Origin of the sequence: Solirubrum puertoriconensis (genome assembly GCF_001483135.1) — a bacterium.
In the GTDB taxonomy this organism is placed as follows: domain Bacteria; phylum Bacteroidota; class Bacteroidia; order Cytophagales; family Hymenobacteraceae; genus Solirubrum; species Solirubrum puertoriconensis.
In genome coordinates, this window is the sequence record NZ_LNAL01000003.1 from 170,343 (window position 1) to 281,430 (window position 111,088).

Annotated in this window: 114 protein-coding genes, 1 tRNA gene and 1 pseudogene (2 of these 116 only partly in view); 61 read left to right on the forward strand and 55 right to left on the reverse strand. The window is 58.9% G+C overall.

All coding sequences use genetic code 11. The features are described 5' to 3' along the window. From ASU33_RS01115 to ASU33_RS01140, 6 genes are all read right to left on the reverse strand, one after another. On the reverse strand, positions 1 to 101 hold the beginning of the coding sequence (locus ASU33_RS01115; protein WP_059067300.1) for a DNA primase family protein. The gene continues 1,393 nt to the left of window position 1, outside the view; only the first 101 of its 1,494 coding nucleotides appear in the window; it begins with the start codon at positions 99 to 101; its stop codon lies beyond the left edge, outside the window. A gap of 53 nt (positions 102 to 154) precedes the next feature. Further along, the gene (locus ASU33_RS01120) at positions 155 to 472 is read right to left on the reverse strand and encodes a hypothetical protein (RefSeq protein WP_059067302.1); all 318 of its coding nucleotides are present in this window, start codon (positions 470 to 472) and stop codon (positions 155 to 157) included. A gap of 22 nt (positions 473 to 494) precedes the next feature. Beyond that, positions 495 to 827 carry a helix-turn-helix domain-containing protein gene (locus ASU33_RS21865; RefSeq protein ID WP_059067304.1) on the reverse strand — a complete coding sequence of 111 codons (333 nt, stop codon included), beginning with the start codon at positions 825 to 827 and terminating at the stop codon, positions 495 to 497. Positions 828 to 981: 154 nt separating this feature from the next. After that, a complete protein-coding gene (locus tag ASU33_RS01130; RefSeq protein ID WP_059067306.1) occupies positions 982 to 1,323 on the reverse strand; it encodes a hypothetical protein in 342 nt (113 codons plus the stop codon). 12 nt (positions 1,324 to 1,335) lie between these two features. After that, positions 1,336 to 1,653, reverse strand: a complete 318-nt coding sequence (locus ASU33_RS01135) for a hypothetical protein (RefSeq protein WP_149866979.1) — start codon at positions 1,651 to 1,653, stop codon at positions 1,336 to 1,338. Between the two features lie 613 nt (positions 1,654 to 2,266). Continuing rightward, complete coding sequence (locus tag ASU33_RS01140) at positions 2,267 to 3,022, reverse strand: DUF3800 domain-containing protein (RefSeq protein ID WP_059067310.1); 756 nt, start codon at positions 3,020 to 3,022, stop codon at positions 2,267 to 2,269. 225 nt (positions 3,023 to 3,247) lie between these two features. Between ASU33_RS01140 and ASU33_RS01145 the strand changes: the two genes are divergently transcribed. Further along, complete coding sequence (locus ASU33_RS01145) at positions 3,248 to 3,466, forward strand: helix-turn-helix domain-containing protein (protein WP_059067312.1); 219 nt, start codon at positions 3,248 to 3,250, stop codon at positions 3,464 to 3,466. Between the two features lie 25 nt (positions 3,467 to 3,491). Here the strand turns inward: ASU33_RS01145 and ASU33_RS01150 are convergent, their stop codons facing one another. Continuing rightward, positions 3,492 to 4,883 (reverse strand): hypothetical protein, encoded by a 1,392-nt coding sequence (locus ASU33_RS01150; RefSeq protein ID WP_059067314.1) that lies wholly within the window; start codon positions 4,881 to 4,883, stop codon positions 3,492 to 3,494. Between the two features lie 269 nt (positions 4,884 to 5,152). Between ASU33_RS01150 and ASU33_RS21115 the strand changes: the two genes are divergently transcribed. Next, on the forward strand, positions 5,153 to 5,551 hold the full coding sequence (locus tag ASU33_RS21115; protein WP_149866980.1) for a hypothetical protein: 399 nt from the start codon (positions 5,153 to 5,155) through the stop codon (positions 5,549 to 5,551). 63 nt (positions 5,552 to 5,614) lie between these two features. On the opposite strand, the gene ASU33_RS01155 is transcribed toward ASU33_RS21115, so the two are convergent. Further along, a complete protein-coding gene (locus ASU33_RS01155) occupies positions 5,615 to 6,856 on the reverse strand; it encodes a tyrosine-type recombinase/integrase (RefSeq protein ID WP_059067316.1) in 1,242 nt (413 codons plus the stop codon). Between the two features lie 712 nt (positions 6,857 to 7,568). On the opposite strand from ASU33_RS01155, the gene ASU33_RS01160 reads away from it, so the two are divergent. Next, positions 7,569 to 7,832 (forward strand): hypothetical protein, encoded by a 264-nt coding sequence (locus ASU33_RS01160; protein ID WP_059067318.1) that lies wholly within the window; start codon positions 7,569 to 7,571, stop codon positions 7,830 to 7,832. 25 nt (positions 7,833 to 7,857) lie between these two features. Here ASU33_RS01160 and ASU33_RS01165 read toward each other — a convergent pair whose 3' ends face one another. The 4 genes from ASU33_RS01165 to ASU33_RS01180 all read right to left on the reverse strand — a co-directional run bounded on the left by ASU33_RS01165 (position 7,858) and on the right by ASU33_RS01180 (position 10,620). Next, complete coding sequence (locus ASU33_RS01165) at positions 7,858 to 8,541, reverse strand: LytR/AlgR family response regulator transcription factor (protein ID WP_059067320.1); 684 nt, start codon at positions 8,539 to 8,541, stop codon at positions 7,858 to 7,860. A 26-nt stretch (positions 8,542 to 8,567) separates the two neighbouring features. Next, positions 8,568 to 9,623, reverse strand: a complete 1,056-nt coding sequence (locus tag ASU33_RS01170) for a sensor histidine kinase (protein WP_059067322.1) — start codon at positions 9,621 to 9,623, stop codon at positions 8,568 to 8,570. Next, a complete protein-coding gene (locus tag ASU33_RS21705) occupies positions 9,620 to 9,961 on the reverse strand; it encodes a hypothetical protein (protein ID WP_059067324.1) in 342 nt (113 codons plus the stop codon). Before ASU33_RS21705 ends, ASU33_RS01170 begins: the two co-directional genes overlap by 4 nt. A gap of 260 nt (positions 9,962 to 10,221) precedes the next feature. Beyond that, positions 10,222 to 10,620, reverse strand: coding sequence for a hypothetical protein (locus ASU33_RS01180; RefSeq protein WP_059067326.1), 399 nt, complete (start codon positions 10,618 to 10,620; stop codon positions 10,222 to 10,224). 429 nt (positions 10,621 to 11,049) lie between these two features. Here ASU33_RS01180 and ASU33_RS21390 point away from each other — a divergent pair, with 429 nt between their 5' ends. Together ASU33_RS21390 and ASU33_RS01195 are read left to right on the forward strand one after the other, a co-directional pair. Then, a complete protein-coding gene (locus ASU33_RS21390) occupies positions 11,050 to 11,544 on the forward strand; it encodes a hypothetical protein (protein WP_160328107.1) in 495 nt (164 codons plus the stop codon). Between the two features lie 143 nt (positions 11,545 to 11,687). Beyond that, entirely contained in the window at positions 11,688 to 13,007 is a 1,320-nt protein-coding gene (locus ASU33_RS01195) for a cystathionine gamma-synthase family protein (RefSeq protein WP_059067331.1), read from the forward strand. A gap of 83 nt (positions 13,008 to 13,090) precedes the next feature. On the opposite strand, the gene ASU33_RS01200 is transcribed toward ASU33_RS01195, so the two are convergent. From ASU33_RS01200 to ASU33_RS01220, 5 genes are all read right to left on the reverse strand, one after another. Next, complete coding sequence (locus ASU33_RS01200) at positions 13,091 to 13,459, reverse strand: hypothetical protein (protein ID WP_059067333.1); 369 nt, start codon at positions 13,457 to 13,459, stop codon at positions 13,091 to 13,093. A gap of 14 nt (positions 13,460 to 13,473) precedes the next feature. Then, on the reverse strand, positions 13,474 to 14,400 hold the full coding sequence (gene uvsE / locus ASU33_RS01205) for a UV DNA damage repair endonuclease UvsE (RefSeq protein ID WP_059067335.1): 927 nt from the start codon (positions 14,398 to 14,400) through the stop codon (positions 13,474 to 13,476). An 86-nt stretch (positions 14,401 to 14,486) separates the two neighbouring features. Next, the gene (locus ASU33_RS01210) at positions 14,487 to 15,269 is read right to left on the reverse strand and encodes a carboxypeptidase-like regulatory domain-containing protein (RefSeq protein WP_078062772.1); all 783 of its coding nucleotides are present in this window, start codon (positions 15,267 to 15,269) and stop codon (positions 14,487 to 14,489) included. Positions 15,270 to 15,393: 124 nt separating this feature from the next. Beyond that, the gene (locus ASU33_RS01215) at positions 15,394 to 16,074 is read right to left on the reverse strand and encodes a hypothetical protein (RefSeq protein WP_059067339.1); all 681 of its coding nucleotides are present in this window, start codon (positions 16,072 to 16,074) and stop codon (positions 15,394 to 15,396) included. A 137-nt stretch (positions 16,075 to 16,211) separates the two neighbouring features. After that, entirely contained in the window at positions 16,212 to 17,465 is a 1,254-nt protein-coding gene (locus tag ASU33_RS01220) for a metallophosphoesterase (protein ID WP_059067341.1), read from the reverse strand. A gap of 127 nt (positions 17,466 to 17,592) precedes the next feature. Here ASU33_RS01220 and radC point away from each other — a divergent pair, with 127 nt between their 5' ends. From radC to ASU33_RS01255, 7 genes are all read left to right on the forward strand, one after another. Next, positions 17,593 to 18,321 carry a RadC family protein gene (gene radC, locus ASU33_RS01225; RefSeq protein WP_173664823.1) on the forward strand — a complete coding sequence of 243 codons (729 nt, stop codon included), beginning with the start codon at positions 17,593 to 17,595 and terminating at the stop codon, positions 18,319 to 18,321. A gap of 119 nt (positions 18,322 to 18,440) precedes the next feature. Then, complete coding sequence (locus tag ASU33_RS01230) at positions 18,441 to 19,070, forward strand: DUF1684 domain-containing protein (protein WP_078062774.1); 630 nt, start codon at positions 18,441 to 18,443, stop codon at positions 19,068 to 19,070. A gap of 184 nt (positions 19,071 to 19,254) precedes the next feature. After that, complete coding sequence (gene pheT / locus ASU33_RS01235) at positions 19,255 to 21,690, forward strand: phenylalanine--tRNA ligase subunit beta (protein ID WP_059067345.1); 2,436 nt, start codon at positions 19,255 to 19,257, stop codon at positions 21,688 to 21,690. A gap of 188 nt (positions 21,691 to 21,878) precedes the next feature. Then, complete coding sequence (locus ASU33_RS01240) at positions 21,879 to 22,175, forward strand: hypothetical protein (protein WP_059067347.1); 297 nt, start codon at positions 21,879 to 21,881, stop codon at positions 22,173 to 22,175. Between the two features lie 34 nt (positions 22,176 to 22,209). After that, the gene (locus tag ASU33_RS01245) at positions 22,210 to 22,500 is read left to right on the forward strand and encodes a cell division protein ZapA (RefSeq protein WP_059067349.1); all 291 of its coding nucleotides are present in this window, start codon (positions 22,210 to 22,212) and stop codon (positions 22,498 to 22,500) included. A 114-nt stretch (positions 22,501 to 22,614) separates the two neighbouring features. Then, positions 22,615 to 24,279: a ribonuclease Y gene (gene rny / locus ASU33_RS01250; protein WP_059067351.1), complete on the forward strand. Its 1,665-nt coding sequence runs from the start codon at positions 22,615 to 22,617 to the stop codon at positions 24,277 to 24,279. 264 nt (positions 24,280 to 24,543) lie between these two features. Continuing rightward, positions 24,544 to 25,188 carry a hypothetical protein gene (locus tag ASU33_RS01255; protein WP_059067353.1) on the forward strand — a complete coding sequence of 215 codons (645 nt, stop codon included), beginning with the start codon at positions 24,544 to 24,546 and terminating at the stop codon, positions 25,186 to 25,188. 262 nt (positions 25,189 to 25,450) lie between these two features. Here the strand turns inward: ASU33_RS01255 and sucD are convergent, their stop codons facing one another. Then, complete coding sequence (sucD, locus tag ASU33_RS01260) at positions 25,451 to 26,344, reverse strand: succinate--CoA ligase subunit alpha (protein WP_059067355.1); 894 nt, start codon at positions 26,342 to 26,344, stop codon at positions 25,451 to 25,453. A 360-nt stretch (positions 26,345 to 26,704) separates the two neighbouring features. Here sucD and ASU33_RS01265 point away from each other — a divergent pair. Next, positions 26,705 to 27,682: pseudogene (locus ASU33_RS01265) on the forward strand (PLP-dependent cysteine synthase family protein); the annotation flags it as partial. A 73-nt stretch (positions 27,683 to 27,755) separates the two neighbouring features. After that, complete coding sequence (locus tag ASU33_RS01270; RefSeq protein WP_059067358.1) at positions 27,756 to 28,172, forward strand: response regulator; 417 nt, start codon at positions 27,756 to 27,758, stop codon at positions 28,170 to 28,172. Positions 28,173 to 28,262: 90 nt separating this feature from the next. Here ASU33_RS01270 and ade read toward each other — a convergent pair whose 3' ends face one another. After that, positions 28,263 to 29,930, reverse strand: coding sequence for an adenine deaminase (ade, locus tag ASU33_RS01275; protein WP_059067360.1), 1,668 nt, complete (start codon positions 29,928 to 29,930; stop codon positions 28,263 to 28,265). An 87-nt stretch (positions 29,931 to 30,017) separates the two neighbouring features. On the opposite strand from ade, the gene ASU33_RS21395 reads away from it, so the two are divergent. From ASU33_RS21395 to ASU33_RS01315, 10 genes are all read left to right on the forward strand, one after another. Next, on the forward strand, positions 30,018 to 30,179 hold the full coding sequence (locus ASU33_RS21395) for a hypothetical protein (protein WP_160328108.1): 162 nt from the start codon (positions 30,018 to 30,020) through the stop codon (positions 30,177 to 30,179). Positions 30,180 to 30,235: 56 nt separating this feature from the next. After that, a complete protein-coding gene (locus tag ASU33_RS21710) occupies positions 30,236 to 30,370 on the forward strand; it encodes a hypothetical protein (RefSeq protein ID WP_286130381.1) in 135 nt (44 codons plus the stop codon). Between the two features lie 7 nt (positions 30,371 to 30,377). Further along, complete coding sequence (locus ASU33_RS01280) at positions 30,378 to 30,941, forward strand: hypothetical protein (protein WP_149866982.1); 564 nt, start codon at positions 30,378 to 30,380, stop codon at positions 30,939 to 30,941. A gap of 24 nt (positions 30,942 to 30,965) precedes the next feature. After that, positions 30,966 to 31,634: a hypothetical protein gene (locus tag ASU33_RS01285; RefSeq protein ID WP_149866983.1), complete on the forward strand. Its 669-nt coding sequence runs from the start codon at positions 30,966 to 30,968 to the stop codon at positions 31,632 to 31,634. Between the two features lie 64 nt (positions 31,635 to 31,698). After that, on the forward strand, positions 31,699 to 32,094 hold the full coding sequence (locus ASU33_RS01290; RefSeq protein WP_059067367.1) for a hypothetical protein: 396 nt from the start codon (positions 31,699 to 31,701) through the stop codon (positions 32,092 to 32,094). A 170-nt stretch (positions 32,095 to 32,264) separates the two neighbouring features. Continuing rightward, positions 32,265 to 32,684, forward strand: coding sequence for a hypothetical protein (locus ASU33_RS01295; RefSeq protein ID WP_059067369.1), 420 nt, complete (start codon positions 32,265 to 32,267; stop codon positions 32,682 to 32,684). Then, entirely contained in the window at positions 32,681 to 33,385 is a 705-nt protein-coding gene (gene cmk, locus ASU33_RS01300; protein WP_059067371.1) for a (d)CMP kinase, read from the forward strand. The genes ASU33_RS01295 and cmk overlap by 4 nt, the downstream gene beginning before the upstream one ends. 105 nt (positions 33,386 to 33,490) lie before the next feature. Next, the gene (locus tag ASU33_RS01305; RefSeq protein ID WP_059067372.1) at positions 33,491 to 34,375 is read left to right on the forward strand and encodes a 4-hydroxy-3-methylbut-2-enyl diphosphate reductase; all 885 of its coding nucleotides are present in this window, start codon (positions 33,491 to 33,493) and stop codon (positions 34,373 to 34,375) included. A gap of 74 nt (positions 34,376 to 34,449) precedes the next feature. Next, positions 34,450 to 34,989: a DUF502 domain-containing protein gene (locus tag ASU33_RS01310; RefSeq protein WP_059068287.1), complete on the forward strand. Its 540-nt coding sequence runs from the start codon at positions 34,450 to 34,452 to the stop codon at positions 34,987 to 34,989. A gap of 149 nt (positions 34,990 to 35,138) precedes the next feature. Next, positions 35,139 to 35,951, forward strand: a complete 813-nt coding sequence (locus tag ASU33_RS01315; protein WP_059067374.1) for an alpha/beta fold hydrolase — start codon at positions 35,139 to 35,141, stop codon at positions 35,949 to 35,951. Here ASU33_RS01315 and ASU33_RS01320 read toward each other — a convergent pair. After that, a complete protein-coding gene (locus ASU33_RS01320) occupies positions 35,948 to 36,508 on the reverse strand; it encodes an O-acetyl-ADP-ribose deacetylase (RefSeq protein WP_059067376.1) in 561 nt (186 codons plus the stop codon). The genes ASU33_RS01315 and ASU33_RS01320 overlap by 4 nt on opposite strands. A gap of 186 nt (positions 36,509 to 36,694) precedes the next feature. On the opposite strand from ASU33_RS01320, the gene ASU33_RS01325 reads away from it, so the two are divergent. The 10 genes from ASU33_RS01325 to ASU33_RS01370 all read left to right on the forward strand — a co-directional run bounded on the left by ASU33_RS01325 (position 36,695) and on the right by ASU33_RS01370 (position 45,503). After that, a complete protein-coding gene (locus ASU33_RS01325) occupies positions 36,695 to 36,988 on the forward strand; it encodes a 2TM domain-containing protein (protein ID WP_059067378.1) in 294 nt (97 codons plus the stop codon). Positions 36,989 to 37,028: 40 nt separating this feature from the next. Next, the gene (locus ASU33_RS01330; protein WP_059067379.1) at positions 37,029 to 38,135 is read left to right on the forward strand and encodes a PQQ-dependent sugar dehydrogenase; all 1,107 of its coding nucleotides are present in this window, start codon (positions 37,029 to 37,031) and stop codon (positions 38,133 to 38,135) included. Between the two features lie 79 nt (positions 38,136 to 38,214). Further along, positions 38,215 to 38,694, forward strand: a complete 480-nt coding sequence (locus tag ASU33_RS01335; RefSeq protein ID WP_059067381.1) for an ATP-dependent zinc protease family protein — start codon at positions 38,215 to 38,217, stop codon at positions 38,692 to 38,694. 51 nt (positions 38,695 to 38,745) lie between these two features. Beyond that, a complete protein-coding gene (rimK, locus tag ASU33_RS01340; protein ID WP_059067382.1) occupies positions 38,746 to 39,693 on the forward strand; it encodes a 30S ribosomal protein S6--L-glutamate ligase in 948 nt (315 codons plus the stop codon). 122 nt (positions 39,694 to 39,815) lie between these two features. Next, entirely contained in the window at positions 39,816 to 40,358 is a 543-nt protein-coding gene (locus ASU33_RS01345; RefSeq protein ID WP_149866984.1) for a hypothetical protein, read from the forward strand. Beyond that, a complete protein-coding gene (locus ASU33_RS01350; RefSeq protein WP_149866985.1) occupies positions 40,331 to 40,645 on the forward strand; it encodes a T9SS type A sorting domain-containing protein in 315 nt (104 codons plus the stop codon). Before ASU33_RS01345 ends, ASU33_RS01350 begins: the two co-directional genes overlap by 28 nt. A 262-nt stretch (positions 40,646 to 40,907) precedes the next feature. After that, positions 40,908 to 42,971: a HelD family protein gene (locus ASU33_RS01355; protein ID WP_059067388.1), complete on the forward strand. Its 2,064-nt coding sequence runs from the start codon at positions 40,908 to 40,910 to the stop codon at positions 42,969 to 42,971. 187 nt (positions 42,972 to 43,158) lie between these two features. Continuing rightward, positions 43,159 to 44,145, forward strand: a complete 987-nt coding sequence (locus ASU33_RS01360; RefSeq protein ID WP_059067390.1) for a succinylglutamate desuccinylase/aspartoacylase family protein — start codon at positions 43,159 to 43,161, stop codon at positions 44,143 to 44,145. 278 nt (positions 44,146 to 44,423) lie between these two features. Further along, positions 44,424 to 45,074 carry an OmpH/Skp family outer membrane protein gene (locus tag ASU33_RS01365; RefSeq protein ID WP_059067392.1) on the forward strand — a complete coding sequence of 217 codons (651 nt, stop codon included), beginning with the start codon at positions 44,424 to 44,426 and terminating at the stop codon, positions 45,072 to 45,074. Positions 45,075 to 45,236: 162 nt separating this feature from the next. Continuing rightward, a complete protein-coding gene (locus ASU33_RS01370; RefSeq protein WP_059067394.1) occupies positions 45,237 to 45,503 on the forward strand; it encodes a hypothetical protein in 267 nt (88 codons plus the stop codon). 87 nt (positions 45,504 to 45,590) lie between these two features. Here the strand turns inward: ASU33_RS01370 and ASU33_RS01375 are convergent, their stop codons facing one another. The 4 genes from ASU33_RS01375 to ASU33_RS01390 form a co-directional block, all read right to left on the reverse strand. Next, complete coding sequence (locus tag ASU33_RS01375) at positions 45,591 to 46,172, reverse strand: hypothetical protein (protein WP_059067396.1); 582 nt, start codon at positions 46,170 to 46,172, stop codon at positions 45,591 to 45,593. 77 nt (positions 46,173 to 46,249) lie between these two features. Then, a complete protein-coding gene (locus ASU33_RS01380; protein WP_059067398.1) occupies positions 46,250 to 46,939 on the reverse strand; it encodes an NAD-dependent epimerase/dehydratase family protein in 690 nt (229 codons plus the stop codon). Between the two features lie 83 nt (positions 46,940 to 47,022). After that, entirely contained in the window at positions 47,023 to 47,853 is an 831-nt protein-coding gene (locus ASU33_RS01385) for a CvfB family protein (RefSeq protein WP_059067400.1), read from the reverse strand. Between the two features lie 195 nt (positions 47,854 to 48,048). Continuing rightward, positions 48,049 to 49,902 (reverse strand): BamA/TamA family outer membrane protein, encoded by a 1,854-nt coding sequence (locus ASU33_RS01390; RefSeq protein ID WP_059067402.1) that lies wholly within the window; start codon positions 49,900 to 49,902, stop codon positions 48,049 to 48,051. Positions 49,903 to 50,135: 233 nt separating this feature from the next. Here ASU33_RS01390 and ASU33_RS01395 point away from each other — a divergent pair, with 233 nt between their 5' ends. The 5 genes from ASU33_RS01395 to ASU33_RS01410 all read left to right on the forward strand — a co-directional run bounded on the left by ASU33_RS01395 (position 50,136) and on the right by ASU33_RS01410 (position 54,274). Continuing rightward, the gene (locus ASU33_RS01395) at positions 50,136 to 51,461 is read left to right on the forward strand and encodes a putative DNA modification/repair radical SAM protein (RefSeq protein ID WP_078062775.1); all 1,326 of its coding nucleotides are present in this window, start codon (positions 50,136 to 50,138) and stop codon (positions 51,459 to 51,461) included. Positions 51,462 to 51,497: 36 nt separating this feature from the next. After that, positions 51,498 to 51,671 (forward strand): hypothetical protein, encoded by a 174-nt coding sequence (locus ASU33_RS21400; protein ID WP_160328109.1) that lies wholly within the window; start codon positions 51,498 to 51,500, stop codon positions 51,669 to 51,671. 104 nt (positions 51,672 to 51,775) lie between these two features. Beyond that, positions 51,776 to 52,651, forward strand: coding sequence for an alpha/beta fold hydrolase (locus ASU33_RS01400; RefSeq protein ID WP_059067404.1), 876 nt, complete (start codon positions 51,776 to 51,778; stop codon positions 52,649 to 52,651). Between the two features lie 136 nt (positions 52,652 to 52,787). Next, a complete protein-coding gene (locus ASU33_RS01405) occupies positions 52,788 to 53,702 on the forward strand; it encodes a TIGR03915 family putative DNA repair protein (protein WP_078062776.1) in 915 nt (304 codons plus the stop codon). Positions 53,703 to 53,743: 41 nt separating this feature from the next. Further along, positions 53,744 to 54,274 carry a GreA/GreB family elongation factor gene (locus ASU33_RS01410; protein ID WP_059067407.1) on the forward strand — a complete coding sequence of 177 codons (531 nt, stop codon included), beginning with the start codon at positions 53,744 to 53,746 and terminating at the stop codon, positions 54,272 to 54,274. Between the two features lie 130 nt (positions 54,275 to 54,404). On the opposite strand, the gene ASU33_RS01415 is transcribed toward ASU33_RS01410, so the two are convergent. Beyond that, entirely contained in the window at positions 54,405 to 54,998 is a 594-nt protein-coding gene (locus tag ASU33_RS01415) for a DUF416 family protein (RefSeq protein ID WP_059067409.1), read from the reverse strand. 9 nt (positions 54,999 to 55,007) lie between these two features. Beyond that, on the reverse strand, positions 55,008 to 55,940 hold the full coding sequence (locus ASU33_RS01420) for an AraC family transcriptional regulator (RefSeq protein WP_059067411.1): 933 nt from the start codon (positions 55,938 to 55,940) through the stop codon (positions 55,008 to 55,010). Positions 55,941 to 56,196: 256 nt separating this feature from the next. On the opposite strand from ASU33_RS01420, the gene ASU33_RS01425 reads away from it, so the two are divergent. Together ASU33_RS01425 and ASU33_RS01430 are read left to right on the forward strand one after the other, a co-directional pair. Further along, positions 56,197 to 57,723, forward strand: a complete 1,527-nt coding sequence (locus ASU33_RS01425; RefSeq protein WP_059067413.1) for an aldehyde dehydrogenase family protein — start codon at positions 56,197 to 56,199, stop codon at positions 57,721 to 57,723. Between the two features lie 297 nt (positions 57,724 to 58,020). Beyond that, positions 58,021 to 58,431, forward strand: coding sequence for a DUF779 domain-containing protein (locus tag ASU33_RS01430; protein ID WP_059067415.1), 411 nt, complete (start codon positions 58,021 to 58,023; stop codon positions 58,429 to 58,431). 325 nt (positions 58,432 to 58,756) lie between these two features. Here the strand turns inward: ASU33_RS01430 and ASU33_RS01435 are convergent, their stop codons facing one another. Both ASU33_RS01435 and ASU33_RS01440 read right to left on the reverse strand, forming a co-directional pair. Beyond that, positions 58,757 to 59,230, reverse strand: coding sequence for a YybH family protein (locus tag ASU33_RS01435; protein ID WP_059067417.1), 474 nt, complete (start codon positions 59,228 to 59,230; stop codon positions 58,757 to 58,759). Positions 59,231 to 59,318: 88 nt separating this feature from the next. Continuing rightward, positions 59,319 to 59,912, reverse strand: coding sequence for a YMGG-like glycine zipper-containing protein (locus ASU33_RS01440; protein WP_059068291.1), 594 nt, complete (start codon positions 59,910 to 59,912; stop codon positions 59,319 to 59,321). Positions 59,913 to 60,449: 537 nt separating this feature from the next. On the opposite strand from ASU33_RS01440, the gene ASU33_RS01445 reads away from it, so the two are divergent. Together ASU33_RS01445 and ASU33_RS01450 are read left to right on the forward strand one after the other, a co-directional pair. After that, positions 60,450 to 61,349: a manganese catalase family protein gene (locus tag ASU33_RS01445; RefSeq protein WP_059067419.1), complete on the forward strand. Its 900-nt coding sequence runs from the start codon at positions 60,450 to 60,452 to the stop codon at positions 61,347 to 61,349. Between the two features lie 154 nt (positions 61,350 to 61,503). Continuing rightward, positions 61,504 to 61,971: a hypothetical protein gene (locus ASU33_RS01450; protein WP_059067421.1), complete on the forward strand. Its 468-nt coding sequence runs from the start codon at positions 61,504 to 61,506 to the stop codon at positions 61,969 to 61,971. Between the two features lie 13 nt (positions 61,972 to 61,984). Here the strand turns inward: ASU33_RS01450 and pbpC are convergent, their stop codons facing one another. From pbpC to ASU33_RS01470, 4 genes are all read right to left on the reverse strand, one after another. Then, the gene (pbpC, locus tag ASU33_RS01455; protein ID WP_059067423.1) at positions 61,985 to 64,336 is read right to left on the reverse strand and encodes a penicillin-binding protein 1C; all 2,352 of its coding nucleotides are present in this window, start codon (positions 64,334 to 64,336) and stop codon (positions 61,985 to 61,987) included. Between the two features lie 206 nt (positions 64,337 to 64,542). Continuing rightward, complete coding sequence (locus ASU33_RS01460; protein ID WP_059067425.1) at positions 64,543 to 65,421, reverse strand: putative nucleotide-diphospho-sugar transferase; 879 nt, start codon at positions 65,419 to 65,421, stop codon at positions 64,543 to 64,545. Positions 65,422 to 65,786: 365 nt separating this feature from the next. Further along, entirely contained in the window at positions 65,787 to 66,539 is a 753-nt protein-coding gene (locus ASU33_RS01465; RefSeq protein ID WP_160328110.1) for a protease inhibitor I42 family protein, read from the reverse strand. 322 nt (positions 66,540 to 66,861) lie between these two features. Next, positions 66,862 to 72,423 carry an alpha-2-macroglobulin family protein gene (locus ASU33_RS01470; protein WP_059067429.1) on the reverse strand — a complete coding sequence of 1,854 codons (5,562 nt, stop codon included), beginning with the start codon at positions 72,421 to 72,423 and terminating at the stop codon, positions 66,862 to 66,864. Positions 72,424 to 72,517: 94 nt separating this feature from the next. Here ASU33_RS01470 and ASU33_RS01475 point away from each other — a divergent pair, with 94 nt between their 5' ends. Next, entirely contained in the window at positions 72,518 to 73,201 is a 684-nt protein-coding gene (locus tag ASU33_RS01475) for a 2'-5' RNA ligase family protein (protein WP_059067431.1), read from the forward strand. Between the two features lie 217 nt (positions 73,202 to 73,418). Here ASU33_RS01475 and ASU33_RS01480 read toward each other — a convergent pair whose 3' ends face one another. After that, complete coding sequence (locus ASU33_RS01480; RefSeq protein WP_059067433.1) at positions 73,419 to 73,727, reverse strand: hypothetical protein; 309 nt, start codon at positions 73,725 to 73,727, stop codon at positions 73,419 to 73,421. A gap of 606 nt (positions 73,728 to 74,333) precedes the next feature. On the opposite strand from ASU33_RS01480, the gene ASU33_RS01485 reads away from it, so the two are divergent. Together ASU33_RS01485 and ASU33_RS01490 are read left to right on the forward strand one after the other, a co-directional pair. Next, the gene (locus ASU33_RS01485; RefSeq protein ID WP_149866986.1) at positions 74,334 to 74,855 is read left to right on the forward strand and encodes a hypothetical protein; all 522 of its coding nucleotides are present in this window, start codon (positions 74,334 to 74,336) and stop codon (positions 74,853 to 74,855) included. 203 nt (positions 74,856 to 75,058) lie between these two features. Then, complete coding sequence (locus ASU33_RS01490) at positions 75,059 to 75,787, forward strand: hypothetical protein (protein WP_059067436.1); 729 nt, start codon at positions 75,059 to 75,061, stop codon at positions 75,785 to 75,787. Between the two features lie 13 nt (positions 75,788 to 75,800). On the opposite strand, the gene ASU33_RS01495 is transcribed toward ASU33_RS01490, so the two are convergent. Beyond that, positions 75,801 to 76,040: a YgaP family membrane protein gene (locus ASU33_RS01495; protein ID WP_059067438.1), complete on the reverse strand. Its 240-nt coding sequence runs from the start codon at positions 76,038 to 76,040 to the stop codon at positions 75,801 to 75,803. 183 nt (positions 76,041 to 76,223) lie between these two features. On the opposite strand from ASU33_RS01495, the gene ASU33_RS01500 reads away from it, so the two are divergent. From ASU33_RS01500 to ASU33_RS01510, 3 genes are all read left to right on the forward strand, one after another. Continuing rightward, positions 76,224 to 77,132: a LysR family transcriptional regulator gene (locus tag ASU33_RS01500; protein ID WP_059068293.1), complete on the forward strand. Its 909-nt coding sequence runs from the start codon at positions 76,224 to 76,226 to the stop codon at positions 77,130 to 77,132. Between the two features lie 86 nt (positions 77,133 to 77,218). Then, complete coding sequence (locus tag ASU33_RS01505) at positions 77,219 to 78,415, forward strand: threonine synthase (protein ID WP_059067440.1); 1,197 nt, start codon at positions 77,219 to 77,221, stop codon at positions 78,413 to 78,415. 430 nt (positions 78,416 to 78,845) lie between these two features. Next, positions 78,846 to 79,712 (forward strand): M28 family peptidase, encoded by an 867-nt coding sequence (locus ASU33_RS01510; RefSeq protein WP_059067443.1) that lies wholly within the window; start codon positions 78,846 to 78,848, stop codon positions 79,710 to 79,712. Here the strand turns inward: ASU33_RS01510 and ASU33_RS01515 are convergent. After that, positions 79,707 to 80,804 (reverse strand): alkane 1-monooxygenase, encoded by a 1,098-nt coding sequence (locus ASU33_RS01515; protein WP_286130382.1) that lies wholly within the window; start codon positions 80,802 to 80,804, stop codon positions 79,707 to 79,709. The genes ASU33_RS01510 and ASU33_RS01515 overlap by 6 nt on opposite strands. 282 nt (positions 80,805 to 81,086) lie before the next feature. Between ASU33_RS01515 and ASU33_RS01520 the strand changes: the two genes are divergently transcribed. Next, positions 81,087 to 82,442, forward strand: a complete 1,356-nt coding sequence (locus tag ASU33_RS01520) for an ammonium transporter (protein WP_286130383.1) — start codon at positions 81,087 to 81,089, stop codon at positions 82,440 to 82,442. Positions 82,443 to 82,712: 270 nt separating this feature from the next. Here ASU33_RS01520 and ASU33_RS01525 read toward each other — a convergent pair whose 3' ends face one another. The 6 genes from ASU33_RS01525 to ASU33_RS01550 all read right to left on the reverse strand — a co-directional run bounded on the left by ASU33_RS01525 (position 82,713) and on the right by ASU33_RS01550 (position 87,374). After that, a complete protein-coding gene (locus tag ASU33_RS01525) occupies positions 82,713 to 82,982 on the reverse strand; it encodes a DUF167 domain-containing protein (protein ID WP_059067445.1) in 270 nt (89 codons plus the stop codon). A gap of 6 nt (positions 82,983 to 82,988) precedes the next feature. Next, the gene (locus ASU33_RS01530; RefSeq protein ID WP_059067447.1) at positions 82,989 to 83,192 is read right to left on the reverse strand and encodes a hypothetical protein; all 204 of its coding nucleotides are present in this window, start codon (positions 83,190 to 83,192) and stop codon (positions 82,989 to 82,991) included. Between the two features lie 31 nt (positions 83,193 to 83,223). After that, positions 83,224 to 83,970 carry an endonuclease III domain-containing protein gene (locus ASU33_RS01535; protein WP_286130384.1) on the reverse strand — a complete coding sequence of 249 codons (747 nt, stop codon included), beginning with the start codon at positions 83,968 to 83,970 and terminating at the stop codon, positions 83,224 to 83,226. A 109-nt stretch (positions 83,971 to 84,079) separates the two neighbouring features. After that, positions 84,080 to 84,991, reverse strand: coding sequence for a hypothetical protein (locus ASU33_RS21620; RefSeq protein ID WP_149866987.1), 912 nt, complete (start codon positions 84,989 to 84,991; stop codon positions 84,080 to 84,082). Between the two features lie 384 nt (positions 84,992 to 85,375). After that, entirely contained in the window at positions 85,376 to 85,792 is a 417-nt protein-coding gene (locus ASU33_RS01545; RefSeq protein ID WP_059067452.1) for a response regulator, read from the reverse strand. 55 nt (positions 85,793 to 85,847) lie between these two features. Further along, entirely contained in the window at positions 85,848 to 87,374 is a 1,527-nt protein-coding gene (locus ASU33_RS01550; RefSeq protein ID WP_149866988.1) for a sensor histidine kinase, read from the reverse strand. Between the two features lie 121 nt (positions 87,375 to 87,495). Here ASU33_RS01550 and ASU33_RS01555 point away from each other — a divergent pair, with 121 nt between their 5' ends. Next, complete coding sequence (locus ASU33_RS01555) at positions 87,496 to 88,311, forward strand: TrmH family RNA methyltransferase (RefSeq protein ID WP_059068298.1); 816 nt, start codon at positions 87,496 to 87,498, stop codon at positions 88,309 to 88,311. Here ASU33_RS01555 and nagA read toward each other — a convergent pair. Next, entirely contained in the window at positions 88,308 to 89,456 is a 1,149-nt protein-coding gene (gene nagA, locus ASU33_RS01560) for an N-acetylglucosamine-6-phosphate deacetylase (RefSeq protein WP_059067455.1), read from the reverse strand. The two genes, ASU33_RS01555 and nagA, sit on opposite strands and share 4 nt — an antisense overlap. 91 nt (positions 89,457 to 89,547) lie before the next feature. Between nagA and ASU33_RS01565 the strand changes: the two genes are divergently transcribed. Then, positions 89,548 to 89,820, forward strand: a complete 273-nt coding sequence (locus tag ASU33_RS01565; RefSeq protein ID WP_059067457.1) for an acylphosphatase — start codon at positions 89,548 to 89,550, stop codon at positions 89,818 to 89,820. 111 nt (positions 89,821 to 89,931) lie between these two features. Here ASU33_RS01565 and typA read toward each other — a convergent pair whose 3' ends face one another. Further along, positions 89,932 to 91,740 carry a translational GTPase TypA gene (gene typA, locus ASU33_RS01570; RefSeq protein WP_059067459.1) on the reverse strand — a complete coding sequence of 603 codons (1,809 nt, stop codon included), beginning with the start codon at positions 91,738 to 91,740 and terminating at the stop codon, positions 89,932 to 89,934. 176 nt (positions 91,741 to 91,916) lie between these two features. On the opposite strand from typA, the gene msrB reads away from it, so the two are divergent. The 3 genes from msrB (at position 91,917) to ASU33_RS01585 (ending at position 93,875) form a co-directional block, all read left to right on the forward strand. After that, positions 91,917 to 92,465, forward strand: coding sequence for a peptide-methionine (R)-S-oxide reductase MsrB (gene msrB / locus ASU33_RS01575; RefSeq protein WP_078062848.1), 549 nt, complete (start codon positions 91,917 to 91,919; stop codon positions 92,463 to 92,465). A gap of 134 nt (positions 92,466 to 92,599) precedes the next feature. Then, positions 92,600 to 93,382: a DUF3050 domain-containing protein gene (locus ASU33_RS01580; protein ID WP_059067461.1), complete on the forward strand. Its 783-nt coding sequence runs from the start codon at positions 92,600 to 92,602 to the stop codon at positions 93,380 to 93,382. A 142-nt stretch (positions 93,383 to 93,524) separates the two neighbouring features. Beyond that, positions 93,525 to 93,875 (forward strand): hypothetical protein, encoded by a 351-nt coding sequence (locus ASU33_RS01585; RefSeq protein WP_059067463.1) that lies wholly within the window; start codon positions 93,525 to 93,527, stop codon positions 93,873 to 93,875. 79 nt (positions 93,876 to 93,954) lie between these two features. On the opposite strand, the gene ASU33_RS01590 is transcribed toward ASU33_RS01585, so the two are convergent. Beyond that, positions 93,955 to 94,665 carry a hypothetical protein gene (locus ASU33_RS01590; protein WP_059067465.1) on the reverse strand — a complete coding sequence of 237 codons (711 nt, stop codon included), beginning with the start codon at positions 94,663 to 94,665 and terminating at the stop codon, positions 93,955 to 93,957. 231 nt (positions 94,666 to 94,896) lie between these two features. On the opposite strand from ASU33_RS01590, the gene metG reads away from it, so the two are divergent. Beyond that, complete coding sequence (gene metG / locus ASU33_RS01595) at positions 94,897 to 96,957, forward strand: methionine--tRNA ligase (RefSeq protein WP_059067467.1); 2,061 nt, start codon at positions 94,897 to 94,899, stop codon at positions 96,955 to 96,957. A gap of 54 nt (positions 96,958 to 97,011) precedes the next feature. On the opposite strand, the gene ASU33_RS21120 is transcribed toward metG, so the two are convergent. The 5 genes from ASU33_RS21120 to ASU33_RS01620 all read right to left on the reverse strand — a co-directional run bounded on the left by ASU33_RS21120 (position 97,012) and on the right by ASU33_RS01620 (position 100,147). Further along, on the reverse strand, positions 97,012 to 97,485 hold the full coding sequence (locus ASU33_RS21120; RefSeq protein ID WP_149866989.1) for a hypothetical protein: 474 nt from the start codon (positions 97,483 to 97,485) through the stop codon (positions 97,012 to 97,014). A gap of 1 nt (position 97,486) precedes the next feature. Next, positions 97,487 to 98,050 carry an aminoacyl-tRNA hydrolase gene (gene pth, locus ASU33_RS01605; protein WP_059067471.1) on the reverse strand — a complete coding sequence of 188 codons (564 nt, stop codon included), beginning with the start codon at positions 98,048 to 98,050 and terminating at the stop codon, positions 97,487 to 97,489. An 87-nt stretch (positions 98,051 to 98,137) separates the two neighbouring features. Further along, entirely contained in the window at positions 98,138 to 98,710 is a 573-nt protein-coding gene (locus tag ASU33_RS01610; protein ID WP_059067473.1) for a 50S ribosomal protein L25/general stress protein Ctc, read from the reverse strand. Positions 98,711 to 98,949: 239 nt separating this feature from the next. Further along, positions 98,950 to 99,879 (reverse strand): ribose-phosphate pyrophosphokinase, encoded by a 930-nt coding sequence (locus ASU33_RS01615; RefSeq protein WP_059067474.1) that lies wholly within the window; start codon positions 99,877 to 99,879, stop codon positions 98,950 to 98,952. Positions 99,880 to 100,071: 192 nt separating this feature from the next. Continuing rightward, positions 100,072 to 100,147 (reverse strand) — tRNA-Gln (locus tag ASU33_RS01620). 254 nt (positions 100,148 to 100,401) lie between these two features. Between ASU33_RS01620 and atpD the strand changes: the two genes are divergently transcribed. The 3 genes from atpD (at position 100,402) to ASU33_RS01635 (ending at position 103,497) form a co-directional block, all read left to right on the forward strand. Continuing rightward, on the forward strand, positions 100,402 to 101,907 hold the full coding sequence (atpD, locus tag ASU33_RS01625) for a F0F1 ATP synthase subunit beta (protein ID WP_059067477.1): 1,506 nt from the start codon (positions 100,402 to 100,404) through the stop codon (positions 101,905 to 101,907). 93 nt (positions 101,908 to 102,000) lie between these two features. After that, positions 102,001 to 102,246 (forward strand): ATP synthase F1 subunit epsilon, encoded by a 246-nt coding sequence (gene atpC / locus ASU33_RS01630; RefSeq protein WP_059067479.1) that lies wholly within the window; start codon positions 102,001 to 102,003, stop codon positions 102,244 to 102,246. Between the two features lie 129 nt (positions 102,247 to 102,375). Then, entirely contained in the window at positions 102,376 to 103,497 is a 1,122-nt protein-coding gene (locus tag ASU33_RS01635; protein WP_059067480.1) for a trans-sulfuration enzyme family protein, read from the forward strand. Between the two features lie 105 nt (positions 103,498 to 103,602). On the opposite strand, the gene ASU33_RS01640 is transcribed toward ASU33_RS01635, so the two are convergent. From ASU33_RS01640 to ASU33_RS01650, 3 genes are all read right to left on the reverse strand, one after another. Continuing rightward, positions 103,603 to 104,751: an aminotransferase class I/II-fold pyridoxal phosphate-dependent enzyme gene (locus ASU33_RS01640; protein ID WP_059067482.1), complete on the reverse strand. Its 1,149-nt coding sequence runs from the start codon at positions 104,749 to 104,751 to the stop codon at positions 103,603 to 103,605. A gap of 134 nt (positions 104,752 to 104,885) precedes the next feature. Further along, positions 104,886 to 105,581 carry a NeuD/PglB/VioB family sugar acetyltransferase gene (locus tag ASU33_RS01645; RefSeq protein ID WP_059067484.1) on the reverse strand — a complete coding sequence of 232 codons (696 nt, stop codon included), beginning with the start codon at positions 105,579 to 105,581 and terminating at the stop codon, positions 104,886 to 104,888. Further along, a complete protein-coding gene (locus tag ASU33_RS01650; RefSeq protein WP_059067487.1) occupies positions 105,578 to 106,240 on the reverse strand; it encodes a sugar transferase in 663 nt (220 codons plus the stop codon). Before ASU33_RS01650 ends, ASU33_RS01645 begins: the two co-directional genes overlap by 4 nt. A 98-nt stretch (positions 106,241 to 106,338) precedes the next feature. Between ASU33_RS01650 and ispE the strand changes: the two genes are divergently transcribed. Next, positions 106,339 to 107,160, forward strand: coding sequence for a 4-(cytidine 5'-diphospho)-2-C-methyl-D-erythritol kinase (ispE, locus tag ASU33_RS01655; RefSeq protein WP_059067489.1), 822 nt, complete (start codon positions 106,339 to 106,341; stop codon positions 107,158 to 107,160). Here ispE and ASU33_RS01660 read toward each other — a convergent pair. The 3 genes from ASU33_RS01660 to tgt form a co-directional block, all read right to left on the reverse strand. Next, positions 107,122 to 108,042 (reverse strand): DMT family transporter, encoded by a 921-nt coding sequence (locus ASU33_RS01660; protein WP_059068302.1) that lies wholly within the window; start codon positions 108,040 to 108,042, stop codon positions 107,122 to 107,124. The genes ispE and ASU33_RS01660 overlap by 39 nt on opposite strands. A 55-nt stretch (positions 108,043 to 108,097) precedes the next feature. After that, a complete protein-coding gene (locus ASU33_RS01665) occupies positions 108,098 to 109,177 on the reverse strand; it encodes an LptF/LptG family permease (RefSeq protein WP_059067490.1) in 1,080 nt (359 codons plus the stop codon). 90 nt (positions 109,178 to 109,267) lie between these two features. Then, on the reverse strand, positions 109,268 to 110,398 hold the full coding sequence (gene tgt, locus ASU33_RS01670; RefSeq protein ID WP_059067493.1) for a tRNA guanosine(34) transglycosylase Tgt: 1,131 nt from the start codon (positions 110,396 to 110,398) through the stop codon (positions 109,268 to 109,270). A gap of 243 nt (positions 110,399 to 110,641) precedes the next feature. Here tgt and ASU33_RS01675 point away from each other — a divergent pair, with 243 nt between their 5' ends. Further along, positions 110,642 to 111,088, forward strand: the 5' end (the start) of a protein-coding gene (locus ASU33_RS01675; RefSeq protein ID WP_059067495.1) for a glycosyltransferase. 693 nt of this gene lie beyond the right edge of the window; the window shows 447 of its 1,140 coding nt (coding positions 1–447); it begins with the start codon at positions 110,642 to 110,644; its stop codon lies beyond the right edge, outside the window.

A 111,088-nucleotide genomic window follows, 5' to 3' on the forward strand; every position in this document is an offset into this window, starting at 1 on the left:
GCGGCGGCGGCGTGGCTAGCCTGCTCCTTAATTTGCTGCTGTAAATTGAGGATGCTTAGGGCGGTTGGCGTAGCCGTCGCCGGTGTTTGGATTTCGGACATAGTGCCAGCTGTTCCCCGCGCCGAAGCGCCGGGGTAATGGTGGAGAAAAAGCGTTACCGGCGGTCGCTAATCGCGTAGGCCAGCTCTTTGATTTCGAGCGGGGAAAGCATCGGTGCCAGGCTGCGGATTTCGCGCCGGCGCAGAATGGCGGCCGTTTGGCCATCGGGCTGAGCAAGGCACAGGCACGGGGCGCCCGGGTGGCTCAGCTTATTCTCCAGAAGTTGGAAGTAGTACACGCCACCGTAGCCGTTTAGGCGCACGAGCAGCCACTGCCCGGACTCCAGGCTAGCCCATTTGGCAGGCGGGAACGGTTTACCGGCGTACTGGGCAGCGGCACCGGTAAAGAGCTGGAGTTGGCCTGCTGCAGTCACACCCCAGCGCGAACGATCAGGATTAGCCACGACGGCGCCCTCCTTTCTGGCTGCGTTGCTGGCTCTGCAGGCTGTTAAGAAGCTCCAGCCGTTTTATAAATGAGCGGCCACCGATTTTATGGTACGGCAGTAGCCCCTTCCGTTTCCAGGAGTGCACGCACCTTGCGCTTACATCAAGCAAAGCAGCCGCTTGATTAACTGTCAGTAGCTCTTCTGTTTCTGCCGTGGGAGCAGGTGCGCTCGTACCCGCTTGCTGCAGCTCGTAGCGGACTACCGCCCGAACCTGCTCCATTAGTTCAGCTAGGGTTATACCAGCCGTAATAATTGTGGTGTGCATGGTGCCTTTGGCCCCCATTAGTGGGAGTATACCCCTAAAAGGGCGCACCGTTCACCTGTTGCTAATAGTTGTGCACTTTTTAGCACACACCGCCACCTCAAACTGAGTTTACAGCTAATAGACAGGGTTTTATTAGCGAAAAAAAGTTCTTGCAGAGACTTGCGAGGCGGTATTAGCCTGCTGTTGAAGGTCCAGTATCCCGATCTATTTGCATCAGGTGTACCCGCAACTTCTCTTCTTTGTCGAGCATCGCCACTTCGCTACACCAGTACACTTCCTGTTTCTCCAGTTCCTCCACGCGTGTTTCTACCCGCTCCAACAGCTTCTCGAGAAGCTTGGCGCTGGGCTTTCCTGGGCACAACGCCGTAACAGTGCCGCGTGTCGAGCGGAACGTTACTTCTACCGGCTCATCGAGAATGAAGGCGCGCTGTATTTCTTTTAAAGATGCTTGCTCTGCCCGGGCTGCGTTCAGGTAAGCAACGGCCTCGTGTAGTTCTTTCTGTGCGTAGTTCATCGGTAGAGCAGATTAGCGGTTAAGGGCAGAAATGAAAGTGCAGGTACCTTCGGCGTACGCCAGCTGAAGCGATTCTTCGCGCTCATTGCGTAGGCGGTACACGTTGCGGAACCAGCGCTGCAGCTGGGCTATGCACTGGCATTGCTCAATGCTTTCGGCAGTGCGCTGGCGTTCGACAGGAGAGAAGACCGGCGAGTCTTCTACTAAGGCCAGGACGTTGGTGCGCATCGAGCGCAGCGTAGCCGCGGCCATTACGGCGCGGGCCTTTTCATCTTTGAGGCGATGCTGCTCTTTTAAGAAGTTGCCCAGCGGACCTTTGTAGCGGGGCATAGAGGCGGCAACTGTTAACGCAGTTGCGGCGGTAGCAATAGCTTGCATACCTTTATGGTTGAAAGTGAAGGAATAGGAGTTAGCGCTCCTGTTTCTGATACCCGGAGGCCACTTGTTAGCGCAGGTGGCCTCTTTCGTTTGTCACTGAGAACACGACAAAGGTAGTATACTTCTTGTGAAACACAAGTGTTTTATATGTGTATCACAAAAATATTTTGCTACATACACTAGTGTTGTATATTTGCAGTATGGATAATGATAAGCAGCAGAAGTCGCGTAAGCCCCAAATAGGGGTTGAGGTTACAGCAGAAGAGAAAGCCACTATCGAGAAGGTAGCTAAGGCTAAGGGTATGCGTGCTGCTACTCTGTTGCGCACCTTGGCTCTAGATGAAGCCCGCCGGCTTGGCATAGCTTAAATAGAAGCATGAAAAAAGCCTCAGTTGCTATACTGAGGCTTTTTTCATGCTGGATTAACTGCCTCGGTAAAAGCAGATTAAGATTTAGGAAACTTGATATTGGTAAATATCGTTATACTTGCAACGTGACCTGCCTAAGTCCTGTGACTTTTGCCGGGCCACGACAAAGCCCCCGGTTTTTAACCGGGGCATTTTTTTTATACCCTAACTATGCCTTGGGCATCGCGTCCCGAAGCCTCTTTCACACACATACTATCAAGGGTGTCGAAGAGAAGGTGAAAACCAAACTTTTTAAGGCTGCCTTTAGGGTACTCTTTTCGATATAAACAGAAGGCTATTACATCAACTGCTTGAATAAAGAAGGAGTGTGTTGATGATCTATAGAATATGTCCTCAATTACATTAGTTATTACAGGATTGTGATAGCCTCCAAATCGAGATTCTACGGGGTTGTAGACGCGCATTCCTCGCAACAGCCTCCGCAATGTGGGCTCACTTGAATCGTCAGAAACGATGATGCCTTTGCTTTTGTTCTTCTTTAAGAAGGTGTCATAGCGTTGAATTAAGCGCTTCCAAGCTAGCTCTTGCATGCCCGAGCTATACTTGGACTGGCTAATATGTTCCTTGTCTAGACAGATATTAATTAGTCTTCCATTGGGAAACATGTTGCACATTTCGGCAACGAAAAGACGAATTATGTTTACCCTATCCGACTTATGAATGCGTTTGTAAGCCTCTACTTTGTGAGGGCGAATCATTTCCGAGCTGTGAATTTCTTCGCGCTTGTTTAATCCATATGCTTTCTGGATCATTTCGCGAAACTTTACCAATCGCTGGACACACTCATTCCAGTCTTCAATGGAAATTATAAGACCGCTTAGGATAAAATGAGGCGAATTCTGTCCATTATAAGGACCAGGATCACCGCTCTCATCCACATACATTATGTACATTCTTGCCTTTGCTAAATGAGTACAACGTTAACATGGAAGTTGTGTATACCAAAGCGAAAGCAGCTATAGAGTAAGAAACGCCCCGCCGGCCGCTAAGCCAGTGGGGCGTTTCTCATTTAAGAGTTGTGTAGCATGTGTAGCTAATGCACACCTGAAAACATCTTTTTTTCTAGCCTCATCGTGGACATAAAAGCAGTACTCAGCTTATCAGGCCCACTCGAGCAGATGCTCATCATCGAAGCCGCCAAGCACTACGCCAAAGTGAAAGCTGAGCAGGAGGCGCTAGGCCAAGTATATACTGTGGCAGAGCTAGGCAAGCGTATCAAGTGCGGGAAAACGAAGGCTTACGAGCTAGTACGCGCTGGGATAATCCGCAGTCAGCAGGTGGGCGGGAGGTATATAGTAAGTGAGCGGGCAGTGAGGGAGTGGATGGGGGATATCTAATAAAATATTGACCCTTCAAATACAACTATTTTTTCACAGCACTAATCAATTCAGTAGCTGTAGTTTTTAGGGCAGTAGCTGTTTCAGCTACGCTCTTTGTCGCATCAACTAAATGTTGACTGCTCACGGGAGTTATGTTTGCCTGCTTTCCAATAGATGGAGGTGAATATATTCCTTGAATTGTATTAATTAGCATTGAAGTCTTATGATCTGCATCATGAATCATTGCTGAGTATGCGGTGACAGTTCTTGCTACAGCTGATTTGAATGCATATTCTTCCTGAAGGTTACGCTCTTTTGTATACTGTGCTATAGTAAAGTACATAAGAATAAAGGCAGGGGCAGTACGGGTGATATTTAATAAAGTAAGCGACCAGTTGAATCCAGAAGGGTCTTTGTAGCTGTTGAATATATAGATGACCCAACACAGAGCAAGCCCTGTAATAACTACTGCAGCTGCAGCCCAAATCATAGTTGGTTTAAATAACGCCTTGCTGCGTTGATCAAAGGTGTGCCCCAAAGCTCCGTCAGCAGCGTAGCCAAGTAGTTCCTCGATTCTTGATTGGCTTCCGAGTATAGATGCCTCTTTGCTTTGGGCATTGGTCAGAGTATTATCAAACGATGTTGAAGTACTCTGTAACTGAGTAATCCAGTGCTCAGACTCAGATTTCAATGTATTGAAATCATCTCTAATAGCTTCGAAAGCTTTTCTATCGGCGTTGTGAGCAGCTTTAGATTCTGCCAGCATCTGCTTTTGTTGCTCAGCGAAAGCAGCGGATGCGGCATTGTTCGTGCTGGCCTCCGTATTATGAGTTCTTATTTCGTTAAGAAGCGTGTCTGATTGTATTTGGTTTTTCAATATTGTGCCAAATTCTTGTTTTTTATCATTTATAAGGCTTTCCAAGTCGGTCTTAGCTTTTTCTAGCTCCTTGTATAATGTATTTGCTTTATTAATCGCTGATTCTAGTTCTTTCGCTGTTGCCGCATTCAAAATATTGGCTTGAGCAATTTTCAATTCGTCAATCGAATGAACTTTGTGTTTAGATTTATCCCAAAATCCTAATTGCATTTGATATCGTGCTAGCCACAATACTTGGGATTGTATATTATCAAATGAATAGCCCCCATCTAAATGCGAGACTAGATGCTGAAGGATTTGATTAAGTGAATACTGTCCTATTTCCAGATCATTGTATTGATAAGGCATGATCTGCCAGTTGCCTTTATCCAGTTCTACTCTTAATTGTTTAATAGATCTATTGGTTATTCCTATAAACTCGACAACTGTTATATCACCACCAACCATGGTGTGGCGTATGTCCTTGCTGGTATAAACTTGTTTGGCTTTGTCCGTTAGGTCAATTTGTTCAAGTTGAGTAAGAAGTTTATCAACGTTCGCTTTTTGCGGCGTGGTCATAAATTAGGTAATGGAGTAACTGATATAGCTTTGTACTATATCTATGGCCCCGCAATCTACGATGCAGCAAGTGTAGCCAATGCACGGCTAAAAAGATCTTTTTTTCTGTCGCGCTGCTTTGCCACTGTCAGCAACTCGGGAACCTAGTTAGTTTAATCAGGTCTCGCTATGCGAGTACAGTCTTGAGGCTTGAGGCAGCTACCGCTACGGTCGTGCACAATTCAGTGATAGCACTGATGTGCGATGCTGAGTGAAGGATCAACTTACTCATGAACCAAATCATTACTTCTATGCCTACTGTAGCTTCCCTCATCAAACTAGCCCCAGGGCAGAGGCTTGACCTTGAAGCAAATTTCAATGGTGAATGCGAGAATGTAGTTCTCGTAACTCAGAATGGTGCTAATCAAGTTTGTAATTGGAATAGCACCGTTCCAAGCTCATATAGGGCATCATTCACGAACAATACAACAGATAGAATTGAAACGTATGAAATCCAAGGACTCAGCAAGCAGGCGCCTGAAGGAGGGTTCCCCTTTGTAGAATCCCAGCCATACATAGTGGAAGCGTTGTGTGAAGCTCTTTCAACTACTATTGTGTTAGGATACGACGACATAGCCGGCGACCGTGATTTTAACGACGCTGTTGTCACTGCCAAAGTATCGTTATAGCGGCAGGCTCCCGTCATCACAAAGCCCTGACCAACTGGTTAGGGCTTTTCAATATCATCTATTTTACTTCGCCACTTTCAGCAACTGGGGCATGTCGTACACCTTAGCAAACTCCCGTTCTACTGCTTGCTCCGTGATGTTGACGTAGCGCTGGAAGGCCCGCCAAGTACGGTGCCCGGTAATCTTCATTACCAGCTCAGGCCGTAAGCCCCGCTCCAGGCTCAGTGTAACAAACGTACGGCGGCCGGTGTGGCAGCCCAGCTTCTCCCACTTGGCTACTGTCTGACTGGAGCGATTGCCCGCTTTGTACTTGATGATTTCAATAGGATCAGTAATGCCCGCCAGCTGCCCCAATTCTTTGAGGTAGTCGTTTAGCTTCTGATTCGTAATCAGCCGTACCCCACCGGCTAAGTAGCGAGTAACAATGATCAGCGCCCGGGCCTGTAGCGGTATGCTGATAATCTCCCTAGTCTTTTGCGTAGTGATGCGCAGCGTATTGCCCCGTAAGTGCTCAGCACGGATGCTTACTAGGTCCGAGTAGCGCAGTCCAGTATAGCAGCTGAGCAGGAACAGTGCGCGGGCATTCTCCAAGTAAGACCCTTCGGTCAGCTCCAGCGCCTCGAGTCGGGCTACCTCTTCAGCGGTCAGCGTCATAATATCCGGCTCCTGTCGCTTCCACTTCATCTTCTCCCAGCCGCGTGCCTCGGTGTACCCCCGATCAACAGCAAAGCGCATAAAGCGCCGCAGCCGGTCAAAGTGCTTGGCTATGGTGTTGTCGGTAAGATCAGCCGGGCCCATGAGGTAGGCGGTATAGGCATCGGCAAAGGCCGGTGTGATGGTATCAAAGTCGACGGCGTACCCCGTAGCTTTTTCAAAGTCTTGAAGGTGGCGCAGCGTCGTATTGCCGGCTCGAGCCGTGCCCACCTTACCTCGGGCCAAGGTCAGCTGCACCCATTCAGTATAGTACTCGGCAAACGTCTTGCGCTGCGCTTTCGGGTTGGGCGCTGGAGCTTGGGGGGCGGCTAGTTCGCGCAGTACTTCCGGGCTGGGTAGTAAGCCCAAGGCGCGCTGTTCGTCACAATAGGCAAGTAATTGCTTCGCCAGCAAGTCCAGCGCATCATTCAGTGCGCCGTTCTGCTGATAACCTCGTTCCTGAGCCCTCTGCTCGGCTTTGATCCACTGCTTGGGCAGGATGCTGAGGCCGGTGTAAACTTTGGTGCGTTGCCCGCTGCAACTGACTAAGGCAATGATGGCCGTGGGGATGGTAGCGTCAGGCCGCTTCAGGTGAAAGGAGACAGAAGCCATGGGGTAGGAGTTGTGCCAGGCTAAAGCTAGTGAAAGTTGTACCCTGGGGTACGGCTGGGGGTACAAAAACGCTCATTTATTAGCACCCAAACTCCTCTATCTTCACAACTGACACACAGAATATGCTTCAACAGTCTGCATTGAGGCATGTTTGAGTGAGATTAACTACTGTTTCAATGATGAGGTGTAAGTCCCTGCAGCTCCACAATAAACCCTCCTTACGCCACCGTGGGGAGGGTTTTCTGTTTTTACGTTCTTTCGAATCAGCTCAAAGAAATTATCTTTTCAGAACCTTTTCTAACAAGAGGTTAGATCTGAATTGGTGGCAAATGCGCACAACTCAAACAAAGGTTTAAAACCTTAGCCCAAGCTCGACAGTATAAGGAGCAAATTCCCTTGCTATAAAGACCCGGCGTGCCTTGTGCTCCGGGTCTTTGCATTTTGGTGCGGTTTGGTTGCGGGCGGATGCAGAAATATGTGCAGCATTGCGAGGTTGGTAGCTCCGACAATGTCACAATGCGTTGGATGTGATAGAAGCTTGGTGGTGGCTTGGGCTCTTTTGAAGCATTCGTTAAGGCTTACTGAAAGAATAGCGGAGTAAAAAGCGAGGTTTTTGGTTGTCACGCAGCCAGCAACATTTTCCTTGATACAGGGAGGGCAAATCCCCACATTTGAAACCCAACCCGCTTCTTTTCCATAACCAAACCACAAGATGAACGCCTTTAACTCTGCCATGGCTGGGCTGCAGGCGGCGGCCCTCGTGCAAGAAGCAATGCACGAGGGCCGTACCATCGAGGCGGCTTGTTTGTTGGCCCAGTGGGTACAAGTTCAGGAGGGTACGCCTGTGTTGGGGCAGGAGCAGCAAGCCCATTTGCTGCACAGCTGCCACGATTTGATCCTGAGCGAAATGGAAACCCGCTCCGACTTATGGGGCCGGGCACGCGCTTGCCTCTACGCAGCGCTGCTTCTCAGCTAAGCCTTTGCCAACCCTGCTGCCTGCGCTACCCCCGCAGCAGCGGCAGGTACGAAGCCCCTAAGGGCACAGGCTTGCCATTAATGCTGACTTGGTGCCGCTCGATGCGGTCGATTTTGTCTTTGGCAACGATAAACGAGCGGTGCACGCGCACGAAGCGGTCGGGGGGTAAAAGCTCCACCAGTTCGTTGATGGTCATGCGGGTAAGTACATTTTTACCCTCCAGCACAAACGTAACGTAGTTTCCCGCCGCCTCGAGGTACAAAATGTCCTCGTAGCGCACTTTCACTTGTTCGTAACCAGTCTTTACAAACAGGTAATCCTTGGGTGCCGCCGCGGCCGGAGCGGCTTGGCCCCGCAGCTGCAGTTGCTCGTGGGCTTTGTTGCAGGCTTTTACGAAGCGCGGCAAGGAAAACGGCTTGAGCAGGTAATCCAAAGCATCGAGCTCAAAACCCGTTACGGCGTGCTCGGCATAGGCTGTAGTAAAAATTACCATGGGCTTCTTCGCCAAGCTGCTCACCAGCTCCAAACCCGATATATCGGGCATGTTGATGTCGAGAAACAACAAATCGACGGGCTCGTGCTGCAGGTACTCCAGGCCCTCGAAGGCATTGGTGAAGCACGCTTTCAACTCCACAAACGGCACCTTGGCGGCAAGGGAGCGAATTACCTCGAGGGCAATGGGTTCGTCGTCGATGGCAATGGCAAGCATACTCTGTAACCTAGAATGGGGCGCGGCTAAAGCTGTAACGTAAGGTGCACGAAAAATTCGCTGCTGGTTTCGCGGATTATCAACTCGTGGCGTTTGGGGTAGAGCAAAGCAAGGCGCTGCTGCACGTTGCTGAGACCTAGGCCCGACTCGGCCAGCGGTTCTTGCTCGGGCCTGGGGTGCGTGCTGTTGTACACATCGAAATACAGCTTGCCTTGCGCGTAGTGCAGGGTGGTTTTTATCCAGGAGCGTCGTTGTAGGCTGATGCCGTGTTTAAAGGCGTTTTCCACAAACGGAATAAGCAGCATGGGCGCAATCCAGGTGGCTTCGGGCACCTCCTCGATGTTGGTTTCGAGAGTGATGTTGGGCGAGGTGGCAATGCGCAACGATTGCAGCTCGATGTAGTTGCGCAGGTATTCGATTTCGCGCGCCAGCAGTATGCGCGACTGGTGATTTTCGTGCAGCATAAACCGCATCATGTCGCCCAGCATCTGTATGCCCTGCGCAGTCCGCTCGCCTTGCTCCTGCAGCGCGGTGCCGTAAAGCGTATTGAGCGCATTGAACAAGAAATGCGGATTGATCTGAGCCCGCAGCAAATCAAGAGTGGCGTTTGATTGTCCTAGCTCTTGCTTTAGCCCCTCAAGGGCCCGCTGCCCTCGCGTGCGGCGCTGGTACACAAACCACGAAAGCGGCATGGTAAACATCACGTGGAATGCCGAGTGAAACAGGACGTAGCCCGCTGCCTCTTCGGCATCGCCGCCGCGCAACACAGCCACCAGAAAACCTACGGGCAATGCCGTGAGCACCAACGTAAGCGCCATCCGGAGTAAGTAACTCCAGAAAGGATGCTTACGACCTAGGGCGCTAGGGAGTAGTGTATGGCAAGCAAACGCGTGCAACAAAGTGCCACTTACGGCTAGCAGGCTCCAGTAGAAAACCAGTGCCCCGTCGTTACCGGCAACCAGGATAAAGGCCGAGCCCAAGGCCCACAAAATCAAGCCAACAGTTGCATCGCGCAGAATGCTGCGAGTTTCGGAAGACATGGTTTCGAGAACCGAAAACCACGATAGGCTGAGGTGCTTCACAGAAGTAAGATGGCCAGGTTTGAAGCCGGCCGGTACGTAAATAACGAAGAAACCGAATGGCAGAGGCAGGCAATGGTGCAGTGCGGGCAACCGTGGTGCTGCAACTCGGTCACCCATTGGGCCGGCAGCAGCGAATTGGCGGAGGGCTTGTGCTGCCGAAACTGCAGCGTGTGCACGGGCATATGAGCCGGCGGCTGAGCAGTAGGTGTGGGCTGAGGCAATCGGGTGCGCAGCGCGTAGGCCAAGGCCAGCCAGACCAGCGCCAAAACAGCCAGTACCACGGCCGGCCAGCGCCAAAGCCGCTCGGCTACTAAGCGAGGTTGTGCGAAGGTGCTCATTGCAGTAGGTGTTTGCCAGAGTTAGAAGCTGGTGGCTGCGGTAGCGCTGCCGTACTGGTGAGCAAGGTTAGCCTGCCTAGGCAAGGCCTGAAATAAAAAGTGACGAACAGCCCAGAAAATGGGATGAACAGCAGCCCAAGGCGCCGACTTGCCGAGGCTGCCGTGGGCTTAGGGGCAATGCCACCTAGAGCACAGGCGTAAACTACAACGCCCCGCCTGTTTACAGGCGGGGCGTTGTAGCTGCGGCAAGATTACTAAGGTTACTTATGCAACACCGACACCAGCGTGGATGAAGTAGTAGTCACGCGCTGCCGCCCAAGGAGGTAGCGGGCATTTTGAGCTGGCGAAGCCAAACGTTGTACTGCCTGCACAAACTGCGCATCGGCGTTGGCAGTGACCGCGGCATACTGCGCCGGCGAGCCAAATACTACCTGCGCCAGCGAATCCTGCTTGGCAAACTGCTGCAGAGCCAAGCGGTAGACCTGGTGCATTTGGTGAGGATGGAGCTGCATGCTATTACCTAGGTACCGGGCTACGTTGCAAGCCCGGGCATATTGCCCCGAAGTGGTTGTGCCGCCGGGTTGCCCGGCGTGTACCCGCACCGAGAGAGCAAGAATAAGCAGCAAAGCAAACGCGAGGTAGTAGCGGAAATTTTTCATGGTTGCTGAGGTGTAGCTGATGGGTAGGAGAAGCTGGCGCGCTGTGCTGCGCCTGTGTGGCTGATCAGATGGCTGAACCTACTTCTGCTTGTTTGCCCACGCCGGTTATTTATGCGAACGTGGTACTTTACTTGCCAGCTGTGATACTTTTCTTAGCGGCGCCAAGGCTTGTGCTGGGTAATGAGAAATCGGCTGATCAGGTTTAGGCCAAACCGCCCCAGATAAAAGGATGCACAACTACTTACCATCGGCCGAGGTCGGTTGCAGCGGGGAGAAGTACGTAGCCAGGCTTCCGCAGAAGCACGGAAATGCGGGCGGTGAGTGCGCTCGACAATAACCTTGCAGTAGCAAACCTGCGTAAGCGCGCATTCCGGCAGGGAACAACCGCACGGGTAAAAACATATCCATCCTCAACCAAAGCACCTCGTTATGAAAAAGGTAATCGTACTGGCAGCTATGCTCGCCGCAGGCTTTGCAACGCAAGCGCAAACAACCGCAGGCGGTACCACTTCGGGTGGCACCACCACCAGCGGCACTACTTCGGGTACTACCAGCGGCTCAACTACCATGAGCACCAGCGGTAGCACCTCGGGCTCATCTACTATGGGCACCACCACCTCGGGTACCACCAGCGGTACTACCGGCACTACTTCGGGTACCACCTCGGGTACTACTTACGGCACTACTTCAGGCACTACCAGCGGCTCGACGACCATGAGCACCAGCGGCTCTACGGGTACTACTTCGGGCACTACGAGCGGTAGCACCAGCGGCACCACTTCGGGCTCGATGGGCCAAGGCTCGACTACCAACGGTACGGTGCGTGGCCAAGGCCGCGAAAACAGCACCCAAAAAAGCAACCGCACCAAATCGAAGAGCACCCGTAGCCGCTCGTCTTCGAGCACCTCGGGTTCGCGCATGTAGCACCACCCCAGCGCAGTTTCAACAGGAGCCTGCACCGTTGGTGTGGGCTCCTTTGCGTTTGGGGTGCCGCCGCACCTAGGGTGAGTGAGCAGGATGAGGCAAATCTCTACCTTCGTTACCTCCCACCCACTTTACTCCCACCCATGAAAGAGTTGCGCAAGCAAGCCGAGCTAAATGGCCGGCCGCTAAAGCCCGAAAGCCTGATGATGAGCTACGGCTTTCGGCCCGAATGGAGCGAGGGCGCCATTAAGTGCCCCATCTTCCAGACCTCCACGTTCGTGTTTAAGAACGCCGAAGAGGGCAAAGCCTTCTTCGAATTGGCGTATGGCCTGCGCCAGCCCGCTCCCGAAGAGGAAATGGGCCTGATTTACTCGCGCCTCAACAACCCCTCGCTCGAAATTTTGGAAGACCGCCTTACCCTGTGGGACGGCGCCGAAGATGCCGCTTCGTTTGCTTCGGGCATGGCCGCCATCAGCACCTCGCTGCTGGCCCTGCTGAAGCCCGGCGACGTGGTGCTGCACTCCGAGCCCGTGTACGGCGGCACCGATTTCTTCTTGAAAAACGTACTGCCGCGCTTTGGCATCACGGCCGAAGGCTTTTCGCCCACGCTGCCCGCCGATGAACTGCAGGCTCGTGCCGCTGCCCTAGGTGAAAAGTTGGCCGTGCTGTACGTGGAGACGCCCGCCAACCCCACCAACCACCTCGTCGATCTGGATGCGTGCGTGGCGGCGGCTAAGCTGGCCGGCAGCACTGAGCGCCCCTGCCGTGTGGTGGTCGATAACACCTTCCTGGGGCCCGTGTTTCAGCACCCACTGCGCCACGGTGCCGATCTGGTACTGTACTCGGCTACCAAATTCCTGGGTGGCCACTCCGATTTGATTGCCGGCGCGGCCCTAGGTTCGAAAGCCCTGATGAAGGAGGTACGGGCCATGCGCACCTTTATGGGCACCATGTGCGACCCGAACACGGGCTGGATGCTGATGCGCAGCCTCGAGACCCTGAAACTGCGCATGGAGCGGGCCGCTCAATCGGCGCGCGTAGTAGCCGATTGGCTGCGGCAGCACCCGCAGGTTACGCGCACCTATTACCTAGGGCACCTCGACGACAACGCTGCCCAGCAGGATATTTACCGGCGCCAGTGCCTCTCGCCGGGCTCCATGATTTCGTTTGACATTGCCGGTGGCGAAGCCGAGGCGTTCCGCTTCCTCAACCGCTTGCAGCTGATTAAGCTGGCCGTGAGCCTGGGCGGTACGGAAAGCCTGGCCGAGCACCCCGCCACCATGACGCACTCCGACATCACGCCCGAACTGCAGCGCGAAATGGGCATCACCGAAAGCATGGTGCGCCTGAGCATCGGCGTAGAGGACCCTGCCGACATTATTGCCGACCTGTCCCAAGCCTTCGGCGACGAGGCCGAGGCGGCTGCGTTTGTTGATGCAAACGTGTACGACGCGGTAATCTAAGCCAAGCACTCAGGTGCCAAAACAGCACGGCCGGCACGCTCATTGAGCGTGCCGGCCGTGCTGTTTATTCGTAGGGGAAAGCCTTAGCGGCCGTTGTTATCAACCTCCAGCTCGCCGCCGATGCGCAGCAGCAAGGTGCTCAGCTGCGACAAACCCACTTTGCGTTCATCTGGAGCGTGCGGCATAATCTCCGTCACTTGTGCCCCCAGCATACTTAGGGAGCGGCCGATGGCAGGCCCATCGAGCTGGCCGCTGCTGAGAATGGACTGCAGGTTGCCGATTTCGCGGGCTATGTTCTGCAGCTCGGGCTGGCCACTTTGCAGGAACTGCTGCTGCCAAGCTTCGGTGTTGGTCATGGCTTCGCTCAGCGGCACAGCCGTTAGGCCGCTTTGCAGGGCATGAATGGTATCGGCGAGAAGGTCGGCGTTTTGGTCGGATTGGGGTGATTGCATGGTTGGGATATAGCTTAGTACGAAGTGGCTGATGAAGTGCGCGGCGCCGTAAGGCGGCCCACGTCGCGCAGAATAGCGCAGGCCTTGTGGGCGCTGGCTTCTTTATCTTTTATCTCGAGCATGATGTCGGCGTCGATGCCACGCAAATCATCTACAAAAGACCGGAACAGGTCTTCCTCGATGCTGTTCACGTGCTTGCCTTTCCGCTCGCCCGGTGCTTGCGAGCTGTAGTCGATCATCAGCGGGCCGTCCTTTTCGGGGTGCCAGGTGGCAGCAGCCAACTGCAAGGCCATGGGCATGGGCTCGCCGCTGTTTAGGCACTCGTGGTGGAAGTTATCGAACAGCACCGGCACGCCCACCGAGTCGTAGAGGCGCAAGCACTCCTGCAGGCTGTAGAGGCGGTCGTCGTTTTCAACCACCAGGCGCACCTTCACGGCTTCGGGCAGCAACTCGTTGTAAGTCGCAATCCAGCGCTTCAGGGCGGCTTCTTTGTCGCCGTACACGCCGCCGGCGTGTATCTGCAGCTTGGCCTTGCCGTCGAGGCCCATCAAATCGAGCATGGAGCCTTGGTACACCAGCTCGGCTACGCTACGCTCCACAATGCCGGTGTCGGGCGAGTTCAGCACCACAAACTGATCGGGGTGAAACGACACCCGCATATCATGCTGCTTGATGTAGTCGCCGATGGCCCTAAACTCGGCCGCAAAGCGCTCTTGCCAAGGGTAGGTATTGACGGGGTGCGAGCCAAACGGCACGATGCCCGAGCCAATCCGGAAAAAGCGCAAATCGTGCTGAACGTTGTACTCCAGAATGCGCTGCAGGCAAGCCAAGTTGTTGGCAACCGCCTGCTCCAGCCGCTCGGCCGAGTACGAGGCCAGCCGGAAGGTGGAGGTAGACGTGCAGTCGAGCGACTCGTTGACGCAAGGATAGCCAATTCTCATAGCTATGGCTTACGCCGGGGCCGCCCCCTAGGTTGGCAAAACCATGCATGTACCTAGGGCCGGCCTGCTTCGGCCAGCAGCGTGGCTTAACGCTTGGGCGACAAACTGCCAGCGGGCGGCTGAACGGGTTGGGTGGGCAACGCAGGCAAAGTGCGCGGCACCGAAATGGGCACGTAAGCGGAGTCACCCTCCACCTCGTAGCCCTTGTTTACGCGGAAGAGGCGGTTATAAGCGCGGCGCCGGGCCAGCTCATCGTTGTACTGCTTCTGAGCCTGAATTTCCTCCATCTTACGGCGCTGGTCGCCCTCGCGCGAAAACTGGTCGTAGAGGAAGCTGATGGGGCTGGCCAGCGTAGGAACGGGCGCCTTGGGGGCCGTAGAGTCGACGGGGAACAGGGGCTTGGGCTTGGGTGGGCGCTTTACCGCGTTGGGCGGTGGTGTAGACCGCCGAATGTTGCGCAAGGCCTTGTTGATGGTGGCATCGTCGGGGCGGCCTTCGCGAATGGTAACGCCCGTGAGCTGCACGCTGGTACGCTGCAGCTTTACTTGCACAATCAGCTGCGAGAGGCCCGTGCCACCTAGGGGCATGCGGTACGAGGCATAACCGATAGCCCGAAATTCAAGCGTGTCGGTTGATTGCGCTATCAGGTTGAAGCTGCCTTGCTCATCGGCTACCACGCCGCGGCGGGTGCGTAGGTTGATTACCGCTGCGCCGGGTATGTCTTGCCGCGTGTCTTTGTCGCTGATGGAGCCCGTAACGCGCACCTGCGTTTGCGCCGTTGCCGGCACAGCGGCCCACAGGCACAACACAGCAGCTAGGGCCAGCCACCAAGGCGAAATCAACCGATGTAAATTCAACGATACTTTCATGCAAGGCTGCAAACAACCAATCGGCCCGCAATGTATTCAAGCCTCAGGCCAATGAGTTAAAAAAAGCCTGCGCCGTTGGCAACGGCGCAGGCTTTTTTGCAAAATCCAGAATTAAGCCAACCGGCTATTCCATTTTTACCTTTTGGCCCTCTTCGGGTTTGTGCTTCACGGTGCCGTCGTCGGCATCCATTTTGGTTTTGTTGTCGGCGGCGTCCTTAATCTTCAGGTCGCCGTCGCGCTGAATCTTCACTTTCGTGTCGCCGTCTTTGGCTTTCATCGTGCCCGACATCGAAGCCGAACCCGACGCATTTTCAGCGTTCATGTCGTCGCCACTGGCCATCGAGGTGTTATCGGTGGTCATGTAGCGGTCTTCTAGGTACATGTCGCGGTTCGACTCGTAGGTGGCGTACATTTCGGGCTCCGTGAACACCGTCTTCAGTTCGGTGTCGGCGTCGGAGTACACGCGGTTCATTTCGGCGGCCATGCCGGTGGTGTCGTTGGCGTACTTGCTGTGCAGCTCACCTAGGCGCTTCGAGCGGTTGTAGTACACGGTGCGTACTTTCTCGCGAGTGGCGTCGTCGAGCTTCATGTTGCTCGCCATGTCCTGCGAAATCCGATCGGCGCGGCTGTTGTAGTCGGCATCGGAGTAGCCGCCCATGGCAGCCGAAGCGTTACCGGTGGCCGAAGTCTCAGTGGTCGTGGTTTCGGTGGTGGTAGCCGTCGAATCAGTGTTGCTGTTATCGCTGCTACACGAGGCCATGGTCAGCGCACCCGCGCAGGCCAATAGCATGAAGGTCTTTTTCATATCTAAGTAAGTCAACAGTTGAAGAAGGTACAGCGCCGTGGATGCCCTTGCCGGGCGTGCCACAGCACCATACACACCAGCTTATACGAAGCTGTTAATGTTGCGTTACCTAGATAATTGAGTACTTCTTAGATAAGCTACGCCCGGCGCAGCTCAAACACCGTGATTTCGGGCAGGAAGCCCACGCGACCAGGATAGCCGATGAAGCCGAGGCCGGTGTTTACGTACAGCAACTGCTTGCCGCGCTCGTACAGGCCCGCCCACTGCCGATATACATACTGCACGGGGCTCCACTTAAGGTGCGGCAGGTTCACGCCAAACTGCATGCCATGCGTGTGGCCCGAAAGCGTGAGGTCGATGTCGTTGTACTCCAGTACTTGCGCCTCCCAGTGCGAGGGGTCGTGCGAGAGCAGGATTTTAAAAGGCGCATCGCCCGCCGAAGCGTAGGTTTTGGGCAGGTCGCCGTACTTAGCAAATCCGCGCTGGCCCCAGTTCTGCACGCCCAAAATGGCAATCTTCTCGCCGTTCCGCTCAATGTGGTGCGTTTCATCGAGCAGCAGGCGCCAGCCAATTTTGGCGTGGTTTTGCTTGATGCGGGCCAGGTTGGCGGCCTTGGCCTCGGCGCCACCTAGGGGGCCCCAGTCCACGTAGTCGGAGTAGTCGTGGTTGCCGAGCACCGAGAGCTTGGCTCCGCCCGAGGTAATACCGGCCAGCGTTTCAATGTGCTCCTCTACCTCGTGGGCGAAGTTGTTTACTAGGTCGCCGGTCATCACTACCAGGTCGGCACCCTGTTGGTTGATGAGTTCCACAGCCCGGCGGAGCGGCTCTTTCGATTGGAAGGAGCCCGTATGCAGATCCGAAATCTGCACCATCTTGAAACCATCGAACGAAGCCGGTAGGTTCGGGAACCGCAACGTCACGCGCTTGATGCGGTAATCGGTGGCGCCTTTTACCATGCCGTAAATCAGCGCCACAAACGGAATACCCGCCGTAAGCAGGGCCATTTTGCTCAGGAACTCGCTGCGCGTAATAGGCGCGCCGCTTGCCACGGCACCATCGCCCGAGCGCGTGAACAACCGCGCCACCCAACGGCCCAGGCGTACAACGTCTTCGGGTACCAAAAAAAGCAGCACAATGAGCTTGGCTACCACAAACGCCAGCAGCAAGCCGCCGATGTATGATTTAACGGCACTGCCACCCATGTGGCGGGTGCTCATGGCCCAAATACCCGCCACCCATAGGCCAACGGTTACCAGCCAGTAGGCCGCCGTAACCACGCGCCGGGTGTTTAGCGAATAATGCTGCAACAGCGTGCGAATGGCTTGCGAGCCGTACCACTCGGCCACCACCAGCAGCGCCAGAAAAAAGAACGATGAAAACAGACGAGACATATCGAGGCTAACAAACTCCGCGGCGGCCGTATGGTTGCAGCCGCGCGTCTGTACGTAAGACGAACAAGTTGAAATTTTACTTTACTCCGCCCCTCAACAATTGTAGTGCCGTATGAATTCGCTTGACATGATGTCGGAAGAGGAAAGCGTACCGGGCAGCTACCAGGCGCCGGCGAGTTTCAGCATCAAGAGCTGGGCCGAAGAAGACCGCCCCCGCGAAAAGCTGCTGCTCAAGGGCCGCGCTGCCCTGTCGGATGCCGAGCTGATGGCCATTTTACTCGGTTCGGGCACGGCTAAGCTCTCGGCCGTGGATGTGGCCAAGCTGGTGTTGGCCTCTACCGGCAACGACTTAAACCAGTTAGCCAAGCTTTCGGTGAAGGAGCTAATGCGCCACAAAGGCATTGGCGAGGCCAAAGCCATAACCATTGTGGCAGCCCTCGAGCTGGGCCGGCGCCGTAAAGAAACCGCTGCGGCCGAGCGCACCACCATCACCTGCTCCACTGATATATATAACCTTGTGCGCCCCAACCTCCAGGACTTACCGCACGAAGAATTTTGGGTGATTATGCTGAACCGGGCCAACGTGGTAATGCGGCAGGAGAAAATCAGCAGCGGGGGAGTAGCCGGCACCGTGGCCGACCCCAAAATGATCTTCAAGCACGCTCTGGAGCAGCTGGCCAGCAGCATTATCCTAGTACACAATCACCCCAGCGGCAACCGCCAGCCCTCCGCCGCCGACATTGCCCTCACGAAAAAGCTGAAGGAAGCTGGCAAGTTTTTGGACCTGCCCGTGCTCGACCATCTTATCTACACCGACCGCGGCTATTACAGCTTCATGGATGAAGGCATCTTGTAACCGCCGCCCTAGGTGCCGCTTGCTGTTGTGAGCTGCGCGGGGCACGGCACCTAGGGCGGCAGCCATGAAATCAGCCCAGGCCAACGCATCACTCGCTCCGGCGATGCTAGCTTTGCGGTATGGCGAAAATTTCAGTGCCCAGAATATTATTAGGTGTCGGCCTGGTCGCAGTGCTTGGCTACATCTTTTCCGACTTAGTTCTCAACGACGACCAGTACGCGTTTAAGCTGAAGCAGGAGCGGAAGCAGAAAAACGAGCAGTTCCGCAGCCACAGCGACTCGCCCCTGCCCGAAGAGCTCCACGAAAAGTTCGACAGCCTGCGCTACTACACGCCAAACCGCGAGTGGCGCATTGTAGCCAAAATTGAGCGCCTGGCTGAGGGCGACACCATTAGCCTGCAGCTAACCGAAGGCGGCGCCGACAAGTACACGCGCTTTGCCCGCGCCACTTTTGAGGTTGCCGGCCAGCCGCAGGCACTCACGTTGCTCAAGCGCGCCAGCAAAACCGACCCGACGCTGTTCGTGCCCTTCACCGATAAAACCAACGGCCTCACCACCTACGGTGGCGGCCGCTACCTCGATGTGGAAACGCCCGGCGAGAACGACAAGCAAGTAGTGCTCGATTTTAACCGTACCTACAACCCCTACTGCGCCTACGGCGACAGCATCGCCTCGTGCCCGATGCCACCCAAAGAGAATTGGTTAAGCGTAGAGGTGCCGGTAGGGGAGAAAACTTACAAGGAGCTATAGCGCCTGTAGCGCGGACTTTGTAGTCCGCGTCCCCAGATAGTAACTTCTGATCAGCTTAACGATTGAGACTACTATCCTAGGACGCGGGCTACAAAGTCCGCGCTACATCGTTCGGCACCGTTTACCTTTGCTGCTTCAGCCCAAACGGCCCAGGGCTACCTAGGCCGCAGCCAACTGACCATATATGAAGATTTCCCTCGACTGGCTCCGCACCCTGTTTCCCACCGATAAAACGCCGGCCGAGATTTCGGCGCTGCTCACCAGCACGGGCCTCGAAGTAGAGGGCCTCGAGGAGCTGGAAAGCGTGCCGGGCGGTTTGCAGGGCGTGGTGCTGGGCACGGTGCTCACCTGCCAGAAGCACCCCGATGCCGATAAGCTCAGCATTACCACCGTGGATGTAGGCGACGCCACGCCGCGCAACATTGTGTGCGGTGCGCCCAACGTGGCTGCCGGCCAGCGCGTGGTGGTAGCTTTGGAGGGTGCTATGCTGCACCCCACCAGCGGCGAGCCGTTCAAAATAAAGAAGTCGAAAATCCGTGGTGCTGCCTCGGAGGGCATGATCTGCGCTGAGGATGAAATTGGCGTGGGTACCTCGCACGCCGGCATTATGGTGCTCGACACCGACCTGCCCAACGGCACACCGGCCGCCGAGTATTTCGGCCTTGGCTCCGACCATGTGCTGGAGATTGGCCTGACGCCGAACCGCGCCGATGCCGCCTCGCACTTCGGCGTAGCCCGCGATTTGCGCGCCCTGCTGCGCCAGCCCGTGCAGCTGCCCGATGTAACGCAGTTCCACGCGCCGGCTCAGGCCAACGGCACGGCTATTGGCGTGCAAATTGAGGATGCTGATGCGTGCCCGCGCTACGCGGGCTTGCTGCTCGAAGGCGTGCAAGTAGGCCCCTCGCCCGAGTGGATGCAACGCCGCCTGCGCAGCATTGGCCTCTCGCCCATCAACAATGTCGTCGACGTAACCAACTACGTGCTGCACGAGCTGGGTCAGCCGCTGCACGCGTTTGATGCCGACCAAATTGGCGGCAACGGCATTCGGGTGCGCCGCGCCGCGGCCAGCGAGCAGTTCGCTACCCTTGATGGCATTGAGCGCACCCTCAAGGCCGAGGATTTGGTTATTGCCGATGCCGAAGGCCGTGCCTTGGCGCTGGCGGGGGTATTTGGCGGCAAAACCTCGGGCGTTACCGAAGGTACCACCCGCGTATTCCTCGAAAGCGCCTACTTCAACCCGGCCGTAGCGCGCAAAACCGCCCAAAACCACCAGCTCAAAACCGACGCGTCGTTCCGCTTTGAGCGCGGTACCGATCCGCACATGGTACCGCTGGCCCTCAAGCGGGCGGCCCTGCTGCTGCAAGAGGTGGCCGGTGCCCGCGTGGCTTCGCCAGTAGTAGACGAATTTCCTAAGCACATCGAGCACACGCCGGTGCGCCTGCTGCTGCCGCGCGTCGAGAAGCTCATCGGCCACTACATCGCGCCCGACCGCATCCGTCAGATCCTAACCGATCTGGACATCCTCATTGTGGAGGAAAACGACGTGCACGGCGGGCCGGAGTGGATTGTATCGGTGCCGCCGTATCGCGTGGACGTAACCCGTGAAGCCGATGTGGTGGAGGAAATCTTGCGCATTTACGGCTACGACCACGTGCCGCTGCGCACCCACAACGCCGCCGACTACCTGGCCAACTTCCCGCAACCCGATGCCGAGCTGCTCCGCCGCGACGTGTCGCAGTTGCTCAGCGGTCAGGGCTACTCCGAAATCGTAACGAACTCGCTCACCAACTCGCGCTACTTCGAAACCGCGGAACAGCCCGATGGCAACCTGGTGCGCGTACTCAACTACAACTCGGCCGACCTCGACGTGATGCGCCCCACGCTGCTGCACTCGGGCCTCGAAATTGTACGCCACAACGTAAACCGCCGCCAGCGCGACCTGAAGTTGTACGAGTTCGGCCGTAGCTACCACCGCCAGCCCGATGGCAGCTACAAAGAGCGCCCCACCCTAGGTATCTTCCTGACGGGCAATGTGCAGGCCGAAAGCTGGCAGCAGCCCGACGCCAAAACGGCTTACCACCACCTGGCCGGCGCCGTGCTGCAGGTGCTGCGTAGCCTGGGCCACCTGCAGCCGGGTCAGCAACCCGTGCAGCACCCGTACCTCAACGGCGGCCTTACCCTGCTGTTGCACAACCAGCCGGTGGTGCACCTGGGTAGCGTATCGCCGAAGGTGCTGAAGCAGATGGACGTGAACCAGCCCGTGTGGTACGCCGAGCTCGACTGGGCGTGGCTGACCAAGAAGTATCGAGGGGCCCTCACGGTGCAGGAACTGCCCAAGTTCCCCGAAGTCCGCCGCGACCTGTCGTTGGTAGTCGACCTAGGCGTGAGCTTCGAGCAACTGCGCCAGATTGCCACCAAAGCCGAGAAGAAGCTGCTGCGCGAAGTGAACGTGTTTGACGTGTACCAGGGCGAAAACCTAGGTGCCGGCAAAAAGTCGTACTCGCTGAGCTTCCTGCTGCAAGACCCCGAGCGCACGCTCACCGACCAAGCCATCGATCAGGTGATGCAAAAACTCATGACGCAGTTCGAGCAGCAGGCCGGAGCGGTTATCCGGAAGTAGCTTTTAGAAGAACGTGGCGCCAACTTTGTGGCCTGCGCGAGTAAGGTAGTAAGCTCAACAACTGAGCGCTACCGCTCCGCGGAGTTACAGGGGTTGGTGCCACGGCTATTTACTTCCTGGCTCTTTCGGGCAGAAAAGGGCTAGTAGCTCGATGCATTTCGTTACTTTGCCTCAGAAATTCCCTGATTATGGCCTCCTCGCAGCAGCTTGCCCAACTCGACCGATTGGAACGGCAGGTAACCACTTTAGTGGCTGCCTATCAGCAAGTGCGCGAAGAACTGGCCGATGCTCACACCACCATACAGCAGCTCCAAGCCGAGCTGCGCGACCGTGACAAGCAGCTACGAGAGCACCAGAACCAGGAAAATATTGTTAAACTTGCTAACACCATAGCTGGCGAACCGGCTACCGCAACCGAGCTGAAACAACGTCTCAACGAATACATCCGCGAACTAGATAAGTGCCTTGCCTATTTGAGGGAGTAACCACCTAGCCGACCCACCCAAAGCACCCGCGACTGTGACCGAACTATCCATCAAAATCCGCATTGCCGACCGCGACTATCCCCTTCGGGTAACGCCGCAGGAGGAAGAACGCCTGCGCCTAGCCGGGCGCATGCTCAACGAACGGATCAAGGAATTTCGGGAGCAATACGGCATTCAGGACAAGCAGGACTTGCTGGCCATGATTGCGCTTACCACACTGGCCGACCGCATGAAGGCCGTGAAGGAAAAGGACGGTACTGATGCGGCCCTGACCGAGCGCCTCTCCCGCCTCGATCAGCTGCTGGCATCGGTGGTACTCGCCTAACATCGATTTCGCTTACGGCTTAGGGCAGACGGCCCGGCCGGTAACTGCCGTTGCGGCAGAACGCTTTGCGCAGGCTATGGTGTTTGTTTCATCCTCCCCAACATACACCATACCATGCTCGAAATAATATACATCGTGCTGGCAGCTGTAGTGGCCCTTGTTATGGGCTTCTTCATCGGCCGGCAGATGGCTGGTAAGGCTCGGCAAGATGCTGAGGTGCAGGCGCAGGCCCGTGCCCAGGAGCTTTTGCAAGAGGCCGAAGCCAAAGCCAACCGAATTCGTGAGGAGCGAATTCAGCAGGCCAAAGACAAAGCCCGCCAGATTCGGAACGAGTCTGAGCAGGAGCTGCGTCGCCTCCGCCAAGAGGCCGAACAAGACCTTTCGCAGCGCCGCGAAGTAGTGGTGCAGCAAGAAGCCAGCATCAAGCAGCTTACCCAAGCCACCCAGCGCCAGCTGGAGCAGGTGCAGCGTAAGGAGAAAGAACTCGATACGTTGCGCGAGAAGGTACAGAACGACGCCCAGCGCCAGCAGGAGCGCCTCGAATCGCAGGAAGAAAAGCGCCGCGCTGCCCACGAACAGCTGGTTGATCAGCTGCGCCAAGACCAAGACGAAGTTGACGAGCAGCGCCACCAGTTGCAGCGCCAGCTCGAGGCCATTGCCGGCCTCACGGCTGCCGAAGCCCGCGAGCAGCTAGTAGAGTCGCTGAAGAACGAGGCCCAAATTCAGGCTTCGTCGTACATCAAGGATACCGTGGCGCAAGCCCGCCTCACGGCTACCAAAGACGCCAAGAAGGTGGTGCTGGAAACCATTCAGCGCACTGCCGCCGAACACGCCATTGAGAACTGCGTGTCGGTGTTCAACATCGAATCGGACGATGTTAAGGGCAAGATTATCGGTCGCGAAGGCCGTAACATCCGGGCGCTGGAAGCCGCTACCGGCGTTGAAATCATCGTTGATGACACGCCCGAGGCCATCATCATTTCGGGTTTCGATCCGGTGCGCCGCGAAATTGCCCGCCTCTCGCTGCACTTGCTCGTGAAAGACGGCCGCATTCACCCGGCCCGCATCGAGGAGATTGTGGCCAAAACGCGCAAGAACATCGAGGAAGAAATCGTCGAGATTGGCGAACGTACCATCGTCGACCTAGGAATCCACGGCTTGCACCCCGAGCTGATCAAGATGGTAGGCCGCATGCGCTTCCGCTCGTCGTACGGCCAAAACCTGCTGCAGCACTCGCGCGAAGTAGCCAACCTGTGCGCCACCATGGCCGCCGAGCTGGGCCTGAACGTGAAACATGCCAAGCGTGCCGGTCTGCTGCACGACATTGGTAAAGTGAGCACCGAAGAACCCGAGCTGCCCCACGCCATCCTAGGTATGGAGCTGGCGAAGAAGTACAAGGAGCACCCCGACGTGGTAAACGCCATCGGCGCCCACCACGACGAAATCGAGATGACCGCGCTCATCTCGCCCATCGTGCAGGCTTGCGACGCCATCAGCGGTTCGCGCCCCGGCGCCCGCCGCGAAATGATGGAGAGCTACATCAAGCGCCTGAAGCAGCTTGAAGAAACGGCGCACGCCTTCAAAGGCGTTAACCAGTGCTACGCCATTCAGGCCGGCCGCGAGTTGCGCGTAATCGTGGATGCCGACAACGTAACCGACGACCGCGCCCTGGAGCTTTCCTCCGAGATTTCGCAGAAGATCGAGAAGGAAATGCAGTACCCCGGCCAGATCAAGGTGACGGTTATCCGCGAAATGCGCGCCGTAGCCTACGCTAAGTAAGCTACTGCACTTTCCGCAGTACAAACGCCTGCCGCAACAGCTGTTGCGGCGGGCGTTTTAATTTGGTACCTAGGGCAGTTAACGGCTAGCTCAAGCGCAACGCCAGAATAATCTCGACAGTTGCACAACGAAACGCGGCTTCGTACGTTGTGCTAGCGCAAACCATTACCCGTTGCTGTGGCCGTACGTCGACTGTTGCTGTTGGGCCTGCCGCTGCTGAGTAGCTGTGCCTCTGTTTATTTTCCGCCACCTGCTGCCGCGCCCATGCTCACGCAAAAGGGCGAGTTCAGCGGCGGCCTGCATACCAATTGGAAAGCCAACGTTAGCGCTCAAGGGGCCTATGCAGTAGGCGAACACGTGGGCCTAATTGCCACGGGTTCGTTTCTGCACACCAATGGCAAGCGCAAAGTCTACGACCAAGATTTTGGCGAAGTGGGCGCGGGCTACTACACTCGCTTCGGAGCCGACCAAAGCCGCATTTTGGAGGTGTACGCCGGCGCCGGTTACGGCAAAGGCAAGCGCACCGAACGTACCCGCGCCGGCGAAGTAACAGAAACCGTTGAAGCCCGGCTCGAAAAGTACTTCGCGCAGGTAAACTACACCAAGAAAGACCGCGAGGAGTTCGAGTTCCTAGGTCGTACGTGGCCGTTCCGCTACGGGGCAGCCCTCCGCCTGAGCTACATGAACACCCCCGAGCTGCGCCTGAACGGCCAGCGCATTCCGGGCGAAGACAACATTTTCTTCGAGCCCGTTACCTATACCCGCATCGGCCTGATTGGCCCATTGAAGTTTCAGGCCATGAGTGGCTGGAACTTCGGCCTGAAAAACCGCAAGTACCTTACTGCGGGCAACTCGGTGTTCAGCCTAGGTCTAATTGTGAACGTGGGTGGTGATGGGCGAGGGGATTAGCTTGGTGAGGGTATCGGTGTTTGGCGTTACTTGTTGTTATCCTGACAGAAGAAATACCTTGCCGCGTCCGCACACTTTTTGGTTATCCTGAGCACAGCAAAGGACCTTACCACGTCAGATACCGCCTTGCCCTAGCCCGTTCTAGCGAGTGAAGGTCCTTCGCTGTGCTCAGGATGACAGGTGCGAGGCAACGTTTTCTGCAAACAAAGAGCCCTGGTCGATTGCTCAGCCAGGGCTCTTCGTGTTTCTGAACCTAGGGCAATTACGCCTCTACTTTCTCGCCTTTCAGCACGCGCAGCATCGTCTCGCCGATTTCGGCGGGCGAGTCAACTACGTGGATGCCGCACTCGCGCATGATGGCCATTTTGGCAGCAGCCGTGTCGTCGGCGCCGCCTACAATGGCACCAGCGTGGCCCATGCGGCGGCCGGGAGGTGCAGTTTGGCCGGCGATGAAGCCTACTACGGGCTTCTTGTTACCGGTTTCTTTAATCCAGCGAGCCGCTTCGGCTTCCATACCGCCGCCGATTTCGCCGATCATTACGATGCCCTCGGTTTCGGGGTCGTTCATGAGCAGCTCAACGGCTTCTTTGGTGGTGGTGCCGATGATGGGGTCGCCGCCGATACCGATAGCCGTGGTTTGGCCCAGGCCGGCCTTGGTCAGCTGGTCAACGGCCTCGTAGGTCAGCGTGCCCGATTTCGATACGATACCTACGCGACCTTTCGAGAAGATAAAGCCGGGCATGATGCCCACTTTGCACTCGCCGGCGGTCATTACGCCGGGGCAGTTCGGGCCGATCATGCGCAGGCCTTCGCGGTTTTTCAAGTACTCCTTCACCGCAATCATATCCTTGGTCGGGATGCCTTCGGTGATGGTTACGATAACCTTGATGCCGGCATCAGCAGCCTCCATGATAGCGTCGGCAGCAAATGCCGGGGGCACGAAAATGATGGTGGTGTCGGCGCCGGTTTCGCGTACGGCGTCGGCTACGGTGTTGAATACGGGCTTGCCGAGGTGGGTTTGACCGCCTTTGCCGGGCGTTACGCCACCCACTACGTTGGTGCCGTAGTCCATCATCTGCTGGGCATGGAACGAGCCTTCGGAGCCCGTGAAACCCTGCACAATCACTTTCGAGTCCTTATTGACCAGTACGCTCATGTGGGAATGGAGTGAAGATAAATCAGTGGAAAAGCCCGCCTACGGCGAGCCGTGCGCAAAGGTAGGCTTTTCGGCGGCTGAGGCAAGGCAAGAAACCATACGTGGGGCCCTAGGTGGTAGCGGCTACTCGGGTGTGGGCAGTAAGAGGGTTATTTGCCAAGCTCTGCGTGGCCGGGTATGCATCTACATAGAGCTAGGCAGGGCTACTAATTGCACCTAGCGGGCACAAACAAGGCCCCGAAAGTGTTAGGAACCGATTGGCAAGGGTAATACCTAGGGCCAAGGTTTGTTAGCTACCACTAACAGTAGTTCGGCTGCAAGGGCAAAACTGTACCTTTGCGCTTTCCCAATCTCCCACGCATGTACCTAAACAACATCGTTGAAGCCATCGGCAACACGCCGCTGGTGAAGCTTAATAAAGTAGCCGAAGGCATCCCCGGTACCATCCTGGCCAAAGTTGAGTACTTCAACCCCGGCAACTCGGTGAAAGACCGCATGGCGCTGCGCATGATCGAGGACGCTGAAAAGGCGGGCCTGCTCAAGCCGGGCGGTACCATTATCGAAGGCACCTCGGGCAACACTGGCATGGGCTTGGCCCTGGCGGCCATCGCGAAAGGCTACAAGTGCATCTTCACGATGTCGGACAAGCAGAGCAAGGAAAAGCAGGATATCCTGAAAGCTGTGGGTGCCGAAGTGATTGTGTGCCCCACCAACGTGGCCCCCGACGACCCCCGCTCGTACTACTCGGTAGCCCGCAAGCTGAACGCCGAAATTCCGAACTCGTTCTATCCGAACCAGTACGACAACCTTTCGAACTCGGCCGCGCACTACGACACTACTGGTCCCGAGCTGTGGCAGCAGACGGAGGGTAAAATCACGCACTATGCCTGCGGCGTGGGCACTGGCGGTACCATTTGCGGCACCAGCAAGTACCTGAAGGAGCAAAACCCGAACTTGGTAACTGTTGGCCTCGATACCTACGGCTCGGTGTTCAAGAAGTACAAGGAGACCGGCATCTTCGACGAAAACGAGATTTACCCTTACAAAACCGAGGGTATCGGCGAAGATATTCTGCCCAAGAATGTGGACTTCGACCTGATCGACTTGTTTATCAAGGTAGCCGATAAGGATGCCGCCATCATGACGCGCCGCTTAGCTAAAGAAGAAGGCTTGTTCGTGGGTTGGTCGTGCGGTTCGGCCGTGCACGGTGCCCTTGAGTACGCCAAAGAAAACCTCAAGCCCGAAGACACCATGGTAATTGTGTTGCCCGACCACGGCACGCGCTACCTAGGTAAGATCTACAACGACGACTGGATGCGCGAGCAGGGCTGGCTCGATTAATTTCAGTATCTTTAGCATACCCGACTGCAAGGCGTGGCCGGTATTGTTTCAACTATCACAGGCCTACGCAATGTCACGTAAACTCAACCAGGTGGTTCTTATTGACGATAACGAAACCACTAGTTTCTTGAACAACCGCTTGTTGCAGCGGCTCGATCTGGCCGAGAACATTCTGTTGTTCACCAACGCCGAGCAAGCCTTCAACCAACTTTGGGGCAAAGGTGCGGCAGCCGGCGATGCAAAGCCGGAACTGGTTTTTGTAGACCTGAAGATGCCCGGTATGGATGGCTTCGAGTTCTTAAACCAGTACAGCCAACTGCCCGCCGAAGTGCGCGAAAAAACCGTAATGGCGGTGCTAACCACCTCCATGCACTCCGCCGATACCTCGCGGGTATCGCAGTACGAAGGCGTAGAGTACCTGGCCAAGCCGCTCACCGAAGAGAAGATGCGCATGCTCCTCGAAAAGCGCTTCGAGATGGTAAACTAAGCTTCATCGAGCTTCTATTTTCACAACAGAAAGGCCGCCGGAACAGTTGTTCCGGCGGCCTTTCTGTTGTTGCGTCGGGGTAGCAAAGAGCTACATCAGCACGGATACAAACTCAAATTTTTCGCCATCGAAAAGGCCTTTGTCGCTCAGTTTTAGGGCAGGAATTACCAGCAGCGCCATGAACGACAGTGTCATGAACGGAGCGCGCAACGGACTGCCTAGGTGCTTGGCTAGCTGATCGACGGCCGTATAGGCTTCGGCTACGGCATACCCCTCGCCATCCGACATTAAGCCAGCTACGGGCAGCGGCAACAGCAGATCCTCGCCGTTGTCGCCCACGGCAGCCAGGCCGCCTTTGGCTTCGATTACCAAGTTCACGGCCCGGGCAATGGCTTCATCGGAGCAGCCTACGGCCGTGATGTTGTGCGAGTCGTGGCCTACGCTACTGGCCAAGGCACCGCGCTGCAGCCCAAACCCACGGATGAACGCCACGGCGGGCTTGGCATCGGCTTGGTAGCGGTTCACCACGGTAAGCTTCAGCACATCGTTGGCCACATCGGGCACCAGCAGGCCGGCTTGCACCGGTACGCTGGCTGGGTCGGCCGATGTAATTAGCTGGCCATCGTAGCACCGAATGGCTCGCACTTGGGCTGCTGTCGCGTTAGCATCCTGGGCACCTAGGGCAAAATCGGTGGGCTGCACCGGCTGGGCCACAAAGTTATTGGGCGCCGCGTTGCGGCCGGGCGGCAGCAGCGCGCGGCCGTGCTCGGCTACCAACTCGCCGCGCAGGTAGGTTTGCTGCACCCTGAAATCCTGCAGGTTATCAACCACGATGAAATCGGCGGCGTCGCCGTCGCGGAGTTGGCCTAGGTCGAGGCGGTAATGCTGCACGGGGTTGAGGCAGGCAGCTTGCAGCACCTTCCAAACATCAATACCGCGGGCCACAGCGCGGCGCACCAGCTCGTCGATGTGGTTGAGCACTAGTGAGTCGGGGTGCTTGTCGTCGGAGCAGAACATGATGTTGGCCGAATGCTCGTGCAGCAAATCCACCAGCGCATCGAAGTTGCGCGCGGCCGAGCCTTCACGAATGAGGATGTGCATGCCGCAAGCCAGCTTATCTAAAGCCTCGTCGGCCGTAAAGCACTCGTGGTCGGTGCTCATGCCAGCGGCAGCGTAACGACGGGCATCCTCGCCGCGCAGGCCCGGAGCGTGCCCATCAACGGGGCGGCCGTATTGCCGGGCCAGGGCAATTTTGTGCATCACGTCGGTGTCGCCGTGCAGCACACCAGGCCAGTTCATCATCTCGGCTAAGTAGCCAATTTCGGGCCGCTGAAACAGCTGCTCGATGTCGTCGGCGGTGATGATAGCGCCAGCCGTTTCGAACACCGTAGCCGGCACGCACGAGGGCGCGCCAAAGCAGAAGTGAAACGGCGACTGCCGGGCATTATCAAGCATAAACTCTACGCCGGCTACGCCCAGTACGTTGCCGATTTCGTGCGGATCGGAAACGGTGGCGACCGTGCCGTGCACCACAGCCAAGCGCGCAAACTCGGCGGGTACTAGCAAGGAGCTTTCTACGTGCACGTGCGCATCCACGAAGCCAGGCAGGGCATAGGGCAGGGCAGGGTCGGACGTGGTTCTCGTGGCCTCGTACTCAATCCGCTCGATGCGGCCGCCGGCTACCCAAATGGTGCCCGGACGGGTGGTTTTGTTACGGATATCGACAACGTTGGCGCGCAGCGCAAAATCAGCTGACATAGGCAAAAGCAGAAATAATTTCCAGAGTAAAGAGTGGCCAAGCCACCCAACAAAGAAGGTTATCTTTGTTTAAAAACCGATTGACTGGTGAGAAAGACCATAACCCTGTTGCTTTCGGCGCTTACCTTGGCTACGGCTACGCCGTTGCTTACGAGCTGCGCCCGCATGACGCCGCAGCAGAAAAAAACTGCTTCGTTTAAGCGCAAAGCCCGCGGTGGCAAAACGCCCTGCCCCTGCGAAAGCCACTAGCCGCGCCTGCTACCTAGGGCCGCCCGCAACTCGCTCCACCTCTTCGTTTTGTTTCTATGACCCACGTTTACCCGCGAGGCCGCCGTGCAGCCCTGCGCAGCATGTGCGCCGCGGCGCTTTTCCTAGGTCTTCATACAGCGGCCTCGGCGCAGGCCGACCTGATTGTCGGGCTTGGTGCGTACGGCCGTTAATGTAACCATGCTTGCCACGGCCGACCATCAGTTTGCGCGCAAAGGGAAAGGTAGCTACCAACTCGAGGCCAATGCCGCTACCTGGCAGCCCGCCAAGCTGCTGCTCACCAATAATTTGCTGCAGGCTGAGACCGGCAAGGACGAGCAGCGCTACAGCCTGGGCGAGCTGCGACAAGCCGTTATTGGCACCGATACGTTCGCGGTAGTACACAGCGTGCAGTTTCCGCCGAGCGGCAAAGACAAGCAGCCAGTGCCACCAACCACCGTGCTGGGCCGCCGCACGTGGCGCCGCCCGCAGGTCGAGCTGTTCGAGTTTGCCAGTGCCGGCGGCATGGTGCCGGTGCTGCGGTTCCCCAACCAAAAAGCCTTGGCCCTGCCTACGCAGCGCAAAGAGTTTCAGCAGGCCATGCAGGCCGTGGTGGCCGACCACCCCATGCTTAGCCAGCAGCTGCAAAGCGGCCAGCTCGACGTGACGCACACCCGCGCCATTTTGGATGCCTACTTGCGCAACAAGCCCGAAGGCTTTAATACAAACGCCATTTTTGCCCGTCAGCCCACCGGCGCCGAGTAGTATCTGCCCACACGTACATTTTCAATGAGTTTAGTAGCCCGATTCAGGTGGCTGACGCTGGCCCTAGGTGCCGGGCCGGCCTGCGCGTTTGGACAGGCCTTCCCGAGCTACTCGCCGCCGCGTATGCCACCGCCCATGCCGGGGCAGCCAGGCATGCCCATGTATTACAGCCCGCGCAATGCCGTAACGTTTGAGCGCGGCCGCTTTCAGTTGGCCGATGGCCGTTGGAACGACGCCCAACTGGCGCCCGGTACCGATAGCTTTGCCGTGGCTAATGACGACCGCCGCAACAAAACGCCCACTTGGTACGACCCGCGCGAAGTGCAGCGCTACGTAGTGCGCCAAGACACCTTTGTGGTAGCCCGGAATTTCTCGGTGCGGAAAGGAACCGTTGAGCAGGCGTTCGTGCGGCAGCTCTACCGTAAAGCCGGCTACGCGGTACTGCGCTACGATGCCCCCGAAACCCTGTTGCTAGCCTTGCCGGGCGATGGGCCCGTGCGGGTGTTGCCGAGAAAGCGCGCCGAGTTTCGCCAAGCCATGGCCGAAATCTTGCACGACCACCCTACGCTGCCGCAGGAGCTGGCCAAGGTAGATGTAGGCCCCGAACACATCGGCAAAATCCTTGATATCTACCTCAGCTGGAAGGCAAAGGCTGCCCCGGCCGGTGCTATTCCGGCCACGACCATGCCGTAACCACTGCCACGGCCAGCCCGTTGCCGTAAGAGGTAATTGTCTTCCGCGTTTAGCCTTTTTGCCTATGTCCTCCGAAAACCCCCTTGCCCACATTCACCAGGCTGCCGAAGCCGTGCGCCAGCAACTGCGGGTAAACGACTTCGACGAAGCCGCCGTGCAGCGCCTCGCCAACTTTATTGAAGAGCAGCGGCCTTTGCTTAATCGCGACAACATCCAAGGCGTGGTGGTGGCCCTAGGTGCTTTTTTGGGCCAGTGCATGGTGCAGGGCTACCAAGGCGAGTGGGCCACCGGCCCCGACGGCACCACGGGCGTGGGTTTCCGGGGCGAGCGGTTCTTCAACCCCTTCTTCCGGGTGGCGCTGCAATTCGACAACGGATTGAAGGAATCGGTGGCCGATTTCTTTGCTTCGATACCGTCGAGATTGGCCGAGCCAGTAAAGCGCAAAGGTTGGATACAGTAGGCATGCCTACTAGTACTTTCCCTGAAAAATCTTATTGTTTTTTCATAATCGTCTCTTTAGAGGCGATTTTTTTTGCCTGTAATTCTGCTATCCAGCAAAACTTTTGTAACTACGTTATCACTCGCTCGCGAGTTTGTTCTTCTTTCCTTCTTTCTATTTCACCTATTGCCATGGAAGAGTTGCGTGCTGCCGCCGAAGCTGTGCGGCAACAACTCAATGTATCTGCCTTCGACGAAGCCGCTGTGCAGATACTTGCCGAATTTATTGAAAAGCAGCGCCAGGATATCGGCGATGCCGACAAGCCAAACGTAGTCAATGCCTTAGGGTGCTTTTTGGGAGAGTGCATCATCCGGGCATTTGGGGGGCAGTGGATACACAATGAAGCCGGAGTGGTGGGCATCCAACTTGGAGCGCATACCTTTGTGCGGCCGTTCGAGCATGTGGACCGCCAACTGACGCATGGACTCGCCGAATCGGTGTCTGGGTTTTACCAATCGGTACCCAGCCGGTTATCGGTGCAGCCCGCTCGTCGGTTGACGTGGATTCCGCTTCCGCTCCCGACGACGGCCCGCCGACCGCTCACCAGATGAAAAACATCGTCATAGCCATCGACGGCTACTCTTCCTGCGGCAAAAGCACTACGGCCAAAGCCGTTGCCGCCGAACTTGGCTATGCTTACATCGACACCGGGGCTATGTACCGTGGTGTTACGCTTTACCTCCTCGAGCACAACATCTCGTTCGAGGACTTGCCGCGGGTGGAGGAAGCCCTTCACCAAATGCAGATTACCTTCAAGCGGAACCGCCGCTCGGGGCGCAACGAATTGTGCCTCGACGGCGTCATCCGCGAGGATGAAATTCGGCAGATGCGCATTTCCAATGCCGTAAGCGAAGTTTCGGTTATTCCGGCCGTGCGCCACGCCATGGTGCGCCAGCAACAGCGCATGGGGCGTAAGCGCGGCGTGGTAATGGATGGCCGCGACATCGGAACCACTGTGTTTCCGGACGCCGAGGTAAAAATCTTCATGACCGCCGACGTGCACACCCGCGCCATGCGCCGCCAGGTAGAGCTGGCTGCCAAGGGCGAGCAGGTGTCGCTCGATGACATTGTGCAGAACCTGCAGAAACGCGACTACCTTGACTCGACGCGTGCCGAAAGCCCGCTGCGCCGCGCCGCCGACGCCGTGCTGCTCGATACCTCGCATATTACGATCGATGAGCAGGTCGATTTCGTACTAGAGCGCGTTTCGTCCGTACTGGTTGATGGGCTACGAGCAGCTGAAATTGGCTGACAATACGCCCGCTCCGGAGGAGTTTGGAATGATTAATGCCCTAGGGCACGTTAGTCGGCAGAGCTGAGGGAAGGCAAGCCGGCTGGGCTACAAGAACCGACTGACATGAACGTCACCATCGATAAGAATTCCGGGTACTGCTTCGGCGTGGAGTACGCCATTCAGATGGCCGAAGACGAGCTGGAGCACTCCGCGGAGCTGTACTGCCTGGGCGACATTGTGCACAACCGCATGGAAGTGGAGCGCCTGCACCAACAGGGCCTGCGCGTAATCGACCGCGAGCAGTTGGGCCAGCTGCACGACTGCAAAGTGCTGATTCGGGCCCACGGCGAGCCACCCGAAACCTACCAGTTGGCCCTGCGCAACAACATCGAGCTGATCGATGCCTCGTGCCCGGTGGTGCTGAAGCTGCAAAACCGCGTGAAGCACGCCTTCGATGCCACGCGCCGGCACGATGGCCAGATTGTGCTGTACGGCCAGCCTGGCCACGCCGAGGTAACCGGCCTGAACGGCCAAACCGGCAACCGCGCCATTGTGGTGATGACTGAGCAAGACTTGGATCAGATCGACTTTAAGCGCCCGGTTACGCTGTTTAGCCAAACCACCAAGAGCACGGCCGGCTTCTACCGCATGAAGCAAATCATCGAGGAGCGCATTGCCGCTGCCGGTGGCGACCTAACTACCTTCGATGCCAACGATTCCATCTGCCGGCAGGTATCCAACCGCGAGCCGCAGCTACGCAAGTTTGCCCACGAGCACGATGTAGTAGTGTTTGTGAGCGGGCGCAAGAGCTCGAACGGCAAAGCGCTGTTTGGCGTAGTAAACCACGAAAACCCGCGCAGCTACTTCGTAGAAAACGAGCAGGAGCTGCAAGATGAATGGTTTGATGATGCCGCCTCGGTAGGCATTTGTGGCGCTACAAGCACGCCCATGTGGCTTATGCAGCGCGTAGCCGACCGCATTGCCGAGGTAGGCGAAGCCGTAGCCTAATACTGCACCTTGAAACCTGCTGCTTTTAGTAGTTTGCGCCTGGCTTTTGGCCGGGCGCTTTGTTTTTCGCCTCGATGAAAAAAATCCTTGGCTACTTTCTGCGCGGGCTGCTAATTCTGGCACCCGTTACGCTCACGGTCTACATTCTGCTGGCCATATTCCGCTGGCTTGATAGCTCTTTTCAGCTTTGGGACATCCCAGGCTTAGGGCTCGGCGTGGTGGTAGTACTACTCACCGTGGTGGGGTACGTGGGTACCCAAGTGCGGCCGTTTATTGTGCTGGGCGAGCGTATTCTAAATCGGCTTCCGGTTGTCAATATACTGTATTCCAGCATCAAAGATATCTTCGATGCTCTGCTTGGTGAGGAGCCGAAGTTTAACACGCCGGTGCTAGTGAAGGTATTTGCCGGTACCGAGTGCTACAAGCTAGGGTTCATAACGCAGGAGTCGATGGTGGCGATTCACCGCGAAGACCTGATGGCCGTGTACTTTCCCGACTCCTACAACTTTTCGGGCGAGCTGCTGCTGGTACCCCGCGAAAACGTGGTACACCTTGATATGCCCAGCGCCCAAGTAATGAAGTTCGTGGTATCGGGCGGTGTGGCGAAACTGTAAGCTTGTGTGTAAACCAGGCTGGCGGTAAATCCAGAACGTCATTCCGAGCATGTTGCGCTTCGATTCCTTGCTCGAAGCGCAACATGCTCGGAATGACGTTCTGATTTATTCGGATGCCGTACTGCTTACTCTCCTAGTCATCCTCAATCATGTTCGTCGAATCGGGCCGTACCAAGCTGCATTACCAGGTTTATGGCCGCGGGCCGTTGCCGGTGCTGGCCTTCCATGGCTACGGCCAAAACGAAAGTCACTGGCGCAGTGTAGCCTCGTTGTTGGGCGAGCGGGTTACCATTTACTCCTTCGACTTATTTTACCACGGCCGCAGCCGCTTGGCCAAGGCCGATGCCCCCATTCGGAAACCGCGTTTGGCCGAACTCCTAGGTCAGTTTCTGAAGGAGCAAGGCATTGAGCACTTCGGGCTGCTGGCCTTTAGCATGGGCGCCAAGTTTGCCCTGAGCATGGCGGAGCACTTTGCCGAGCGTGTGGCGCACCTTTGGCTGATTGCGCCCGACGGCATCAAAACACAGTTTTGGTACTCATTGGCTACCTACCCGCCTTGGATGCGCAATGTGTTGGGCCGCGCCGTGTTGCGCCCACAACGTTTGCTCAACCTCATCGAGGCCTTAGGTCAGCGGCGCATTGTGGATACCGGGCTGGTGCGCTTTGCTCAATGGCAGCTCGATAGCCGCGAAAAGCGCCTGCGCGTGTACCGCAGCTGGACGGGTTTCCGCCACCTCGTGTTTGATACGCGCCAACTGGCCCAAGTGCTCAACCGCAGGCCCACGCCCGTTACGTTTTTCCTGGGGCGCTACGATCGGGTAATCCCGCATGCTGGCCTGCGCGAGTTTATCGGTTCGCTCAACAATGCTCACACCGTAATGCTGGAAGCCGGCCACGCCGGGCTCATCTACGATGTGGCCAGTTACCTGCGCCGCCACCCCGAGGAGCTGCGCTGGGCCTAGGCTTCGGATAAGGCCGCTAGCTCGCGTTCGTACAGGTGCAGGTTTTCCTCATCGAACAGCACAAACACTACAATCTCGGGCAGCTCGTGGTGCATGAGGTAATCGCGCACGGTTTGCACGGCAATGCGCGCCGCTTCGGCTTTGGGGTAGCCGTAGATGCCGGTGCTGATGCCTGGAAACGCAATGCTGCGCAACTGGTGCTCGGCCGCTAGCTCCAGCGAGCTGGTGTAGCAATTGGCCAGCTGTTGGGGTTCTTCTTGCCCACCGCCTTGCCACACCGGGCCTACGGTGTGGATAACGTGGCGCGCGTGTAGTTTGCCGCCGCTGGTTATTACAGCTTTGCCGGTAGCCAAGCTGCCGTGGCGTGCCCGAATGGTACGGCACTCATCGAGAATTTGGGCACCACCCGCGCGGTGAATGGCCCCATCGACCCCGCCGCCACCTAGGAGCGAGGAGTTGGCGGCGTTGACAATGGCGTCGGTGTCGAGTTTGGTAATATCGCCGTGAGCGAGCAGGATGCGGCCGAATTCGTGGGAAGCAGAGTGGGGGAGAGACATACTGCAGCAGGAATGGTGAATGAATAAGGCATGGAATGCTGGCCGCGGCTCGCCTACACTTCGTCGGTCTTTTTAGACGGTTCAGCCCGAAATGGTTGCCGTTTGGGGCATAAAAAATTGACCTAGGCTACTTGTGCACAGTACATTCGGGTATTCTAATTCTTCTGACCGACACCAAACACTGCCATGACCACTTCCGACCGCGACCCCCAAATCTGGCGTATGGCCCGGGCGCGTGCCAAGTTCAAATCGCACGCGCTTACCTACCTACTCGTAAACGCCCTGCTCTGGACAATTTGGGCCGTTACCAGCCGCCAAACGGGCGACTACGGCGTGCCGTGGCCCATTTGGCCTACCGTGTTCTGGGGTATTGGCCTCGGTATTCAGGGGCTGGCTACCTACGGCCGCTTCGGGCAAGAAAACTGGTCGGAGCGCGAGTACGAGCGGCTGATGCGCGAGCGGCAAGCCGGCCGGCTTTAAGCTGCGCAACCTTTGCCTAGGAGCAGCAGTTGGTAGCGGTATGATCCGCCGACTGCTGCCCCTGCTTTTTTTGTTGCCCTTGGCTGGCGCAAGTCCTGTGGCTGCGCTCGATAACCTCAGTAACATCAAGCTGCCGGCGGGCTTCCGCATCAGCTACTTTGCCCAAAATGTGGGCGGGGCCCGCTCGCTGGCCCTAGGTGCCGATGGTACCGTGTATGTAGGCACCCGCGGCACCAAAGTGTACGCGCTGCCCGACCGCAACCGCGACGGCCGCGCCGACGAGGTAGTAACGGTAGCATCGGGCCTGAACGAGCCCAACGGCGTGGCCGTGCGCAACGGCGCCCTGTACGTGGCCGAAATCAGCCGCATCCTGCGCTACGACAACATTGCTGCCCGCCTAAAGCAAAATCCTAAACCAGCGGTGGTGTACGACCAATTGCCCGACCGGGAGCACCACGGTTGGAAATACATCAACTTCGGGCCCGATGGCAAGCTCTACATCCCCGTAGGTGCGCCTTGCAACGTGTGCCTGCCCGAGCAGCGCATCTTTGCTACCATCAACCGCATGAACCCCGACGGCTCGGGCCTCGAAACCATTGCCTACGGGGTGCGCAACTCTGTGGGCTTCGATTGGAGCCCCGCGGATAAGGCCTTGTGGTTTAACGACAACGGCCGCGATATGCTCGGCGATGACAAACCCGCCTGCGAGCTGAACCGCCTGCCTACACCGGGTTTGCACTTCGGCTTTCCGTTTGTGCACCAGGGCGACATCCTCGACCCGCAGTTTGGCAAAGGCAAAAGCCTGCGCACCTACGTGCCACCGGCCCGCAAGCTTGGTCCGCACGTAGCGCCATTGGGTATGAAGTTTTACACCGGAAGCATGTTTCCGGCGCAGTACCGCAATCAAATCTTCATTCCGGAGCATGGCTCTTGGAACCGCTCCAACAAAATCGGCTACCGCATTACCCTGGTGCGCCTCGATGCCAGCGGAAAACAAGCCACCAGTTACGAAACCTTTGCCTCGGGCTGGTTGCAGGGGCAGCGGAACTGGGGCCGCCCGGTAGCGCTACTGGTAATGCCCGATGGCTCGCTGCTTGTTTCCGACGACCAGAACGACTGCGTGTACCGCATCAGCTACGCGGGCTAAGCGCACCTAGGGCTTAGCCAGAAGAAAAAATAAGCGGTACCTGCCCAGCTACTCGCGGCCGCACTCGTATTTTGCTGCCGTGAAAAAGGCCCACCCCCGACGACCCCCGAAACGAATCGTAGGCCGCCGCGAGCTTGTCGACTTTCCGCAGTTTCAGCTGCGTGGGGTAGAGGCCAAGGTGGATACCGGCGCGTTTACGGGCGCCATTCATTGCTCTGACATCCACGTGGATACGCTGCCCGATGGGCGGCCGCTGCTGCGTGTGTTGCTCCTCGACGATGCGCACCCAGCTTTCCACGGCATGCCGCTGCAGTTCGAGGAGTTTTCGCTGCGCGACATCCGTTCTTCGAATGGCGAAGTGCAGGAGCGCTACGTGATTAGGACCGTGATTCGGCTGTTTGGCGAAGATTTCGAAACGGAATTTTCGCTTTCCGACCGCTCCGACATGAAGTACCCCGTACTTATTGGGCGGATGCTGTTGCGCCGGGCCCGGTTGATGGTGGATGTGTCGAGGCGTAACCTGTCGTACAAAAGCCAGCACTTGCGCATCGCCGACTAGCCGGTTGCCTGCTTCCCTGTTTTCTTCCTCAGCTATACCCTCGTTTACCATATGAAACTGGCGATTCTCTCGCGTGAGCCCAAACTGTACTCCACGAAGCGCCTGGTGGAAGCGGCCGAGCTGCGCGGCCATCAAGTCGAAGTCATCGACCATTTGCAGTGCAACCTGGTGCTGGAAAAAGGTGCCCCCAGCATTGTGTACGAGGGACGTAAGCTCGAAGACTTCGATGCCGTTATTCCGCGCATCGGGGCCTCCGTTACTTTCTACGGCACAGCGGTGGTGCGCCAGTTCGAGATGATGAAGGTGCGCACCGCCGTCGAAAGCCAAGCCATTGTGCGCTCACGCGACAAGCTGCGCTCCATGCAGATTTTGGCTCGTGCCGGCGTGGGCATGCCCAAAACGGCCTTCACCAACTACTCCGACGAAGTGCTGGAAATGATTCAGCAGGTAGGCGGCGCCCCCGTAATCATTAAGCTGCTTGAGGGCACGCAAGGCCTAGGTGTGGTACTAGCCGAAACCGAAAAGGCCGCGCAGTCGGTGATTGAGGCCTTTCATAACCTGAAGGCCCGCATTATTGTGCAGGAGTTTATCGCCGAAAGCAAAGGCGCCGACTTGCGTGCGTTTGTGGTGAACGGCGAAGTGGTGGGCGCCATGAAGCGGCAGGGCAAAGAGGGCGAGTTTCGCTCGAACCTGCACCGTGGCGGCACGGGCAAGCTCGTGAAGCTAACGCGCGCCGAAAAAGCGGCTGCCTTGCTGGCCACCAAAGCCCTGGGCCTAGGTATTGCCGGCGTTGACATGCTGCAGAGCAAGCGCGGCCCGCTGGTGCTGGAGGTGAACTCGTCGCCGGGGCTCGAGGGCATCGAGAAAGCCACCGGGCTGGACATTGCCGGTAAAATCATCGAGTACACCGCGGAGCTGAGCAAGCACAAAAAAGGCAGCAAGAAGAAAGGCGGCACCAAATCGGCCGCCAAATCGCTGCCCGATACGCAGTCGGATTAGGAACTGCTTTTTCGGGGTAATAGCCACGCGCTCTGCTGCCAGCGGCGGAGGAGCGGTGCCGGGTTGGTGGGTTACGTTGGGCCCGCTGGGTTATTAACAGGGTACCTCAATCCAGCACTGTTATGCTGCCCGCTCGTCGATACTGCTTGCTGTGGATTTTGCTTTTTACCAGCGTGTTGTGGGGCTGCGACGGCCAGTGGGGCTGGCTGCAGCCTTATCCCTTCGAGAATGCGCCTGCCCAGCGTCCGCTCAACCTGGCGCATGTGCTTGGGCGCCAACTCACACTCACATCGGCTACCGACACGCTCGAACTGCTGATACGCTTTGAGCGCTCATCGCGCACCAGCGTTGTACTCGATGCCACTACTGGCGACACATTGCTTAGCGGCTGGGTAACGCGCTACCGCGGGCTCTATTACTTTGCCGAGCCCCGCGCCGATTCAACCTACTGGGTGCACGCCTGGCGCATCAAAGGCAATCATGTGCAAGGACTTATGGAACATTGGGCGCAGATGCTGGCCCTGCGCGACGCCGTGGAGCACGGACGCTTTGCCGAGCTAAAGCGTGGCTCAGTTACCGATACTGTTGTGCGCCTGCACTACGATGCCCCAAAGCTGCATGCGTTTTACGAGGCCGCGTGGATAGCTGCAGCGTGTACCGCCTAGGTAGCCAAGCGGCGCACCAGCCCATGGCACCAGCAGCCGAAAGCGTGATTACCAGCGTGTACCCCAATCCGGCTGTGGAGCAAGCCACTGTAGAGCTTGCCGGCACGGGAGTTTACCGCCTCGAGGTGCTCGACGCCCAGGGGCGTACCTTGCTAACGCAGCCAGCGGTACAGCGGGTGGTTAAGCTAGAGGTAAGTCGTATGCCGGCGGGTACTTACTGGGTGCGGGCCCGCGATGCGCGCAACGGCCGAACGGCTACCAAACAGTTCGTGGTGCAGCGGCCCTAGGTGTCAGGCCTTGCCAGTAGGGCCGCAGCTTAACGCTGGGCTATTCTTGCGTCCTGCAATCTATGCCGCTCCGCAGTAGCCCAGCAGGTGCGGCACCTACCCGGCGTAGCCGATGTATCACCGGACTCCGACATTCAGCTGCCGCCCCCGGATAGCTCGCTTACGTGGTAAGGCTTGGCTGACTGATGACGTGGGCCTGCGCTGGCAATAAAATGACCCCAAGGTTTCGTCGGCCAGAATTTGCGGTGACCTTTGCGGCATTATGGAGAATTCGCCGGTGATTAACGCCACGGAACAGGAAGAACGGGAGTATCTCGAAGAAATAAAGGAGCAACTGGTGTTGGCGGTAAGGCGCGTCGACGATGCCGTGCGGCAGTTTTCCGGCGAGCTGCGCCAGCAAAAGCAGTACCTGCACGAGCACCAGTCGGGCCTCGACGACGCCGACATGGTGGCCGCCGAGCAATCCATCAACCGCATGGCCTACACCGGCGAGGGCGCCGTGGCCCGCAAGCGCCGCTTACTTAAGCTGGTGCAGTCGCCGTACTTTGGCCGCATCGATTTCACGACGCTCAATGGCATCAGCACGCCGGTATACATTGGGGTGCACGCTTTTGCGGGCGAAGGACAGCGCCAAAATTTGATTTACGACTGGCGGGCCCCGATTTCGTCGCTGTTCTACGACTTTGAGCTGGGCGAGGCCTCGTACGCCTCTCCGAACGGGACAGTGCCCGGGCGCATCGACCTGAAGCGGCAGTACCGCATCCGCGATGGGCGCATGGAGTTCATGCTCGACAGCGACGTGAACATCCACGACGACGTGCTGCAGCGCGAGCTGGCCAAGTCGTCGGACGACAAGATGAAGAACATCGTCGCCACGATTCAGCGCGACCAAAACGCGGTTATTCGCAACGAGGAGGCCTCGGTGATGGTGATTCAGGGCGTGGCCGGCTCGGGCAAAACCTCTATTGCCCTGCACCGCATTGCCTTTTTGCTTTACCGCTTCCGCGACACCATCGCGGCCAAAAACATCCTCATCATCTCGCCCAACAAGGTATTTGCCGACTACATCAGCAACGTGCTGCCCGAGCTGGGCGAGGAGCACATCCCGGAGCTGGGCATGGAGGAGCTGGCCGCCGATTTGCTTCAGGGGCAGTTCCGGTTTCAGACATTCTTCGAGCAGGTATCAGCGCTGCTCGAGCGGCACGATGCGGCCTTCATCGAGCGGATTCGGTTTAAGTCGTCGGCGGAGTTCCTGAGCCAGCTGAACCAGTACCTGCTGCACGTCGAGAACAGCTACTTCAGCGTAGCCGACCTGCGCGTGGGCCGCACGGTGGTGCCCGGCGCTTTTATTCAGCAGAAGTTCAAGGCCTACCACCGGGTGCCGCTGCTCAAGCGCTTTGGGCAGGTGGCCAACGACGTGCGCGCCTACGTGCGCGACAAAGTGGACCGCAAGCTGACGGGCGGCGAAAAAGCCACCATCGGGGAGGGCATTCCGCGCATGTTCCGGTATGGCAACGTGCTTGATTTTTACCGCGACTTCTACCGTTGGGTTGGCCGGCCCGAGCTGCTCAAGCTCGACCCGCAGCGGCCCCTGGAGTACGCCGATGTGTTTGCCCTCATTTACCTGCGCATTCGCATGGAAGGTCTCGCGGGCTATGACCACGTGAAGCACCTGCTCGTCGACGAAATGCAGGACTACACTCCGGTGCAGTATGCGGTGCTGTCGCGCCTGTTCCACTGCCGCAAAACCATCCTGGGCGACGTGAGCCAGACGGTGAACCCCTACAGCGCGTCGTCGGCCGAAACCATCGAACGGGTGTTTCCGCAGGCCGACGTGGTGAAGCTCTACCGCAGCTACCGCTCCACGCTGGAGATTACGGCCTTCGCGCAGCGCATCAGCCCCAATCCGAACATTATGCCGCTGGAGCGCCACGGCCCCGAGCCCGCCGCGGTGCGCTACGCCAGCCCGGCCGAAGAGCTGCAAGCCTTGCCAGTGCTTGCGGCCGCGTTTCGCAGCTCCGGCAGCCATTCCCTAGGTATCATTTGCAAAACCCAGCGGCAGGCCACGCAGGTGCACGATGCGCTGCACGGCCCGGGCGTGTATTTGCTGACCGAGGAGTCGACCGCTTTCAAAGAAGGCGTCGTCATCACCACGGCGCACCTGGCCAAGGGGTTGGAGTTCGACGAAGTGCTGGTGCCGTTCGTGTCGGCCCGGAACTACCGCACCGAGGTCGACAAGAGCATGCTTTACGTGGCGTGCACCCGGGCCATGCACCGCCTCACGCTCACGTACAGCGGCGAGCCGACGGCGTTCTTATCTGTCTGATAACCCCGCGCTGCCTGCGCCCGGGTGCGGCTCCTAGGTGCCGTGGCACGGCCCGGTGCAGGCAGGCAGTGGGCCAGGCAAAGTGCTGCCGCCGGAAATCAGCAAATAATAGGTAATTAGAAGCGGTGTGGCCCGGTGGTTGCTGATAGCTGCTAAGCCACACCTTCGGTTCCTAGTTTCTGCGCACTTGAGTACACCTGCCGCACCTCCCGCCCGCAACCCCGATATCCTGCTCAACAACCAAATCATCAGCCCAGGCGAGCAGGTGCTCACGCGGTTGGTTATTTCCAGGCTGCCCTCGGGCACGGTAATCGATGTGCCGGTGCACGTGTTTCGGGCCACCGAGCCCGGGCCTACGGTGCTCCTGATGGCCGGCATGCACGGCGACGAGGTAAACGGCATCGAAACCATTCGGCGCATGATTCGGCGGGGGCAACTCCAGCACCCGTTGCGCGGCACCATCATTGCCATTCCCATTCTCAACATCTACGGCTTCCTCAACTTCTCGCGCGAGGTGCCCGATGGCAAGGATGTAAACCGCTCGTTCCCCGGTTCACCCAGGGGCTCGGTGGCCAGCAGGGTAGCGCACCGCTTCATGCGCGAAATCATGCCTTTGGTTGATTACGGCATCGATTACCACACGGGCGGCGCGGCGCGCTCCAACCACCCGCAAGTGCGCTGCCTGATGGGCGAAGACGCTGAAACCGATGCCCTGGCTGCCGCTTTTGCCGCGCCCTTTACGCTGCACGCCGATTTGCGCCCCGGATCGTTGCGCGAGGCGGCCATGCGGCAAGGCCGCCGCATCATCGTGTACGAAACCGGCGAGTCGTTGCGGCTCGATGAGTACGGCATCGAAATAGCTACTGCCGGCACCTTCCGCTTTCTCAAGCACCTAGGCATGCTAGCCGAAGCGCCCGAGCCTACGCAAGCCCCGGTGGTGTGCCGCAAGCACACTTGGCTACGGGCCAAGTTTGCGGGCCTGTTCCGAACGCACATGCAAACGGGCCAGTACGTGGAGAAAGGGCAGGAGTACGGGATAGTAGCCGACCCTTACGGCGAAATGGCCGTGCGGCTGGTGTCGCCGGTAAGCGGCTACATCATCGGCCTTAACCACATGCCCGTGGTAAACCAAGGCGACGCGCTGCTGCACATTGGCGTGCCCGAAAGAGGGTAACATGCTGGCGTGCTTCGGCCACCTAGAAAGCAGTTCAGATAAGCCTGTAACCGCATATTAAAAAGTACTGCCTCGGTTGCTTGCGTAGCACCCAAACAAGATAGTGCCGCGCACCGCTGGGCTCCGAGGTGCCGTGTGGCCTGCAACACCTAGGGCAATAGCACGGTGCAAGTGGTGGCGCAGCTCATTTCTGCATCTATACCAAAACCTGCAGGTTTCTGCGTTTCTTTGCCGGAAGCCGGTGGCCGTAGCCGGTGGGTTTTTCGATTTTCTAACGCATGAAGAATTCGCTTCAACTGGCGCTGAACGCTATCCTGCTGATAGCCGTGGGCGTGTTGTTTTACCTCCACTTCTCCCACAAGCCCGCTGCTCCGGCACCTACTGCTGCGGCCGCGCCAGCCAAGGATACCAAGGTGGTGACCCTCGATTCGGCCAAAGCAACACCGGCCTTGCCTGAGGACAACCTGCGCAAAGTCGCGTACGTGGAGTCGAGCAAGCTGCTCGATCAGTACAAAGGTCTGCAGGATGCGCGCAAGGCGTTCGAGCGGAAGGTAGCCGGATGGGAGCGTCAGCACGAGCAAAACGTGCGCGGCCTGCAAGCTGCTGCCCAAGCCTACGAAAAAACCGCCGCTGGCCTCACCGATGAGCAGCGCGCCGCCACCGTGCAGCGCCTGCAAGCCCAAGAGCAGCAAGTGGCCGCCAAGCAGCAGCAGTTGCAGCAACAGGCACAGCAAGAGGAAGCCAAGATGACCGAGCAAGTGCTGACGCGCGTAAACAAACTGCTCGAGAGCTACGGCAAGGAAAACGATTACGACCTGATACTGGTAGCTGGCGGCGGCACTATTGCCTACGCCCGTCCCGGCCTCGATATCACAAAGGAAATCCTCGACCGCCTGAACGCCGAGTACGCCAACCGCAAGAAAAAGTAAGCAGCCCCGCTGCCACGGCAACGCCCCGCCAGAACCTAGGTTCTGGCGGGGCGTTGTGCTTATGAAGCCAATGGTTGTGCACTTGCCAATTAAACCTAGGGGCGGCTTGTTGATCTAACGAGTAGAAAACCAGTGCCCACACGCGGGCACTGCCCAACAGCTATGAAAACACTCCTGAAAACCTCATTGGCCGCGCTGGTAGCCGTTGTGGGCGGCCTGCTGAGCAGCTGCGTTACGCCGGCGCGCACCGTGGTGGTAGCGCCCGCTCCGCCACCTCCGGTAATAGTGCGCCACTACCCAGCTCCGCGGCCCTACTACGCACCCCGCCCGCCGCGTTACTATCGCCCGGCGCCGTACCGCCACGGCTATCGTGCGCCCTACTACCCGCCGGGGCCCCGGCGGGGTGGCCGGGTCATCATTGTGCGGTAAGCACCTAGGGCCTTGTAACGACAACGGCCGCCGGAGCAATCCGGCGGCCGTTGTTGGTAGTGCAGAGGAGCTGGACGCAGCCCTAGGTTAGAACGTGAAGCGGATGCTCACGGCACCATCGGAGTAAGCGGCGGTGCGGCCATCGAAGATGTCGAAGTACGGTTTAAAGTCGACACCCACTACGATGGGCAGGTCGTCGAACTTGTACTCGGCACCGGCCAGGAAGTCGCCGCCGAATACGGGGTACATCTTGTCATCGTAGTAATAGTAGCGGTACACCTCGTACTTCTTGCCCTTCTGACGGTACGCTACATCGTAGTAGTAGCGGCCGCGGTAGGCCCCGGCATGAAGGCCGGCGCCCACGTAAAACTGGAAGCCGCGCAGGTCTTTCAGCGGAAAGTGCTTTTCGAACAGCAGCGTACCGCGCACGCCCTTGGCGTAGTACTCGGTGGTAATCAGCCCTTCGATGGCTACGTTGTTGCCGCCGGTGAAGTGCTTAATGGTAAGGCCCGAGGCGTAGTTGCCGCCGCGCAGGCCAATAGCCGTTTTGTAGCCCGAGCCGCCGTTGCCGCCCGACGATTTGGATGAGCTCTTTTTCGATTGAGCCGAAACCCAGCTTACCGGCAGGCTCAAGGCCAGCAGGAGCAGGATGATAGCAGGTTTGTTCATGGAATGGTACAAGAAATGCTAAGCGTAAGCCGTTTGTTAATGCACTATTCGACAAACATACGGCTTGCGGTGCAATTCTAGGCTGTGGGCGATATGCCAGCTGTTATTTCATCGGAGAGGTACACGCGCACCCCGCCGCCCTCTTGGTAAGCGGCATTGAGCATGCCTTGCGCTACCGCTTGGGCCGCTATGCCACGGTAGCGCTTGAGCGGGCCAACCAGCAGCGGGTTGATGAGGCGCAGCAGCACAGTGCCAATTTGCTCGCCCAAGCGCTTCTCGGTCCGCTCGCCCAATAGCAACGAGGGCCGGAAAATATGAATGGCCCGAAACGGCGTTTGGCGCACGGCCGCTTCCATGTCGCCCTTAACGCGGTTGTAATAGAAAGTGGACGCGACATCGGCTCCCATAGCCGATACTACCATAAACTGCGCCGCGAAGTTGGAAGCCGTAAGCGCCGCCAGCTTCACCACGTACAGGTAATCGACTTTGTAAAACGCCTCTTTGGAGCCGGCTTGCCGCATGGTGGTGCCAAGGCAGCAAAACACGTCGTCGGCGATAAGCGAGAGGCGGTGGTCTTCGAGGCGGTCGAAATCGACCACGCGCTGATCGAGCTTGGGGTGTACGAGCTGCAGCGGGCGGCGGCTCAGCGAAATTACTTTGGAGTAGCGTCCGCTGTTTAGTAACAACGGCAGCAGGCAGCTGCCTACGAGGCCGCTGGCACCGGCTATGAGGGCTACTTTTTGGGGGGCCGACGAAGGAGGGGCCATGGCGCGTAGAGGAGCAGTGGGGAGTATAGTTCGGCGGTTTTCCCAACGGAGCCTGAGCCCGAAGGTTGCCTCCGTATCCGGGGTTACTCTTCCTCGATGAGGCGGGTGTGGTCGTCGGCGAGGTGTACGGCGCCGCGGCGGTACAAGGCACCTAAGGCTTTTTTAAACACTTTTTTGCTCATACCCAAGCGGCGGTAAATTTCTTCCGGGTCGCTGTGGTCGGTGATGGGCAAGGTGCCACCGGCTTTGCGCAGGGCCTGTACCAGGGTGTCGGCGGCGGCCAGGGCTTCATCGTAGCCTTGGCGCTGCAGGCTTACGTCTACCTTGCCATCGGGGCGCACTTGGCGCACGTAGCCGCGCAGCACATCGCCGATGCTCATGGGCCGAAACACCTCGTTGCGGAACAGCATGCCCTGGTAGCGGCTATCTACCACGGCGGCGTAGCCTAGGTCGCTTTCGCCGGCAATCAACAGCTGCACCTCCTGGCCGGGCTGCAATTGCGGCTCGCGGTCGGTAAACTTCTCCCACTTGGCGGTGGCCACAAGGCGGTCGGAAGCGTCGTCGACGTAAATGAAAACCACCACCCGGTCGCCAGTGCGCACGCGCTTGGGTTGGTTGCGCAAGGGCAGGAGCAGGTCCTTCATCAGGCCCCAATCCAGAAACGCGCCCATGCCGGTTACGTCCTTTACGGTAAGCGCGGCAAAATCGCCCACCCGCGCCAGGGGCTGCTCGGTAGTAGCCACAAGGCGGTCTTCGGAGTCGCGGTACACGAACACGCGCAGCATGTCGCCGATTTGCACGCCGGTCGGCACGTAGCGGTCGGGCAGCAAAATGTCGCCGTCGTCGGAAGTGAGGTACACCCCAAATTCGACAAAGCGGGCTACTTCCAGTTCGTTGTAATCACCTAAGTTCATGGGCGGGCAGTAAGCAAGTCGGGAGGGCCATGGCTACTGAGCCCTGCTCAATGCCATACGCACGGGTACAAAGGTGGGGTTTTTAGGACTGATCGTGGCGCCCGGTGGTTGGGCGGGGCTTGCGCCTAGGTGCAGCCACGCAAAATAACGGCGGTAGCTAGCGTATTCTGCGTCGATCACGCATCGGCCCAGCCCTTACTGAAACTGATCGTAGCGCACGATGCTGGGCTGGCCGAAGCTAAAGTCGCTGAAGGTGTAGTAATTGCGCGTGGTCTGAAAAATGCGGGAGCCAGTGCCGTCGCCAAAGCCGCGCGGATAAAAGCCGAAGTACAGCTGAATGGTATTTACGGCGAGGTATTCGTTGCGGAAGCGCAGGCCAAAGCCGAAGCCCGTGTACGGTTTGTCGCGGAACGGTGAGGTGCGGCCATTGGTGCTCAGCCAGGCCGCATCAACAAAGGCAATACCGGCCAAGCGGAAGCCCAAAAAGGACACCGGCGTAAATACGTTGGCCTCGTAGTTGACGACAAAGCGCGAACGGCCGCGTAGCTGCTGCTCGGAGCGAAATCCGCGCAGCCCGCGCTGCTCCTCAATGTTCAGCGGCAGGTCGTCGGGCAAGCGGTTGATGCCGATGAGCGTGCGGTTCCAGAAGAAGTGGCGCCACTGCCAGTTGCCCGTGTGGTAGAGGCGCGTAAAGGCCAATACCTCACCGGTAAATGCGCCCTGCTCCCAGCGGCCGTTGCGCATAAAGCGGCCGTACTCGCCGCTCATGTACAGGTAGCCCCGGAGCGGGCTGAAGCCTGCCAAACCCAGGCGCGTACCAACGTAGGGGCGGTTGCCGTTTTCGTTGAAATCGTAGCCGCCCGTGAGGGTGAGCAGGCTGCCGGTAGGTACATCTTCGGTACGGCCAAAACCGAAGAGGTAACGGTCTTTGTAATAACGCCGCACGCTGTAGCCCACGCTCATCAGCCCTAAGGTGCTGTTGCCGTACGTGGCATTGGGCTTGCGGGCATAATCGGTGCGCACCAAGCGGCCGGCCACAATTATGCGGGCCGGGTTTTCGTACCCTAGGTCGTAGGAGCGCGGTTGGTAGGCACGGCCCAGCCAGGCATCAACCACGGTAAAATCGAGCGGGCTAAAGCTGGGTTCCTGGCCCGGCTCGGGGTTGCCTTGCTGTATGCCGTAGTGGTACTGCGCAGCACCTAGGGAGTAGGCGTAGCGCGTGTTTACGGCCACAAACCCGCGCGAAAGCGAGGCCATTTTCTCGTCAATCTGGTACTGATTGCGGTAGCGTGCCTGCGCCAGCAAGTAGTTGCGCAGCGGCACGGTGTAGCTGCCCTCGTACGACCAGCCCTGCGGATCGGGCCGGCCGTAGCTAAACCGGTTCCGAAAGTCGTGCCCGCGCGCCACAAAGTTTTTGTCGCGCAGGGTAAGCACGCCCGCGCCCACGTCGCGAATCTGTAAGCCCGCGCTGGTGCTGAACACGTCTTTGGTGATGACCTTGATATCGACGCTGTCGCGCGTGGAGGTACGCTCGTTTACTACCACGCGCGCATCCAGGATAAAGTTGGTTTGGCGCAGCAGGCGTTCGGTTTCGGCCAGCGCCTGCGGCTGCAGCTCCTGCCCCGGCCGAAACAGCAGCAGCTTGCGCACTTTGCGCCGCGCCGTTACGATGTGCAGCGCGTTGCCACCCTTCTCCAGAAAGTTGCGCGGCACGCGGGTGGTATCGTTGATGTTGAAGCCGAACGCGTCGAGCGTTTGCACCTCCACGCGCCGCACAATCTTGTAGTTGTGGCGGTCGTACTGGCGGTCGAGCAGGGTGGCATCGAGGCCGGCTTGCTCCTCGCTGCGCTCCGTGAAGTTGAACAGCGCCGAAGCTGCCCGGCTAATCAAGGTTTTGCGCCGCACATAGTTGCGCAGCCCGCTCAGGATACGGTGCTCATCGAGGCGCTTACGCACCGTGTCGGTAGGCTGGGCAATGGGCTGGCGCCGCGCGGTATCGGCGGGGCTGGTGGCAGGCACCTGCTGGGCAATAGCCGAGCTGGCTGGCATGCAGCAATGCAGCAGCAACAGGAGGAACAGTAAGCTAAAGCGCGGCAATAGGCTGAACACGGTAGAGCAGGCCCGCGCCACCGGCGCGGGGTTGCTGCCGAAGATACGAAAGCATAAGCGCGCCGTTGAACTCGGGAACTAATTCTAAAAAAATTAGTCGGGCTTTTTGACGGAACATTGTTGCGTAATCAGCGGTTTTTCTATTTGTTTACACCCCGAAAGCTACCCTTTTGATGAACGAGCGGATTCAGGAAAAGCTAAGTATTTTGGCAGATGCCGCGAAGTACGATGCATCGTGCTCGAGCAGCGGTGGCAAGCGCAAAAACGAGAACCGTGGCCTAGGCAACGCCGAGGGCATGGGCATTTGCCACTCCTACACTGAAGATGGCCGCTGCGTATCGCTGCTGAAGATTCTGCTCACCAACCACTGCATTTTCGACTGCGCCTACTGCGTGTCGCGCAAGAGCAACGACGTGAAGCGCGCCGCCTTTACGGTAGAGGAAGTGGTTGACCTGACCATGAATTTCTACCGCCGCAACTACATCGAGGGCTTGTTCCTAAGCTCGGGCATCTTTTCTTCGCCTGACTACACCATGGAGCGCCTCGTGCGCATCTGCAAGAAGCTGCGCCTCGAGCAAAAGTTCAACGGCTACATCCACCTGAAAACCATTCCGGGCGCCTCGGAAGAGCTGATTCAGGAAGCCGGCCTGTACGCCGACCGCCTCAGCGTGAACATTGAGCTGCCCTCGGAGCTGAGCCTGAAAACCCTCGCGCCCGAGAAGAACTACGAGGAGATTCTGACGCCTATGAGTCAGATTCAGACCAAAGTGGCCGAAAACCGCGAGGAGCGCGAGCTGTTCCGGAAAGTGCCACAGTTTGCTCCCGCCGGCCAAACCACGCAGCTGGTAGTGGGCGCTTCGCCCGAAACCGACCACCAAATCATCAAGCTTGCCGATGGCCTCTACAAAGGCTACGGGCTGAAGCGCGTGTACTACTCGGGCTACGTGCCCGTGAGCGGCGACGACCGCCTGCCGCAAGTGGTGCAGCCCCCGCTGATGCGCGAGCACCGCTTGTACCAGAGCGACTGGCTGATGCGCTTCTACGGCTTCGATGCCGATGAAATCCTCGACCCGCAGCACCCGCACCTCGATCTGGAAATCGACCCGAAGCTGGCGTGGGCGCTGCGCAACCGCCACGTGTTTCCGGTGGATGTAAACACCGCCGATTACGAGCTTATCCTGCGCGTGCCCGGCGTGGGCATGAAGTCGGCGAAGCGCATTGTGGCCGCCCGCCGTTTTGCCCCGCTCACGCTCGACCACCTGCACAAGTTTGGCGTGGTGCTGCGCCGGGCCCGCTACTTCATCACGTGCCGCGGCATGGCCCTTGAAAAGCGCGACTACGACGAGCAGACCGTGCGCCGCAAGATTTTGTACGGCGACGGGCAAACCCGCTCGGCTTTGGTAAAGCGCCAGCTCGATCTGTTTGCCCCCGAGCCCACCATCATCGCGCCGCCCGATTTGGTGTCGCCTCAACTCGATTTGTTTCGCCAGGCCGGTTAAGGCTTAGGCATTCGACTTCTTCCTCTCCACACCACCATGACCATTTCGCACCGCGATTCCGCCACCGAGCAAGCTGCGGATCAATCCCAAAAAGTTACCCGCATGGCTTGTTGCTGCAAGTTGTCGGATCTGTTGCCGATTGTGCGGCAGCAGCTGCTTGCCAAGCGCGACGCCGCCCAAGGCGTACGCCCCGAGGCCGAAGCTGCCTAGGTGGTGCAGCGCCCTAGGTGCCGCAGGTTGCCCATGTTAACGGCAACCTGCGGCACCTAGGGGCAGCGTCACAACTTCTTGCTGCCGGTAGGGTATATGGGGGCATGGCCTACGAACTCGAGCACCATTACCTGGAGACTAACGGCATCAGGCTGCACGTGGTGCAGTGCGGCCCTCAAAACGCTCCGTTGGTGGTTCTGCTGCACGGTTTTCCGGAATTTTGGTACGGCTGGCACCGCCAACTACAAGCCCTGGCCGAAGCCGGTTACCGCGTATGGGCGCCCGATCAGCGCGGATACAACCTCTCGGACAAACCGCCGCGCGTTGCCGACTATGCATTGCCGAAGCTCGTGGATGACGTGCTGGGGCTAATCGATGCCGCCGGGCAACGCAAAGCGTACTTAGTGGGGCACGATTGGGGCGGCATTGTGGCTTGGCATCTAGCCATGAACCACCCCGAGCGGCTGCATCGCGTAGCTATCCTGAATGTGCCGCACCCGGCCGTGTTTGGGCGCACGTTGCGGAGCAGTACCCGGCAATTGCGCAAAAGTTGGTACGTGTTCTTCTTTCAGCTGCCGTGGCTGCCCGAAACCTTGACCAGCCTAGGTAACTACTGGGCAGGCTGGCAAACCCTGCTGAGCAGCAGCCGGCGCGGCACCTTTTCGTCTGCCGATTTGCGAGAGTATCGCGCGGCTTGGGCCAAACCCGGTGCCATGCGCAGCATGATCAACTGGTACCGCGCCGCTGTACGCTTTGGCCGACGCGGCATGAAGCCGGGCCGCATAGCCGTACCGCTGCACATTTTGTGGGGTAAGCGCGATGCGTTTTTGCGAGCCGATATGGCGCAGCAAAGCCTTGCCTACTGCGACGACGGCTGGCTCACGTACTTCGACAAAGCCACGCACTGGCTGCAGCACGAAGAACCCCAACGCGTAACGGAGTTGCTGCTGAGCTTTTTTCGGGAGCATGCAACCGAGTAACTGTTCTCGAAAGGGTAGCGTGCCTAGGTTGTGCAGGCGGCGCGGACCCCCATCAACCACCCCAGCCGCGGCTGCGCCGCGGCGTCCGCTCCTCCTATGAGGAGGGGAGCTGTTTGTTCTGTTTCTGCATCCTCTGATGAAACCGCCCCGCCGCACCAACTTACCTGCCAAAGCCAACGCTGCTGCGGGCATGCGCCGTGCCACGGCCCTGCCGCCCAGCTTCGATGGCACTGCCCGCTTCACCTACGACGGCTCCTTCGATGGTTTGCTGTGCGTGTTGCTGGCGTGTTGGGAAAGCCGGCGGTGGCCCGAGGCTATTCAGAGCGAAGACGTGGCGCAAGGCGGGCTGTTCAGCGAAACCCAGTTTGTGCCTACCGACGAGGCCCGCGCCCGGCGCGTGTGGGAGGGCATGCTGAAATACATGCCCGGCGAGGCACGTACCAACCTCTACAAAGCTTTTTTGTCGGAAAGCCCCGAGCGCGAGCTGCTGATTTTCCGCTACGTGCAACTGGCCATTGAGGCCGGCGGGCAGGACATCAGCGAGAACTTCGGCAACGATACGGTGCGGGCCATTGCCGATATCACGAAGCAGATGTTTCGCGAAAAGCACCGCATGGAGGCGTTTGTGCGCTTCGAGAAAACGCACGACGGGCTGTTTCACGCCACCATCGAGCCCGACTACGACGTGCTGCCGCTTATTGCCGAGCACTTCACCAAGCGCTACGCCGATCAGCGCTGGCTGATTTTCGACCGCCGACGCCGCTACGGACTGTACTACGACCTCGAGCGCACCGACATCGTGAGCTTTGATGCCGAAGCCGGGCAGGCGGGCAGTAAATCGGCCGTATCGGCTGCTGTGCTCGACGAGCGGGAGCCGCTGTTTCAGTCGCTGTGGCAAACCTACTTCGACCACGTGAACATACCCGAGCGGCGCAACATTAAGCTGCACCGCCGCCACATGCCCAAGCGTTACTGGAAATACCTCACCGAAAAGCAACCGCGCGAGCGGCACTTCCGGCCCATCGACAACAAGCAGCGGCCGCAACAATAGCGCTTTGCAACCTGCGCTTTGGCGCTGCGTTCAGCAGCAGCATGAGCCGAGGTTTTGTAAAAGAAGACGACTCGCAGCAGCCGCCCATTGTGCCGCCCCGCGCCGCGCTGCCGCCCAACACACCCAACTACGTTACCCCACGTGGCCTCGAACTGCTGCGCCAAGAGCTGGCCGAGCTGGAAGCCGAGCGCGGGCAGGCCGAAACCAACCGCGACAACGACACCGACCGCACCCGCCAGCTAAGCCTCATCAACGGCAAGCTGAGCCTGCTAGCTGCGCGCATTGCCTCGGCCAAAGTAATAGACCCGCGCCAGCAGCCCGCCGAAGAAGTACGTTTTGGCGCCACGGTTACGCTGGTTACACGCAGCGGCGGCAAGCCCAGTACCGAGCGGCGCTTTACCATTGTAGGCGTTGACGAAGCCTCCATCGCCGAAGGCAAAATAGCTTTTGTGGCGCCCATTGCCCGCGCGGTGCAAGGTGCCCGCCTAGGTCAGCAAGTAACGCTGCACCTAGGGCCCAAACCCGAAGTGGTGGAGGTAACGAGTATCAGCTATGAAGGCGGCGCTAGCTGAGCATGCGTTACCCAATGTAGCGTGGGCTTCAGCCCGCGTTTGTCAGAACGTAATAGTTGCGCCGGTTCAGTACCAGTCGTGCACGCAAACGCGGGCTGAAGCCCACGCTACTGTAGCGCTACAGCAGCAGTTAGGCCGATACCCGCGCCAGATCGATGATGCTGCCGCTGCCATTTAGTCGGCGCAGCTGATGAATGCTCGTCGCGTCGAACTCGTGGATGCTGAGCAGGGCTTCGGTGAGGCGGTGCTGCCGAGCTACTTCGGCCTGTAGGTAGGTGTTGGCGGCCACGGCAGCCTCAAAGTCGCGGCGGTTGGGGTCGAGGTCTTGGTGCTCTTGCGCAAAAGCATCAACGCTATCGGTAGCGGCCGTGGCGCAGTGCAGAATGTGGCTTTCCTGCTTGTCGATGAGAAAGCGCAGGGCTTCTTCCAGCGCTATGCACGCATCGAGGGCAAAAGGCGTCAGGCTACTGGCAAAATCCGACAGCGCGGGCGTAACAAAGGCAAGCTTTTCGAGCAAGGAGGCAGCTTCTTGGCTATGAAAAACACCTAGGCCCGAGTTGTAGAGCAGTTCAATGCCCCGCTCGTACACGGCCGGGCTGCCCCACTTAGCAGCTTCGCAAAACGCCTCGTACTGCGGGTACAGCCGCTCGCAGACCAGCCCCGCAAACACTACTTTTTGGTTGTCGGATAAGCTGATGATCTGCGCGTGGATGTGTTCGGCCATGCTGCAAAGCTAGCCCACAAGGCACTGCTTCTTGTACAGCCCCGGCGTAAGGCCTTCGTATTTGCGGAAAAGTTTCTGGAAATACGCCGGGTTGTTGAAGCCGGTGCGGTAGCACACCTCGGCCACGGTGCTCAGCGGATGGCGCAGCAGGCGCTTGGCCTCTTTCAGCCGCTCCTGAATAATGTACTCGACGGGCGTAAGGCCAAACTCGCGCTTGAACAACCGGAAGAACGTGGCCTTGCTCATGCAGGCTAGCTCGCTCAGCTTTTCCACCGGCAAGGGCTCGGCCAGGTTGCGCTTGATGTACTGCACCACGTGCGCAAAGCGGTGGGTGGTAAGGTGCTGGGCGTAGTTGTCGAAAATGAGCTTGCGGGCTTGCGTTTGCATCAGGCGCACCAGCAGCTCTTGCAGGGTGAAATTGGCCAGCACATCCTTCGCGGCCGTGGTTTCTTGCGACACCCGAATGATGCGCTCCAAGGTGCCGGTAAGCTCGGGGGTGTTGTGCAGGTGGGCGTAGTCTTGGTCGTGCTGCAGCTGCCAGGGCGTGTGCTCCTCCACGCGCGGGTACCGCTCGTTCAGCAAATCCACGGTGCCGCGAATGGTTTCGGCCGGAATGGCAACGGCTAGGCACTGCGTGGGCGAGGCTTCGTTGGCTTCCGGAAAATCAATTTCCATGGTTTGCTGCTCGCCCACCACCACCGATTCGCCGGGTAGGTAATCGAAAGCCGGGCGGCCGGGCAGGTGCATTACTTTTTTGCCGCGCAGCATGGTAGTGAGCACCAAGGCGCCTAGGTTGAGCGGCACGCGGTGGGCCTGCTGGTGCGTCTCGAAGATGTTCAGCTCGAAGGCATTAAGCGAGTACACCGTGCGGTTCTCTACCAGTGTGGAGAGGTCGGCGGGGCGGTGCAGCGCGACGGACGAGGGCAGCAGGGGTCGGCTCATGGGAAAACTACATCGGGCGGCGGAGCGAGTAGCACCTAGGAAGAAACGAATGCGCAGTGCAGCGTAGCATAAGGCAGCTGAAAACAACCAGCTTACACCTGCAAAGTTGCCGAGCTGCCCTAGGTGCTGAGTGCCCACCCGGGCGGTTAGGCAACATGCGACGATAGCACGCTTACATGAGAGAATATTACAGCTTTTTGGGCAAGAAAGGAATGACCTTGGGCTACCACTAACCCAAACCCTAATTCCCATCCGCATGGAAACGCTCGAAAGAACCACCACCCTCGTCGACCGCCCCAAGTTCAAAGACCACTACGACAACTTTATTGGCGGCAAGTGGGTGGCCCCGGTGAAAGGCCAGTACTTCGACAACCTGTCGCCCATCGATGGCAAGGCGTTCTGCAAAGTGGCCCGCTCCACCAAAGAGGACATCGAGTTGGCCTTGGATGCTGCCCACGAAGCATTTAAAACCTGGAAAAGCGCCTCAGCTACCACGCGCAGCAACATTCTGCTGAAGATTGCCGACGCCATGGAGCAGAACCTCGACCACTTGGCCGCCGTGGAAACCGTGGAAAACGGCAAGCCCATTCGCGAAACCCTGAACGCTGACCTGCCCCTGGCCATCGACCACTTCCGCTACTTCGCCGGCGTAATTCGGGCCGAAGAAGGCTCCGTGGCCGAGCTCGATGCCACCACTATTTCGCTGAACGTGCACGAGCCCATTGGCGTGGTGGGCCAAATCATTCCCTGGAACTTCCCGCTGCTGATGGCTACCTGGAAGCTGGCCCCAGCCCTGGCTGCCGGCTGTTGCGTGGTCATCAAACCCGCCGAGCAAACCCCCGCCAGCATTATGGTGCTGATGGAGCTGATTCAGGACATCGTGCCGGCTGGCGTAATCAACGTGGTGAATGGCTTTGGCCTCGAGGCCGGCAAGCCGCTGGCTACCTCGCCGCGCATTGCCAAGGTGGCCTTTACGGGCGAAACCACTACGGGCCGGTTGATTATGCAGTACGCTGCCGAAAACATCATCCCCGTAACGCTGGAGCTGGGCGGCAAGTCGCCGAACATCTTCTTCAAATCGGTGATGGATGCCGACGACGACTTCCTCGACAAGTGCATTGAGGGCGCCGTGATGTTTGCCCTGAACCAGGGCGAGGTGTGCACCTGCCCCTCGCGCATGCTGGTGCACGAGGACATCTACGACGAGTTCATCGAGCGCGTAATTGCCCGCGTAAAGGCCATTAAGCTGGGCAACCCGCTCGACAAAGACACCATGATGGGCGCCCAGGCCTCGAACGACCAGTTCGAGAAGATCCTGAGCTACCTGGAAATCGGTAAGTCGGAAGGGGCCGAGGTGCTGGTGGGCGGCGATGCGTACTCGCAGGACGACCCCGCCTTGGCCGAGGGCTACTACATCCAACCCACGCTGTTCCGCGGCCACAACAAGATGCGCATCTTCCAGGAAGAAATCTTCGGGCCGGTAGTGTCAGTAACTACTTTCAAAACCACCGAAGAAGCCATTGCCCTTGCCAACGACACGCTCTACGGCCTAGGTGCCGGCGTCTGGACGCGCGACGCCCACGAGCTGTACCAAGTGCCGCGCGCCATTGAGGCCGGCCGCGTGTGGGTAAACTGCTACCACCACTACCCGGCCCATGCCCCGTTTGGTGGTTACCATAAGTCGGGTTTTGGCCGCGAGAATCACAAAATGATGCTCAACCACTACCGCCAAAACAAGAATATGCTCATCAGCTACAGCCAGCAGAAACTGGGCTTTTTCTAGTAGCTAGTCGTTATTGGCGCCGCCGCTGAACAGGGCCAGCGGCGGCGCACCAACGCAGCGTGTGGGGCGCTGCACTGCACTGCCAAGCCTGGGTGTGCGGGTGCTGCCGGCACTTGGCGCCCAGGCTTGGCAACAGCCGCAAGGCTGCAAGCCCCGCCGCCAAACTGCGTTGCCGCCGCAGGCCGCGTATGTCGCCATTGTAAGCGGCAGCGCGGCCTGTTGCGTTGGTGGCAGGCACACTGCCCTAGGTGCCACTTCCGCAGTATTTATTCAACACCCTTCAACTCCCACCCAACCATGAGCAATCCAACGCCCCGCGTGCTGGTAACAGCCGCGGCCGAAGCCACCATCGATGTACTCCGCGACGAGCACGGCCCGCTGATGTTTCACCAGAGCGGCGGTTGCTGCGATGGGTCGTCGCCGATGTGCTTTCCGGCGGGCGAATTCCGCGTGAGCACCAACGATGTGTGGCTGGGCAACATCCACGGCTGCGACTTTTTCATGAGCGCCGCGCAATTTGAGTACTGGAAGCACACTCAACTGACGGTGGATGTAACCAAAGGCCGCGGCGCCAGCTTTTCGCTCGAAATTCCCCTAGGTGTGCGCTTTCTTATCAGGTCGCGCATGTTCACGAAGGAAGAGGAGGAAAACCTCACGCCGATTTATGACGGCGAGGAGTACTTAACCCGGCCCAATGCTGTGGGGTAGCTCTTGGGCTTGTTTCGATTTCGGCCACCTAAGGGCGTCATGCTGAGCCCTGCCGAAGCATCTCTACCGCTTCAGTGGCGCAGTGTAGCGCGGACTTTGGCTACGCCGACCTGTGGTTGTAGTCCGCGTCCACGGATAGTAACTTCTTCTCGCACAAGGTCACTAGCCAACATCAGCGGGAGAGATACTTGGCTACGCCGACCTACGGTTCGGCAAGCTCAGCATGACGTTCGGAGTTGGAGTGTGCTCTTTTCCTAGGTGCTAAAACAACCGCAGCCCCGGCAGAAGCTCTGCCGGGGCTGCGGTGTGTTGAGGGAGTAAACGTTTAGCGCGTACGAGCTCGTACGGGCAGGCCTTCTAGCTGCGCGTAGCTCAGCTTCCAAACGCCTTTAGGGTTCTTCTTCCAGATCAGCGTGAAGTTGCCGGCGCCTTCGCCCATGGGTAAGGCCGGGTTGGCGGGCAGCACATCTACCGAAAAGGTACCAGCCTCGTAGGCGAGCTGCGTGTCGGCGCCGGTGCTAACCGGGGAGAGGCGCAGGTTGGCAATGGTGCCCATGGTTTCGCGTACCCAGCGGTTCGATACCTCGGAGCGGCCTTGGTAGTGGGCTTCGCCTTGGATGTAGTGCACATCGTCGGCAAACAGGGTGTCCAGCTGAATGGCGTTCTTGCTGTTCCAGGCACCAACAAACTGTTGGTTAAGCGTCTGCACGTTTACGGCTTCTTCTTTTTTCTCGGTTTTGGTGCAAGAGGCAGAGGCAAGGGCTGCGCCAACGAGCACCATGCAAAGGAGGGGCTTCATAAACCTAGGGTTTTGGGGAACGTGGGAAAGTAATTCGCCGACTTCGGCACGGGGCTGAAGTCGGCGAAACTTATCAGAAAGCGCGGACTTACCAGCTCTTTCTACGGTATTCCGAAGTCGGGTACTCCGTAGAACGGTCACCATACGACTCGTTGGGCAAATAAGCTGCACTCATGGCCATCGGGGCACCAGCAGCGGCACCGGTGTAGAGCATGGCCGGGGCCCCGGCAGCGGCAAAGCCGTTAGCCATAGCAGGGTATTGCTGGGCTTGGGGCATCTGCGGCACTTGCTGTTGAGCCAGCGCAGCTTTTTTCTCGGCAGCTTCGGCGCGGCGGGCCAGGGCGTTGCGCTCGGCGCGGGCAGCAGCAGCTTGGCGCTCGGCACGAGCCGCACGGTTAGCTGCAGCTACGCGGGCAGCCTCAGCGGCTTCGGCCTTGCGCTTGTTTTGCACGTTGCGGCCGATCATGTAGCCAGTACCGGCACCGGCGGCGGCACCTACTGCACCACCTACCACGCGGTTGCGCTTATGAATGATAGCACCGGCAGCTGCGCCGCCTAGGCCACCAATTACGGCGCCCTTAGCTTGGGGGCTCCACGGTTTGCGTTCTTGAGCCTGGGCTTCGCCTGCGAAAAGCGCGGTTACCAACAGCACCAGGGACATGATATAGCTCAGGGTTTTCATGGCTTCGTAAAGTTTAGTGGATTGCTTTACAACTACATCCGTCGTTTGCAAGCACCGTGCCATAACGCAAATTATACTCTGCAGGTTAAGCCCGGGCTTGGCGGTTGGTGTCTCAGCTGCGACAACCAACCCAACGAGCGGCAAGGCTAGGTGGCGTTTCCAAGTAGCCCGTCGTTGTTGCGGAGGTATTTCCGAAAACCGTGCCAATTCTGACGAAGCACTCCACAACCAACTGCCCAAACCTAGGCAGGGCCGCTGAGCGAGTAGCCGCCTTAATTACACGCAAGAAGCAACTAGCACACGCTGCTGCGTCCACAACCTCAACATTCAGTAGTTACAGAAATGTAACCGTAGTAATACCTAAGGCTCGGTTTGTAACTGATTGTGGATCAACGGGTACATGTGCAGTTGATACCTAGCAGCTGAACCATATCGAAGAAACCTCGGCCTTAACGACCAAGCGGATATGGGGGTATGGTTTTGCTACGCCCCTGCATAAAAGGGCAACCCTTACCACTACCAAAACCCTACACCCTTATGTTTTACCACGATAGAGAGCTGCAGTACAAAGTGCGCGTTGATAAGCCCAACCCTGTGTTTGCCCGCATGCTGCAGCAGGCCATTGGCGGCATCGAAGGCGAAATTCGTGTGTGTTTGCAGTACCTGTTTCAGGGCTGGGGCTCGCGCGGACCGCAGAAATACCGCAACATGCTGCTCGAAACCGGCACCGAGGAAATTGCCCACATCGAGATGTTGGCCACGGCCGTTGCCCTCAACCTCGAAGGCGCCCCAATGAGCGTGCAGGATGAATTTGCCAAGGATAAAATGGTGGGTGCGGTGTTGGGTGGCATAGACCCGCGCCACGTGCTGTCGTCGGGCTTGGCAGCAATGGCCGTCGATGCCAACGGTGTACCCTTCAACGGCTCGTGGGTGGTGGGCAGCGGCAACCTCGCCGCCGATATGCACGCCAACGTAATGGCCGAAGCGACCGGCCGTGTGCTGGCTACGCGCCTGTGGGAAGCTACCGACGACCCTGGCATGAAGGACATGCTAGCGTTTTTGATTGCCCGCGACACCATGCACCAAAACCAATGGCTGGCCGTGCTCGAAGAGATTGGCGGGCTTGCCGGTGCGCATCCTATCCCCAACAGCTTTCCCCAGAGCGAGGAAAACCAGAACTTCAATTACTCATTCGTGAGCACCTACATCGGCAACGATACTACCGAAGGCGGGCGCTGGACGTCGGGCCCTTCCATCGATGGCAAAGGAGAGTTCCGCGTCGAGAAAGCACAACCCCTAGGTGGCATACCGCAATTGGCGCCACCCGAGCCGCGAGGCCACGCGCAAACCGAACAAATGACCGCCACAGATGCCATGCTGGGAACCGTAGCCGACAAGGTGAAGGGCACACTAAGCGGCAGCGGCAAAGGCGGCTGACGCCGATAGGCCTGCACGTAGCTGCCACCCCACGCGAAAAGCCCCGCCGCGGTACCAACTGATACCGCGGCGGGGCTTTTCGCGTGGGGCACTTACACGTCGTAACTCAAGCTGAACAGTCACGTAAAAGAAAGGGCCCGAATTCCGCCCGTGCATGCTGCTCGCTTCGCCTACACCTCTTGTCGACATTTCTTACCGGCCCGATCTGCACATTGTGGTGGTGCGCTGGCTGAGTGTAACCACCGACGACGAAACCCGACAGGTATACCGTTGCCTGGGGCAATTGCCCGAGCTGCAGTGCCGGTTTTGGCTACTCGATGCGCGCCGGCGGCCCAGCTCGAGCCCGGCCGTAACCAACTGGATTTTTGAGGTGCTGGCCCCGCAACTGGCGCAGCGCCTTGGTGGCCCCATCTACCTGAGCTACCTCATTTCGCCCAGCCACTTGGCCGCCGCCGAAAGCTTTCAGGAGGAAAGCGGTGCTACCCTAGGTTCGCGGATGCCGTACCGCCTTAATTACGCCAGCCAAGAGGGCGACGCTACCGATTGGCTGCTGCAAGCTCAGCGTACCGAGGCCGCCGGAGCTGCCCAAGCCATTACCGACCCACTGCCGGCTATCAGCTAACCCTAGGTGCAGTTTAGAGCCGCTCCACCAGCACCTGCACATCGGTGTTGCGGCCGTGGTCGTCGGCGCACGAAATTTTGAGCACCCCGCTGCCGGGCCGTATGAACACGGCCTCGGTAGGCGCGGCGGCCCGCACAAACTGGTCGTTGGCGTACCAGTACACCTGGCGCACATCGTTGGCGGCGGCGCAGCGCAGTTGCAGCTGTTGCGAGTCGCGGCCATCGAGCACGTACTCGGCGTTGGGCGTGGGCGAGAGGATGCGCGGCGCCTGCTGCGGGTCGTCGTCGGAGCGCACGAGCGTGCAAGCGGGGTTGTGCGGCGGCCGAATGGCGTGCGGCAGGCCGTTGGCGGCTTTAAATGCCAGCACTTCGGGCGTGAAGTTGGGGTACAGCTCGCGGCGGTAGCCAACGGCGGGCAAACAGGCGCGGCAATAGCTTACATCGGCCGTCGGCGATACAAACACTTCTTGCTGATGCTCGCAGCGGCGCGTATCCGATACGCCGGGCAGGTAGTAATCCATTACCTGGTTGGGGCAATGCGTGCCCGGCACTTGGCCCGTAACCGAGCACACCAGCCGGAAATCGAGCCCGGCGGGCGGTACAAACCACTCGCCGCCGTCGTTGTAGCTAATGGCGTTGAACAAGTCGAAGAGCAGGGGCGTGGCCACATCGGTGCCGGTAAGGGCTGGGGCACCCTGCCCGGCAAAGTTGCCCACCCACACGCCAATGGTATAGTGGCGGTTGTAGCCAATGCTCCAGGCGTCGCGGCGGCCGTAGCTGGTGCCGGTTTTCCAGGCGATGCGCGGCAGGCGAAGCGAGTTTTCGTAGCCCACCGGCAAATCGGGTCGCACCAACTGCGACAGGATATCGGTAACGAGGTAGGCTGAGGCTTCCGACACCAACTGCGTTGGGCGAGCAGCGGGAGCGTCGGCGGTAAAGCGCAGGGGCGCATAAGCGCCTTTGTTCGCCAGCGCAGTATATAAGCCCACCAGTTCTTCGAGCGAAGCGCCGCAGCCACCCAAAATGGTGCTCAGCCCCAGCTGCGGGGCTTGCCGCGCTACTGTTCGGAACCCAGCCCGGCGCAGCTGCTGCGTAAAAGTGCCCACGCCTACTTGCTGCAGCACGTGCACGGCCGGGATGTTGAGCGAGTGCCCTAGGGCGCGCTCCAGCGTAACCTCGCCGTTGCAGCGCTTATCAAAGTTTTCGGGCCGGAAGCCGCTGAAGTTGGTGGGCACATCGGGCAGCACGCGCTTGGGCGTAACGTGCCCTAGGTCGGCAGCCACGGCGTAGAGGAAGGGCTTGAGCGTGCTGCCCGGCGAGCGTACCGCCCGAATGCCATCAACCTGCCCCTGGCCGAGTACATCGCCGAAATCGGCCGAGCCCACGTAGGCCTCCACGGTGCGGGTGCGGTTGTTTACCACCAGCACGGCCGCTTGCGTAATACCTAGCGGAGCGAGGCGGCGTACGTAGTGGCGTGTCAGCTCCTCGGCTTTGGCTTGTTTGGCCCGCACCAGCGTGGCTTGCAGGCCGGCTTTGGAGCCCGCAAAAGTGCCCGCCTTCTGTAGCTCGGCCTGCACCAACCGCCGCGAAAGGTGCGGAGCCAGCCGCGGCGCTGGTCGGCGCTGCGCCAGCAAGGGCTCCTGCAAGGCATTTGCTACATCCTTGGCCGGGAAGACACCTGCGGTACCTAGGCGGCGCAGCCACCGGTTGCGGGCCTGCAGCAGCCGGGCGTTGTGCCGGCCTGGCGCCAACCCCGTGGGGTTGTTGGGTACGATGGTCAGCGTTACGGTTTGCGCCAGCGAGAGGTAATGCGGGGGCTGCCCGTAGTACAGCAGCGCTGCCGATTTTACACCCTCCACGTTGGAGCCGTAGGGCACCAGGTTGAGGTACAGCTGCAGGATTTCATCTTTGGAATAGTGCACCTCCAGCTGCAATGCGCGCAGCATTTCGAACAGCTTGTTGCCCAAGGTGCGCTCCTTTGGCTCGAGCATGCGCGCTACCTGCATGGTAATGGTGCTGGCACCGGTGCGGTGCCCATCACCCAAGGCGTTGCGCCAGGCCGCTTGTACTAGGGCTACGGGGTTGATGCCCGGGTGATAGTAAAACCACTGGTCCTCTTTGGCAACAATGGCCTTGCGCAGGGTGGGCGTTATGTCGCGCAACTCGGCGGCCATGCGCCACTTTTGGTCGGGCGATAAGTAAGCGTGCAGCACCGAGCCATCGGCAGCCATTACCACGGGTGAGTAGGGCGGTGGAGGAGGCAGCGGAAATAGCCAGTTCAGCCCTAGGGCTACCGCCAGTGTACCCGACAGCACTAGCAGCGGCCAGCGCAAGCGGCGCAACACGGGAGCAAGTGGGCGTGGCATCAGAATGTGAAGGCGAAGCAGGTCTGACTTGCAGAATGTAGCGCGGGCTTGGCTACGCCGACCTTTGGTTTGGTCCGCGTTTGCCAGCACGACTGGTTCTGCGTGGAACTGCGCTGACGATTACGTTCAGTTAAACGCGGGCTAAACCAAAGGTCGGCGTAGCCAAGCCCGCGCTACCGCAAGGTCAGTAAGTTAACTGGCCTAGGCTACACCTCAAACGCAGGCATGCGCCACCGCCGGCCGGTAAGCTTGCGCAGGGTGCGCTGCCAACCGGCAAGGTTGCGGTAGGCCAGCTCGGCGCGGTGTACCTCGGGCAGGCCTAGGGCATCGAGACGGCGCAGCAGCTCCTCGTGGCTGGCGCTTTGATAACGTGCAAACAGCGCCGCCAGGGTGGGGCGCACCGCTTTCAGGTTCCAGTAATGCACCACGTAAGGCTTAGCCTCTTGCACGGGACCATCCACGGCAAAGCGCATGCTGAAGGCCAACTGCTCCATCATGTGCTTGTGGTAAGTGGCATAGAGCTGTTCGGCCAGCTGCATTACATCGCGCAGCAGGGCCGCCTCGTGGCTACGAAAACCGATAACGCCTGAGTTGAACAGGAGCGTAGCGGGCGTTACCTGCACCTGATAGGCGCCAATTCGGAAGGTGTGGCCCTTCAAGTGGCGGTACACTTTGCGGCTGAGCGTGTTGCCGGTAGCCAGCAGGCCTTCGTTGTCGTGCATAAAGCGCGTGCCCTGGCCAATTTGCTCGAAAATGGGCGTAGGGTCGCGCTGCCAAATGGTGTCGGTGTCAACGAACAGCAGGTTGCCGGGGTAGTGCGCGGCGGCGTGTTCGAGCACGCCAATCTTCAGTAGGTATACCATGTTGGCACTGCCCCGCCAGGCCTGCCATTCGGCCTCCGTTACGCTGGGGTACAGCACATCGGGCCGCTCGCCCAGTACTTGCCGGAAAGCGTCGGGCGCATCGGTATAAATGAGTACCTGAGCCGGCAGCACCGGCGCCGCGCGGAAATAAGAAAGCAGGCTGTACAAGGCTTCGCTGCGCAGCTCGGCCGGGCCGTGGGCCAGGTAAATCAAGTAGTTCATCGGCGGCAAAGATAGGCGCCTAGGTGTGGTACCGAACGCTTGCTGAACCCGCTAAAGGTGGCCGCTGTGGAAGGCTGCGTAGCACTATGCGGCTACTCTGGCGCGAGTCTTAGCGCGTTAGCGCGCGACTCGTGCCGCCGCATGGAGGGGAGTCTCCAGACTCCCGTCACGAGAACAGCACTTAGGGAACGACTTGCTGGCGGAAGCAGCTTAGCTTCCCCGACCCCAACGGCACCTAGGGCACCGTACAACGCCCGTGAGTCTGGAGACTCCCACCCATGCGCCGGCACGAGTCGCGCGCTAACGCGCTAAGACTCGCGCCAGCGTTGGTACCAGCATTTTGCGTCCTGCGCCACCAATAAGCCTTACGGTACCGTTACATCCAGCACAAAGTCGCGCTTGGGCGGGGTGTCGTTGTTGGTGCCGTCGCGGTACAGAAAGCGGATGGTGGTTTGGCCGGGGTTGAGCGCCTGAAAATTGAAGGTGATATCCTGCGGAGTGCCGGGCTTCGGCTTTTTCTTCGATTTTTTTTGCTCCTGCTCGGTTTGGGTGTTTACCAGCTTCACTATCTCGTTGGCTATCGGCATTACCTCCCACCGGAAAGCGGAACCGGCAGTGGTGCCTAGCTTGATGCTAAGCTGGTCGCCTTTGTTCACGGTTACGCGGCTGCGGTTGCCGTACTCCGTGATGTTGACGTTTTTAGCCACACCGGGCTGGTTGATGGTGAGGTACACGTGGAAGTAGCTGCCCACCGGCGAGTAGCCCGTGCCCGGCAGCGCCGCCACCAGTACCAGATCGAGCCCACCCGAGCCGATGGTTTGGAAGTGCATTTCGTGGGTGGCTGGTGCACCGGGTACGCCACTGCTCACGCCGGGCAAAGTTTGGTTGCTTACTAGCGTGAGCTGGCCCGGGTAGTTCTGCACCAAGCGCCAGCCATAGCGCGGGGCCGCCGTGGGCAAGCGCACAATCAGCCGGTCGCCCACGGTTAGCTGCACTTCCTTGCCGTTTTCGGCGGCCGTGATGGTGGTAATGGCGCCTTGCGCCTGCGCACCTAGGGTGCAAAGCAGCAGGCCGAACACAAGAACAAATCGAGCGAAAACGATGGAGCAACGAGGCATAGCTAAGGGGCTGGAGTGCGCAGGTTGTACGCGCATGCCACCGCGCAAGCTATGGTTGAGGTAAGGCTATATGCCTCTCCATCGAGTTGTGCAGGATGCGTCAGGAAATGAAAAGCAATGCTAAGGTTAGGGCTAGTTCCCCTCCTCAGATGAGGAGGGGCTAGGGGTGGTTGAAGAACTAGAACTAGAACTAGAACTAGAGGCTAGATCTAGTAACTGTTCAACGAGTCGTCAACCACCCCTGGCCCCTCCTCATCTGAGGAGGGGAACTAGCTTGTAGCCTTAGCTTCAGCAGAGTTCAGCACCGTGATGATTTAGGGGCCTATCTCACCCTTACCACGCCAGGGCCTGCGTACGAGTGGTATTCGGCGTTGTACATGGCATCGGCGCTAACCGGACCTAGCTTGAACGTGCCCTTCGACACAGCCCGCGCCAGGTAGTAGAACGACTTGGGCTGCGGGGTAGCGGTGGTGAACAGGTTGATGCGGTCGTCGCGCACGTCGAGGTAGTCGGGGGTGGCGGTGTCGGTGGCCCAGGTAAGCTCGCGCACGGCGCCGATGCGCGGGTTCTCGATTTCGAGGCCGGCGGGCAGCAGGTCGGTAATGGCTACGTTGGGCACTTCGCCGGCGTAGTCGGCAGCTTGCAGCGTGATTTTGACAACTACCAGGTCGTTCTGCCGGAACTCGGCCCGACCTAGGGGCTGGCCGGTGCGGTCGAGGAACTGGCGGCGCACCTGCAGGTACTGGTCTTCTTCGCGCACCTGGCCAGTGGGCGAAATGCCTTCCAGCGTCCAGAAGTAGTACAAGGGCCCGGTGCCGGCCGTTTGCAGGCTGAGTCGGCGGTTGGCTACGTTGTTCACGGTCAGGTTTTGCGGGCCTTTGTATTGGCCCAGCACCTTGCCACCCGTTTCGGCGAGGGTGGCCGTTACGGTGCTGTTCTTGTTCTGATGGGCCACCTTACCCAAGGCCAGCAGCGCAAACGCGCGCTCCTGGGTGCTCAGCCAACCTGCCCCTTTCACCAGGCGCGACAGTTGCCGGGCCATGCTCGTTACAAGCGGGTTTTCGGGGTCGGCTTCGATGAGGGTGTTCAGCGCCAGCCCTAGGTCGCGCACGGGCGAGTAGAACGAGCCATCGAGGGCGCGGCGGGCGGCGGGTTCCGAAAAGGAGCGGGGCAGCAGGTCGCGGAAGCCTTGCGTTTGGCCCGACAGCGCGCTGGTGCTGGCCAGCACAAAGCGCGAGTCCTGCGCGAGCAGGCGCTGGTTGGCGCGGTAGTAGTTCAGCGCTACCGGGTCGGGCTTGCCGGCCAAGGCCAGCACGTAGAGCGAGTAGGCAATTTCCTTTTTGGCAATGGTCTTCTCGCGGGCTACGTTGTTGGCGTCGAGGTACTGGTAGGGCTCGGTTTCGCGCTTTTTGGTGCGGTACTGCAGGTAGCGCAGTGTTTTGTCCAGAATGCCTTGGTTCACGGCGAAGCCGGCGCGCTTGGCTTCGAGCAGGAAATGCGCGGCGTAGGCCGTGGTCCACCAGTTGTCGTAGTCGCCGCCGGGCCAGTAGCTCAACGATCCGTTGTGGAGCTGCTGCGCCTCAATCTTGCGAATGGCCTCCTGCACGTGGTAGTTGGGGTTGTAGCGCTGCGCCTTGCCCGCCTGACCTAGGGCCGCGGCCAAATCGGGGTAGTACAGCTGCGGGAAAGCGGCAGATACCGTTTGCTCCAGGCAGCCGTAGGGGTACTGCAGCAGGTAGCGCAGGTCTTTGCTGAACTCCGTCATGGGCGAGCGGCTCAGTACCAGCTGGCTGCGCTGCGACGTCGGCAGGAAATCGGTGCGCAAATCCAGCGGCTGCATTTTGCCGCCCTGCACCACGCCCGATCCGGTACGCATCTGCAACGGCGAAGCGGGACGAACGGGTAGCTCGATGGTTTCGGTGGAAGTTTGCTTCGTGGAGTTGTTGTAGAAGCTTACATCAACCTTGGTATTTCCAATAGGTCCTTTTGCGAAGATTCGGAACACAACCCGACCTTCGGCCCCGGCCCGTAAGCTGACTACTTTGGCGTCGGTGAAGGGAGTAGTCTTGTCAGATACGTCTCCATTATGCACCACCTCTAAAGGGCCACTCAAGCTCAAATCCTTGGAGGAAGACCCAGCTACCTCAAGTAAAATGCTGGCCGTGCCGTCCATAGCCTTTCCCGTCGTATTCGTCAGCGTTACCGGCACATCAATCGTGTCGCCGGGGCTGAGGAAGCGGGGTAGGGCGGTGCTGATAACCACCGGGTCGGCTACGCGCATGGTGTGCTCGGCCGAGCCGAACGCGTCGCCTTTGTAGGCCACGGCCATCAGCCGCAGCGCCCCGCTAAACTGCGGCACGCGCACCCGCACCTGCACGCGGCCGTTGGCATCGGCGCGCTTCACGCCGCTCCAGCGGGCTACCAGCTGCACGCGCCGCGAGGGCACGGGCGTGGTGCGGCGCGCCAGGTCATATCCGTCGCCGCCGGTGCTGCTGGTGCCTAGCTCGGGCAGCAGGAAGGGGTACACATCGTGGGCCGATACTTCGAGGGCGCGCTTCTGGTAGAAGTAGCCGAAGGGGTCGGGCGTGCGGTAGTTCTTCATCTGCAAAATGCCCTCGTCTACCACGGCCAGCGTTACGGCTGCGTTGGGCTTGGTTTGCACCTCCACCGTTTGCCAGGTTTGGGAACGGCTTTGCGCCACGGCCTTGATGGCTACAGGCAGGCGCGAATCGGGCTTCTCCACCGTCAGGGGCACAAAGCCGCGGGCAACGGTCAGCGGAATTTTGGAATCGGCCGAAATAGGCCGAATGGCCGTGGCCGTAACGTACACGTTGGGCACGTGGCCGGCGCGGATGGGCACCGTTACGCGCGCCGATTTCTCGTCGGTATCCACGTAAAAATGCTCCAGCACGCGGTTGCGCTCCACCGTCACGAGCACGCGGCCAGCAAAGGGCGTTTTGAGCAGCAGCGTGGCTTTGTCGCCGGGCTGGTACTTGGGCTTGTCGGCCTCAATCTGCACCTGCCCCTCGTTGCTCACCTCGAAGGCGTTGCTCTGCGTGTCGCCGTAGCCGTAGGCGTAGAAGCGGCTGGCCACGTAGGTAGCGGCGCCGGGCCGCGACACGCGCACCTCGTACTGGCCCGAGTAGGTAGGCGTGAAGTTCAGCACCGCCGCGGGGCCGGCCTGAATGGCTTGGCTGAGCACCGTTTGCTCGCGGCGCTGCGAGTTGTAGGTGTAGCGGCCGCCCTGGCGTTCCAACACGGTTTCCCAGAGCATGCGCACCACGCGCACCTCGCCGCGGGCCTGGGTGGGCTGGCCCTGCGGCGTAAGCGCCACTACCCGAATGGGCACGGCTTGCCGGGTGCTCAGCAGCTCGGGCAGCTGCTGCAACCCAAACATCACGGCCTGGGTGCGCACCTCGAAGGTGGCAAGGCGGTTTACGGGCCGGCCGGTTTCGTCGAACACCGTGGCAAAGGCAGTACCCTCGAGCGTGCCTAGGTCGCGGTACTCGGGCACCTGGTACTCGGCCGTGCCGCGGCCCTGCTCGTTGGTGCGGCCTTCGCGCACGGCTTTCTCAAACCGCTCGTTCAGCGCCGACGCCGACTCCGGCTCTTCGCCGCCGTACTGGTTGCGCCGCTCCACGCCGCTCCGAATGCTGAAGTTGTAATCGGCGTATTCTTTGGGCGCGAAGGCCTTTTGCTTCAGCGAAAACTCTACCTCAAACTTGCGGTCGGTAGCGGGCGGGCCGAACAGGTTCTGGGCCAGCACTGCGGCGCGCACGGTTTGGCCGGGCTGCACCACCTTGGGCGCGGCCGTTACGGTTACTTTCAGGCGGTCGGGGATAAACTCCTCCACGCTGATTTTGCGCGAGGTCAGCAGCACGTCGTTGCCGGTGAGTACCTCTAGCGTGTAGAGGCCCGTCATCACCGAAGGAGGCACGATGAACTGCGCCTCAAACGAGCCGTCGCCGGGGCTCAGGGTGCGGCGGTAGCTGGCGTACTCCTTGCCAGTGGGCAGCAGCAGTCTGATTTTCATGGGCACGGCGCCGGGCACGCGCCAGTCGTCGGTGCGCACCACTGTGTTGGTGCGGATGGTGTCGCCGGGGCGGTACAGGTCACGGTCGCCGTATAGGAAAGCCTGGAACCGAGCCGCGTTGCTTTGCAGGCCGCCTACGTCGTAGCGCGAGGTTTCGACGCGGGCGCGCTCCAGCTGCAGAAAGGTGAAATCCTGACCGCTTTGCACCATCACCATATCCAGCCGGAAGCGGCTGTTGGCGGTGCTGTCGCTCTGCCCCAGCATGGCCACGCCGTTGCTGTTGGTCTGGCCCGTGAACATGGTTTGGTTGTTCTGGCTGATGAAGCGCACCGAAGCGCCGCCCACCGGCCTGGCCGTGCGCAGCGAATTCACGAACACCATGGCGCCGCCGGTGGCGTGGCGCTTCACTACCACCCCTAGGTCCGACACGGCCACCAGCTTCGATACTTGCAGCCACTGCCGCTCGGTATCCTGCACGCGCACCACGTACAGGCCTTTCATTTGGTTGCCGAATTCCAGCTCGTCGAGCGAGAGGTGCAGCAGGCGCAGCGAGCCAGCTTTGGGCAGGGCGCTGGTGCTGTAGGTGCGCTCCGTGAGCAGGTTGCCGAAGTCCTCGGTGTTGTAGTACGTGTAGCTGCGGTCTATCCACTCGCCGTTTTCGTCTTGGGTTTCTTCGCCTTCCTCGCCGGCGTCGTAGCCGTACTGCTCGCCCGAGCGCAGCAGCTCCCGGATGTTGTTGGCGTACACCTTGTAGATGCTCACCTTCACGCGCTCCACCTCATTCAGGCGCAGCCCTAGGTTGCGCAAGCCCTGCGCGCCCAGGTACATGGCCTTTTCGCCGTTGGCAAAGCTGATGCTCGGCCGCTCGTCGCCGAACGACACGGCCTGGCTGAACGGCTCGGCCAAATGTCCACCTAGGGTGCCGTAAGCCCCGGACCCTACGCTCACGGTGTAGGTTTTGCCTACCTCGAAGCCGCCGCGCAGCACAAAGCCGCTTTCCAGCGCCTCCACGCCGAAGGCTACTGCCGGCTGCACGCGTACCACCGCCTGCGCCTGCTCAGCCGAAATAGGTTGGTCGGTAAGCACCGTCACCACCGGTTCGCCGTTGAGCAAGGAGCCCGTTAGCTCGCGCACCTGCAGCTGCTGCGGATCGGGCACGGTGCCCGAGGCATCGAGGGCGCGGCTGGTGCCTTTGCCGCCGCCCACGGGCTTCAGGCCAGGTTCCACGTGGAGCTGAACAGTACTGCCCGGCGCTACCGTTTGCGTGGGCCGAATGCCCACCACGCGGTCGGGCTCAGCCGATACTACCTCGAAGGGCACCTGCTGGCCGGCCACCGTCAGGCGCAGGTGCTGGCGCAGGTCGGCGGGGCGCACGGCGTAGTTGAACACCGCGTTCAGGCGCACGGCCGGCTCGCTGCTGTTGGGCGAGGCTGTCCAGAACACCTGCGGCTCGCTCATCTGCAGGTAAGGCGTATGGAACTGCGTGCGGCTCAGCTTCGGCGGCTTCTGCTGCTTGCCGCTGGGCAGGGCCTGCGGCCGCAACTCAGCCCGAAAAGCCGTGCTCGGCCGGAACGGCTCGGCCGGCGAAAACACCAGCTCCCGCTCCGAGGTCCACTTAAACTTACCCCGTACCGCCGGCTCGAAGCGCACTACCTGCGTGGTGTCCCAGCGGTTTAGCTGGGTTTCCTTCGCAACTGGCTCATCGAAGCTGAACACCAGGTTTTCGTATGGGTCGATTTCATCGCCATCAGCGGAGGCAGTGTTATCGGTATTCTCGCCGGGTTTAGAGCACGCGCATAGCAATGCCAGCAGCACCAGCAGCGGCAGGCGGAGCAGTCGGGGGGTAGTCATCGGAAGGATAGAGGGGAGGGTAGCGGCGGGCGAAAGGTATAGAAAAACGCTAATGGAATGGATGTGGTATGTTTATCATTCCACTGTTTCAACCATGCACCTAGCCACCCACTACACCGCCATGTGGCGAGAGGCATTGCCTAGGTTAGAAAGCAACAGCATAGCCACAGACCCGCTAATTGACGACCCCAACGACCACCGTCTAGGTCTCACACTGGTTATCCGCCCTGCAGCCGAGGTTAAGCAACGCATGGTCGAGTTCGTGCAACAATTGCAAGGCTTCGAACCCGACCAATACTACTACCCGCCCTCCGACATGCACGTCACGCTGCTGACGCTCATTTCCTGCTACGAGGGCTTTTCGCTAGACCAGGTAGACCTAGACGCCTACACCCAACTGCTGGCAGGCGTAGTGCAGGAAGCCCGGCCATTCACCCTCGATTTCACGGGCATCACAGCCTCGGCCGCTACGGTAATGGTGCAGGGCTTTCCTAGGTCCGAAGCGCTGCAGCAGCTGAGAAGCCGATTGCGCACCGCCTTCCACGTATCAGGCCTGCCGCAAACTATCGACAAGCGTTACGTGCTGCAAACCGCGCACAGCACGGTAGCGAGGTTTAGGGCGCCGTTGCAGCAGCGACAGCGGTTCGTGGAAGCGTTGCAGCAATACCGGCAGCACGTTTTCGGCTCGATGCAAGTGGAGCAAGTAGAGTTGGTATGCAACGATTGGTACCACCGCGCAGCGGTAGGGCAACGGTTAACCGAGTTTTGGCTGGCGTAAGCATTAAGATAGCCCGTACTCACGCCAAGTACGTAACCCTAACTGAGTTGAATGGCTTGCCGATGCATAGGGAACCGACTGCCTAATGCGTTTGCTCGGGGGCCATTCAACCCTCCTGCTGCGATAGTTGCAGCACCTGCGAGAGCACAAAAAAGCCGCGCTGCAAAGGTGTGACGTAACCCTTTGCAGCGCGGCTTATTGGTAGCATGGTTGCGACCTAGGCGCCCCAGGTTATTTGCTCCACTACCCGCGGGAAGTGTTCCAGTTGTTTGCGCGCAGCTTGCTCGTTGCGCCGTCTGGCCCGAATTGCGGCCCGCTTCTGCTGCACGTGGTCGATGAAAGTGCGGGCCTCCTCAACGGTTTGGAAGCGCGCCGGAGAAGTACGGGTTTTAAAATGCCCGTAACTGCGGTGCTTTAGCGTTTGCCATTTGCTCCAGGGCAAGTACCACACACTGCGGCGTTCTTCAACCTGAAAAGGCTGAACACCCGACAGTGGTCCTACTTGCACGATGCGAAAAGTATTCATGGTATGCGTAGTACTGCGTTGCAGTGAAGGTGTCGTGGGAGGGGAGGTAAACAGACGCGAGAAAACTGCCTTGCAACAAGCCTGCCGCGCCACATCGGATCGGGAGAACATCGCGCAACATGCTTCTGCACCGGCAACCTGCAACACAACTCAGGCGCTAATTGCGGCCAGTTGGCTGAGCCTCAGGAAAGTGGCGGTGCAAGAGATGTAAATACGAAATGTGCTATTTGGCAACAAAGTTAAAGGCACTAGCTATACTTAGCAATAACGACCTTAGATTACTGTTGCGCTGTAATTCAATTCTTGCTGTTGCTTTAAGGTGGTGTTGTTATATTGTAAAAGTATAATTTTTGTCGTGCCATGTGCTTTGGTGTTTGTACTCAACGCCAACTAGAGTGCACTGCAAATCGGAGCGCATTTGTCTGGGTATCAATCGGGCAAGTGCTCTGAAGCGAGCTTGGTTTTGATTCCGCAATCGACGCGACAGGTTGCCGGGACATAATGGTGGCTTTGCGCCCGCCGATGCCTATTTTGGCGGATCTTACTTGGTGGGTTGCTAAGCTATCCGCCAATGCTAAGCCCTGTTTTCACCACAACCAAACCGTTATGTCCGCGTCTTTTTCCCACTTCGGCCTTGTTCTGGCTGGCGTTACTGCTTTGTCGCTGATGGCTGCTTGCAACCAGGCGCCCGCAACCAAAGTCGCCGAGAGTACAGCCGCCACCTCCGCGGCTCACCAAAAGGCCAACGCCTTGTTTGAAAAGCAAGCGTACGGCGAGGCGTTGCCCAAGCTCTACACGCTAGCGCAGAGCAACCCCACCGATGCCGAGCTGCACTACAAAATCGGCGTGGCTGAAGCCAACCAGAAAGAGTACGCCAAATCGACTGCCAGCTTCCGGACGGCCCTGCACCACGGCTACGACAAAGTGGCCATCATGCGCAACATCGGCATCAACCACATCTGGACGCAGCGCCTCGATTCGGCCAAGCACTACCTGCGCACGGCACAAGCCCTAGCCCCCGAAGATGCCAAAACTCTGAAGGCATTTACCATCCTCAACAACGAGGAAAAACAGCGCTGGTCGAATAAGCTTGACAGTGTAAAGGCGAGCGTGCCGACGAAATTATAGCCCCCTCGGAATGCTCCAATGGAAAATCCGAAGGTTATATAACTACGAAAAGATTCGTAAAATAATTTGCTTGTAGACAGCTGTTTGATGCAGCGGTAGGGTGGGTGCGGAGTCATTCCGGCATGAAAACGCACCGCCTAGTACTCGCAATTAGTGCAGCGGCATCGGTGGGTTTGGCACCTTTAGCAGGAGCCGCCCAGCCGATGGCCCGGGCACAACAGTTTGCCAGCAGCACCGTGGTGCTGAACTCTGGCGACACCCTCCGCGGCCCGCTCACGATGTACCTCGACCGCGACTTACTGCTGCTTACCCTACCCGATGGGCGCGTGCGCACCGTGCCGGCCAATGAGGTACGAACCTTTGCCGTGCGCGGCGACGGGCAACCCTTCGATGCTACCGCCAACGGACACATGCAACCCTTGCGCAGCGGACGCGGCGAGCTGCCGTGGTTTGGCTACAACCGGGCGCGGCAGTTTCATGTGTACCGCTGGAGCCGCGATATGCCCAACGCCAACTTTACTTGCCCAGCATTTTTCGAGTTGATGAGTGGCGGCCCTGTAACCTTGTACCGACGCTGCAACCTAGTACTCCGGCGCGTGCCCTGGGCCGACCCCACTTTTTGGAGCCCCACGGCCATCCCAACGCGGCGCCTAAGCGACATGTACTACATGCCCGCCGATAAGTATTTCTTGGGTACGCCCGATGGGTACATTGTGCGGCTGCGCCAGCCCAAGCGCGATTTGCTGGCTTATTTTGCTCGCGAAGCCCGCGATATTGAAAAGTTTGCCCGCCAGCACAACCTGCGATTTACCGACCCACGCCAATTAGCGCGCCTCGTCGACTACGCCAACAAGCTGCGGCCTTACTGGCCGGGCTCGAGCCCGGTAGCGCGCCGGCAAGCGGCTGCTCCCTCGCTTACTACCCAACCCTAGGTGCCGTTGGGCGCTAAGCACTTAACCGCCCCGGTTTGTGGGGCTTGCTGCGAAGCAAATCGCGGGTGGAGAGGCCCAGCAAAGCGTACAGCGGACTAAAACCGGTAAGCCCCGTGAAAAACAGCCCGGCCGAAAGAACTGCCAACAACGCCAACATGCTTTCGCTTTGGCCTTCCATGAAAAGCTCGGTGCCCAGCATCACAGCAAATAGCAAACGGATCAGACGATCGGGGAGGCCTAGGTTGCGACGCATGACTACAGCAGTTTGGAGGACGACGCCAATAAGTAACACCCGACAAAGCCCAATCTGCAATGACTTCCGTCATAAAATTTGGCGGCGTGCAAATGCTGTTGTTATAGTTCAGTTTGTGGGTGCGGGCGGATGCCCGGCGGCGTACAAAGCGGCTACTTAGCGGCCTCGTTGTACCTTCCGGCCATGCTTTCGCATCAACACGAAGTATTCCTGGAAGTAGCCCGTCGCCTCAGCTTCACCAAAGCCAGCCAAAGCCTGTTCATCAGCCAATCGGCCGTTAGCAAGCAGGTAAAAGCCTTGGAGGAGCACTACAAAACGGGCTTGTTTGAGCGCCTAGGCAATGCCGTGGCGCTTACGGCGGCCGGCCAGCTGCTCTACCAAAAACTACTGCAGGTGCAGCAGCTGCAAACCGAGCTCCAGCAGGAAATGGCCGATCTGAGCCCGCGCTTTACGCCCGACATCCGGATGGTAATCGGGGCCAGTACCACCATTTCGCTGTACGTGCTGCCGCCGGTGCTTTCGGCCTACCTAGGGCACCACCCGCACGTGCAGCTCACGCTCAAAAACCGCAACAGCGAAAACATCCTTAAAGCCCTGCTCGAGCACGAAATCGACCTAGGCGTAATCGAGGGTATACATCGCGTGAGCAACGTTACCTATACGCCCTTGCTCTCCGACGACGTGGTGGCCGTGTGCTCGGCCAAAAACCCGCTGCAAGGCCGCAAGCTGGAGCTCACCGACCTCTACCACGTACCGCTGGCTTTGCGCGAGCCTGGCTCGGGTACCTTGGCCGTAGTGGAGCAAGCCTTGCTGGCCCAGCGCATTCGGCTTGGCGATTTGCACGTGAAAGTGCGCCTGGGTGGCACCGAGGCCCTCAAGAACTTTGTGCGCGTCGACCCGAGCGTGCTGGCTTTTTTGCCTCGGCAAGCGGTGGTAAAGGAGCTGGCCGCCGGTGAGTTGGCCGAAGTACAGGTGGATGACCTGCAGCTGCGCCGGCACTTTGAGTTTGTGCAACGCCGCGGCACCGAGAACAACGCGCCATTTAAGGACTTTATGCAGTTTGCGCTGCGCTATTATTCGAAATCAGAATAAGCCATGCGAAAATACCATGCTTTGGAGGCATAACCACTGAGGGGGTTGACAGCGTTCTTTGGGCAGTTTTCACCCAAACGCAAGCCATGGCTACTATCACCGAACCTCTGAGTCGAGTAAGCGAGCTGGTGTGCTCGCGCTGCCACGCGCCGCATTCGGCGTTTTCCCCCCAAACCGTGGCTGAGTGCTGCGCTGCGCCACTGCTGGCCCGCTACACGCTCGAGAGAGGTTCACTGAACAAAGAAGCCTTGGCTGCCCGCCCGGCCACCATGTGGCGCTACCGCGAGGTGCTACCACTGCTCGATGATGCGCACATGGTGAGCCTGGGCGAAGGGTTTACGCCGCTGCTCACGCTCCGCAACCTAGGAGCCCGCTACGGCTTGGCTTCGTTGCTGCTGAAGGATGAAGGCCAAAACCCCACCGGCTCGTTTAAGGCCCGCGGCCTGAGCATGGCCATATCCAAGGCCAAAGAACTGGGAGCTGAAGGCTGCATTATTCCAACGGCTGGCAACGCGGGCGTGGCCATGGCTGCGTACTGCGCCAAGGCCGGCCTGCCTGCCACCGTGGTAATGCCGCGCCACACGCCCAAAGCCTTTCGGGAGGAGTGCTACTGGTATGGCGCCGATGTGCAATTGGTCGATGGCCTCATCAACGACTGCGCGGCCCAGGTGCGGCAAATCAACGCCGATGGCCACTTGCTTGATGTATCGACGCTGAAGGAGCCGTACCGCATTGAGGGCAAAAAAACCATGGGCTACGAAATTGCCGAGCAGCTGCAGTGGCAATTGCCCGACGTGATAGTGTACCCTGCGGGCGGCGGCACCGGGCTCATCGGCATCTGGAAAGCTTTCGAGGAGATGAAAGCCCTGGGTTGGCTGGCGCCTGATGCCAAGCTGCCGCGCATGGTGGCTGTGCAAGCCACCAATTGCTGCCCGCTGATCGAGACCATAGCCGGCAATCAGCCCAACAGCCAGCACTACAACGGCCGCCCCACCATTGCCAACGGCTTGGCAGTGCCACGCCCCCTAGGCGAGGCCCTGATGCTGCAAGTACTCGAGCAGTCGGACGGAACGGCCTTGAGTATCAGCGACGACGAAATGGTAGAAGGTATGCGCGAACTGGGCCGCTCCGAGGGCTTGTTTGTGGCGCCCGAAGGCGCCGCCGTGTGGATGGCCACCCGCAAGCTGCTGACAAGCGGCTGGCTGCGCGCCGGCGAGCAGGTGTTGCTGCTAAACACCGGCTCAGGTCAGAAGTACCTCGACAACGTAGAGGGCAGGTATTAGCCATAGCTGCCGGAGCTTCGTCGGCCAACACCCGCCCGTCCTGCTGAACGCAGTCGAAGCATTTCTATGGCTTCTTAAGCGCACATCAGCACCTTCTTCTCTAGAGTGTCATGCTGAGCTTGTCGAAGCATCTCGCGTGCTTCGTTGCAGTCAACCTAGCCCGTCATGCCGAGCGGCAGGCGAGATATTTCGCCTACTGATGCTGGAAAGAATATGCTATCCGACGAGATGTTTCGGCTGCGCCTCTGCATGACGACCTAGGAAAAGCGGTAGATAAATTAGCCCATTTATAGCTGTGCGTATTAGTTGGCGCCCTTGGTGGTTGATACTGATTTTATTGGCCTTAGGGGCCGGTGGGTGGTTGCTCGGTAAGCTTCGGAATGGTTCTTTGCCGTATAGCCTATCCGCAAGCAACCAAGCCAACGCACCTATGCGCGCCAACCAAGAGCGGCTCTATGCCGATGTCAAGTTCCTGACCTCGCTGCAGCCGGCCCGCAACTACCGCAACCTCACTTCGCTCAACCAAGCGGCCGACTACATCCGCACCGAATTCGAAAAGTTGGGCTGCCCCGTGGAGGAGCAGTCATTTAAGGCCGATGGCCGCCAGTACCGCAACATCATTGCCACGTTCGGCCCCGCCGATGCCGAGCGCATTGTTATCGGGGCGCACTACGATGTGTTTGGTGAGCAGCCCGGCGCCGACGACAACGCCTCGGCCGTAGCGGGCCTGCTCGAAACCGGGCGCCTGCTGCGGGAGATGCAGGCCAGCCTGCCCCCCGACCGCCGCATCGACCTGGTAGCTTTTCCCAACGAAGAGCCGCCGTACTTCGCCTCGGAGTACATGGGCAGCGCCGTGCACGCCAAATCGTTGCACGATGCGGGCGTAACCGTGCGCGCCATGATCTGCTACGAAATGATTGGCTACTTCAGCGACGAGCCCGGTTCGCAGCGCTTCCCCACCGAAAACCTAGCCGAGCTGTACCCCAACACCGGCAACTTTATTACGGTGGTGGGCCGCGATGGGCAGGAGATGTTTACGCAGCGTGTGCAGCAACTTATGCGTGCCAAAGCCGAGGTGGATGTGCAGCGCATCAACCTCTCGGCCAAAGCGGGTTTGGCGGGCCTGTCGGATCAGCGCAACTACTGGCCCTACGGCTGGAATGCCGTGATGATTAACGATACGGCCTTTCTGCGCAACCCCAACTACCACGAAACCACCGACACCATCGACACACTCGATTTTCGCCGCATGGCAGAGGTTGTAAACGGTGTGTTGAATGCTGCCCTGAACTTATAAAACGGCATAGGTGCGCGTACGGTCGTCCATCACGTGGTGCCACAAAGGCGGCACCATGGCCAGCAGCAGCATAGTCGGGTAGCCTGCCGGCATTTGGGGGCTGCTGAGCTGGTAGCGCAAGGCATGGTACGGCCGCGAAGCCAGGTAATGGTGGTCGGAGTGCCGCGTTAGCTCATACAGCAAAATCCGACCTAGGGGCTGTTCGGCATTCCAGGAGTGGTGGGGCTGCACCCGCTCGTACACCCCGGGTCGCACTTCCCGGCGCTGCAGGCCGTAGTGCTCCACGTAGTTTACGGCCTCAAGCAACGCGCCGCCCAAAAACGCCACTGCCACAAAGCCCACGGCTGCCTGCCAACCTAGGGCACCGCCAACGCCCAGCACCGCCAGCAGCTGCAGCAACTGAAAGCGCAGCATCTGGTTGTGCCACGGGTGCCATACCGGTTGCGCGGCGCGTTGCAGGCGGGTAGCCTCGAGCTGCCATGCCGAGCGCCAGCCGCCCCACATCGAGCGAAGCACAAACGGGTAGAGGCTTTCGCCAAACCGCGCGGTAGCCGAATCGAGAGGTGTGCCCACATGCCTGTGGTGCCCGCGGTTGTGCTCGATGAAGAAGTGCAGGTACAGGCTGCTGAGCAGCAGGGTTTGCGCCAGCAGTTGCTCCAGCCGGTTGGCGCGGTGCCCAAGCTCGTGCGCCACGTTGATGCCCAGCACCCCGCAGCAAATACCCTGGCTAGCGGTAAGCCCGGCCAGCTCGGCTGGGCTAAGGGGTTGCACGCTCAGCGTGTGGAGGTACCAGCCCAACAAGCCGTACTGCAGGGGCACATTCAAGTATAGCAGCCCATCGAACACCCATGCGTAAGCCGCCGATGTGGTAGCTGGCTCTTCGGGTTGGGGCTTGAGTCTAGGTAATACCCACTGCTCCAGCAAAGGCACTAGGCCAAATACCACCACTGGCGTAAGCCACGCCCATGCGCCGTGCCACAGCAAGCCCAACGCTGCGCACACAGGCACAATGTAAGCCAACATGTAGCGTAAGTCGCGCAGCTGCATAAACTCGGCAATAGCTTGAAGGCTATACGTAAGATAATGCGACAAGCGACTGAAAGCAATGCTTTTTATCAGCCACTGGAGGGGTGTTTACATAGTGTTCGGTATTTAGCAGAGGGTGTATTGATTATAGGGGGGTAATAGCAAATATAATGTATTTTTTGAGACTATTATCCCTATTTAACAAGGGGTGTATAACCATATCATACATATTTTGCTGGATATGCCTATAAAACTTGAGAGTGTTCTTGTTGCAATAGATATTTCGTGAATACATTAGCTAGTGCAGGTAACTAGCCCACGCCTCTTATGCCAACCACTACGCCAAAATTGTCCTTTGCTCGTGTAGCCCTAGGTGGGTTGCTGCTGAGTGCAATGATTGCAGCCGCTACGCCTGCCGCACACCCGGTAGCCCTGCCCGGCTCGCTAAGTGCTGCCGACATAGCCTGGATGCTAACGGCCACCGCCATGGTGCTGATCATGACGCCGGGGCTGTCGTTTTTCTACGCGGGTATGGTGCGGCCTAAAAACGTCATCAGCACCATGCTACAAAGCTTTGTGGCCCTGGGTGTCATCACGCTGGTGTTCTACTTTGTTGGTTTCTCGCTGGCCTACGGCGACTCGTGGCACGGCATCATCGGCTCACCGTTTACCTATGCTTTGCTGCGTGGGGTGGGCACGGCGCCGCACCCGGTGTTGTCGCCTACTATCCCGTTTATCTTGTACTTCGCCTTTCAGCTGAAGTTTGCCATTATCACGCCAGCCCTAATTACCGGCTCGTTTGCCGAGCGGGTACGCTTCAAAGGCTACTTGGCTTTCATGGTACTGTTTTGCCTGTTCATCTACTGCCCACTGGCGCACTGGACGTGGCACCCCGAAGGCTTCTTGCGCCGCTGGGGCGTGCTCGATTTTGCCGGTGGTACGGTGGTGCACATTTCGGCGGGCATTGCGGCGCTGGCTGGGGCCATGGTGCTAGGGCCGCGCACTACGCACCGCAAGTCGTCGTTCTCAACGCCTAACGTACCGTACGTGCTGCTCGGCACGGGTTTGCTGTGGTTTGGCTGGTTTGGCTTCAACGCAGGCTCGGCCCTAGGTGCCAACGAGCTGGCCGTAACGGCTTTCGTGAACACCAACCTGGCTTCGGCGGCGGCGTTGTTTGCCTGGCTGCTGGTAGAGGTGGTGCGCGGTGGCAAGCCCACGGCCGTGGGTGCTTGCACCGGCGCCGTGGTAGGGCTGGTGGCTATTACGCCCGCGGCCGGCTACGTAAGCTACGGCCAAAGCGTACTGTTCGGCGTGCTGGCGGCGCTTATCAGCCACGCGGCGGTGCACTGGCAAAACTCCCGCACCACCATCGACGATACCCTTGATGTATTTCCGTGCCACGGCCTAGGTGGCATTGTGGGCATGCTGCTCACGGGCGTATTTGCCGACAAGGTGGGCCTGATACATGGCACCGCCACGGTGTTTGGCTACCACGTGCTGGGCTTGCTGATTGTGGTGGGTTACTCGTTTGGCGGCGCTTGGGCGCTGCTGAAGCTAACGGACCGCTTTTTTGCCCTGCGCGTGAAAGCCGCCGACGAAGACCTAGGACTCGACCTGAGTCAGCACGAAGAATCGACGTACCACGTGGATGAGGATTTTGAGCGCACCTACCGCAAGGAGCTGCAAGCCTCCAGGGTTGGGTAACAAGTATTCGTGCGCGCCCGCTGCTCCGGAGAATGGGAAACTCGGGGCCGCACGAACCTAGGGGGAAGGTGTAGAAGGGAGAAAAGCCGCCAGCGGGGAAACTGGCGGCTTTTCGTTTTCTGCGGTCCGCGGTTCAATGCTCACTGTGTTTGAAAGCAAACCAGTGCCGCTTGCAGCTTTGTGGTGTTGGGTGGCTAAACGCTATGAGTTTTGGCACAGGCAACCATATGGCTAGCTCAGCGCCCTCAGCCACGATCTAAGGGGAGGCGGCTATTGCGCGTGGGCAAGCAAGGCGCTGCGCAGCTCCGCATCGGAAAGGCCGGGTACATCAACCTTTTTGAACGGCGCCGTGTGGCCGCTGAGCAGGGTAAGGCTGCTGCGGGGTTGGGCCAGCACCTCGGCCAAAAACCGCAGCAAGCAGTCGTTGGCTTTGCCATCCTGCGCAGGGGCGTTCAGCCGAATGGTAATGCTGCCATCGGGCGCTAGCACAAGGGCGTTGTGGCAGGCGTTGGGTTTGGCTTTGAGGTGCAGGGTGGCCATGCCGGGCTAGGTGGTGGGCGAGTTGTAGGCGTCGTACACGTTCCAGGCCCACACGGCAAAAGGAACAATTATCGTCCACCAAAGCAAAAAGCCCACCACACCGCTGATTACCCAAATAACCACGGCTTTCAGAATCTGCCCTTTGATGAGCTGGCCCAAGCCCGGGAATATAGCCGACAGCAAAGCCGGCATGCCGTAAGTAGGTTTCATGGCTGAAGAGGAAAGAAGGTAATACGTATGCTTACGCAGCCGGTGCCATCGAAGTGCTGCCGCGTAGCTGTTGGCCGGTGGGGCACACATCGAGCAGCACGCAACGGCCACACGCCGGCGAGCGGTAATAGCAGCACTTTTGCCCATGAAACATCAGGGCCTCGTGGTGGTCATACACCAGCTGCGCATCCCAATCGGGTGGCAACAAGGCCTCAAGCAGCGCGTGCGAGGCTTCAGTGCCTACTTTGGGGCCGATGAGACCTAGGCGTTGGGCTACGCGGTGGTGGTGGCTATCGACGGGCATGGCCGGGCGGCGCAGCGTACTGAATAGCAGCGTGGCCGCGCTGGTTTTGGGCCCCACGCCGGGCAAGGTTTCAAGCCACTCACGGGCTTCGGGTACGGGCAGCTCACCCAGGAACTCGAGTGCCAGGTGCCCTTGCAGTCGCTCGGTTAGCTCGCGCAATATGGCCTGTATGCGCGGGGCCTTTTGCTCGGGCCAGGTGCACGGGCTGATGGCTTCTTCGACTTCGGCCGTGGGAGCATCGCGCACTTCGGCCCAGGTAGTAAACCGGGCCCGCAGCTGTTGGTAAGCCCGGTGCGAATCCTGGTTGCGCGTGCGGTGCGACAATACGGCGCTGATCAGCTCGCTCATAGGGTCTTTCACGCTGAAAAACCGGAAGGGTGCCCCGTAGAGCTGGCACAACCGCTCGTGCGCTAGCAACGCCAGCGCTTGGCGGTGCGCAAAGTCGGTATCGGGAGTTGGTATGGCGGCAGACACAGCTTGGCAAACGCAAGAGCCGGCTGCGCGGTTGGCCTAGGCTCCAAAAACCAAGGCCGGCCCCTAGGTGGGTACCGGCCATGGTGTGGGAGGGAAAAAGGGGTGGCGCTTAGCGCGTGGCTGCCCCGGAGTAGTTGTACATCTGCACGGCTTGCTTCAGCTTGTTGGCCTGCGAGCCGCTCACGAAGGTGGGCACCAGCAACACCGGCACCGAAATGAACACCAGCGGCGAAATGCGCTGCGCGTTGCCGCTGAAAGTGTTCAGCATACCCGCCACCAGCATACCGCCGCCCACAATGTAGCCCGCGGTGCTGATGCGCTTGAGGCGAGCCGCATCGCGCAATAGCTCCGAGCTGCCGGGGTTATCGGAAAGTGCCACGCTCAGGTTGCGCAGGTTCATGTCCTGAATCGGGCCGCCATCCTTGCTGAAGTACTCCGTTTTCACGGTGCGGTAGCCACCGCCGTAGGGGTAGCCGCCGTAGCCCCACGGGCTACCAAAACCGTAGCGGCCCATGCCGTAGCCGTAGGGCCCGTAGCCCCAAGGCCCGCCACCAAAGCCCCCCGGCGACCACGACTGCGAGGTGATGGAATACGTGCTGATGCGGCCTTGCTTTTCGCGGCGCAGGGTAGCTTCGCGCCGCGAGCCCGGCAGCGTGGTACGAACGTAGTGGCCCGTTTCGTCCTGGTAAAATTTAATCTGATCCAGATCGAAACGCTGTTGGCCGTTGAGCAGCAGGTACGAGCGGCCAATTACCGGCTGGCGCATCTCTACATCGTCGGCGGCATATACCTGGCCCGATTTCAGGCCGATGCGGTAGCGCGGTTGTGGTGCTTGCTGTGGCGGAGCCACTTGAGCTGGGGCAGGCTGAGCTGGTGCGGGTGCCGGCGTAGCTACGCTCTGGCGCACGGTGTCGGCTACGGAAGGAGGCGTGCTCAGCTGGCGCGGGGCATCCTGCGCCACGGCAGCAGCCGCGGAGGCGCCGGCAAGGCCGGCGGCGAGCAACATTGAACGAATGTTCATGAGTGGAGGGCGTGAACGAACAGGTGAATACCGTTAGGAAACGTTCGGATCGGGGGCGGTTGCATACAGCGCCGCGCCGCGCGGCCGAAAAGTAATGCCGGAGCCAAGTTGCCGCAAAAAACCGGCCAGTGCCCCGTGCTTTTCGAAACCACAACGGCAGGGTAACTCGTTCCGCGGGCCAAACTCCTTTTTAATCCCATACGTTGCTGCTTCTCACTACGATGCAGAGGCTTGCAATGAACGGGTAAGTGGCCCGGTTGCGGAGCTTATCAGGGGCCAAGATGTGATAAAAGTAGGATAAGCATAACCCTGCCAACGGCAACGGGGCCGCCGAAAGCTAATTCGGCGGCCCCGTTGCCGTTGGTAAGTACGTTACTACACGCTCTACTCAGGCTTGAGCAAGGTTTCGAGCAGGCTCATGCTGTCGATCATGTCGCGCGTGTTCTCGAAGTCGATGGGCTTTACGATGTAGCCACGCACGTTGTGTTGCTCGGCCTGCATGCGGTCGATGTCCATCTCGGAGGTGGTGGTGATGAACACCGGAATGTGGCGCAGTTCCTCGTGCGTGTTTAGCTCAGCCAGAAACTCGTGCCCGTTCATTTTGGGCATGTTCAGGTCGAGTAGAATTACCTCGGGCAGTGGCCGAATGGGTTCGACGCCGTTCAGGCCCAGCAGCATATCCAAGGCTTCGAGCCCGTTGAAGGCTGTGTAAAGCTTGTGCGGAACGCTGAACTTCTCGAACGACTTCTGCACGGTCATTGTGTCGAAAAAGTCGTCTTCTACTAGCAGAACTGAACGCATCGGGAAAGGAGGTGGTGAGGAAACAAAGGTAAGGTACTGTTGCCGCAGCCCTAGGTTACAGCTCGGCTTTGCTGAGCGCCACGCCCACCGGCTGCTTGGGCCAGGTAAACACGAACGCCGCCCCACTGCCCGCAGCCGACTCCACGCGGATGCTGCCGCGCTGCTCGTCGATAATCTTTTTCACGATGCTCAGGCCAATGCCTGTGCTTTCGGCGGTGTGCCGGTCGCGCAGCGTCTGAAACATCAGAAAAATCTTTTCGTGGTACTCGGGGGCAATGCCGGGGCCGTCGTCCTGCACCCGAAACTCGTACTGCTTGCCTGCCTCGCGGCAGCCGATGGTAATAATGCCCTGCTTGTTGTGGTGGTACTTTACGGCATTGCTGAGCAGGTTGGTAAACACCTGCTGCAGGCTTAGTCGGTCGGTAACGAGCGTAGGCAAGTCATCTTGGATGCGCAACTCAAACGTAGGCGGCACTACCAAATCGGCCACCTCGTGCACCAAGTGTTCCACGCTAATTTCCTCGAGGCGTTGTTGGGTGCGGCCCACGCGGGCGTAGGCCAGCAGGCCGTTAATCAGGTCTTCGAGGCGCGAGAGGCGGCCTTTCATTAGCCCAAAGTACTCGCGCATTTTGTCGGACAGCTCGTGGCCCAGCTCGTCTTCAATCCACTTTACCACGGTGCTCACGCCGCGCAACGGGGCCTTTAGGTCGTGCGAGGCCACGTAGGCAAACTGATCCAGCTCGCGGTTGCGTTTTTCCAGGGCCGTAAAGGTATCATCGAGGGTTTGCGTCATGCGGTTGAGCGAGGTGGCCAGGTTGCCCACACTGTCGCGTTCCTTGTCCTTGATCTTCACCTTGTAGTCGCCCTGCACTACTTGGTTGGCCAGGTTCTCGATGATGCTGATGCGGTGCGCAATGCCTTCGTTAGCGGCCGTTAGCTCGTGCTGCAAACGCTCATTGGCGGTTATTTCTACGCTTACGCGCCAGAAAAGCCACAGCGTGATGACGATGGCAAAAGTGGTCGATATCAGAATAATAGCCGGCGTGATGGTCTCGTAGGTGCTTTGCTCGGAGCTGCGCTCCTGCAAAATCTCCAGCTCGCGCGTGCGGGCCCGGCTCAGGAGGCGTTCCACCGCGCGCATGGTTTGGCGGTCGGTATCGAGCGTTGTTTGAATGGTGGAGCGCGACAGATTGCCTTTGCTGCGGGTGAGGTCGGCGAGCAGGCGCAGCTGCACATTAATCAGGGTTTCAAGAGTATCGAGCCGCAACTGCTGCTTGGGGTTGTCCTGCGTGAGCCGATCGACTTCGTTAAAATGCCCCATTACCTGACCTTTGGCTTTGTTGTAAAGCCCTAGGTACACCGTGTCGGTGGTGAGCAGGTAGCCGCGCACCCCCGAGCGGGCATCTTTGATGCGCAGCTCCATATCCTTGAGCTGCTGCATTACCTGGTATGAGTGCTCGACCCACTGGGTACGGTTGCTCAGCTGCCGGGTGCTGATAAACGAGGCCACCGCCGTGAGCAGAAGTACACCGGCCGCAATAAAGAAGCCGATGTACAGTTTAGTCTTCGTGTTGAATACCATGTTGAAAATGCCGTAGGCCAACGACTACGCAAGATACATACCCCGGCGCGCTGCTGTTCAAAAACCCGCACGCGTGGTGCCGTGCCGTATCTTCGTGGCGCCTACGAATACCTTCCCCGCCATGCCCGATCCGATCAGCAGCCCGCAAAACCCCCGCATCAAGAACCTGCTGCGCCTGCAGCAAAAATCAGCGGAGCGGCGGGCGCAAGGGCTAACTATCATCGAAGGTTTGCGCGAGCTGACCATCGCGCGGGCTGCTGGGGTGGCGGTGCCCACCGTGTTTGTATGCGCCGAGTTGCTGCCCGCCGCCAAGCATGCCGAGTTGCGGCAGGTGCTCGATGCCGCCACCGAGTGGTTTGATGTTTCGCGGGCGGTTTTTGAGAAGGTGGCCTACCGCGAGGGTTCCGATGGCGTGCTGGCCTTAGCGAAGCCGCCGTTGCGCCGCCTGCAAGAGCTGGAGCTGCCCGCCAACCCGCTGCTGCTGGTGCTGGAGGCTGTGGAGAAGCCCGGCAACCTAGGCGCGGTGCTGCGCACGGCCGATGCGGCCCAGGCCGACGCCGTAATCGTGTGCGATCCGCGCACTGACTTGTTCAACCCCAACGCCATTCGCTCGAGCATTGGCTGCGTGTTTACGGTGCCGGTAGTAGCCACCACGCGCGAGGAGCTGCTGGGTTGGTGCCATGAGCACAACATTCGTACGTATGCCGCCGCCCTTACGCCAGTAGCCAAGCCCTACACCGATTTCGATTACTGCGGCCCCACGGCGTTGTTTATGGGTACCGAAGCCGATGGCCTGACGCCGGAGCTCATTGCCGCCTGCGACCACACCATCATCATTCCCATGCGCGGCTACATCGATTCGTTGAACGTGAGCACGGCCACGGCGGTGCTCACCTTCGAGGCCGTACGCCAGCGCGACGTAGCCGCTCAACGTTAGGGTCGCTCGGCACCCAGGGGAGGAGCGAGGCGCAGCTCGCCTGCGAATACCACGCCGTGCGCCTCCAGGGCATCATCAAACAAGCACAGGCTGGCTTGGTAGCCGGGGGCAACCAGCCCTAGGTGGTTTTCGAGACCCAGCACGCGGGCAGGGTACAGCGTAGCCATGCGCAGGCTTTCGGCAAGCGAAATGCCTACGTGCTGCACACAGTTGCGCACCGCTTGCAACATGCTAAGCGCCGAGCCCGCCAAAGTGCCCTGCCGATCCACGAACCGGTCGCCGGCGTGCCGGAACTGGTAGGCGCCCTCGGGGCTTTCGGCCACGGCATCGGTTATCAGGAACAGCCGCTCGCCCATCAGCTTTTGGCTGATGCGCACCGAGGCAAAGTCGCAGTGCACGCCATCGGCAATGATGCTGGCGTAGGCAATAGCCGAATCGTACACGGCACCTACTACGCCCGGCTCGCGCCCCGTAAGCGCCGACATAGCGTTGAATAGGTGCGTAGCCGCCGTAAAGCCGCTGCGAAACGCCGTGGTGGCTTGGGCGTAGGTAGCATTGGTGTGCCCCGCCGACAACACTACTCCGGCCTCGCGCAGCAGGGCCACCGCTTCCGGCGTAGCGACTTCGGGCGCCATGGTAAGCATGCGCAATGCGCCTTCGCCTAGGTGCAGCCATTCGCGCAGCTCGGCCACATCGGGTACCCTAATAAACTCGGCTTGGTGCGCGCCCTTTTTTTCGTGGCTGATGTAGGGGCCTTCGAGGTGCACGCCCAGCAGTCCGCCGTTGGGGTGTTGCTGCCGAAATGCTTTGCCTGCCTGCACGGCTTCGCGCATGAGCACCGGCGAGTTGGTGGGCATGGTAGCCAAGAAATGCGTGGTGCCTTGTTGACAGAACGCCGCTTGCATGCGCGCGAGCACTGCTACGGTAGGGTGGGTCGAAAAAAGAACCTGATCGGCGCCATACACCTGCAAATCGATAAGGCCTGGGGCCACATGCAGGCCACCTAGGTCGTGGACGGCTATATCTGCCGGCAACTCAGCGGTGGGCACAACCGCCTCAATCTGGTCGCCGCTGATAATAACCGCATGATGAAGCAGCTCGGCGTAGCCGGTGTGCAGAATAGCGTTGGTAAGAGCGTAGCGCATAAAGTTTGAGTAACGAAGGCCGGCAAAACAGAACCACAAAAATGCGGGTTCAGTATTTTTGGCGGCTTACGTACTACATGCTTCTGCAGCTATGATCGAACACCGCACTTTTCGCATCCACGGCCGAGTGCAAGGCGTTTTTTTCCGGCAATCGTCGCAGCAGCAGGCGCGGCGGCTTGGCCTATGTGGCTACGCCCGCAACGAAGCCGACGGTACGGTAACCATTGAGGCCGAAGGCCCGGCCGATGCCCTAGGTGCCATGGAGCAGTGGTGCCACAAAGGCCCGCCGGCTGCTCGCGTGGATAAAGTGGAAGTGCAGCCAGGAGAGGTGCAGGGGTACCAGCACTTCGAGGTGAGAAGGTAGTTTGCTATTGCTTGAGCCAGCGCTGCATTAAGCCGGCTATAACGCCTACAGATAAAACAAAAAAGGCGCGGCCGAAGCCGCGCCTTTTGATTGACAACTAGCAGATGATGCTTAGTCTTCCTTCTTAGCCATGCGCAGACGCTCGTTTTCGTCGAGGAAAATCTTGCGCATACGGATCGACTTCGGCGTCACTTCCAGGTACTCATCCTTCTGGATGTATTCCATGGCATCCTCGAGCGAGAACTGACGCTTCGGCTGAATCTTCACGTTTTCATCCGAGCCCGAAGCGCGCATGTTCGTGAGCTTTTTGCCTTTCTGCAGGTTCAAGGTCAGGTCGTTCGGGCGGGTGTGCTCGCCTACTACCTGGCCGCCGTATACCTCTTCGCCTGGGTCGATGAAGAACTCACCGCGGTCCTGCATTTTGTCGAGGGTGTAAGCCGTAACGGCACCAGCTTCCATCGAAATCAGCGAACCGCTGATGCGACCCGGGATACCGCCTTTGTAAGGCTCGTAGCTCTGGAAGCGGTGGTTCATGATGGCCTCACCGGCAGTAGCCGTCAGCACGTTGTTGCGCAGGCCAATCAGGCCGCGCGACGGAATGTTGAACTCCAAGTGCTGCAGGTCGCCCTTCGGCTCCATGATGGTCAGCTCGCCTTTGCGCATCGTTACCAGTTCGATAACCTTGCCGGCGGTTTCCTCGGGCACGTCAACTACCAGGTGCTCGATGGGCTCCAGGCGGTTGCCATTCTCGTCTTCTTTGTACAGAACCTGCGGCTGGCCTACCTGCAGCTCGTAACCTTCGCGGCGCATCGTTTCGATGAGTACCGACAAGTGAAGGATACCGCGGCCGTACACCAGGAAGGTGTCTTCGCGGTCGGTTTCCTGCACGCGCAGGGCCAGGTTCTTCTCGGTTTCTTTGTACAGACGGTCGCGCAGGTGACGCGAGGTCACGAACTTACCTTCCTTACCGAAGAACGGCGAGTTATTGATGGTGAACAGCATGTTCATCGTCGGCTCGTCGATGCTGATGCGCGACAGTGCCTCGGGGTTTTCGGCGTCGGCGATGGTGTCGCCAATGTCGAAGCCTTCGATGCCCGTTACGGCACAAATTTCCCCGGCCTGCACTTCGGTCACTTTGGCTTTGCCGAGGCCTTCGAACACCTGCAGTTCTTTGATCTTCACTTTTTTCACCGAACCATCAGCCTTCATTAGGCTCATGTTGGCGCCCTCTTTCAGAGTACCGCGGTGTACGCGTCCGATGGCGATACGACCTACGAATGCCGAGTAGTCGAGCGAGGTAACCTGCATCTGCGGCGTGCCCTCGATGAAGGGAGCCGGCGGAATTACTTCGATGATGGCATCGAGCAGCGGGGTAATGTCTTCGGTCTTCTGTTTCCAGTCGCGCGACATCCAGCCCTGCTTCGACGAGCCGTACAGCGTTACGAAGTCCAGCTGGTCTTCGGTAGCGCCTAGGTTAAACATGAGGTCGAATACCTGCTCGTGCACCTCGTCGGGGCGGCAGTTTTCTTTGTCAACCTTGTTTACTACCACAATCGGCTTCAGGCCTAGGTCGATGGCTTTCGACAGCACGAAGCGCGTTTGGGGCATAGCACCTTCGAAGGCGTCGACGAGCAGCAGCACGCCGTCGGCCATCTTCAGTACGCGTTCTACCTCACCACCAAAGTCGGCGTGACCAGGGGTGTCGATGATGTTGATTTTAACGTCTTTGTAGCGAACCGATACGTTCTTGGAAACGATGGTAATGCCACGTTCCCGCTCCAGGTCGTTGTTGTCCAGGATCAGGTCGTCGAACTGCTGGTGTTCCCCGAAAATTTTGGAGGCGTGGATAATCTTGTCCACCAGCGTGGTCTTGCCGTGGTCGACGTGCGCGATGATGGCGATGTTACGAATGTTCTGCATGAGAGCGGTTTTGCGGGCGCAAAGGTACGGAATGTTAGCCGCAAATGCTTGTTAACCTTAAGGTTTCAGAGCAAACCACGCTGTGGCTTAGCTCCGTAGGTATGCCAAACAATACCTAGGGGCATAGCGTTCGGCTAATACCCAAGGAGTTTTCAACCGTGTTCAACTACCGCAACATGCTTTTTGCTCGCCTTGCGCTACCTCTTTTTGCCGGAGTGCTGGGGCTGGTTTTGCCCGCCTGCTCGCAGCAGCAAACCAAAGCCGAACCTGCTCAAACCGGTGCCGCCTCGCAGTACCCCAAAGCGGCGCCGCGAACTAACCAGCCCAACGAGTTTGCGGTGCAGAATACCGACGACCAATGGCGCGCGCAACTCACGCCCGAGCAGTACAAAGTGCTGCGCCAGCAAGGCACCGAGCGGCCGTTTGCCAATAAGTACAACGACAACCACGCAACCGGCAACTACTACTGCGCCGCCGATGGCAATTGGCTGTTTCGCAGCTCCGAGAAGTTCGAATCGGGTACGGGGTGGCCCAGCTTTTGGGCGCCGGCCACCAATGCTTCGGTGAAGGTGCAAACCGACAGCAGCTACGGCATGTCGCGCGACGAGATTGTGTGCGCTAAGTGCGGCGGCCACCTAGGCCACGTGTTCGACGACGGGCCCAAGCCCACCGGCCTGCGCTACTGCATGAACTCAGCCGCCATGACGTTTAAGCTGAAAAAGTAACCCACGGTTGGGCCGCGCAAGGCAACCGCCTAGGTCGCAATCCGACAGGTAAGTTTGTTTCGTTTATGCGGCCTTGTTACCACAATTTTGTGGTTTCGTTGGTTACTCCAACTGCTTACCTGCCGCACTTTTTTATGTCACAGAACTCCATTGCTGCCCTGCAGCAAGCCTTGGCGCCGGCTCGGCAGCGCCTCGTCGAGCACAGCGTGTACCAATCGTTGCACTCGCTCGATGATTTACGGGTGTTTATGCAGCACCACGTGTTTGCCGTGTGGGATTTTATGTCACTGCTCAAAGCCTTACAGCGCGACCTTACCTGCACCACCGTACCGTGGGTGCCGCGCGGCAACCCCAGTACGCGCCGCCTCATCAACGAGATTGTGCTGGAAGAGGAAACCGACGTCGACCCCGAAGGCTGCCCCACCAGCCACTTCGAGCTGTACTTGCGCGCCATGCAGGAGTGCGGCGCCGATGTAACTCCCATTCAGCGCCTGCTCGAAACCTTGGCTACCGGTGCTTCGGTTGAAGAAGCCCTAGGTGCCGCCGAAGCTCCCGAAAGCGTACGCACCTTTGTGCGGCAAACGTTTGAGGTGGTAAACTCGGGCCAGCCGCATGCTGTGGCCGCTGCCTTCACCTTCGGCCGCGAAGACGTGATTCCGGATATGTTCCGGCACCTCGTGCACGATTTGCGCGCGCGTTTCCCCGGCCAGCTCGACACCTTTACCTACTACCTCGACCGCCACATCGAGCTCGACGAAGAAGCCCACGCACCCCTCGCGCAGCAAATGGTGCAGGAACTGTGCGCCGATAACGCCGAGCGGTGGCAGCAAGCTACCGAGGTGGCTCGCCGTTGCATGGAGGCCCGCGTGGCGCTGTGGGATGGTATTCGAAGTGCCGTAGCGGTTCCTGCTCTGTAATCGGCAGCCTGTCTAGGTACCTACGCCAACTGTTGGGCCTGTCGCTAATGCCTTGCTTGGCTAGTAGCGGCAGGCCCAACCTCGTTGCAGCGCTTGCGTTCAGCAGCAGGGGCAGGGGCACTTACGCCGCTGCTCCCTTTACATGCCTGCTTTCCAACGTTTGCTGATATACCTAGGTGCTTTTTCCTTAACCGGACTCGGCGCCTGCTCCTCAACCGATAGCGCCCTCGAAACTGACCGCGCCCCTTCCGAAATCCGGACCGACGCCGACCGCCAAGCTGCTTATAACCGCGGCTTGGGCACGGGCAACAGCGTGCCCGATGCTACGCCCGGCCGCGTACCGCAAGTGCGCGAGCAAGCCGCTGCCAGCGGCGGCCGTCAGCGCATCGAATCGGTAAACACCAACGCACCCAACAACACAACCCAGGAGGAACGCATGCTGCGCATCCAAGGCAATGCTACCTTGGCTACCGATACGCTGCCACGGCCCTAACAGCGCACGTGTGGCCCGCGCAAGCAACAACTGCAGTTGCTTGCGCGGGCCACACGTGTAAAGTTGGCAATCAGCTGGCTTAGGCGCCGCCTAGCACAGGGGCGGCATCGGTAGCGGCCGAGGCAGAAGCATCGGTGGCGCTTGGTTGAGCGGCGGGCTTGGCTGCCCGGCTCCGCGAACGGCTGCTGGGTGCGGGCGCAGCACCGGTGGTAGCCGCGCCGCTTCGGCTGCGCGAAGGCCTAGGTGCAGCAGGCTTGCCCTGCGGCACTTCGGCTGGCGCAGCCACCGGTTCCGGTACGATGTCGGTTTGGGCTGCCTCGGCGGTGGTGTCTGCATCCTCCCTAGCAAAGTCGGTATCGGCCGTTGCGGAGGTGTTGGCAGCGCCATCTTCCGAGAGGCTTTCCAGCGTTTGCTGCAGCAACTGGCCGCTTTCGTCGTCGAAGCGACGGGTAGCTTCCTCAATTACCTCGCGCAGCTTGGCCTTGGTCTCCTTGCGGATGCGCTTAGTCAGCTCATCGAGGCGGCGGTCAAGCTCTTTCTGTACCTGCTTAGCGGCCGCACGCAAGGCTTTTTTATTGCCCGATTTCTTGCGCTTGGTTTGCTCGTTTTCGGCGGGCAAATCAATGCTGGTGTGCGCGGCATCGTTCTGCTGCTTGCGTTCGGCTTTGGCAGCCTTACGTTCGGCTTTGCTCTGGCCGTCTTTGTCTTTCTTTTTGCCTTTGTCCTTTTGCTTGGTAGGCTGTTCTTCGGGCGTGGTGTCGGCCGTGGGGGTAGTTGCGGCTTTGGCCATAGGAGTAGAGGTTGAGGAGTGGAGAAGCAAGCGAACTACTTCGCCAAGGAAGTGAATCGGACGCAGATTGTCTTTGCTCATACAACTGAAAAGTTGGTCTGGCGCGGTAGGGGTGTGCTTAATACGTGAAACGACGAGGTGAAGACTGCGCATTTCCCCGTTTCTTTGCGCGTTTCATTCGTACGAAGCACTAACGGCTGGCCCTAGGTGCCAGCTGCCCCTCATAGCTGCATGACCTCCCCAAGCACGACCTCCCAACCCCAACGCTACACCATCACGGCAGCGTTGCCTTATGCCAACGGCCCCGTACACATTGGTCACTTGGCCGGCGTGTACATTCCGGCCGATATCTACGCCCGTTACCTGCGTGCGCAAGGCCGCGACGTAAAGTTCGTGTGCGGCTCCGACGAGCACGGCGTGCCCATTACCATTCGGGCCCAGAAAGAAGGCGTAACGCCGCAGCAGGTGGTGGATAAGTACCACGCCATCATCCGCGACTCGTTCCGGGATTTCGGCATCTCGTTCGATATCTACGCCCGCACCTCCAACGACACGCACCGCCAAACCGCTTCCGATTTCTTCCGGAAAATGTACGAGGCCGGGCAGTTCACGGAGCAGGTGTCGCAGCAGTATTACGACGAGCAGGCGCAGCAATTCTTGGCCGACCGCTACATCGTGGGCACTTGTCCTACCTGCGCCAACGAAAACGCCTACGGCGACCAGTGCGAGCGGTGCGGCTCATCGCTCAGCCCCACCGAGCTGATCAATCCTAGGTCGATGCTCTCGGGCAACAAACCCGTACTGCGCGAAACCAAGCACTGGTACCTGCCCCTCGACCAGTACGAGCAGTGGCTGCGCGAGTGGATTATCGAAGGCCACAAATCGGACTGGAAAACCAACGTGTACGGCCAGTGCAAATCCTGGATCGACCAGGGCTTGCAGCCCCGCGCCGTAACGCGCGACCTGGATTGGGGCGTGCCCGTGCCGGTAGAAGGTGCCGATGGCAAAGTGCTTTACGTGTGGTTTGATGCGCCCATCGGCTACATCTCCGCCACCAAAGATTTGCTTCCCGGCGACGCATGGAAGCCTTACTGGCAAGACCCCGGCACCAAGCTGGTGCACTTCATCGGCAAGGACAACATCGTGTTCCACTGCATCATCTTCCCGGCGATGCTCAAGGCCCACGGCGACTTCATCCTGCCCGATAACGTGCCCGCGAACGAGTTTCTGAACCTCGAAGGCGACAAGATTTCGACCTCCCGTAACTGGGCCGTGTGGCTGCACGAGTACCTGCAGGATTTCCCAGGCAAGGCCGACGTGCTGCGCTACGTGCTGGCCGCCAATGCCCCCGAAACCAAGGACAACGACTTCACCTGGAAGGACTTTCAGGCCCGCAATAACAACGAGCTGGTAGCCAACTTAGGCAACTTCGTGAACCGTGCCGTGGTGCTCACGCACAAGTTTTTCGGCGGCGATGTGCCCGTGAAAGGCCCGCTCACCGACGCAGACCGCGAGGTGTTTGCCCAACTGGCTGAGTTCCCCAAACGCATCGGTGACCTGATCGAGCAATACCGCTTCCGCGACGCCTTGGCCGAACTGATGAACCTCACGCGCCTCGGCAACAAGTACCTGGCCGACACCGAGCCCTGGAAGCTGGTAAAAACCGATCAGGAGCGCACCGGCACCGTGCTGCACGTGGCCCTGCAACTGGCCGCCAGCTTGGTTACGCTCATGGAACCCTTCTTGCCCACCGCGGCCGCGAACCTAGGCGGCATGCTGCGCATCGAGCGCCAAGGCTGGGCCCAAGCCGGTGCTGCCGGCCTGCTGCCCGCCGGCCATCACCTAGGCGACGCCGTGTTGCTCTTCGACAAAATCGAAGACAAGACGGTGGAAGCGCAGGTGCAGAAGCTGCTCGATACCAAAGTGGCCAATCAGCTAGCCAACACGCCCGTAACGCCCGCCAAAGACAACGTGTCGTTCGACGAGTTTGGCCGCATGGATTTGCGCGTGGGTACCATCCTCACGGCTGAAAAAGTAGCCAAAACGAAGAAGCTGCTGAAGCTCACCGTTGATACCGGTCTCGATCAGCGCACCATTGTAAGCGGCATTGCCGAGCATTTCGAGCCCACCAACCTCATTGGCCAGCAAGTGCTGGTGCTGCTGAACCTCGCCCCGCGCGAAATCAAAGGCATCGAAAGCCAAGGCATGTTGCTGATGGCCGAAGATGTGGACGGCTCGCTGCGCCTCATGCAGCCCGGCCAGCCCGTGCGGCCGGGAAGTTTCGTGGCGTAGGTTAAGTCTTCTGTAATCAACGTAAAGCCGGCTTAGCACTCTAAGCCGGCTTTTTCATGCATTTAATAGGCGCTGAAGCTGGGTATGTTGTTGGCTTGGAAACGAATGTCGTAACCACTTCTTTCTGTAACCTTCTTCGCCGTGTTGTAACCAAATTTTGGTGAGTACCCGCAATACTTCTTTCCCGAACTCCTTTTTGCTTGAACCGGCAGAAAGCAGTAATTCGAATTGGTCATCAGGGTAAATTCCCCAGCTAGCCCAGTCGTCAAACCATCGTACTTCTATCTGCAATGCACTGCTGTCTTCATCGGTTGTTGTGAGGAGAAGGTGGTGCTCACCTGGCTCATCCATGAAAAAGACGGATGCAGCAATTCGCCGACCTGTAAGTAAATCTAAAGCAGCATCTGCTAAGCTGGCTAAGCTGTCATGAAGATTGGAAACAGCTCCGGTTACGCTTTGCTGTTCATTGCCCAAAGTAATATCTGCCCACCCTCCATCGTCGAGAACATAGTCCAGAGTAATGGGCACTCTACTTCGTGTTATAGAAGTTCATGGTGCGCTCAAGCCCTAGGGTGCCAAACGCCAGCACGGCCTCGGCAGCCTTTTCTACGCGCAAGGGCAGGTCAATCTGCTCATCGGCCGAGAAGGGGTTGAGCACATAGTCTACCTGCCGCCCCTTCGGGAAGTTGGCATCCACGCCGAAGCGTAGGCGGGCGTACTCGTCGGTACCTAGGGTTTCCTGAATATGCTTGAGGCCGTTGTGCCCGCCGGCCGAGCCTTTGCCCTTCAGGCGAATCTTGCCGAAGGGGAGGGCTAGGTCATCCGTCACCACCAGCATCTGCTCCTTCTCCAGCTTCAGCGAAGTGAGGTAATGCGCGGCCGCTTTGCCGCTCAGGTTCATGTAAGTGGTGGGCTTTACCAGCACGTAGGTTTTGCCTTTGTGCTTGATTTCGCTAACGAACGCATGCCGGCCAATCTCAAACTTGGCATCGTGCTTTTGGGCCAGGTAGTCGAGCACCATAAAGCCGATGTTGTGGCGCGTATCGGCGTATTCCGGGCCAATGTTGCCCAGACCTAGGATCAGATATTTCATAGTGGAGTATTACGCGGGCACAAACGTAAAAAATCCTGCTCCGCACCGAAGCGAAGCAGGATTTTCTTAGTCGACAGCTCGAAAAACCTATTTCTCGGCTTGCAGCTGGCCACGCAGACCACGCGGGATGGTCACGGTAGCAATAGGAGCCAGCGGGTTGGTCAGGATCTGGTAGTTGGCAGTTTCTACCTTGCTTACCTTGATCGACTTGCCCAGGCCCAGGTCCGAGATGTTTACTTCAACGTAGTCGGGCAGGTTCTCAGCCGTAGCTTTCACCTTCAGCTTGCGCAGCTTGGTTACCAGCTTACCACCTTGCTGAACGCCGGGCGAAGTGCCTACGAACTTAACCGGTACGTCCATCTTCACTTCTTTGCCCTCCTGCAGCTGCAGGAAGTCAACGTGCAGCAGCATTTCGTTTACGGGGTGGAACTGCGAGTCTTGCACGATAGCACGGTACAGGTCGCCTTCGATGTTCAGATCAACGATGTGCACCTCGGGGGTGTACAGCAGTTCGCGGAACAGGATGGCCGGTACGTAGAAGTGCACTTGCTCTTCGCCGCCGTACATTACACACGGTACGTACGACTCGTTGCGCAGACGCTTGGCTTCCTTCTTGCCGAGATTCGCTCTTTTAAACCCTACAATCTCCAGGCTTTTCATAATACTGGTGTTTGAAAAAGTGTGGCCCGATAAAGGCCTTGAAATGAAACTGTTCCGCCCGGCTACAGCAGCCGAAGGGGCCGCAAAGGTACAGCGAAGAATTATATTTTGGAAGCCCGATGCTTAAATGAGGTAGAATAAAGCTAAGTCACAGGTTAATACTCAAGCTACAAGCTAGTTCCCCTCCTCGGATGAGGAGGGGAACTAGCTTGTAGCTCTGCTCTTAGTTACTCTATAACTTATATGAAGAGCGAGCTGATCGACTCGTGCGAAACCACGTTGTGAATGGCACGGGCGAAGAGGTCAGCAACGGAAATCACCTTGATCTTCTCGTTTTCCTCGCGCAGCGGAATGGTATCGGTAGTAATCAGCTCCACCAGGGCCGAGTTGCGGATGCGCTCGTGCGCCGGCCCGCTGAGTACTGGGTGGGTGATGACGGCCCGCACCGAGGCGGCACCGCGCTCCATGAGCAGCTCGGCCGCCTTGCAGATGGTGCCGGCCGTGTCCACGATGTCATCCACAAGTACCACGTTCATGCCCGTTACGTCGCCGATTACCTGCATCGAGGCAATTTCGTTGGCGCGCAGGCGCATTTTGTCGCAGACTACGATTTCCGCCCCGAACTTCTTGGCAAAGGCGCGGGTACGTACCACGCCGCCTACGTCGGGCGAGGCGAAGATGAGGTTCTCGAGGTTCAGCGACTGGATATAGGGCGCCGTGATAGTGGAGCCATCGAGGTGGTCCACCGGGATGTCGAAGAAGCCCTGAATCTGACCGGCGTGCAGGTCGCAGGTCATCAGGCGGGAGGTACCCACGCTCTGAATAAATTCGGCCACTACTTTGGCTCCGATGCTCACGCGCGGCTTATCCTTGCGGTCTTGCCGGGTGTAGCCCATGTAGGGCATTACCACGTTGACTTTGTAGGCCGACGCGCGCTTGGCCGCGTCCACCATCAGCATCAACTCCATCAGGTTGTCGGCGGGCGGAAAGGTGCTCTGGATGAGGAACACCTCGCAGCCGCGCACACTTTCGTTAAAGCTCGGTCCGATTTCAGAATCAGCGAAGCGTTGGATGGTGAGGTCGCCGAGGGGCTGACCGTAGGCGGCGGCAATTTTTTCGGCCACGGCGCGCGACGTAGTGCCGGAGAAGATTTTGACCTGCGAGGACATGTGGGAGAGAAACAGGAATAAGCGAAACAGCGAAACCAAGACAGCGGCGTCCGCCAAATCGGATGCACGCGTGGTACTTGGGCGCCGGGCCGCTTGCCCGCCTGACCCAGGGCTAACGCGTGGGCCGATCTGTCGGAACCGAAAAACGCAAAAGGCGCCGGCTCCACTCCGAAGAGGGGGCCAGCGCCTTGTTGGTTGTCCGACCAGGGCTCGAACCTGGACTTTCTTGAATCAAAATCAAGCGTGTTGCCAGTTACACCATCGGACAATTTCCCTTTCGGTAACCAGTGGTTGTGCCGTTTGGGTTTGCAAATGTAACTAGGTTTTCGCTGCCTCCAAATTTATCCGCAAAAAAAAATTCAGTAAAAAGCCCCTAATGGCCTTGAAAAAGGCCTTTTTGCCGTGATTTTCAGGGAGAAAACTTTCTGATTTTTTTCGCTGATGAGGTAGTTTGCCCGTGCAGCGAATGGTCCGTACTTTTGCGGCCTGAAACTGCTCTCATTCTCCTTATAAAGAACTGCAATGGCGAATACCGGCAAAATCACCCAGGTTATCGGCCCCGTCGTCGACGTGAGCTTCGCGGGTGAAGGCTCTAAGCTTCCCAACATCCTCGACGCCCTCGAAGTGGTGAAGGACAACGGCACGCGCGTTATCCTGGAATGCCAGCAACACCTGGGCGAAGACCGTGTGCGTACCATTGCCATGGACTCGACCGACGGTCTGACCCGCGGCGCTGAGGTACGTGACCTAGGTAGCCCGATTCAGATGCCCACCGGCGACGCCGTACTTGGCCGTCTGTTCAACGTGGTAGGCGAGGCCATCGACGGCCTGCCCCAGCCCGCTGCTACTGGCTCACTGCCCATCCACCGCTCGGCTCCCCGCTTCGAGGACCTCTCGACCAGCACCGAGGTACTGTACACGGGTATCAAAGTTATCGACCTGATCGAGCCCTACGCTAAGGGTGGTAAGATCGGTCTGTTCGGTGGCGCCGGTGTAGGCAAAACCGTACTGATTCAGGAACTCATCAACAACATCGCCAAGGCCTACTCGGGTCTGTCGGTGTTTGCTGGTGTGGGCGAGCGTACCCGCGAGGGCAACGACTTGCTGCGCGAAATGATCGAAGCCGGCATCGTACAGTACGGCGACGAGTTCAAGCACGGCATGGAAGAAGGCCAGTGGAAGCTGGACGCTGTAGATCTGGAAGGCATGAAGGATTCGAAAGCTACCTTCGTGTTTGGCCAGATGAACGAGCCCCCCGGAGCCCGCGCCCGCGTGGCCCTGTCGGGCTTGACGGTTGCTGAGAACTTCCGCGACGGCGACGGCACTGGTGCCGGCCGCGACATCCTGTTCTTCATCGACAACATCTTCCGCTTCACCCAGGCTGGCTCGGAAGTATCGGCTCTGCTGGGCCGTATGCCTTCGGCCGTAGGTTACCAGCCTACGCTGGCTACCGAAATGGGTGCCATGCAGGAGCGCATCACTTCCACGAAGCGTGGTTCGATTACCTCGGTACAGGCCGTTTACGTACCTGCCGACGACTTGACCGACCCGGCTCCGGCTACCACCTTCGCTCACTTGGACGCTACCACGGTATTGTCGCGTAAAATCGCCGAGCTGGGTATCTACCCGGCCGTTGACCCGCTCGACTCGACCTCGCGTATCCTCGATGCCTCGATCATCGGCGAAGAGCACTACAATACCGCTCAGCGCGTGAAAGAGATTCTGCAGCGCTACAAAGAACTGCAGGACATCATCGCCATCCTGGGTATGGACGAACTCTCGGAAGAAGACAAGCTGGTAGTATCGCGTGCACGTCGTGTACAGCGCTTCCTGTCGCAGCCCTTCCACGTAGCCGAGCAGTTCACCGGCCTGAAAGGTGTACTCGTTGACATCAAGGACACCATCAAAGGCTTCAACGGCATCATCGACGGTCTGTACGACCACTTGCCCGAAGCTGCGTTCAACCTGGTGGGCACCATTGAGGATGCCGTTGCCAAGGGTGAGCGTCTGATGGCTGAGGCCCGCTAATATTTTAGTTGACAGTTGACAGTTGTCGGTTGTGGATTCGGGCCTTGGTCTGGATCGGCACTGACAACTGACAACTAAAAACTGACAACTAACATGCGTTTAGAAATCATCACGCCGGACCGGAAAGTGTTTGAGGGCGAAGTAACCTCGGCCGTGTTTCCGGGTATTGCCGGTCAGTTTGAAGTGCTCAACAACCACGCGCCCCTGATCAGCGCGTTGCAAGCGGGCGAGGTGCGCATCAACAGCGCAGCCGGCCGCGAGTCGTTCCAGGTGAGCGGCGGCGTGGTGGAAGTACTGCGCAACAACGTAACAGTACTGGCAGAGTCGGTACTGGCGTAGCACAGCCTGCTTGAATAACGGAAGGCCTTTCTCGCGCGAGAAAGGCCTTTTTGTTTTTATTGCTTTAGCTACCCTTTTCGGCGGAGGCCGTACTGCTTGCCACAAGCACCACAGCGTTACATTTGCCTAATGGATATCCGCCCGAAAATCACGCCCATCTACCAAACTTCGGTTTTCAAGTTTCAGGACCTCAACGAACTCGAAACCTACTTTCAGGAGCCCGGCAGCCGGTACATGTACTCGCGCAACGGCAACCCCAACTCCGATGAGCTGGCCGAAGCCGTGAACAAGCTGGAAGGCGGGGCGGGGGCAAGAGCTACGGGCTCGGGAATGGCCACCATTTTTGCCGCGCTCATGGCCTATTGCCGCGCCGGCGACCATGTGCTGTGCGCAGCGGATATCTACGGTGGTTCGTCGGCGCTGCTGAATGCCGAGCTGAGCCGCGTAGGCATCACGGTAACTTACGTGCCCTTCGAGCAACTCTACGACCTGGAGCAGTTTGTGCAGCCTACCACGCGCCTGCTGCTGGCCGAAACCATCAGCAACCCGCTGCTGCGTGTGGCCGACCTACGGCGCTTAGCTGACGAGTGCCACAGCCTTGGCCTGAAGCTGGTAGTGGATAATACCTTCGCCTCGCCCATCCTGACGAAGCCCTTGGCCCTGGGTGCCGACATTACGCTGCACAGCGTTACCAAATACATATCGGGCCACAGCGACGTAACGGCCGGCGTAACGGTAGCGGCTGATACCGAGACGGCCGCTCGGCTGCGGCAAATCGTGATGTTTTATGGGCTTACCCTGAGCCCGATGGAAAGCTGGCTAGCCGTGCGTGGCCTGAAAACGCTGCGCTTGCGCGTGCGCGAGCACAGCCATAATGCCTTGGCCATTGCCAATATGCTACAGCAGCACCCTGCTGTGCGCGCAGTGTATTACCCTGGTTTGCCGGAGCACGAGCAACATGCTGTGGCCTCTGAGCAGGGGCACGGCCTATATGGCGGTATGCTTTCCTTTAAGTTGGATGACGACCCCGAGGCCGTAAGCGACTTTATGCGCCGCGTTAAGCGCTTCCCGTTTGCCCCCTCATTGGCCGGCGTTGATTCGTCGTTGTCGTACCCCCTAGGTACTTCGCACCGCAACCTAACACCGGAGCAGCAGAAAACCCTCGGTATTTCGGTGGGTCTGGTACGCTTATCGGTAGGTATTGAGCCGGTTGAAGAGCTGATAGCTGATCTGAAACAAGCCCTAGGCTAAGCTGCAACGGAACAGGTTTATATACCACGGGCCTGGCATTTTGTGCCAGGCCCGTTTGCTTTGTACCCTTCATTGAACTTAATAAACCAATTTTCAGGTCTTAGGCTACCCTGCGGGTAGTATTTCTTTTAAAGCACTTACCACCCGGCGTACGTGGGCGTCGGTCATAGCAGAGCCGGACGGGAGGCACAGGCCGCGGTTAAACAGGTCCTCGCATACACTACCGCCGTACGTAGCGCAGTTGGCAAAAAGCGGCTGCAGGTGCATGGGTTTCCAGAGGGGGCGCGCCTCTATGTTGTGGGTTTCGAGGTGCTGGCGTACTTCTTCGGGACTGAGGCTGGTATGCTCGGGGCGCAGCAATATCGTGGTAAGCCACCGGTTGGCGCGGGAGTTAGGCAGTTCGGCCGGGGCTACCTGAATAGTGGGCAGGGACTTCAGTAGCTCGCAGTATTGCGCATAAATCTCACGCCGACGCTTTACCCGGTCTTCGATCAGCCCCATCTGGCCGCGGCCGATGCCGGCCAGCAGGTTGCTGAGGCGGTAGTTATAGCCTACGGCTGAGTGCTGGTAATGCGGAGCGGCGTCGCGGGCTTGGGTGGCAAGCCAACGCGCCTGCTGAGCCCACTCGCTGTTGTTGGTAACCAAGGCGCCGCCGCCGCTGGTGGTAATAATTTTGTTGCCGTTGAAGGAGAAAACGCCTACTGCTCCGAAGGTACCGAGGGGCTGTTTCTGGAAGGTAGAACCCAGGGCTTCGGCTGCATCTTCGAGCACCGGTACCCCAAATTCGGCCGCAATGGCCAGCAACTCGGGCAGGCGGGCCGGCATGCCGTAGAGGTGCACTAGCACAATGGCTTTGGGCAGGCGGCCTCTGCGGGTGCGTTCGGTTAGGGCCTCGCGCAGCAAGCCGGGGCACATGTTCCAGGTGTCGGTCTCGCTGTCGATGAAGACCGGCTCGGCGCCTAGGTAACGAACCGGGTTGGCGGTAGCCACAAACGTAAAGGAGGGCACCAGCACTTCGTCGCCGGGGCCGACGCCGAGCAACTGCAGCCCTAGGTGAATTGCCGCCGTGCCCGAGTTAAGTGCTACGCAATGCTGTGCACCGGTATACTGGCAAATGTCGCGCTCGAAACCGTCGATGTTCGGCCCAACGGGAGCTACCCAGTTGTCTTCGATGGCTTTGTGCAGGTAGTTAAGCTCATGGCGGCCCAAGTGTGGCGGCGAAAGGTAGAGTCGGTCGTATTCGTCGCTACGCATAAGAAGAGGGCAGGGGCGCAGCCCCTAAAGCAAGCCACACAACGCAGCTCAAGATTGAATATTCAGGCAAAAATAACCTACCGACGTGGCAAGACGCGCCACGGCCACCAGCAAATGGCCGACCCGAAGTAGGTTTAAACGCGCTGCTTAATGACCGATGCCGGCACGCCCACCGCGGTGCATTGTGCGGGCAAATTGCGCACCACTACGGCACCAGCTCCCACCACAGCTGCGGCGCCAATGCGTACTTGGTTGATAACGGTAGCATTGGTACCCAAGTATACGCCAGCTTCGAGATGGGCTTCGCCGCCTACGTTGGCGTGCGGCATCAGCGAGCAAAAATCCTCGAGTACGGCATCGTGCCCGATGGTGCAGCCCAGGTTGATGAGCACGTGGCGACCTAGGCGGATGTCGCACGTAAAAATGCTGGCTTGGCAGATGATGCAGCCCACACCCAATTGTATCTGCTGATATGCGCGCATTTGCACCGAAGGGTGCACCAGCGTAGCATAATGGATGCGCGGCGACGTGAGGCGGCTTACCACGGCGGCGCGGCTGCGGCTGCTGCCCACGGCTACGGCCACGTACACCGAGTCGTCGGTGGCGTTCAGGTCGTCAACGGTGCCGAGCCACGGCAGCTCGTGCACGCGCTCGGTGGCGGGCCGCTGATCGTCGTAGAAGCCCAGTACGTTCCAGCGTTGCTCTACTTCGTTGAGCTGGCGCACGAGCTGCAGTACTTCGCGGCCGAGGCCGCCCGCGCCAACAATTACGAGCGGCCGCACGCCGGTGAACTCGGGGTCTTCGTACTCAGAAAAGAAAAGCTGGGTCATGCGGCAGGAGAATCGGAAGAGCTTGAGGCCGAGCCCCGGAAGGCTTCGGTGGTGGCTTGCCCGGGTGCCGAAATGCCTTTGGCACCTAGCACGCGGGCAGCAGTCAGCCCTAGAATACGTAAATCGAGCGCAAAAGAGAGATGCTCGACGTACCACACGTCGAAGACAAATTTTTGCTCCCAGCTGATAGCGTTGCGGCCGTTGACCTGCGCCCACCCCGTAATGCCGGGGCGCACCTCGTGGCGGCGGGCTTGCAGAGCTGAGTAAAGTGGCAGATACTCGGGCAACAAGGGGCGTGGGCCTACTAAGCTAATGTCGCCGCGCAGCACGTTCCAGAGCTGGGGCAACTCGTCGACGGAAGAAGCGCGCAGCCAGCGACCTAGGCGCGTGAGGCGCTGGGCATCGGGTAGTAGCTGGCCCTGGGCGTCGCGCTCGTCCGTCATGGTTTGCAGCTTATAAAGCGTAAACAGGCGGCCGTGCAACCCCGGGCGTTGGTGCCGAAACAGTACGCAGCCACTTCCGGGCTGGCACTTCAGCAACACGGCCGCAACGGCCAGTATTGGCAGCGCCAGCAGTAGCAGAGGCGCGGCCAGCAGCACATCGAGCAGGCGCTTGCCCCAAGCGCGGTACCAACCAGTAGGAGCGGCAGATGCAGACATGCAGTGTGGGCGCGGATAAAGCCCGGTGCAAGTTACGCGCAAGCTTTTCATCGGACCGATTGCGGCAGGTATGGCTGCTACGTTGTTGCTTTGTGGCCATGCTCGTTTTCCCCAATGCCAAGCTCAACCTAGGGCTGCACATCACCGAACGCCGCCCCGATGGCTTTCATACGCTCGAAACCGCCATGGTGCCGCTGCCGTGGTGCGATGCGCTGGAGGTACTGCCCAGCACCGCCGACACTTCGCTGGCGCTTACCGGCCGCCCCATCCCCGGCGACCCGGCCACCAACCTGTGCATTCGGGCGTACGAGCTGCTAAAAGCTGACTTTCCGGAGGTACCGGCCGTGCAAATGCACCTGCACAAAGTAGTGCCCATTGGTGCCGGCCTAGGTGGTGGTTCGGGCGATGCAGCCTTTGCCCTCAAAGCGCTGAACACGGTGCTCGACCTAGGGCTGACCGACGACCAGCTGGAAGCCTACGCCCGCCGCCTCGGTTCGGATTGTGCCTTCTTCGTGCGCAACCAACCGGCGCTGGCTACTGGCCGCGGCGACGAACTCGCGCCCTTGTCGCTGCCGCAACTCGCGGGCACGGCTTGCAAGGTTATTTACCCCAACCTGCACATTAGCACGGCCGAGGCTTATGCGGGCGTAAAGCCCAAAGCACCCGCCCATGATTTGCGCACGGCACTGAGCGGCCCCATCGAAACATGGCGCGATACCGTGGTGAACGATTTTGAGGCCTCGCTGGCCCCTAGGTACCCGTTGCTCAACGAGCTGAAGCAGCAGCTCTACGCCGCCGGTGCCGCCTACGCTAGCCTGTCAGGCTCGGGGTCGGCGGTATTTGGCTTATGGCCAGGGCAGCCGCTGCCGCCGAGCATAGCCTTAACCAGCGACTTCCTCGTGTGGGATGGGCAGCTGTGAGGCCGCGCGGCGCCGGCGCACCCACTGGTCGATAACTGGGTGCACCAGCACGCTTAGCAGGATAATGACTGTGCCGAGGTAAAAGCCCGTCGACATCTTCTCCTGGCTGCCGAAGATGAGCACGGCCAAGGCAATGCCGTACACGGGCTCCAGGTTCACGGTGAGGTTGAGCGAGAAGGCCGACAGGCGCTGCTGCAGCTCCACCGAAGCCGAAAAGGCATACACGGTGCACACGCCGGCCAGTATCAGCAGCCACAACCAGTCGAGCAGGGTAGGGTCGAGTTGCGGCAGCTCGCCGCCAAAACCTGGGCGGAAAATCAAAAACAAAGCAATGCTCAGGCAGGCCCCGCTCATTTCGTACAGCGTGAGGCGCAGGGGTGGGTGCTGCTTGGTAAGCTTGGCGTTGAACACGCTGAACAACGCACTCAGGCCCGCCGAAAACACCGCTACACCTAGGCCAAGTAGTTGGTCGAACTCGGCTTGCGACACCAGGTACAAACCGACCATGGCCACCAAGCCCAGCACGATTTCGTAAGCCTCGAAGCGCTTGCGCAAGATCAGCGGCTCCAGTATCGAGGTCCAGAGCGCGAGCGTAGCCATGCCGGCCAAACACACGCTTACCGACGACAACCGCGCCGCCAGAAAAAAGGTAATCCAGTGCACGGCCACCATTGCCCCTACGCCCAACAGCCGCAACGCCTGCCCCCGCGATACCCGCCATTCCTGCTTGCGCGAAACCAGCAGAATGGCCAAGCCCACCGAGGCAATGAGTGTGCGGTAAAATACCAGCTCCACGGGCGGCAGCGAAATCAGCTTGCCCAGGATGGCCGTAAAGCCCCACAGGAATACAATAAAGTGGAGGCGGAGGTAGTCTTTGAGCATGGTGGTGGGGGTAGCGCCAGCCGGCAACCTAGGGCCGCAGGCTGACACCTGGCGGTTAACGCGGAATAAACTTATAGAGCACCAGCCCGATGCTGGTAAACACAATATTGGGCACCCAGGCGGCTAGCATCGGCGGCATATCGCCCACCAAAGCCAGGTTGCGGCTCAGGATAACGAAGCCGATGTAGATGAAGGCCAGCACGAAACCTAGGGCAATTTGGCCGCCCACGCCGGTGCGCGATTTGCGCGCACTCATGATTACGCCAATCACCGTCAGAATAACGATGGCGAAGGGGTAGGCGTAGCGTTCGGCCCGCTCTACCAGGTAAATCTCGGTGTCGCTGGCGCCGCGGTTTACTTTTTCCTGAATCAGGTTTTGCAGCTCGGGCAGGGTAAGCGTTTCGGCGAGCTTAAAAGTGCTGGCGAAGTCTTTGGGGTACAGATTAAGCGTGGTGTCGCGGGCCGGAAAAACCTTCAGGGTTTCCTTGTCGCCGTTGATGGTGCGCACCACCTGCGGCGTAAGGTGCCAGGCTTTTTTGGTGGAGTCCCAACTGATGGCCTCGGCCGACATGCGGCGCTTGAGCATGGTACCATCAATGGTTTCCAGCGCAAAACGGTAGCCCACGTTGCTCACGTTGTCGTAGCTCTCGAGGTAGGCGTAGTGCTGCGGACCAATCTTGATGTGCACGTTGCGCCCCTGAAAGCGGTAGGGGTTCTTGACGTACTTGCGCTCGAAGGCCACGCGCGGCTTGTTGGCCAGCGGAATGACCCAGCCAATCAGCCCAAACGTAGCCAGCCCAATAATGCCGCCGCCCATAACATAAGGCAGCAGAAACCGACGGAAGCTCACGCCCGAGGCCAGAATAGCTACAATCTCGGTGCGGGCCGCCAAGCGCGCCGTCACCAGCACCGTGGCAATAAACACCGTGATGGGCGAAAGCAGGTTGGCGTAGTACGGGAACAGGTTCAGGTAATACTCCGTGATGATTTTGCCTGCCGCAAGGTTGTGTTTGATGAAGTCGTCGTTCTTCTCCGTGAAGTCAATCACGCATATCACCATCACTAGCACTACCACCGTGAAAATGAAGGTGGTGAGCATTTTACCTAGGACGTATTTATCGAGGAGCCGGAGCATGTTCAATGAACAATTATCAATCAGCAATGATCAGTGCGCGAGCAGCCAGAACGGAGTTGTGCACTGCTCATTGTTAATTGATCATTGAATTTAGAGTCGTACCATCAGCTGCTTCACCATCTTCTCCTTCCACTCGCGGAAAGTGCCGGCGAGGATTTGCTCGCGGGCGTTGCGCACCAGCCACAGGTAGAAGGTGAGGTTGTGGACCGAGGCCACCATACCGGCCAAGTACTCGCTGGCGTGGAACAGGTGGCGCACGTAAGATTTCGAGTAGAACGTGCTGGCATAGCCGCCGAGTTCTTCGTCGATGGGGGAGAAGTCCTGCTCCCACTTCTTGTTCTTGATGTTGATAATGCCCTGCGTGGTAAACAGCATGCCGTTGCGGGCGTTGCGGGTAGGCAGCACGCAGTCGAACATATCCACACCTAGGGCAATGTTCTCCAGAATGTTGGCCGGCGTGCCCACGCCCATGAGGTAGCGCGGCTTGTCGACGGGCAAAATGTCGCAGCAGAGCTCCGTCATCTCGTACATCAGGTCGGCGGGTTCGCCCACGCTCAGGCCGCCAATGGCGTTGCCGGCGCGGCCTTGCTCGGCAATAAACTCAGCCGACTGCTTGCGTAAATCCCGAAAGGTGCTGCCCTGCACAATCGGGAAGAGCTGCTGCTCGTAGCCATAGAGCGGCTCGGTGCTGTCGATGCGCTCGATGCAGCGCTTCAGCCAGCGGTGCGTCATCTCCATGGAGCGGCGAGCGTAGTCGTACTCGCAGGGCCACGGCGTGCACTCGTCGAACGCCATGATGATATCGGCCCCGATTACGCGCTGAATATCCATCACGCCCTCGGGTGTGAAGAGGTGGTGCGAGCCGTCGATGTGCGAGCGGAACTTCACGCCCTCTTCTTTAATCTTGCGCGTTTCAGAAAGCGAGTACACCTGGTAGCCGCCCGAATCGGTGAGGATTGGCCTGTCCCAACCGTTGAACTTGTGCAGGCCGCCGGCTTTCTGCAGCGTATCGAGGCCGGGGCGCAGGTACAAGTGGTAGGTATTGCCCAAAATGATTTGGGCATTGATATCTTCTTTGATTTCGCGCTGGTGTACGGCTTTCACCGAACCGGCCGTGCCCACGGGCATGAAAATGGGCGTCTGGATGGTGCCGTGATCGGTGGTGAGCACACCGGCGCGGGCTTTGGATTGCGGATCGTGAGCGACGAGGTCGAAAGTCATGCGAAAGAGAAAGGCGGTAGCTGGTGCCGGTTGTGCCAAACAATCCCTAGGTGCCGGCATCACCAACAGCTCAGGCAGTTGGACAAGGGGGCGCTCGGTATTGTCCTGCTAAACGCACCAGCGCAGGCGGGCGCCCGCGGCTGTTAGCTAAACAAGCCGCAAAGGTAACCCGTATGGGCGGTTCGTGCCTCCCCTCGGATTGGCTACTTTTGCCGGCCGTATTCTACTAACTCCGCACCTGCCTTGCCTTTCCACCTATCGCCCGTTTCCTGGCTACTTGTGCTTTGCGTGGTGGTGCAGCTGGTGTATGCGGTGTACTACTTCTGGCCGTTTGGCAGCCGCCACGTAGCCGAAACGCTGGAGCCCGATTCTGCCCACGAAGCCGAACGCCCGGTGTCCGTTGTGGTGGCGGCTCGCAACGCGGCCGACCAGCTGCGGCAGCTGATGCCGGTGCTGCTGAACCAGGAGTACGCAAAGTTTGAGGTGGTGCTCATCGACGACCGCTCCGAGGACGAAACCATCCTGTACGCGCAGCAACTCACGCAGTACTACCCCAACGTGCGCCTCGTAACGGTGGAGCGTACGCCCAACAACCTGGCTCCTAAAAAGTACGCCCTTACCCTAGGTATTAAAGTAGCCCGCTACCCGTACCTGCTCTTTACCGACGCCGACTGCGTGCCCACCTCGTAC

Bases quoted from the DNA above. Each gene is read 5' to 3' on its own strand.
- ASU33_RS01295 (WP_059067369.1), top strand. From the start codon at position 32,265: ATGGAAGAGTTGCGTGCTGCCGCCGAAGCTGTGCGGCAACAACTCAAT.
- ASU33_RS01315 (WP_059067374.1), top strand. From the start codon at position 35,139: ATGTTCGTCGAATCGGGCCGTACCAAGCTGCATTACCAGGTTTATGGC.
- rny (WP_059067351.1), top strand. From the start codon at position 22,615: ATGCTCGAAATAATATACATCGTGCTGGCAGCTGTAGTGGCCCTTGTT.
- ASU33_RS01240 (WP_059067347.1), top strand. From the start codon at position 21,879: ATGGCCTCCTCGCAGCAGCTTGCCCAACTCGACCGATTGGAACGGCAG.
- ASU33_RS01545 (WP_059067452.1), bottom strand. From the start codon at position 85,792: ATGCGTTCAGTTCTGCTAGTAGAAGACGACTTTTTCGACACAATGACC.
- ASU33_RS01145 (WP_059067312.1), top strand. From the start codon at position 3,248: ATGCTCATCATCGAAGCCGCCAAGCACTACGCCAAAGTGAAAGCTGAG.
- ASU33_RS01160 (WP_059067318.1), top strand. From the start codon at position 7,569: ATGAACGCCTTTAACTCTGCCATGGCTGGGCTGCAGGCGGCGGCCCTC.
- ASU33_RS01465 (WP_160328110.1), bottom strand. From the start codon at position 66,539: ATGCCTCGTTGCTCCATCGTTTTCGCTCGATTTGTTCTTGTGTTCGGC.
- atpD (WP_059067477.1), top strand. From the start codon at position 100,402: ATGGCGAATACCGGCAAAATCACCCAGGTTATCGGCCCCGTCGTCGAC.
- ASU33_RS01155 (WP_059067316.1), bottom strand. From the start codon at position 6,856: ATGGCTTCTGTCTCCTTTCACCTGAAGCGGCCTGACGCTACCATCCCC.
- ASU33_RS01550 (WP_149866988.1), bottom strand. From the start codon at position 87,374: ATGGTATTCAACACGAAGACTAAACTGTACATCGGCTTCTTTATTGCG.
- tgt (WP_059067493.1), bottom strand. From the start codon at position 110,398: ATGACTTTCGACCTCGTCGCTCACGATCCGCAATCCAAAGCCCGCGCC.
- ASU33_RS01375 (WP_059067396.1), bottom strand. From the start codon at position 46,172: ATGAACAAACCTGCTATCATCCTGCTCCTGCTGGCCTTGAGCCTGCCG.
- ASU33_RS01470 (WP_059067429.1), bottom strand. From the start codon at position 72,423: ATGACTACCCCCCGACTGCTCCGCCTGCCGCTGCTGGTGCTGCTGGCA.
- ASU33_RS01365 (WP_059067392.1), top strand. From the start codon at position 44,424: ATGAAGAATTCGCTTCAACTGGCGCTGAACGCTATCCTGCTGATAGCC.
- ASU33_RS01215 (WP_059067339.1), bottom strand. From the start codon at position 16,074: ATGAAAAAGACCTTCATGCTATTGGCCTGCGCGGGTGCGCTGACCATG.
- ASU33_RS01135 (WP_149866979.1), bottom strand. From the start codon at position 1,653: ATGCCCCGCTACAAAGGTCCGCTGGGCAACTTCTTAAAAGAGCAGCAT.
- ASU33_RS01610 (WP_059067473.1), bottom strand. From the start codon at position 98,710: ATGAAAAGCCTGGAGATTGTAGGGTTTAAAAGAGCGAATCTCGGCAAG.
- ASU33_RS01210 (WP_078062772.1), bottom strand. From the start codon at position 15,269: ATGAAAGTATCGTTGAATTTACATCGGTTGATTTCGCCTTGGTGGCTG.
- ASU33_RS01590 (WP_059067465.1), bottom strand. From the start codon at position 94,665: ATGGCCAAAGCCGCAACTACCCCCACGGCCGACACCACGCCCGAAGAA.
- ASU33_RS01140 (WP_059067310.1), bottom strand. From the start codon at position 3,022: ATGTACATAATGTATGTGGATGAGAGCGGTGATCCTGGTCCTTATAAT.
- ASU33_RS01325 (WP_059067378.1), top strand. From the start codon at position 36,695: ATGACCACTTCCGACCGCGACCCCCAAATCTGGCGTATGGCCCGGGCG.
- ASU33_RS01410 (WP_059067407.1), top strand. From the start codon at position 53,744: ATGAGCCGAGGTTTTGTAAAAGAAGACGACTCGCAGCAGCCGCCCATT.
- ASU33_RS01510 (WP_059067443.1), top strand. From the start codon at position 78,846: ATGCGCGCCAACCAAGAGCGGCTCTATGCCGATGTCAAGTTCCTGACC.
- ASU33_RS21705 (WP_059067324.1), bottom strand. From the start codon at position 9,961: ATGAGCACCTTCGCACAACCTCGCTTAGTAGCCGAGCGGCTTTGGCGC.
- metG (WP_059067467.1), top strand. From the start codon at position 94,897: ATGACCTCCCCAAGCACGACCTCCCAACCCCAACGCTACACCATCACG.
- uvsE (WP_059067335.1), bottom strand. From the start codon at position 14,400: ATGAGAATTGGCTATCCTTGCGTCAACGAGTCGCTCGACTGCACGTCT.
- ASU33_RS01660 (WP_059068302.1), bottom strand. From the start codon at position 108,042: ATGCTCAAAGACTACCTCCGCCTCCACTTTATTGTATTCCTGTGGGGC.
- ASU33_RS01255 (WP_059067353.1), top strand. From the start codon at position 24,544: ATGCTCACGCAAAAGGGCGAGTTCAGCGGCGGCCTGCATACCAATTGG.
- pth (WP_059067471.1), bottom strand. From the start codon at position 98,050: ATGAAATATCTGATCCTAGGTCTGGGCAACATTGGCCCGGAATACGCC.
- ASU33_RS01480 (WP_059067433.1), bottom strand. From the start codon at position 73,727: ATGAATACTTTTCGCATCGTGCAAGTAGGACCACTGTCGGGTGTTCAG.
- ASU33_RS01320 (WP_059067376.1), bottom strand. From the start codon at position 36,508: ATGTCTCTCCCCCACTCTGCTTCCCACGAATTCGGCCGCATCCTGCTC.
- ASU33_RS01290 (WP_059067367.1), top strand. From the start codon at position 31,699: ATGTCCTCCGAAAACCCCCTTGCCCACATTCACCAGGCTGCCGAAGCC.
- pbpC (WP_059067423.1), bottom strand. From the start codon at position 64,336: ATGCCACGCCCACTTGCTCCCGTGTTGCGCCGCTTGCGCTGGCCGCTG.
- ASU33_RS01580 (WP_059067461.1), top strand. From the start codon at position 92,600: ATGTCACAGAACTCCATTGCTGCCCTGCAGCAAGCCTTGGCGCCGGCT.
- ASU33_RS01505 (WP_059067440.1), top strand. From the start codon at position 77,219: ATGGCTACTATCACCGAACCTCTGAGTCGAGTAAGCGAGCTGGTGTGC.
- ASU33_RS01585 (WP_059067463.1), top strand. From the start codon at position 93,525: ATGCCTGCTTTCCAACGTTTGCTGATATACCTAGGTGCTTTTTCCTTA.
- ASU33_RS01435 (WP_059067417.1), bottom strand. From the start codon at position 59,230: ATGAAGCCCCTCCTTTGCATGGTGCTCGTTGGCGCAGCCCTTGCCTCT.
- ASU33_RS01415 (WP_059067409.1), bottom strand. From the start codon at position 54,998: ATGGCCGAACACATCCACGCGCAGATCATCAGCTTATCCGACAACCAA.
- nagA (WP_059067455.1), bottom strand. From the start codon at position 89,456: ATGCGCTACGCTCTTACCAACGCTATTCTGCACACCGGCTACGCCGAG.
- ASU33_RS01355 (WP_059067388.1), top strand. From the start codon at position 40,908: ATGGAGAATTCGCCGGTGATTAACGCCACGGAACAGGAAGAACGGGAG.
- ASU33_RS01615 (WP_059067474.1), bottom strand. From the start codon at position 99,879: ATGTCCTCGCAGGTCAAAATCTTCTCCGGCACTACGTCGCGCGCCGTG.
- ASU33_RS01165 (WP_059067320.1), bottom strand. From the start codon at position 8,541: ATGCTTGCCATTGCCATCGACGACGAACCCATTGCCCTCGAGGTAATT.
- cmk (WP_059067371.1), top strand. From the start codon at position 32,681: ATGAAAAACATCGTCATAGCCATCGACGGCTACTCTTCCTGCGGCAAA.
- ASU33_RS01370 (WP_059067394.1), top strand. From the start codon at position 45,237: ATGAAAACACTCCTGAAAACCTCATTGGCCGCGCTGGTAGCCGTTGTG.
- ASU33_RS01430 (WP_059067415.1), top strand. From the start codon at position 58,021: ATGAGCAATCCAACGCCCCGCGTGCTGGTAACAGCCGCGGCCGAAGCC.
- ASU33_RS01200 (WP_059067333.1), bottom strand. From the start codon at position 13,459: ATGCAATCACCCCAATCCGACCAAAACGCCGACCTTCTCGCCGATACC.
- ASU33_RS01500 (WP_059068293.1), top strand. From the start codon at position 76,224: ATGCTTTCGCATCAACACGAAGTATTCCTGGAAGTAGCCCGTCGCCTC.
- ASU33_RS01305 (WP_059067372.1), top strand. From the start codon at position 33,491: ATGAACGTCACCATCGATAAGAATTCCGGGTACTGCTTCGGCGTGGAG.
- ASU33_RS01180 (WP_059067326.1), bottom strand. From the start codon at position 10,620: ATGAAAAATTTCCGCTACTACCTCGCGTTTGCTTTGCTGCTTATTCTT.
- rimK (WP_059067382.1), top strand. From the start codon at position 38,746: ATGAAACTGGCGATTCTCTCGCGTGAGCCCAAACTGTACTCCACGAAG.
- ASU33_RS01525 (WP_059067445.1), bottom strand. From the start codon at position 82,982: ATGGCCACCCTGCACCTCAAAGCCAAACCCAACGCCTGCCACAACGCC.
- atpC (WP_059067479.1), top strand. From the start codon at position 102,001: ATGCGTTTAGAAATCATCACGCCGGACCGGAAAGTGTTTGAGGGCGAA.
- ASU33_RS01635 (WP_059067480.1), top strand. From the start codon at position 102,376: ATGGATATCCGCCCGAAAATCACGCCCATCTACCAAACTTCGGTTTTC.
- ASU33_RS01230 (WP_078062774.1), top strand. From the start codon at position 18,441: ATGGCGAAAATTTCAGTGCCCAGAATATTATTAGGTGTCGGCCTGGTC.
- ASU33_RS01405 (WP_078062776.1), top strand. From the start codon at position 52,788: ATGAAACCGCCCCGCCGCACCAACTTACCTGCCAAAGCCAACGCTGCT.
- ASU33_RS01555 (WP_059068298.1), top strand. From the start codon at position 87,496: ATGCCCGATCCGATCAGCAGCCCGCAAAACCCCCGCATCAAGAACCTG.
- ASU33_RS01445 (WP_059067419.1), top strand. From the start codon at position 60,450: ATGTTTTACCACGATAGAGAGCTGCAGTACAAAGTGCGCGTTGATAAG.
- ASU33_RS01485 (WP_149866986.1), top strand. From the start codon at position 74,334: ATGTCCGCGTCTTTTTCCCACTTCGGCCTTGTTCTGGCTGGCGTTACT.
- ASU33_RS21710 (WP_286130381.1), top strand. From the start codon at position 30,236: ATGACCCACGTTTACCCGCGAGGCCGCCGTGCAGCCCTGCGCAGCATG.
- ASU33_RS01490 (WP_059067436.1), top strand. From the start codon at position 75,059: ATGGCCCGGGCACAACAGTTTGCCAGCAGCACCGTGGTGCTGAACTCT.
- ASU33_RS01330 (WP_059067379.1), top strand. From the start codon at position 37,029: ATGATCCGCCGACTGCTGCCCCTGCTTTTTTTGTTGCCCTTGGCTGGC.
- ASU33_RS01270 (WP_059067358.1), top strand. From the start codon at position 27,756: ATGTCACGTAAACTCAACCAGGTGGTTCTTATTGACGATAACGAAACC.
- ASU33_RS01220 (WP_059067341.1), bottom strand. From the start codon at position 17,465: ATGTCTCGTCTGTTTTCATCGTTCTTTTTTCTGGCGCTGCTGGTGGTG.
- ASU33_RS01440 (WP_059068291.1), bottom strand. From the start codon at position 59,912: ATGAAAACCCTGAGCTATATCATGTCCCTGGTGCTGTTGGTAACCGCG.
- ASU33_RS01285 (WP_149866983.1), top strand. From the start codon at position 30,966: ATGAGTTTAGTAGCCCGATTCAGGTGGCTGACGCTGGCCCTAGGTGCC.
- ASU33_RS21400 (WP_160328109.1), top strand. From the start codon at position 51,498: ATGACCATTTCGCACCGCGATTCCGCCACCGAGCAAGCTGCGGATCAA.
- radC (WP_173664823.1), top strand. From the start codon at position 17,593: ATGATGTCGGAAGAGGAAAGCGTACCGGGCAGCTACCAGGCGCCGGCG.
- ASU33_RS01345 (WP_149866984.1), top strand. From the start codon at position 39,816: ATGCTGCCCGCTCGTCGATACTGCTTGCTGTGGATTTTGCTTTTTACC.
- ASU33_RS01310 (WP_059068287.1), top strand. From the start codon at position 34,450: ATGAAAAAAATCCTTGGCTACTTTCTGCGCGGGCTGCTAATTCTGGCA.
- ASU33_RS01420 (WP_059067411.1), bottom strand. From the start codon at position 55,940: ATGAGCCGACCCCTGCTGCCCTCGTCCGTCGCGCTGCACCGCCCCGCC.
- ASU33_RS01385 (WP_059067400.1), bottom strand. From the start codon at position 47,853: ATGAACTTAGGTGATTACAACGAACTGGAAGTAGCCCGCTTTGTCGAA.
- ASU33_RS01425 (WP_059067413.1), top strand. From the start codon at position 56,197: ATGGAAACGCTCGAAAGAACCACCACCCTCGTCGACCGCCCCAAGTTC.
- ASU33_RS21865 (WP_059067304.1), bottom strand. From the start codon at position 827: ATGGGGGCCAAAGGCACCATGCACACCACAATTATTACGGCTGGTATA.
- ASU33_RS01645 (WP_059067484.1), bottom strand. From the start codon at position 105,581: ATGACCCAGCTTTTCTTTTCTGAGTACGAAGACCCCGAGTTCACCGGC.
- ASU33_RS01400 (WP_059067404.1), top strand. From the start codon at position 51,776: ATGGCCTACGAACTCGAGCACCATTACCTGGAGACTAACGGCATCAGG.
- ASU33_RS01195 (WP_059067331.1), top strand. From the start codon at position 11,688: ATGAAAGAGTTGCGCAAGCAAGCCGAGCTAAATGGCCGGCCGCTAAAG.
- ASU33_RS21620 (WP_149866987.1), bottom strand. From the start codon at position 84,991: ATGAACATTCGTTCAATGTTGCTCGCCGCCGGCCTTGCCGGCGCCTCC.
- ispE (WP_059067489.1), top strand. From the start codon at position 106,339: ATGCTCGTTTTCCCCAATGCCAAGCTCAACCTAGGGCTGCACATCACC.
- typA (WP_059067459.1), bottom strand. From the start codon at position 91,740: ATGCAGAACATTCGTAACATCGCCATCATCGCGCACGTCGACCACGGC.
- ASU33_RS01495 (WP_059067438.1), bottom strand. From the start codon at position 76,040: ATGCGTCGCAACCTAGGCCTCCCCGATCGTCTGATCCGTTTGCTATTT.
- ASU33_RS01450 (WP_059067421.1), top strand. From the start codon at position 61,504: ATGCTGCTCGCTTCGCCTACACCTCTTGTCGACATTTCTTACCGGCCC.
- ASU33_RS01530 (WP_059067447.1), bottom strand. From the start codon at position 83,192: ATGAAACCTACTTACGGCATGCCGGCTTTGCTGTCGGCTATATTCCCG.
- ASU33_RS01475 (WP_059067431.1), top strand. From the start codon at position 72,518: ATGCACCTAGCCACCCACTACACCGCCATGTGGCGAGAGGCATTGCCT.
- ASU33_RS01460 (WP_059067425.1), bottom strand. From the start codon at position 65,421: ATGAACTACTTGATTTACCTGGCCCACGGCCCGGCCGAGCTGCGCAGC.
- ade (WP_059067360.1), bottom strand. From the start codon at position 29,930: ATGTCAGCTGATTTTGCGCTGCGCGCCAACGTTGTCGATATCCGTAAC.
- ASU33_RS01130 (WP_059067306.1), bottom strand. From the start codon at position 1,323: ATGAACTACGCACAGAAAGAACTACACGAGGCCGTTGCTTACCTGAAC.
- ASU33_RS01280 (WP_149866982.1), top strand. From the start codon at position 30,378: ATGCTTGCCACGGCCGACCATCAGTTTGCGCGCAAAGGGAAAGGTAGC.
- ASU33_RS01390 (WP_059067402.1), bottom strand. From the start codon at position 49,902: ATGCCAGCCAGCTCGGCTATTGCCCAGCAGGTGCCTGCCACCAGCCCC.
- ASU33_RS21115 (WP_149866980.1), top strand. From the start codon at position 5,153: ATGAACCAAATCATTACTTCTATGCCTACTGTAGCTTCCCTCATCAAA.
- ASU33_RS01650 (WP_059067487.1), bottom strand. From the start codon at position 106,240: ATGTCTGCATCTGCCGCTCCTACTGGTTGGTACCGCGCTTGGGGCAAG.
- ASU33_RS01640 (WP_059067482.1), bottom strand. From the start codon at position 104,751: ATGCGTAGCGACGAATACGACCGACTCTACCTTTCGCCGCCACACTTG.
- sucD (WP_059067355.1), bottom strand. From the start codon at position 26,344: ATGAGCGTACTGGTCAATAAGGACTCGAAAGTGATTGTGCAGGGTTTC.
- msrB (WP_078062848.1), top strand. From the start codon at position 91,917: ATGCTTTTTGCTCGCCTTGCGCTACCTCTTTTTGCCGGAGTGCTGGGG.
- ASU33_RS21390 (WP_160328107.1), top strand. From the start codon at position 11,050: ATGAAAAAGGTAATCGTACTGGCAGCTATGCTCGCCGCAGGCTTTGCA.
- ASU33_RS01150 (WP_059067314.1), bottom strand. From the start codon at position 4,883: ATGACCACGCCGCAAAAAGCGAACGTTGATAAACTTCTTACTCAACTT.
- pheT (WP_059067345.1), top strand. From the start codon at position 19,255: ATGAAGATTTCCCTCGACTGGCTCCGCACCCTGTTTCCCACCGATAAA.
- ASU33_RS01665 (WP_059067490.1), bottom strand. From the start codon at position 109,177: ATGCTCCGGCTCCTCGATAAATACGTCCTAGGTAAAATGCTCACCACC.
- ASU33_RS01380 (WP_059067398.1), bottom strand. From the start codon at position 46,939: ATGGCCCCTCCTTCGTCGGCCCCCCAAAAAGTAGCCCTCATAGCCGGT.
- ASU33_RS01565 (WP_059067457.1), top strand. From the start codon at position 89,548: ATGATCGAACACCGCACTTTTCGCATCCACGGCCGAGTGCAAGGCGTT.
- ASU33_RS01395 (WP_078062775.1), top strand. From the start codon at position 50,136: ATGAACGAGCGGATTCAGGAAAAGCTAAGTATTTTGGCAGATGCCGCG.